This is a genomic window from Microbacterium sp. AG238 (assembly GCF_003610405.1).
Classification (GTDB): Bacteria; Actinomycetota; Actinomycetes; order Actinomycetales; family Microbacteriaceae; genus Microbacterium.
Genome location: NZ_RAQC01000001.1, coordinates 2,212,057 through 2,325,095, shown reverse-complemented (window position 1 = coordinate 2,325,095; position 113,039 = coordinate 2,212,057). Strand labels below are relative to the sequence as shown.

General features: G+C 68.9%; 110 protein-coding genes, 1 tRNA gene and 1 pseudogene (2 of these 112 only partly in view). 39 read left to right on the top strand and 73 right to left on the bottom strand.

The genetic code is table 11. The annotated features are described in order from the left end of the window. On the bottom strand, positions 1–680 hold the beginning of the coding sequence (locus tag DEU36_RS10930; RefSeq protein ID WP_120264164.1) for a helix-turn-helix transcriptional regulator. Its footprint begins 1,663 nt before the window's first position; 680 of the gene's 2,343 nt are visible here — the first part of the coding sequence; it begins with the start codon at positions 678–680; the stop codon falls past the left edge of the window. Between the two features lie 93 nt (positions 681–773). Between DEU36_RS10930 and DEU36_RS10925 the strand changes: the two genes are divergently transcribed. After that, a complete protein-coding gene (locus DEU36_RS10925) occupies positions 774–1,649 on the top strand; it encodes a hypothetical protein (protein WP_120264163.1) in 876 nt (291 codons plus the stop codon). Here DEU36_RS10925 and DEU36_RS10920 read toward each other — a convergent pair. Continuing rightward, positions 1,634–2,173, bottom strand: a complete 540-nt coding sequence (locus DEU36_RS10920) for a YaeQ family protein (protein WP_120264162.1) — start codon at positions 2,171–2,173, stop codon at positions 1,634–1,636. The two genes, DEU36_RS10925 and DEU36_RS10920, sit on opposite strands and share 16 nt — an antisense overlap. 53 nt (positions 2,174–2,226) lie before the next feature. Here DEU36_RS10920 and DEU36_RS10915 point away from each other — a divergent pair, with 53 nt between their 5' ends. Continuing rightward, positions 2,227–3,072: an NAD(P)-dependent oxidoreductase gene (locus tag DEU36_RS10915; protein ID WP_120264505.1), complete on the top strand. Its 846-nt coding sequence runs from the start codon at positions 2,227–2,229 to the stop codon at positions 3,070–3,072. A 6-nt stretch (positions 3,073–3,078) separates the two neighbouring features. On the opposite strand, the gene xylB is transcribed toward DEU36_RS10915, so the two are convergent. Further along, complete coding sequence (gene xylB, locus DEU36_RS10910; RefSeq protein WP_183045349.1) at positions 3,079–4,395, bottom strand: xylulokinase; 1,317 nt, start codon at positions 4,393–4,395, stop codon at positions 3,079–3,081. 47 nt (positions 4,396–4,442) lie between these two features. Further along, the gene (gene xylA, locus DEU36_RS10905) at positions 4,443–5,630 is read right to left on the bottom strand and encodes a xylose isomerase (RefSeq protein WP_120264161.1); all 1,188 of its coding nucleotides are present in this window, start codon (positions 5,628–5,630) and stop codon (positions 4,443–4,445) included. 88 nt (positions 5,631–5,718) lie between these two features. Here xylA and DEU36_RS10900 point away from each other — a divergent pair, with 88 nt between their 5' ends. Genes DEU36_RS10900 through DEU36_RS10885 form a run of 4 tightly spaced genes read left to right on the top strand, consistent with a single transcriptional unit; the run spans position 5,719 to position 8,106 of the window. After that, on the top strand, positions 5,719–6,948 hold the full coding sequence (locus DEU36_RS10900; protein WP_259455316.1) for an ROK family transcriptional regulator: 1,230 nt from the start codon (positions 5,719–5,721) through the stop codon (positions 6,946–6,948). 59 nt (positions 6,949–7,007) lie between these two features. Then, positions 7,008–7,364: a DUF6804 family protein gene (locus DEU36_RS10895; protein ID WP_120264160.1), complete on the top strand. Its 357-nt coding sequence runs from the start codon at positions 7,008–7,010 to the stop codon at positions 7,362–7,364. After that, a complete protein-coding gene (locus tag DEU36_RS10890) occupies positions 7,361–7,627 on the top strand; it encodes a hypothetical protein (protein WP_120264159.1) in 267 nt (88 codons plus the stop codon). The genes DEU36_RS10895 and DEU36_RS10890 overlap by 4 nt, the downstream gene beginning before the upstream one ends. Continuing rightward, positions 7,624–8,106 carry a BLUF domain-containing protein gene (locus tag DEU36_RS10885; protein WP_120264158.1) on the top strand — a complete coding sequence of 161 codons (483 nt, stop codon included), beginning with the start codon at positions 7,624–7,626 and terminating at the stop codon, positions 8,104–8,106. Before DEU36_RS10890 ends, DEU36_RS10885 begins: the two co-directional genes overlap by 4 nt. On the opposite strand, the gene DEU36_RS16340 is transcribed toward DEU36_RS10885, so the two are convergent. The 3 genes from DEU36_RS16340 to DEU36_RS10870 form a co-directional block, all read right to left on the bottom strand. Beyond that, positions 8,107–8,316, bottom strand: a complete 210-nt coding sequence (locus tag DEU36_RS16340) for a DUF3072 domain-containing protein (RefSeq protein ID WP_259455361.1) — start codon at positions 8,314–8,316, stop codon at positions 8,107–8,109. Between the two features lie 352 nt (positions 8,317–8,668). Continuing rightward, positions 8,669–9,565: an NAD(P)-dependent oxidoreductase gene (locus DEU36_RS10875; RefSeq protein WP_120264156.1), complete on the bottom strand. Its 897-nt coding sequence runs from the start codon at positions 9,563–9,565 to the stop codon at positions 8,669–8,671. 21 nt (positions 9,566–9,586) lie between these two features. Next, a complete protein-coding gene (locus tag DEU36_RS10870; RefSeq protein ID WP_183045348.1) occupies positions 9,587–11,017 on the bottom strand; it encodes a four-carbon acid sugar kinase family protein in 1,431 nt (476 codons plus the stop codon). A 177-nt stretch (positions 11,018–11,194) separates the two neighbouring features. Here DEU36_RS10870 and DEU36_RS10865 point away from each other — a divergent pair, with 177 nt between their 5' ends. Next, positions 11,195–11,386, top strand: coding sequence for a hypothetical protein (locus tag DEU36_RS10865; RefSeq protein WP_120264155.1), 192 nt, complete (start codon positions 11,195–11,197; stop codon positions 11,384–11,386). Between the two features lie 7 nt (positions 11,387–11,393). Here DEU36_RS10865 and DEU36_RS10860 read toward each other — a convergent pair whose 3' ends face one another. Together DEU36_RS10860 and DEU36_RS10855 are read right to left on the bottom strand one after the other, a co-directional pair. Next, positions 11,394–12,095, bottom strand: a complete 702-nt coding sequence (locus DEU36_RS10860; protein ID WP_120264154.1) for a FadR/GntR family transcriptional regulator — start codon at positions 12,093–12,095, stop codon at positions 11,394–11,396. Next, the gene (locus DEU36_RS10855; protein WP_120264153.1) at positions 12,092–12,700 is read right to left on the bottom strand and encodes a TetR/AcrR family transcriptional regulator; all 609 of its coding nucleotides are present in this window, start codon (positions 12,698–12,700) and stop codon (positions 12,092–12,094) included. Before DEU36_RS10855 ends, DEU36_RS10860 begins: the two co-directional genes overlap by 4 nt. A 70-nt stretch (positions 12,701–12,770) precedes the next feature. On the opposite strand from DEU36_RS10855, the gene DEU36_RS10850 reads away from it, so the two are divergent. Beyond that, positions 12,771–14,069: an MFS transporter gene (locus DEU36_RS10850; protein WP_259455315.1), complete on the top strand. Its 1,299-nt coding sequence runs from the start codon at positions 12,771–12,773 to the stop codon at positions 14,067–14,069. Here DEU36_RS10850 and DEU36_RS10845 read toward each other — a convergent pair. Beyond that, on the bottom strand, positions 14,066–14,308 hold the full coding sequence (locus tag DEU36_RS10845; RefSeq protein WP_120264152.1) for a hypothetical protein: 243 nt from the start codon (positions 14,306–14,308) through the stop codon (positions 14,066–14,068). The genes DEU36_RS10850 and DEU36_RS10845 overlap by 4 nt on opposite strands. Positions 14,309–14,469: 161 nt before the next feature. On the opposite strand from DEU36_RS10845, the gene DEU36_RS10840 reads away from it, so the two are divergent. Further along, positions 14,470–15,711: a maltokinase N-terminal cap-like domain-containing protein gene (locus DEU36_RS10840; protein WP_120264151.1), complete on the top strand. Its 1,242-nt coding sequence runs from the start codon at positions 14,470–14,472 to the stop codon at positions 15,709–15,711. Positions 15,712–15,808: 97 nt separating this feature from the next. Here DEU36_RS10840 and treS read toward each other — a convergent pair whose 3' ends face one another. Together treS and DEU36_RS16130 are read right to left on the bottom strand one after the other, a co-directional pair. Continuing rightward, a complete protein-coding gene (gene treS, locus DEU36_RS10835) occupies positions 15,809–18,106 on the bottom strand; it encodes a maltose alpha-D-glucosyltransferase (RefSeq protein WP_120264150.1) in 2,298 nt (765 codons plus the stop codon). A gap of 62 nt (positions 18,107–18,168) precedes the next feature. Then, entirely contained in the window at positions 18,169–18,828 is a 660-nt protein-coding gene (locus DEU36_RS16130; RefSeq protein WP_183045347.1) for a YoaK family protein, read from the bottom strand. Between the two features lie 526 nt (positions 18,829–19,354). Here DEU36_RS16130 and DEU36_RS10825 point away from each other — a divergent pair. Beyond that, positions 19,355–19,783 (top strand): hypothetical protein, encoded by a 429-nt coding sequence (locus DEU36_RS10825; protein WP_147374391.1) that lies wholly within the window; start codon positions 19,355–19,357, stop codon positions 19,781–19,783. A 90-nt stretch (positions 19,784–19,873) separates the two neighbouring features. Next, a complete protein-coding gene (locus DEU36_RS10820; RefSeq protein WP_120264147.1) occupies positions 19,874–20,683 on the top strand; it encodes a hypothetical protein in 810 nt (269 codons plus the stop codon). A 24-nt stretch (positions 20,684–20,707) separates the two neighbouring features. On the opposite strand, the gene DEU36_RS16125 is transcribed toward DEU36_RS10820, so the two are convergent. The 11 genes from DEU36_RS16125 to DEU36_RS10770 all read right to left on the bottom strand — a co-directional run bounded on the left by DEU36_RS16125 (position 20,708) and on the right by DEU36_RS10770 (position 34,012). Beyond that, the gene (locus DEU36_RS16125) at positions 20,708–20,884 is read right to left on the bottom strand and encodes a hypothetical protein (RefSeq protein ID WP_183045346.1); all 177 of its coding nucleotides are present in this window, start codon (positions 20,882–20,884) and stop codon (positions 20,708–20,710) included. 84 nt (positions 20,885–20,968) lie between these two features. Then, positions 20,969–22,717 carry a sigma-70 family RNA polymerase sigma factor gene (locus DEU36_RS10815; protein WP_120264146.1) on the bottom strand — a complete coding sequence of 583 codons (1,749 nt, stop codon included), beginning with the start codon at positions 22,715–22,717 and terminating at the stop codon, positions 20,969–20,971. 101 nt (positions 22,718–22,818) lie between these two features. Beyond that, positions 22,819–28,365: a DUF6923 family protein gene (locus DEU36_RS10810; RefSeq protein WP_183045345.1), complete on the bottom strand. Its 5,547-nt coding sequence runs from the start codon at positions 28,363–28,365 to the stop codon at positions 22,819–22,821. Between the two features lie 250 nt (positions 28,366–28,615). After that, complete coding sequence (locus DEU36_RS10805) at positions 28,616–29,545, bottom strand: helix-turn-helix domain-containing protein (RefSeq protein WP_183045344.1); 930 nt, start codon at positions 29,543–29,545, stop codon at positions 28,616–28,618. Positions 29,546–29,698: 153 nt separating this feature from the next. Continuing rightward, complete coding sequence (locus tag DEU36_RS10800; protein WP_147374390.1) at positions 29,699–30,223, bottom strand: hypothetical protein; 525 nt, start codon at positions 30,221–30,223, stop codon at positions 29,699–29,701. Next, positions 30,220–30,648: a hypothetical protein gene (locus DEU36_RS10795; RefSeq protein ID WP_183045343.1), complete on the bottom strand. Its 429-nt coding sequence runs from the start codon at positions 30,646–30,648 to the stop codon at positions 30,220–30,222. Before DEU36_RS10795 ends, DEU36_RS10800 begins: the two co-directional genes overlap by 4 nt. 64 nt (positions 30,649–30,712) lie before the next feature. Beyond that, a complete protein-coding gene (locus DEU36_RS10790; RefSeq protein WP_147374388.1) occupies positions 30,713–31,192 on the bottom strand; it encodes a hypothetical protein in 480 nt (159 codons plus the stop codon). Continuing rightward, on the bottom strand, positions 31,189–31,752 hold the full coding sequence (locus tag DEU36_RS10785) for a hypothetical protein (RefSeq protein ID WP_147374387.1): 564 nt from the start codon (positions 31,750–31,752) through the stop codon (positions 31,189–31,191). The genes DEU36_RS10790 and DEU36_RS10785 overlap by 4 nt, the downstream gene beginning before the upstream one ends. A 148-nt stretch (positions 31,753–31,900) precedes the next feature. Then, a complete protein-coding gene (locus DEU36_RS10780; RefSeq protein WP_259455314.1) occupies positions 31,901–32,212 on the bottom strand; it encodes a hypothetical protein in 312 nt (103 codons plus the stop codon). A gap of 422 nt (positions 32,213–32,634) precedes the next feature. Beyond that, entirely contained in the window at positions 32,635–33,738 is a 1,104-nt protein-coding gene (locus DEU36_RS10775) for a site-specific integrase (protein ID WP_120264139.1), read from the bottom strand. A gap of 1 nt (position 33,739) precedes the next feature. Beyond that, positions 33,740–34,012 carry an AlpA family transcriptional regulator gene (locus tag DEU36_RS10770; protein WP_120264138.1) on the bottom strand — a complete coding sequence of 91 codons (273 nt, stop codon included), beginning with the start codon at positions 34,010–34,012 and terminating at the stop codon, positions 33,740–33,742. Between the two features lie 738 nt (positions 34,013–34,750). Here DEU36_RS10770 and DEU36_RS10765 point away from each other — a divergent pair. Together DEU36_RS10765 and DEU36_RS10760 are read left to right on the top strand one after the other, a co-directional pair. Beyond that, the gene (locus DEU36_RS10765) at positions 34,751–35,416 is read left to right on the top strand and encodes a hypothetical protein (RefSeq protein ID WP_120264137.1); all 666 of its coding nucleotides are present in this window, start codon (positions 34,751–34,753) and stop codon (positions 35,414–35,416) included. Continuing rightward, positions 35,413–36,174 (top strand): DUF4238 domain-containing protein, encoded by a 762-nt coding sequence (locus tag DEU36_RS10760; protein WP_120264136.1) that lies wholly within the window; start codon positions 35,413–35,415, stop codon positions 36,172–36,174. Before DEU36_RS10765 ends, DEU36_RS10760 begins: the two co-directional genes overlap by 4 nt. Positions 36,175–36,271: 97 nt before the next feature. Here the strand turns inward: DEU36_RS10760 and DEU36_RS10755 are convergent, their stop codons facing one another. From DEU36_RS10755 to DEU36_RS10740, 4 genes are all read right to left on the bottom strand, one after another. Continuing rightward, on the bottom strand, positions 36,272–36,919 hold the full coding sequence (locus tag DEU36_RS10755; protein ID WP_120264135.1) for a hypothetical protein: 648 nt from the start codon (positions 36,917–36,919) through the stop codon (positions 36,272–36,274). Between the two features lie 2,784 nt (positions 36,920–39,703). Further along, complete coding sequence (locus DEU36_RS10750) at positions 39,704–40,150, bottom strand: hypothetical protein (protein WP_120264134.1); 447 nt, start codon at positions 40,148–40,150, stop codon at positions 39,704–39,706. Between the two features lie 14 nt (positions 40,151–40,164). Beyond that, complete coding sequence (locus DEU36_RS10745; RefSeq protein ID WP_183045342.1) at positions 40,165–41,877, bottom strand: hypothetical protein; 1,713 nt, start codon at positions 41,875–41,877, stop codon at positions 40,165–40,167. A 41-nt stretch (positions 41,878–41,918) separates the two neighbouring features. Beyond that, the gene (locus DEU36_RS10740) at positions 41,919–42,188 is read right to left on the bottom strand and encodes a hypothetical protein (RefSeq protein ID WP_120264132.1); all 270 of its coding nucleotides are present in this window, start codon (positions 42,186–42,188) and stop codon (positions 41,919–41,921) included. A gap of 842 nt (positions 42,189–43,030) precedes the next feature. Between DEU36_RS10740 and DEU36_RS10735 the strand changes: the two are divergent. The 3 genes and pseudogenes from DEU36_RS10735 to DEU36_RS10720 all read left to right on the top strand — a co-directional run. Then, positions 43,031–44,220: pseudogene (locus DEU36_RS10735) on the top strand (IS3 family transposase); the annotation flags it as partial. A 1,209-nt stretch (positions 44,221–45,429) separates the two neighbouring features. After that, positions 45,430–46,008 carry a hypothetical protein gene (locus tag DEU36_RS10725; protein ID WP_120264499.1) on the top strand — a complete coding sequence of 193 codons (579 nt, stop codon included), beginning with the start codon at positions 45,430–45,432 and terminating at the stop codon, positions 46,006–46,008. Between the two features lie 10 nt (positions 46,009–46,018). After that, positions 46,019–46,660, top strand: a complete 642-nt coding sequence (locus DEU36_RS10720; RefSeq protein ID WP_120264130.1) for an HNH endonuclease — start codon at positions 46,019–46,021, stop codon at positions 46,658–46,660. Positions 46,661–46,685: 25 nt separating this feature from the next. Here DEU36_RS10720 and DEU36_RS10715 read toward each other — a convergent pair whose 3' ends face one another. From DEU36_RS10715 to DEU36_RS10700, 4 genes are all read right to left on the bottom strand, one after another. Continuing rightward, the gene (locus DEU36_RS10715; RefSeq protein WP_147374385.1) at positions 46,686–47,459 is read right to left on the bottom strand and encodes a hypothetical protein; all 774 of its coding nucleotides are present in this window, start codon (positions 47,457–47,459) and stop codon (positions 46,686–46,688) included. A 176-nt stretch (positions 47,460–47,635) separates the two neighbouring features. Beyond that, positions 47,636–48,016, bottom strand: a complete 381-nt coding sequence (locus DEU36_RS10710; RefSeq protein ID WP_259455313.1) for a hypothetical protein — start codon at positions 48,014–48,016, stop codon at positions 47,636–47,638. Between the two features lie 133 nt (positions 48,017–48,149). Next, positions 48,150–48,767, bottom strand: a complete 618-nt coding sequence (locus tag DEU36_RS10705) for a hypothetical protein (RefSeq protein ID WP_120264128.1) — start codon at positions 48,765–48,767, stop codon at positions 48,150–48,152. Continuing rightward, positions 48,760–49,680, bottom strand: coding sequence for a RimK family alpha-L-glutamate ligase (locus DEU36_RS10700; RefSeq protein ID WP_147374384.1), 921 nt, complete (start codon positions 49,678–49,680; stop codon positions 48,760–48,762). The genes DEU36_RS10705 and DEU36_RS10700 overlap by 8 nt, the downstream gene beginning before the upstream one ends. Before the next feature lie 366 nt (positions 49,681–50,046). Here DEU36_RS10700 and DEU36_RS16010 point away from each other — a divergent pair, with 366 nt between their 5' ends. Continuing rightward, on the top strand, positions 50,047–50,397 hold the full coding sequence (locus DEU36_RS16010) for a VOC family protein (protein ID WP_147374383.1): 351 nt from the start codon (positions 50,047–50,049) through the stop codon (positions 50,395–50,397). A 114-nt stretch (positions 50,398–50,511) separates the two neighbouring features. Continuing rightward, on the top strand, positions 50,512–50,841 hold the full coding sequence (locus DEU36_RS10695; RefSeq protein ID WP_120264126.1) for a hypothetical protein: 330 nt from the start codon (positions 50,512–50,514) through the stop codon (positions 50,839–50,841). Positions 50,842–50,966: 125 nt separating this feature from the next. Here the strand turns inward: DEU36_RS10695 and zapE are convergent, their stop codons facing one another. From zapE to DEU36_RS10655, 8 genes are all read right to left on the bottom strand, one after another. Continuing rightward, entirely contained in the window at positions 50,967–51,275 is a 309-nt protein-coding gene (zapE, locus tag DEU36_RS10690; protein WP_259455312.1) for an AFG1/ZapE family ATPase, read from the bottom strand. A gap of 319 nt (positions 51,276–51,594) precedes the next feature. Next, positions 51,595–52,857 carry a helix-turn-helix domain-containing protein gene (locus DEU36_RS10680; protein ID WP_147374382.1) on the bottom strand — a complete coding sequence of 421 codons (1,263 nt, stop codon included), beginning with the start codon at positions 52,855–52,857 and terminating at the stop codon, positions 51,595–51,597. Positions 52,858–52,954: 97 nt separating this feature from the next. Continuing rightward, the gene (locus DEU36_RS16120; RefSeq protein WP_183045341.1) at positions 52,955–53,113 is read right to left on the bottom strand and encodes a hypothetical protein; all 159 of its coding nucleotides are present in this window, start codon (positions 53,111–53,113) and stop codon (positions 52,955–52,957) included. 97 nt (positions 53,114–53,210) lie between these two features. After that, a complete protein-coding gene (locus DEU36_RS10675) occupies positions 53,211–54,113 on the bottom strand; it encodes a hypothetical protein (protein WP_120264124.1) in 903 nt (300 codons plus the stop codon). Between the two features lie 64 nt (positions 54,114–54,177). Next, positions 54,178–54,396: an SHOCT domain-containing protein gene (locus DEU36_RS10670; protein WP_259455311.1), complete on the bottom strand. Its 219-nt coding sequence runs from the start codon at positions 54,394–54,396 to the stop codon at positions 54,178–54,180. 621 nt (positions 54,397–55,017) lie between these two features. After that, positions 55,018–56,505: a Shedu anti-phage system protein SduA domain-containing protein gene (locus tag DEU36_RS10665; protein ID WP_120264122.1), complete on the bottom strand. Its 1,488-nt coding sequence runs from the start codon at positions 56,503–56,505 to the stop codon at positions 55,018–55,020. Between the two features lie 43 nt (positions 56,506–56,548). Then, positions 56,549–56,815 (bottom strand): hypothetical protein, encoded by a 267-nt coding sequence (locus DEU36_RS16335; protein WP_259455310.1) that lies wholly within the window; start codon positions 56,813–56,815, stop codon positions 56,549–56,551. 676 nt (positions 56,816–57,491) lie between these two features. Then, complete coding sequence (locus tag DEU36_RS10655; protein WP_120264121.1) at positions 57,492–58,088, bottom strand: hypothetical protein; 597 nt, start codon at positions 58,086–58,088, stop codon at positions 57,492–57,494. Positions 58,089–58,487: 399 nt separating this feature from the next. On the opposite strand from DEU36_RS10655, the gene DEU36_RS10650 reads away from it, so the two are divergent. Further along, a complete protein-coding gene (locus tag DEU36_RS10650) occupies positions 58,488–58,841 on the top strand; it encodes a hypothetical protein (RefSeq protein WP_120264120.1) in 354 nt (117 codons plus the stop codon). Between the two features lie 95 nt (positions 58,842–58,936). Here the strand turns inward: DEU36_RS10650 and DEU36_RS16410 are convergent, their stop codons facing one another. Further along, on the bottom strand, positions 58,937–59,233 hold the full coding sequence (locus tag DEU36_RS16410) for a winged helix-turn-helix domain-containing protein (protein WP_183045340.1): 297 nt from the start codon (positions 59,231–59,233) through the stop codon (positions 58,937–58,939). A gap of 138 nt (positions 59,234–59,371) precedes the next feature. Between DEU36_RS16410 and DEU36_RS16005 the strand changes: the two genes are divergently transcribed. Continuing rightward, complete coding sequence (locus tag DEU36_RS16005) at positions 59,372–59,599, top strand: helix-turn-helix domain-containing protein (RefSeq protein WP_147374381.1); 228 nt, start codon at positions 59,372–59,374, stop codon at positions 59,597–59,599. Positions 59,600–59,877: 278 nt separating this feature from the next. Here the strand turns inward: DEU36_RS16005 and DEU36_RS10640 are convergent. Continuing rightward, positions 59,878–59,968 (bottom strand) — tRNA-Ser (locus tag DEU36_RS10640). A 71-nt stretch (positions 59,969–60,039) separates the two neighbouring features. Here DEU36_RS10640 and DEU36_RS10635 point away from each other — a divergent pair. Further along, positions 60,040–61,425 carry an MFS transporter gene (locus DEU36_RS10635; protein ID WP_120264497.1) on the top strand — a complete coding sequence of 462 codons (1,386 nt, stop codon included), beginning with the start codon at positions 60,040–60,042 and terminating at the stop codon, positions 61,423–61,425. Positions 61,426–61,428: 3 nt separating this feature from the next. Here DEU36_RS10635 and DEU36_RS10630 read toward each other — a convergent pair whose 3' ends face one another. Continuing rightward, complete coding sequence (locus tag DEU36_RS10630) at positions 61,429–62,280, bottom strand: helix-turn-helix transcriptional regulator (protein WP_120264118.1); 852 nt, start codon at positions 62,278–62,280, stop codon at positions 61,429–61,431. Positions 62,281–62,380: 100 nt separating this feature from the next. Here DEU36_RS10630 and DEU36_RS10625 point away from each other — a divergent pair, with 100 nt between their 5' ends. The 3 genes from DEU36_RS10625 to radA all read left to right on the top strand — a co-directional run bounded on the left by DEU36_RS10625 (position 62,381) and on the right by radA (position 65,695). Next, positions 62,381–63,160, top strand: coding sequence for an SDR family oxidoreductase (locus tag DEU36_RS10625; RefSeq protein ID WP_120264117.1), 780 nt, complete (start codon positions 62,381–62,383; stop codon positions 63,158–63,160). 32 nt (positions 63,161–63,192) lie between these two features. Next, positions 63,193–64,149 carry an L-lactate dehydrogenase gene (locus tag DEU36_RS10620; RefSeq protein ID WP_120264116.1) on the top strand — a complete coding sequence of 319 codons (957 nt, stop codon included), beginning with the start codon at positions 63,193–63,195 and terminating at the stop codon, positions 64,147–64,149. A 181-nt stretch (positions 64,150–64,330) separates the two neighbouring features. Continuing rightward, complete coding sequence (gene radA, locus DEU36_RS10615; RefSeq protein ID WP_120264115.1) at positions 64,331–65,695, top strand: DNA repair protein RadA; 1,365 nt, start codon at positions 64,331–64,333, stop codon at positions 65,693–65,695. Between the two features lie 492 nt (positions 65,696–66,187). On the opposite strand, the gene DEU36_RS10610 is transcribed toward radA, so the two are convergent. From DEU36_RS10610 to DEU36_RS10600, 3 genes are all read right to left on the bottom strand, one after another. Beyond that, a complete protein-coding gene (locus DEU36_RS10610) occupies positions 66,188–66,595 on the bottom strand; it encodes a dehydrogenase (protein WP_120264114.1) in 408 nt (135 codons plus the stop codon). Positions 66,596–66,846: 251 nt separating this feature from the next. Then, complete coding sequence (locus DEU36_RS10605) at positions 66,847–67,518, bottom strand: hypothetical protein (protein ID WP_183045339.1); 672 nt, start codon at positions 67,516–67,518, stop codon at positions 66,847–66,849. A gap of 45 nt (positions 67,519–67,563) precedes the next feature. Further along, positions 67,564–68,076: an amino-acid N-acetyltransferase gene (locus tag DEU36_RS10600; protein WP_120264113.1), complete on the bottom strand. Its 513-nt coding sequence runs from the start codon at positions 68,074–68,076 to the stop codon at positions 67,564–67,566. A 98-nt stretch (positions 68,077–68,174) separates the two neighbouring features. Here DEU36_RS10600 and DEU36_RS10595 point away from each other — a divergent pair, with 98 nt between their 5' ends. Together DEU36_RS10595 and DEU36_RS10590 are read left to right on the top strand one after the other, a co-directional pair. Continuing rightward, on the top strand, positions 68,175–70,664 hold the full coding sequence (locus DEU36_RS10595; RefSeq protein WP_259455309.1) for a circularly permuted type 2 ATP-grasp protein: 2,490 nt from the start codon (positions 68,175–68,177) through the stop codon (positions 70,662–70,664). Continuing rightward, positions 70,661–71,545 carry a transglutaminase family protein gene (locus DEU36_RS10590; RefSeq protein ID WP_120264111.1) on the top strand — a complete coding sequence of 295 codons (885 nt, stop codon included), beginning with the start codon at positions 70,661–70,663 and terminating at the stop codon, positions 71,543–71,545. The genes DEU36_RS10595 and DEU36_RS10590 overlap by 4 nt, the downstream gene beginning before the upstream one ends. 154 nt (positions 71,546–71,699) lie before the next feature. Here the strand turns inward: DEU36_RS10590 and DEU36_RS10585 are convergent, their stop codons facing one another. The 3 genes from DEU36_RS10585 to DEU36_RS10570 all read right to left on the bottom strand — a co-directional run bounded on the left by DEU36_RS10585 (position 71,700) and on the right by DEU36_RS10570 (position 76,207). Continuing rightward, complete coding sequence (locus DEU36_RS10585; protein ID WP_120264110.1) at positions 71,700–72,449, bottom strand: gamma-glutamyl-gamma-aminobutyrate hydrolase family protein; 750 nt, start codon at positions 72,447–72,449, stop codon at positions 71,700–71,702. 553 nt (positions 72,450–73,002) lie between these two features. Continuing rightward, positions 73,003–73,572, bottom strand: coding sequence for an N-acetyltransferase (locus tag DEU36_RS10575; RefSeq protein ID WP_259455308.1), 570 nt, complete (start codon positions 73,570–73,572; stop codon positions 73,003–73,005). A 109-nt stretch (positions 73,573–73,681) separates the two neighbouring features. Continuing rightward, positions 73,682–76,207: an ATP-dependent Clp protease ATP-binding subunit gene (locus tag DEU36_RS10570; protein WP_120264109.1), complete on the bottom strand. Its 2,526-nt coding sequence runs from the start codon at positions 76,205–76,207 to the stop codon at positions 73,682–73,684. Positions 76,208–76,382: 175 nt separating this feature from the next. Between DEU36_RS10570 and DEU36_RS10565 the strand changes: the two genes are divergently transcribed. The 3 genes from DEU36_RS10565 to DEU36_RS10555 are packed head-to-tail and all read left to right on the top strand — an operon-like array spanning position 76,383 to position 77,982. Next, entirely contained in the window at positions 76,383–77,141 is a 759-nt protein-coding gene (locus DEU36_RS10565) for a hypothetical protein (RefSeq protein ID WP_120264108.1), read from the top strand. Next, positions 77,141–77,755 carry a hypothetical protein gene (locus DEU36_RS10560; RefSeq protein ID WP_120264107.1) on the top strand — a complete coding sequence of 205 codons (615 nt, stop codon included), beginning with the start codon at positions 77,141–77,143 and terminating at the stop codon, positions 77,753–77,755. The genes DEU36_RS10565 and DEU36_RS10560 overlap by 1 nt, the downstream gene beginning before the upstream one ends. Continuing rightward, positions 77,752–77,982, top strand: coding sequence for a helix-turn-helix transcriptional regulator (locus tag DEU36_RS10555; protein WP_120264106.1), 231 nt, complete (start codon positions 77,752–77,754; stop codon positions 77,980–77,982). Before DEU36_RS10560 ends, DEU36_RS10555 begins: the two co-directional genes overlap by 4 nt. A gap of 57 nt (positions 77,983–78,039) precedes the next feature. Here the strand turns inward: DEU36_RS10555 and DEU36_RS10550 are convergent, their stop codons facing one another. The 3 genes from DEU36_RS10550 to DEU36_RS10540 form a co-directional block, all read right to left on the bottom strand. Beyond that, positions 78,040–78,534, bottom strand: coding sequence for a DUF1269 domain-containing protein (locus DEU36_RS10550; RefSeq protein ID WP_120264105.1), 495 nt, complete (start codon positions 78,532–78,534; stop codon positions 78,040–78,042). A gap of 106 nt (positions 78,535–78,640) precedes the next feature. After that, positions 78,641–79,528, bottom strand: coding sequence for an SDR family oxidoreductase (locus DEU36_RS10545; RefSeq protein ID WP_120264104.1), 888 nt, complete (start codon positions 79,526–79,528; stop codon positions 78,641–78,643). A gap of 80 nt (positions 79,529–79,608) precedes the next feature. Next, positions 79,609–80,412: a DeoR/GlpR family DNA-binding transcription regulator gene (locus DEU36_RS10540; RefSeq protein WP_120264103.1), complete on the bottom strand. Its 804-nt coding sequence runs from the start codon at positions 80,410–80,412 to the stop codon at positions 79,609–79,611. A gap of 46 nt (positions 80,413–80,458) precedes the next feature. Between DEU36_RS10540 and DEU36_RS10535 the strand changes: the two genes are divergently transcribed. Continuing rightward, positions 80,459–80,842: a DUF4406 domain-containing protein gene (locus DEU36_RS10535; RefSeq protein ID WP_259455307.1), complete on the top strand. Its 384-nt coding sequence runs from the start codon at positions 80,459–80,461 to the stop codon at positions 80,840–80,842. An 86-nt stretch (positions 80,843–80,928) separates the two neighbouring features. After that, positions 80,929–81,444, top strand: coding sequence for a septum formation family protein (locus DEU36_RS10530; protein WP_120264102.1), 516 nt, complete (start codon positions 80,929–80,931; stop codon positions 81,442–81,444). A 109-nt stretch (positions 81,445–81,553) separates the two neighbouring features. Here the strand turns inward: DEU36_RS10530 and DEU36_RS10525 are convergent, their stop codons facing one another. After that, positions 81,554–81,955: an arsenate reductase ArsC gene (locus DEU36_RS10525; RefSeq protein ID WP_120264101.1), complete on the bottom strand. Its 402-nt coding sequence runs from the start codon at positions 81,953–81,955 to the stop codon at positions 81,554–81,556. Positions 81,956–82,009: 54 nt separating this feature from the next. On the opposite strand from DEU36_RS10525, the gene catA reads away from it, so the two are divergent. The 4 genes from catA to DEU36_RS10505 all read left to right on the top strand — a co-directional run bounded on the left by catA (position 82,010) and on the right by DEU36_RS10505 (position 85,650). Continuing rightward, positions 82,010–82,666, top strand: a complete 657-nt coding sequence (gene catA, locus DEU36_RS10520) for a type A chloramphenicol O-acetyltransferase (protein ID WP_120264100.1) — start codon at positions 82,010–82,012, stop codon at positions 82,664–82,666. After that, positions 82,663–83,235 carry a pyridoxal 5'-phosphate synthase gene (locus DEU36_RS10515; RefSeq protein WP_120264099.1) on the top strand — a complete coding sequence of 191 codons (573 nt, stop codon included), beginning with the start codon at positions 82,663–82,665 and terminating at the stop codon, positions 83,233–83,235. The genes catA and DEU36_RS10515 overlap by 4 nt, the downstream gene beginning before the upstream one ends. A 48-nt stretch (positions 83,236–83,283) precedes the next feature. Then, the gene (locus tag DEU36_RS10510; RefSeq protein WP_120264098.1) at positions 83,284–84,792 is read left to right on the top strand and encodes a sodium:alanine symporter family protein; all 1,509 of its coding nucleotides are present in this window, start codon (positions 83,284–83,286) and stop codon (positions 84,790–84,792) included. A gap of 102 nt (positions 84,793–84,894) precedes the next feature. Next, entirely contained in the window at positions 84,895–85,650 is a 756-nt protein-coding gene (locus DEU36_RS10505) for a TetR/AcrR family transcriptional regulator (protein WP_120264097.1), read from the top strand. Here the strand turns inward: DEU36_RS10505 and DEU36_RS10500 are convergent. Together DEU36_RS10500 and DEU36_RS10495 are read right to left on the bottom strand one after the other, a co-directional pair. After that, complete coding sequence (locus DEU36_RS10500; protein ID WP_120264096.1) at positions 85,616–86,017, bottom strand: VOC family protein; 402 nt, start codon at positions 86,015–86,017, stop codon at positions 85,616–85,618. The two genes, DEU36_RS10505 and DEU36_RS10500, sit on opposite strands and share 35 nt — an antisense overlap. Before the next feature lie 100 nt (positions 86,018–86,117). Then, a complete protein-coding gene (locus tag DEU36_RS10495) occupies positions 86,118–87,116 on the bottom strand; it encodes a LacI family DNA-binding transcriptional regulator (RefSeq protein WP_120264095.1) in 999 nt (332 codons plus the stop codon). A gap of 151 nt (positions 87,117–87,267) precedes the next feature. On the opposite strand from DEU36_RS10495, the gene DEU36_RS10490 reads away from it, so the two are divergent. The 3 genes from DEU36_RS10490 to DEU36_RS10480 are packed head-to-tail and all read left to right on the top strand — an operon-like array spanning position 87,268 to position 90,453. Then, a complete protein-coding gene (locus tag DEU36_RS10490; protein WP_120264094.1) occupies positions 87,268–88,212 on the top strand; it encodes a carbohydrate ABC transporter permease in 945 nt (314 codons plus the stop codon). Continuing rightward, positions 88,202–89,107, top strand: a complete 906-nt coding sequence (locus tag DEU36_RS10485; protein ID WP_120264093.1) for a carbohydrate ABC transporter permease — start codon at positions 88,202–88,204, stop codon at positions 89,105–89,107. The genes DEU36_RS10490 and DEU36_RS10485 overlap by 11 nt, the downstream gene beginning before the upstream one ends. 41 nt (positions 89,108–89,148) lie before the next feature. Next, on the top strand, positions 89,149–90,453 hold the full coding sequence (locus tag DEU36_RS10480) for an ABC transporter substrate-binding protein (protein ID WP_120264092.1): 1,305 nt from the start codon (positions 89,149–89,151) through the stop codon (positions 90,451–90,453). A 63-nt stretch (positions 90,454–90,516) separates the two neighbouring features. On the opposite strand, the gene DEU36_RS10475 is transcribed toward DEU36_RS10480, so the two are convergent. The 4 genes from DEU36_RS10475 to murQ form a co-directional block, all read right to left on the bottom strand. Beyond that, positions 90,517–91,275 carry a phosphotransferase gene (locus DEU36_RS10475; RefSeq protein WP_259455306.1) on the bottom strand — a complete coding sequence of 253 codons (759 nt, stop codon included), beginning with the start codon at positions 91,273–91,275 and terminating at the stop codon, positions 90,517–90,519. Between the two features lie 108 nt (positions 91,276–91,383). Next, entirely contained in the window at positions 91,384–92,451 is a 1,068-nt protein-coding gene (locus tag DEU36_RS10470; RefSeq protein WP_120264091.1) for a MupG family TIM beta-alpha barrel fold protein, read from the bottom strand. A 15-nt stretch (positions 92,452–92,466) separates the two neighbouring features. Further along, positions 92,467–94,002, bottom strand: a complete 1,536-nt coding sequence (locus tag DEU36_RS10465) for a PTS transporter subunit EIIC (protein WP_120264090.1) — start codon at positions 94,000–94,002, stop codon at positions 92,467–92,469. Between the two features lie 76 nt (positions 94,003–94,078). Then, positions 94,079–94,984, bottom strand: a complete 906-nt coding sequence (gene murQ, locus DEU36_RS10460) for an N-acetylmuramic acid 6-phosphate etherase (protein ID WP_220700912.1) — start codon at positions 94,982–94,984, stop codon at positions 94,079–94,081. Between the two features lie 123 nt (positions 94,985–95,107). On the opposite strand from murQ, the gene DEU36_RS10455 reads away from it, so the two are divergent. Next, complete coding sequence (locus tag DEU36_RS10455; protein ID WP_120264088.1) at positions 95,108–95,974, top strand: MurR/RpiR family transcriptional regulator; 867 nt, start codon at positions 95,108–95,110, stop codon at positions 95,972–95,974. A gap of 91 nt (positions 95,975–96,065) precedes the next feature. On the opposite strand, the gene DEU36_RS10450 is transcribed toward DEU36_RS10455, so the two are convergent. From DEU36_RS10450 to DEU36_RS10380, 15 genes are all read right to left on the bottom strand, one after another. Beyond that, a complete protein-coding gene (locus DEU36_RS10450; RefSeq protein WP_120264492.1) occupies positions 96,066–96,413 on the bottom strand; it encodes a metal-sensitive transcriptional regulator in 348 nt (115 codons plus the stop codon). After that, entirely contained in the window at positions 96,410–98,089 is a 1,680-nt protein-coding gene (locus DEU36_RS10445; protein ID WP_120264491.1) for an FAD-dependent oxidoreductase, read from the bottom strand. The genes DEU36_RS10450 and DEU36_RS10445 overlap by 4 nt, the downstream gene beginning before the upstream one ends. Before the next feature lie 345 nt (positions 98,090–98,434). After that, a complete protein-coding gene (locus DEU36_RS10440) occupies positions 98,435–99,934 on the bottom strand; it encodes an aldehyde dehydrogenase (NADP(+)) (RefSeq protein WP_120264087.1) in 1,500 nt (499 codons plus the stop codon). Further along, entirely contained in the window at positions 99,931–101,439 is a 1,509-nt protein-coding gene (locus DEU36_RS10435) for an FAD-dependent oxidoreductase (protein ID WP_120264086.1), read from the bottom strand. The genes DEU36_RS10440 and DEU36_RS10435 overlap by 4 nt, the downstream gene beginning before the upstream one ends. Beyond that, positions 101,436–101,744 carry a (2Fe-2S)-binding protein gene (locus DEU36_RS10430; protein ID WP_259455305.1) on the bottom strand — a complete coding sequence of 103 codons (309 nt, stop codon included), beginning with the start codon at positions 101,742–101,744 and terminating at the stop codon, positions 101,436–101,438. Before DEU36_RS10430 ends, DEU36_RS10435 begins: the two co-directional genes overlap by 4 nt. Next, the gene (locus DEU36_RS10425; RefSeq protein WP_120264084.1) at positions 101,741–102,907 is read right to left on the bottom strand and encodes an FAD-binding oxidoreductase; all 1,167 of its coding nucleotides are present in this window, start codon (positions 102,905–102,907) and stop codon (positions 101,741–101,743) included. The genes DEU36_RS10430 and DEU36_RS10425 overlap by 4 nt, the downstream gene beginning before the upstream one ends. Further along, positions 102,904–103,614, bottom strand: coding sequence for a GntR family transcriptional regulator (locus DEU36_RS10420; protein WP_120264083.1), 711 nt, complete (start codon positions 103,612–103,614; stop codon positions 102,904–102,906). The genes DEU36_RS10425 and DEU36_RS10420 overlap by 4 nt, the downstream gene beginning before the upstream one ends. Beyond that, entirely contained in the window at positions 103,611–104,591 is a 981-nt protein-coding gene (locus DEU36_RS10415) for an ornithine cyclodeaminase family protein (RefSeq protein ID WP_220700911.1), read from the bottom strand. Before DEU36_RS10415 ends, DEU36_RS10420 begins: the two co-directional genes overlap by 4 nt. After that, positions 104,588–105,589: a proline racemase family protein gene (locus tag DEU36_RS10410; protein ID WP_120264082.1), complete on the bottom strand. Its 1,002-nt coding sequence runs from the start codon at positions 105,587–105,589 to the stop codon at positions 104,588–104,590. The genes DEU36_RS10415 and DEU36_RS10410 overlap by 4 nt, the downstream gene beginning before the upstream one ends. A gap of 57 nt (positions 105,590–105,646) precedes the next feature. Next, on the bottom strand, positions 105,647–106,549 hold the full coding sequence (locus tag DEU36_RS10405) for a dihydrodipicolinate synthase family protein (protein ID WP_120264081.1): 903 nt from the start codon (positions 106,547–106,549) through the stop codon (positions 105,647–105,649). Continuing rightward, on the bottom strand, positions 106,546–109,323 hold the full coding sequence (locus DEU36_RS10400) for a beta-L-arabinofuranosidase domain-containing protein (RefSeq protein WP_120264489.1): 2,778 nt from the start codon (positions 109,321–109,323) through the stop codon (positions 106,546–106,548). The genes DEU36_RS10405 and DEU36_RS10400 overlap by 4 nt, the downstream gene beginning before the upstream one ends. Continuing rightward, positions 109,320–110,762 carry an aminopeptidase P family protein gene (locus DEU36_RS10395; RefSeq protein WP_120264080.1) on the bottom strand — a complete coding sequence of 481 codons (1,443 nt, stop codon included), beginning with the start codon at positions 110,760–110,762 and terminating at the stop codon, positions 109,320–109,322. Before DEU36_RS10395 ends, DEU36_RS10400 begins: the two co-directional genes overlap by 4 nt. After that, positions 110,759–112,048 carry an alpha/beta fold hydrolase gene (locus DEU36_RS10390; RefSeq protein WP_120264079.1) on the bottom strand — a complete coding sequence of 430 codons (1,290 nt, stop codon included), beginning with the start codon at positions 112,046–112,048 and terminating at the stop codon, positions 110,759–110,761. The genes DEU36_RS10395 and DEU36_RS10390 overlap by 4 nt, the downstream gene beginning before the upstream one ends. Then, entirely contained in the window at positions 112,045–112,935 is an 891-nt protein-coding gene (locus DEU36_RS10385) for an ATP-binding cassette domain-containing protein (RefSeq protein ID WP_120264078.1), read from the bottom strand. Before DEU36_RS10385 ends, DEU36_RS10390 begins: the two co-directional genes overlap by 4 nt. Continuing rightward, on the bottom strand, positions 112,932–113,039 hold the end of the coding sequence (locus DEU36_RS10380; protein WP_120264077.1) for an ABC transporter ATP-binding protein. Its footprint extends 756 nt past the window's final position; only the last 108 of its 864 coding nucleotides appear in the window; the start codon falls outside the window, past its right edge; its stop codon occupies positions 112,932–112,934. Before DEU36_RS10380 ends, DEU36_RS10385 begins: the two co-directional genes overlap by 4 nt.

The window sequence follows — 113,039 nt, the reverse complement described above, 5'->3', positions numbered from 1 at the left end:
GTGAGCGCGAAGATCAGCGTGCCGTCGTCGGTGCGCCATTCGCCGTGCCCCGCCCGCTCGGCCCGCTCGATGACGGCGTCGTCGCCGCCGAGCTGGGCGGCGAGCGCGGGTGTGAGGAACTCGGGCACCGCCAGGGCGGCGGCCGAGGCCGGCAGCGGATGCGGCGCGAGGCGCGCGAGCACGAGTCGAACCGCATCGGCGTCGACGACGTTCGCCTCGACGACCGCGACGACGGCCGCGGGGAGTCCGCCCGTCACCAGCTGCACGGTGCGGGGATTCAGGTGGGAGTCGCGCGCGGCGACGTAGGCGATCGTCTCGTCGAGCGTGAAGGCGAGATCGCGTACCCATTCCACGTCCCAGGCCAGCGGAACAGCGCGGGCGCTGCGTACGGCGAGCCGAACGACGAGATCGGGCCGGGTGATGCGCAGCTGCCGCACCCGCTCCCAGGCGTCGGGCGCGAGGGCGTCGCCGTCGTCGATGACGAGCGTGCGCGAGACCACGTCGGGGATGCGGCCGTCGCCGGCCCACGTGACGTCGTCACGCTCCTCTGCGAACTGGCGCAGCAGCGTGCTCGCGCCGGCGCCGTCCGGACCGAGCAGAGCGACCAGGGGCGCGGGCGACGCAAGCGCCGAGAGCAGACGTGGGCGGTCCAGGCGCACCGGCGCGCGCAGGGGTGCCATGGTTGGAATGCTAACGGAGCCGCCCCGCCGGAGTCGACGCCGCACGACCGGGCGACCGCCCCCGCGGGTGGCGGGATGTGCCACGATTCAAGGATGGACGAGGGAGTTGCCGCCGAGCTTCGAGCCCTCCGCAACCGCGCCTACGCGCCGGGCGGCGACATCGCCGACGACCCGGTGGCACTGGCACGACTGGCCGAGCTCGAGGAACGCGAACGCGTACGTCGGCTGCCGCAGGCGCACACGCCCGCCTTGGAGCCGGAGCTGCCGCCGATCATCGACACGGTGCCGAACACGTCAGCGGTCCGGTCCGACGAGACGCGGGACGACGAGTCCCAGGGGCACGGGTCCGGGGGTCACGAGTCCGGGAATGGCGCCGCGGACCCGACGGTCCCTCGCGCGCGACGGCCGCGACCCCTGCTCATGTGGGCCGGGTCGCTCGTCGCCGTGGCAGCCCTCGCGGTCGGCGTCACGGCGTTCGCGACGGCGCGCAGCGCCTCGACCGCGACGGCGCTGCCGCCGGACGCGCGCGTCTCGCACGTCACGACGCTGCTGCCGACGGGGGCCGAGTTGCCGGAGTTCTTCGGCGGCTACGACCGGAACCGCGAGGGCCGGTCGTTCGAGCCCTTCCTGGGACTCGCCGTGTTCGAGACCCCCAGCTTCTGGTCGCTCGACGAGAGCGAGTCCGAGTCCTGCGTCATCGTCACGCGGGTCGCCGACGTCGAGTCGTCGACGAGCGACTCCTGGTCGGGATTCATGGACCAGGGCTGCTCCGCCGGCGCGTTCCCCGCTGCCGTCTCCTTCGTCGTTCGCGATGATCAGCCCGAGGATCTCCTCGCCCGCTACCCCATCGGCACCGCGATGCAGCTGGTGCTGACGGATGCCGGCGTCGACGTGTTCGTGTCGGAGGCCCCGACGTCCTCCGCGGCCCCGGAGGCGCCCGACGGCGCCACGGGTCAGCCGGCCGGCTGAGTGATGACGTCGGACTCGGCGGTCACACCGTTGAGCTCGACGTAGAGGTGCCGCTCGGTGACCGAGACCGTCACGGTGTTGCGGCGGTCGAGGGCCGTGACGAGGGTGTCGATGAAGCCCGGCTCGAAGCTGTGCAGGGCGATGTCCGAGACGCGGTGGATCTTCTTCCCCGCCCACGCCGCGACGATCGGTCCGGGGTTGCGCTGCGTGTACACCGCGACGCGGTCGGCCTGCTTGCTGCCGAGGTGCAGCCGTGAGGCATCCGGCGCCCCCACTTCGATCCAGGCGACGATCGATCCGGTCAGGTCGCGGACGAGCACGGCCGGCTCGTCCTTCGCGGCGATGCCCTCGGTGAAATCGATGCCCTCCTCGTACTCGAGGCAGTAGGCGAGCAACCGGGTGAGCATGAAGGCATCCGTCTCGGAGGGATGCCGCGCGAGGCGCAGCGCGAACGACTCGTACACGCCGCGGTCGACGTCTGCGAGCGTCGCATCGAACGTGTGGATCGTCGCCCCGGCAGCCATGAGGAACGAGCCTAGCCGCCCCCGGGTGCACCACCGTGTGCGACGCTGTTCTCATGCGGATCGCACTGACGGGATCATCGGGAAAACTCGGCACGGTCGTCGCTCGTGAGCTCACGGCGGCGGGCCACGAGGTCATCGGCTTCGACGTCGTCGGCACGCGCGGGCCCGCGTTCGTGCAGATCGACCTGACCGACTACGGCCAGGTCGTCGACGCTTTCGGCTCGGTGGGCGACCGCCACGACGGCGTCGACGCGATCGTGCACCTCGGCGCGGTCCCGGCCCCCGGTATCCGTCCCGACATCGCGACCTTCCACAACAACATGGCCGCGACCTTCAACGTCTTCCACGCCGCGACACGACTCGGCATCGACCGGATCGTGTACGCCTCGAGCGAGACGGTGCAGGGACTGCCGTTCGACGTTCCGCCGCCGTACATCCCCGTCGACGAGGAGTACCCCGCGCGCCCCGAGTCGGTGTACTCGCTCGTGAAGCACCTCGAGGAGCAGCTCGCGATCGAGCTCGTGCGCTGGCACCCGGGCCTGTCGATCACGGCGCTGCGGTTCTCGAACGTCATGGTTCCCGAGGACTACGCCGAGTTCCCCTCCTTCGACGCCGACCCGGTGCGCCGCAAGTGGAACGTGTGGAGCTACATCGACGCACGCGACGGCGCCCAGGCCGTGATGCGTGCACTCGAGAACGCGCCGGCGGGATTCGACCGGTTCCTCATCGCAGCCGCCGACACCGTCATGTCACGCCCGAACGCGGAGCTCGTGTCCGAGGTCTTCCCCGACGTCGAGGTCCGCGGCGAGCTCGGCACGAACCGGTCGCTCTTCTCGACGGAGAAGGCGCGGCGGCTCCTGGGGTACGAGCCGAAGCACTCCTGGCGCGACCACGTCTGAGGCGGTCTAGCCGGCATCCGCCGCGACGACGCGGCGGGCCTGCTCGGCCGCGCCGAGCGCGACGTATTCGCCCGGGGCGGGAACCTCGACGTCGAGACCGAAGACCGCGGGAGCGATCTGCTGCACGGCCGCCGACCGCGCTCCCCCGCCGACCAGGAGCACCCGGCGCAGCGGTACCCCCTGATCGCGCAGGGCGTCGAGCCCGGCGCCGAGCCCGGACAGCATCCCCTCCACCGCGGCGCGGGCGAGGTTCTCGCGGGTGGTGGAGGCCAGCGTCATCCCGCTCAGCACAGCCGTCGCGTCCGGCAGGTTCGGGGTGCGCTCACCCTCGAAGTACGGCACGAGGGTCAGCCCGCCCGCACCGGGATCGGCCGACAGCGCCAGCTGCGACAGCCCGTCGTGGTCGACCCCGAGCAACGCCGCGACCACGTCGAGCACGCGTGCCGCGTTGAGCGTGCACACGAGCGGCAGATGGTGACCGTCTGCCGAGGCGAAGCCCGCGACGGTTCCGGTCGCATCGATCGCGGGCGTGTCGCTCACTGCGAAGACGGTGCCGGACGTGCCGATCGAGACGACGACGTCGCCGAGGCCCGCGCCGACGCCGAGAGCGGATGCCGCATTGTCGCCGGCACCCGCGGCGACCCGCCGGCCAGCCCTGTCCTCGACCCATTCGTCGGCGGCGAGCACCCGCGGCACGACGACGTCGTGTCCGAGGGCCGACACGAGAAGCTCGCGGTCGTATTCACCCGTGACGGCGCTCCAGTACCCGGTTCCCGACGCGTCGGAACGGTCGGTGACGAGCTCGCCGAGAACCGCGGCCCCGGCTGAGCCGTCGGCGGCGGGGCCGAAACCGCGCAGCCGCCAGGTCAGCCAGTCGTGCGGCAGCGCCACCGCCGCCGTGCGCCCAGCGTTCTGCGGCTCGTGGTCGCGCAGCCATCGCAGCTTGCTGATCGTGAACGAGGCGACCGGGACGAGCCCGGTGCGTTCGGCGAGGCGCTCGGCGCCGAACTCGGCCACGAGATCGGATGCCGCCTGCGCCGACCTCGTGTCGTTCCACAGCAGGGCGTCGCGCACGACCGCCCCCTGCTCGTCGAGCGCGACGAGACCGTGCTGCTGACCGCCGATCGACCACGCCGCGACGTCGGACATCCCGCCCGCGAGCTCGACGGCAGCCTGCAGCGCAGCCCACCAGGCTTCGGGGTCGACGCTCGTGCCGTCCGGGTGGGGCGCACGCCCCTCCCGGACGACCCGACCGGTGTCGGCGTCGACGATCACGACCTTGCACGATTGGGTCGACGAGTCGACACCCATGACCAGCGTCATGCCGGCATCCTTCTCTCTCGCGTTGCGGGGCTCGTCGCGCTCAGGCGTCAGCGCGCACCGAGCAGGTGCTCGGTCGCGAGCTGCTGCAGACGGACGAACCCGAAGCCCTTGCCGCCGAGGTAGGCGTCGGTGTCGAAGTCCTCGTAGGCCGAGCGGTCGGCGACGAAGTCGTCGTAGCTCTCCCCCTCGCCGAACGTCGGCTGCGCCAGCTCGGGAACGCGGGCGGCCTCGAGCGCCTCCTGGACCTCGGGGTCGGCGCGGAACGCCGCGGCCCGCTCCTTGAGCAGCAGGTAGGTGCGCATGTTCGCGGCAGCGGAGTCCCAGACGCCGGTCTCGTCTTCGGTGCGGCTCGGCTTGTAGTCGAAGTGACGGGGTCCGTCGTACGCCGGGCCGCCGTTCGGGCCGCCGTTCTCGAGGAGGTCCACGAGGGCGAACGCGTTGTGCAGGTCACCGTGACCGAACACGAGGTCCTGGTCGTACTTGATGCCGCGCTGACCGTTGAGATCGATGTGGAAGAGCTTGCCGTGGTACAGGGCCTGCGCGATGCCGGCCGCGAAGTTCAGCCCCGCCATCTGCTCGTGCCCGACCTCGGGGTTCAGCCCGACGAGTTCAGGACGCTCGAGCGACTCGATGAAGGCGAGCGCGTGACCGACGGTCGGCAGCAGGATGTCGCCGCGCGGCTCGTTCGGCTTCGGCTCGATCGCGAAGCGCAGGTTGTAGCCCTTCTCGACGACGTAGTCGCCGAGGAAGTTGACGGCCTCGCGGTAGCGCTCGAGCGCCTGGCGGACGTCCTTCGCGGAGTCGTATTCTGCCCCCTCGCGGCCGCCCCACATGACGAAGGTCTCGGCGCCGAGCTCGGCGCCGAGGTCGATCTGCCGCAGCACCTTGCGGATGGCGAAGCGGCGGACCGCACGGTCGTTCGAGGTGAAGCCGCCGTCCTTGAAGACGGGAGCGCTGAAGAGGTTGGTGGTGACCATGGGAACGGTCAGACCGGTGTCGGCGAGCGCGCCCTTGAGGCGATCGATCTGCGTCTGCCGCTCGCTGTCGCTGGATCCGAACGCGAACAGGTCGTCGTCGTGGAACGTCAGTCCTGCGGCCCCGAGCTCGGCGAGCTTCTCGACCGCGTGGACGACGTCGAGGGGCGGACGGGTCGGGCCGCCGAACGGGTCGGTGCCGTTGTAGCCGATGGTCCAGAGGCCGAACGTGAACTTGTCGGCCGGGGTCGGGGTGCGCATGCGTGCTCCTTCGCTTCGATTGCTGCGGGCTCAGCGTAAGTCGATTTGTCTATTACGTCAACAAACTGGATTCTCGTAGGCTGATCCCGTGAGTGTCGCGCCGGGAACCGCCGAACTCGTCCGGCGCGTGAATCTCGCTCGGATGCTCGTCGTCGTGCACCGGGACGGGCCGATCTCGCGCGCCGCGCTGACTGCCGAACTCGGCCTCAACCGCTCGACCATCGGCGCGCTGACGGCAGAGCTCGCGCGCCTGGGGCTCGTCACCGAGACCGCCGGCGCCCCCGAGGGGCGCATCGGTCGCCCCTCTCCGGTCATCACCGCACGCGCCGATGTCGTCGCCGTCGCCGTGAACCCGGAGGTCGACGCCGTGACGCTCGCCGCCGTCGGCCTCGACCGCCGTGTGCACGCCCGCCGCCGCGCGCTCACGACGGCCCTCATCACGCCGCAGGAGCTCGCGTCGCTCATCGCGGAGACCATCGAGGACTGGCGAGCGGGCCCGCTCGCGGCGACGACGGTCATCGGTGTCGGCGTAGCCGTCCCGGGCTTGGTCGAGCCCGCAGCCGGTCTCGTCGTGCACGCCCCGCACCTGCGTTGGACGAACGCTCCGCTCGCCGAGCTCGTGACGGCAGCCACGGGCACGCCCACGACGGTCGGCAATGACGCGTCGTACGGCGCGCACGCCGAGTACCTCTTCGGCGCTGCCCGCGGCGTCGCCGATGTGATCTACCTCAACGGCGGGGCGAGCGGCATCGGCGGCGGGCTCGTCGTCGGGGGCGCACTCGTCGGCGGCGCGCGCGGCCTGGCCGGCGAGTTCGGGCACAACCCCGCGATATTCGAGGATGCCGCAGACCGCCGTTCCGGCGAGCACGCCGCTCTGGAGGACGAAGTGAGCCGGCACCGCCTGATCGCTTCGCTCGGACTTCCCGGCGCAGACGACGCCGAGCTGCGCGCCGCTGTCCACGGGGCCGCGAACCCCGCTGCTCGCGCCGAGCTGCGCCGGCAGCGCCGCATCCTGGCTTCGGCGGTCGCGAGCGCCGTCAACGTCCTCGACCCCGCGGTGGTGGTGCTCGGCGGTTTCCTCGCTCCCCTCGTCGAAAGCGACGTGGACGAGTTCGCCGAGGCCGTCGCTCGGCAGACCATCTCGGCCGCCTGCCCGCTCGTACGCACCGCCGAGCTGGGCGACGACCGGCTCCTCGTCGGCGCTGCCGAGACGGCGTTCGCCGACCTCCTCGCCGATCCGGTGCCCGTCATGACCGGGTCGGGCGCGCCGATGACCGATTCAGCGGCCGCGTCAAGCGCGACCTCTGCCACGCGCTGAACTCGTACGATCGAACAGGCGCGCAGCGTCGCGCCGTCCGCCCCGAGAGAAACGTCCGCATGGCATCCAGATCCACCCGACCTGCCGACCCGCCGCAGCGTCAGCGCAACGCGCTCGCACCCGGCATCCTCGGAGCCGCCGCCCTCATCGCCGGCATCCCGCTCATCGGCGGGGAGTTCGCGATCGTGATCTCATTCGTCGTCGCGATCCTCGCGCTCATCATCGCGTGGTTCGCGATCCAGGCGCGGCAGTGGTGGTGGGCTCTTCCGATGGCGGCGGTCGCGGTGGTCTGGAACCCCGTGTACCCCTTCTCGCTCGACCAGCCGGTCTGGATGGCGGCGCATGTCGTCGGGGCCGCGACGTTCATCGCCGCCGGTGCCCTCGTGTGGGTTCCCCGCGCGCAGGCCGCCCGATGATCCCCGGTGGCGCGGCGGGTGCGCCCGGCAACGGCATCGTCTGGGCGCGCGTCGAGGACGGCTTCCACGTGGGCAGCCGCACCGGTGAGTTCGTGGGATACATCGACCGGCAGGCCGACGGCCGGTATCTTGCGTACGACTCCCGGTCGTCTCGCGTCGGGGCGTTCACCGATCTGACCACCGCCATGCGCACGCTCGCCCTCGGCGCGACCCCCGACATCCCCGACGAAGCGCCGCCGATCGAACTCCGGGAGATCCGATGACCTCGACGCCCGCCGACCTGCTCTCGGTCCTCTATACGAGCAACGCCCGGGCCCCGTTCGGCGACGACGAGCTGGCGGCTCTGCTCGAGCAGAGCCGCGCGTCGAACGCGGATCGAGACCTGACGGGGATGCTGCTGTACCGCGGCGGTCGATTCGTCCAGGTGCTCGAGGGCCCCGAGCAGACCGTGCGCGACCTCCTCGCGACCATCCGCGAGGATTCGCGCCACTCCGGCATGCGTGTCCTCATCGAGCAGCCCATCGCCCACCGCGAGTTCCGCGAGTGGACGATGGGCTATCAGCCGATCGCCGAGACGACGGGCGACGCTCCGGCGGGGTTCCGCGACACCTTCGACGACCTCGAGAGCGCCGGCGACCCGAGCGCGACGCTGCGGGCGGCTCGTGAGCTGAGCCTGTGGTTCCGCGTGCGCTCGGCTCGGCCGCAGCACGGCACCGACGCCGCACCCGACGCAGGCGCCTGATTACTCGCCGCGCCCGGTCGCGTCCTGCAGACGGTCGATCTGCTCCGACGCCTCCGCCTTGGTGAGATTGCCGGGAAGCTCTTCGCCGGCCTCGCGTGCGAGGGTGTCGAGATAGCTCCGCTGCGGGCCGGTCATGGGCTCATCACCCGTGACCCAGTTCTCGGGGTCCTTGACCGGCGACCCCTGGCCCGCGCCCTCGGTCCCGCCCAGGGTGTCCGCCGCGGGCTCGGACGCTGCGGGCGGAGTCGGCGCGGAGGGCTCACCCGGCGCGGGCGTCGTCGGCTCCGTGGGCACGGGAACGGTGGGCTCGGCGGGTGCGGGGAAGGTGGGCTCGGCGGGTGTGGGGATGCTCTGATCGCTCATGGCTCGACGCTATGCCGACTGCGCCGATAAGCCGAGGCACTTGCGCGCCGCGCGAAAACCGCACAACGAGACACCCGGCCCGGGAGCGCCGTTCGGGCAGCGTCCCCGTGGCCGGGTGTTCTTCGATCGTCGGCGACGCACCGCAAGGAATCCGCAACGCGTGCACCGCGCAACCTCAAGGAATCCGCAAGATCGGTGCTCAGCCGCGGCGCGCGGGCGCCGAGATGCGGATGACGGCGGAATCGTCCTTTTCTCCGAGTCCCTGCGCCTGCGCCAGGAGGTAGCTCTGCTCGGCGGCGGCTGCCAGCGGCGCCGGAAGCCCCGCCCGCCGCGCCGCGGTGCCGACGATCCCCATGTCTTTGACGAAGATGTCGAGGCGACTGAGCACCTCGGCACCGTCGGAATCCCAGGCCTGCAGCATCCGCGGCCCGCGGTTGCCGAGCATGAACGACGCGGCAGCACCGGCCTGCAACGCCTCGAGCGTGCGCTCCAGGTCGAGCCCGAGCCTGTCGGCGAGCGCGAGCGCTTCGGCCGCGGCGGCGATGTGCACGCCGCACAGCAGCTGGTTGACGGTCTTCAGTGCCTGGCCGTCGCCGGCCCGCTCCCCGACGACGGTCAGCGTCGAGGCCAGCTGGTCGAGCACGGGTCGGGCGACGGCGAGGGCGTCGGGGTGCGCACCGACGACGATCAGCAGGTCGCCCTCTCGCGCCCGGATCGGACCGCCGCTCAGCGGGGCGTCGACCAGCCCGATCCCGCGCTCGGCGAGCGAGGCCGCGACGTCGGCTACCCCGTCGGTGCCGACGGTGCTGGTGAGGACGACGACCGCCCCCTCCGCGAGGGCGTCGACGATGCCGGCATCCCCGAAGAGGACGTCGGCGAGTTGAGCGGAGTCACGCACTGCCACCAGGACGACCTGCGCACCCGCCGCGGCCTCGGCGGCGGAATCAGCCGGCGTCACGCTCGCTTCGGCGGCCAGCGCGAGCCGCGCGGGGGCGATGTCGAAGCCGCGGACAGGGAAAGTCTCCGCCAGGCGGGCGGCCATCGGCAGGCCCATCGCGCCGAGCCCCAGTACCGCAACCGTTGTGTTGTCGTTCATATCGAACCTTGCTCCTTCAGCTCAGGCGGATGGCGCGGGCGTCAGCGAGAGCCGCTCGACAGCGGCGGTGAGCGACCCGTCGTCGCCGACGTTGCCGGCGAACACGATGTAGGGGATCCCGGATGCCGGCCCGTCGGCCGCCTCCCAGACCGACACGATGCCGGGAAAGAGGGAACCGCGCACGCGCGCGCGGCGGATCTCGAGCCCGCGCGTCGCGACGTCGCTCGAGGTGATGCCGCCCTTGGCGATGACGAAGCGCGGCGTGACACGCGCGACGACCGTTCGGACGACCTGGACGACGGCTTCCGAGACCTGACGGGAGATGTCGAGGCTCTCGTCGGGGTCGTCGGTGCGAACGAGGGTGCGGCTGGTGTGCAGCACGACATCGCCGCGCAGCAGCGCGGTGGAGATGGTCGCGCAGGCGCGGTCGAGTTCGGCTTGCCGTTCGGAGGGATCGAGCAGTCGCGGGACGTCGAGCTCCATTACCGCCTCGAGCGGGCGGCGACGCACGAGGTCGGCGAGCTGGCGGCTGGTGAGACCGACGTGCGAGCCGACGACGACCAGTCCACCGCGGGTCGCACGATCAACGCTGAGGTCGGCGACGTCGACGGGCGGCCGACGCCGTTGTCCGATCCGCGCTCGCACGAAAGGAGGTCCCACCCGGTAGACGTACGAACGACCTTCCGCCTCGACCGCCTCGAGACCCAGCGCCAGCTCGACGAGGTCTTCTTCCGCGACCGCGTCGACCACGATGGGCGCACCCTTCGGGGCAGAACGCAGCACCGCGGCGACCGCAGCGGTGCCAGCGCGGAGGTCGTCGACGGTGACCTCGACGACATCGGCGGCGGCGACCGCCCCGCCGGTCTTCTCCGCCACCCAGTCGGCGAGCCGCGACGAGCGGAAGCCGAAGGTCGAGTCACGGGCGAACTCCGTCTCGCCGATCGGTGTGAAGCCCTCGTCCGACAGGATGCCGTGCACCCCGCGCACCGTGACGCGCCCGGCATCCGGGAACGCGGGCACGACGACGACGTTCGTCGACGCCGCGGCCCCCGACCGGGCGACCTCATCGGCGATCGTGTCGGGCTCGAGCGGGAAGTGCCCCCGGAGCGTCGAGTCGCTGCGGCTGACGAAGTCGACCCGGACGCCGACTGTCTCCGCCGCCGCGAGGGACGCGCGCACGACCTCGCGGTTGATGCGCTCAGCGTCGGCCGGTGCGAGGCTGCGCGAGTTGGTCAGTACATATACCGCGGGAGCCCCTGACGAGAACGCCCAGACCAGGTCGGCCACATCCCACGCCCCCAGCACAGGAAGGTCCGCAACGGACTGCGTCCCGGTGGGATCGTCGTCGAGGACGACGAACACGCGCCCGCTCTCGGCCACGCGCGCCGCGAGCACACCGACATCAGGACGCGTGGCATCGGGCAGGCCGGGCAGTGGTGCGGTCGGTTCCATGGGATCTCCTCGTCGTCGAGTGGCCAGCCGAGTGGCTATCAGCTGTATGACAGCATGCAGCAGGAGGGGAGGGACGTCAATCGAGCGACACATCGCGCTCGGGGGTTGCGTCGTCGCCCGCATGGGCCGCACGCTGGCATCAGACGATCGACCCGCAGGAGACGAGAGGAGTCAGACATGTCCGAGACCGCCCGCGAGCACGGCGCCGAGGTTCCCGTGGCCGACGCCGAGGAACAGCGGCATCCCGTCACACCCGACGACGGGACGGCTCCCGAGATCCCGGCCCCGACGACCGAGGCGGACGACGCCGACGTCTGGGAGCAGAGTCACGAGGTGCCGATCGACGACGACGAGCCCGAAACGACGTGAGGCCTCCTCAACCGGCCACGTAGCGGCGGAAGTCATCCAGGGTCTGCTGCAGATGGTGATCCATCGCTGCGCGGGCGGCCTCCGGATCGCGCGAGCCCAGCGCCGCGAGAATACGCCGATGCTCCTCGATCGCGTGCTCCTGGATCTCCGGTACCCGCGAGGTCTGCGCCCGGCGCTCGGCGAGCACCTCGGTCAGGGGTGCGAGCAACACCCCGAGGAACAGGTTGTCCGAGGCGCCGAGGATCACGACATGGAAGCGCAGGTCGGCCTCGACGAAGCGATCGACGTCGCCCGCGGCCGCTCCCGCGACCATCTCGTCGACGCACGCCGCGCACTCCGCCAGGGCCGCGTCGTCGACGATCGACGCGGCGAGAGCCGCGGCCTCGCACTCGATGAGGCGGCGCGTCGAGATGAGCTGCTCCGCCACGAGGGCATCGTCACCGTGCGCGGCGCGGAACCGCAGGGCGTCGGACACCGACGACCATTCCTCCACCGGCGCGACGCGCGACCCGACCCCCGAGACCACCCGCACGATGCCGCGGGCGGACAGCGTCCGCAGCGCCTCGCGCACGGTCACCCGACTGACATCGAACTCGGCGCCGATCTCGGCCTCGGTCGGCAGCGCGTCACCCGGCGCGAACCGGCCGGCGATGATGCGATCGAGCAGATCGTCGGCCACGGTGTTCACGAGAGACTTGCGCCGGGTCATCGCCCCGCCTCCCGATTCTCGAAGGCCGACCAGCCGTTCTCGAGCACCGCGAACCCCGCGTCGAGCGTCGCTTCCGGGTCGTCGCTCTCATTCACCATGGTCTGGATCTGGAGCACGAACCTCGCGAAGACGCGGATGTGGGCGTCGGGCCGCTCCTCGCCGAGCTCGGCCGCCACGGCATCGGCGAGCGCATCCTCGTGGCGCAGCCACATGCGCGCGGCGTAGTCGCGCAGGGCGGGTGTCGCGTTGAGGAAGTCCATGAACCGACGAGCGACATCGTCGCCGTGCTCGGCCGCGCCCGCACGGATCTCACGCTCGTAGTACTCGCGGATCGCCGTGGCGATCGATGCCCCGGCGGCGCGGTCGCGCACGGCCGCGACAAGGCGCTCGCGCTGCTCGTCGTCCTCGTCGAAGACCAGGGCCTCCTTCTGGCTGAAGTGCGCGAAGACGGTCGTCGGCGAGACATCGGCGGCGTCCGCGATCTCACGGATGCTGACGTCGTCGAACCCGCGTTCGAGGAACATCGCCGTCGCGACATCCGAGATCCGCTTGCGCGTGGCCGCCTTCTTGCGCTCGCGGCGCCCCACGGGCGCGATCTCGGTCATGTGGTCGATCTTAGGGCTCTCGCGCGAAAAACTGTATTGACACCAAAACTGGTATCGGTACAGTTGCGGTATGACTTCAGTTTTGTCGCGTCTCCGCCTCGCCGGCGCCGACCGCCGCTGGGTGATGCTGATCGTGCTCACCACACTCACGACGGCGGGTATGACCGTCGTCCTCCCTGTCCTCCCGTTCGTCGTGCTGCGCTATGTCTCGGGCGAGGGCGAGCTCGCCGTGTGGGTCGGCGCGCTCGAGGCCGTCAACGGACTGTGCGCCTTCATCGCTGCGCCCTTCCTCGGACGCCTGTCCGATCGGTTCGGCCGCCGCCCGGTGATCATCGTCGCCTCGTTCGGTGCGGCGCTGAGCATGCTCCTGTTCGGCATCGGCGGGGCGCTGTGGGTGCTGCTGCTCGCGCGCGTCGTCCAGGGCGCGACGGCGGGCGACCTCCCCGCCCTCTTCGCCTACCTCGCCGACATCACCCCGCCCGAGAAGCGCGCACAGCGATTCGGCCTGCTCGGGGCGCTCTCGGGCATCGGCACCATGGTCGGGCCGGCGCTCGGCGGCCTGCTGGCAGCGATCGACCTCGCCCTCCCGGTCTTCGTCACCGCCGGGATCTCGTTCCTCATCGCGACCCTCAGCATCTTCCTCCTGCCCGAGAGCCTCGAACGCACGAACCGCATCCCCGCGATCGCCGTGTCGGACCTGAACCCGTTCCTCGTGTTCCGCCGCGCCTTCGTACGCCCGGAGCTGCGCGCGCTGCTCATCGCCTTCGCGCTGCTCGCGCTCCCGTTCGGCTTCTTCGTCAACAACTTCAGCGTGCTCGCCCTCGACTCCATCGGCTGGGGACCCACCGCGATAGGACTGCTGATCGCCGTCGTCGGAGTGATCGACATCCTCGTCCAGGGCATCCTCCTCGGCCTGCTGCTGCCGCGGATGGGCGAGCGCGGCGTCATCGTGGCCGGCATCGCGGCTCAGACGGCCGGACTCGTCGCTCTCGCCGCGGTCGCCTCGCTCGTCGCCCAGCCCTGGCTGTTCATCCTCGGCGCGCTCGCGCTCGCGGCCGGACAGGGCGCTTCGCAGGCAACGCTCGACGGGGTGATGTCGAACGCCGTCGCGGCTGACGAGCAGGGCTGGCTCGGCGGAGTCACCCAGTCACTCACCGCCGCGATGGGCACGATCGCCCCGATCCTCGCCGGCGTGCTCTACGCCGGCGTCGCTCATGCGGCCCCGTACGCGCTCGGCGCCGCACTCATGGTCGTGGCCGCGATCACCGTGCTGCGCGCACGGATCGTCGACGCGGCGACGCACCACGAGGCGCCCGGCGGCGACCCGGCCGGCATCGAGGCCGGGGCTGCGTCGGGGGCCCGGGCCTAGGCGTCCTCGCCCTCGGACTGGCGGCGACCGTTGGCCACCGTCACCGCGACGAACGCCCCGAGCAGCACGATCACCACGAGGCCGGCGAAAGCGAGTACCCGCAGCTGCCGCAGATGCCATCCCGTCGCGACCTGGACGAGGACGAGGGCTGACACCACGACGATCAGCGCCACGCCGACGGCGACGCGGATGCCGCGGACGCGCCGCGCTCGCCTGTTCACCGCATCATGCCGCGACATGTCTCTCTCCGCGAGCGGCGTTCTCGGGTGCACCGCTCCACCGGTCACTATCGGTCGCTTCGGCGCGAATGTGCGTTCCGGTGCGGAACCGAGCATTACGCCTCTCCCCCGCGCGCGTCCAGCCCTTTTGCTCGGGAAGCCGGAACCGACAGTGTGGGACCGTGCGATTGACAGATGAGCTCGGCGCCTGGGCGGCGCGACAGCGGTGGTACGCCGGCAAGAGCCACCGACCGCGATTCCGCATCCTCGACGCGCAACCCGCGCCCGGCGCGACGCGCTACCTCCTCATGGACGACGCCGGCGCCCTGCCGACGCTCTACAACGTGCCGCTGGCGCGGGTGTCCGCGCCAGCCGACGGTGATGACGTCGTCGCCCGCGACGGCGACGAGTACCTCGTCGACGCGACGCGCAACACGGGGTTCACGATCGGCACGCTGGCCGAGATGGGCGTCGACGTGACACGAGTCACCGGCTCGCGCGTGCTGACGGGCGAACAGTCGAACACATCGATCGTGTTCGACGTCGACGGTGAGCCCACGATCATCCTGAAGCTCTTCCGCGCCCTCCACCACGGCGAGAACCCCGACGTGACGGTGCAGCGGGTGCTGAGCGATGCGGGGTCGCCGTTCGTTCCGAGGTTCTTCGGCAGCCTCGATGCCGAATGGCCCGACATCGGACGCGACTCCGGTTCGGCTCGCGGCACCCTCGGTTTCGCGCAGGAGTTCCTCCGAGGCGTCCGCGACGGCTGGGCAGTAGCCCTCGAAGCCGCGCGCGAGAACCGCGACTTCACCGACGCCGCCCGTGACCTCGGCATCGCCGTCGCCGGCGTGCACGGCGCGCTCGGCGCGGCGCTCGACACGACCGAGGCGGCAGCGAGGGAGGTCGGCGCGACGGGTGCGGCGTGGCGCCGACGGCTGTCGATCGCGGCCAACGAGGTGCCCGCCGTCGCGGATCGCGTCGATGCGATCGGAGCCGTGTACGACGAGGCCCTCGCCCGCCCGTGGCCGCGCCTCCAGCGCATCCACGGCGACCTGCACCTCGGGCAGGTGCTCGCCGTGCCGGCGGGAGGATGGCGCATCGTCGACTTCGAGGGCGAGCCGTTGCGGCCGATGGCCGAGCGCGCCATCCCCGATCTGCCGCCGCGTGACGTCGCCGGAATGCTGCGCTCGTTCGACTACGCCGGCGCCGTCGGCGAGGGACCCGATCCGATGGGCTGGGCTGCAGCCTGCCGCTCAGCCTTCGTCGAGGCGTACGCCGCGGCCCCCGGCGCGATCGCCCTGGACCCGGTGCTCCTGCGGGCCCTGGTGCTCGACAAGGCCGTCTACGAGTCGATCTACGAAGCCCGCAATCGCCCGGACTGGCTGCCCGTGCCCCTCGCCGGCATCGACGCCGCACTGGCCTGAGGCGGCGATACATTCGTCGGATGGGCGGTGCCCGTGTCTACCGGACGCCTCGCCGAGGCGACACCAGCACCACCGGTCCGACGGATGTATCGCCGCGTCAATCCTCGAGAGGCTCCGGCGCGCGCAGCACCAGGAACTTCGCGCCGTAGCCGGGCAGCGACACGCTGAAGCTCTGCAGGTCGTCGACGCGGCCGATCGTCTCGCCCGAGGCCGCGTCGTACACCTCGCTGCGCGGCACGAGCTGCTCGGAGCGGACCGTGCCCTCCGTCGGCTCGGGCGAGAAGTTCAGCACGGTCACCTGCATCGCGGCATCCGCGTGGGGGTCGCCCTCGTCGAGCCGGTGCACGAGCACGAGCATCCCGGCATGCGCCACCTCGGGGATGTCGACCTGCGAAGCGGTCGCGATGCCGTGCTCGCGACGCAGATCGAGGATGCCCGACAGCCGCGAGGCGAACGACTCCGGATCGTCGAGCTGCGTGGGCAGGGCGCCGTAGAGGGCGCGCCCGCGCGGCATCCCCGACGCCGAACGCGTCGCGGTCGGGTCGGCGTCGAGCAGATCGTGCGCACCCCGTTCGATCCAGCGCGTGTCGCCGGCGCCGAGCAGGTCGGCGACCTCATCGGCGGGCACCGTCAGCATTCCCACGAGGTCCCAGCCCGAGAGGGCGAAGACCCCCGGCTGCCACGCGTTGTACGCGCAGAGAAGCAGGTGGGCGTCTCGGATGCCGGGGACATCGGCGTCGGCGATGTCGTCCAGGCGTGCGATGCCGCGGGATGCGGCGATGAGCGATGTCGTCGTGCAGGCGATGCCGTTCTGCGTGAAGACGCGGTTGTAGTCGGCCGTTCCGGTGAGATGCTCGGTCAGATCGGCGCGGATCTCCTCCGCGAGCTCACTGCCGGTGATGTCGCGCCCGCGGAAGCGGTACACGTCGTCGCCGTGCCGCGTCGCCCAATGCACGAGTTCGTAGGTCAGCTCGTCGTGGTTCTGCATCCCGTGCACGAGCTGCACCGGTGCGACGCCCAGCTCGAGCGACGAGGTGAGCGCGAGGCGCAGGAACTCCGTCTGCCCCGTCGCCAGGGCGTGGTGGTAGCCCGGGCGTCCGATGAAGTCGTACGAGAGGTCGGCCCCTACCGCGCCCGTGTCGCGGATGTCCTCGATCGTGAGGTTCAGCTCCTGGAAGGTGAAGCCGCCGACCTTCCGCACCATGCCCGCGATGATGTGGTTGGCGGCATGCGAGAGGGGGTGCCCCTCCGACCAGGCGGGCAGCCCCTCCGCGCTCTTCTCGACGCCCAGGAAGCCGTTGGCGTCGAGGCGCAGCGCGCTGGTGCCGAGCTCGCCGAGCGAGTGCAGGGCGTCGCCGATCACGAGGCGCATGCCCGCGAAGGTCGGGTCGAGCCAGTTGATCGACGGCTGCCCCTGCTTGAAGTAGTGCAGGTAGACCCAGCGCCGAGTCGCGCCGTCGGGTCCGATGACGGGGGCCGTGGCGCTCCAGTTCGTCTCCTTCACCCCGGGGGTGTAGAAGATCACGCGCTGCATCGCGCCGATGATGTAGCCGCGTTCGGCGAGCTCGTGCTCGTTCGCGGAATCGAGGTTGACGCTGTCGTACCCCTCGGGGACGTCGGGGAGCAGATGCCAGTCCTCCGGCGGGATCTCGACCATGTGGTAGATCCCGGGGTAGTCCTTGAACCCCATCTCGGCCAGGCGGAAGTCGGCCCCCTTGCCGGTGTGACCCGGCACGATGTCGTCGATCACGCTGCCGCCGTGCGCGTCCGCGACGTCGCACAGGGTACGGAACTCCTCCTCGGTACCGAACGCCGGATCGATCGAGGTGCTGATGCGGTCGAAGTGGCCGTCGACGCTGGGAGTCTCGCGCCAGTCGGTGATGCCACCCGCGCGCTTCACGGGCCCCGTATGGATCGCGGTGATGCCGATGCGCTCGAACACCGACCACAGCCGGTCATCGCCGAGCGCGGCGAGGAAGGACTGGCCGGGGCGGGTGATGAGCGAGATGGGGTAGGCCGTGAACCAGACGTCGGTCGTCGAGATCGCACGGCGCGCATCGGGACGGGCGTACGGGTTGCGCCACATGGCGGGCTGCCCCGACAGCTGACGCGCGAGCACATCGGCATCCTTCAGCATCGACTGCCGCACGAGCCACTCGACGTATGAGGGGTTGCTGCCGTTCGCCGTCCGCGGGTCGGTCATGTTGCGGCGGACACTGCCGCCGCGGAACTGGTCGCGCGGACGCAATCGGCGCGGGCGAGCCGGATAGCGCTGCTCGTCGTAACTGATCTCGGGCACCTCGAGATCCGTGTCTTCGCCGTCGGTGCCCGCGGCCCCCGGGAGGGTGATCGGGGCGGTGTAGAGGTCCTCCGGCTGTTCGTCGTGGCGCGCCATACCTCAACGCTAGGGGCGGGGCCGATCCGGCGGAAAGGGCTGGTGCCCGAACGGGCGAACCATTAAGGGGTTCGCGCGCGCGTGCGCTGCATCCGGAACACGGCCGCCGCCAGGGTGAGCGCTGCGGCGACGCCGGTCCCGACCCATAGCGCGTTCGATGCGAGGGTCGACGAGGCGAGGCCGCCCGCGACCGCCCCCAGCGCGACGGCGGCCCACATCAGGAGGTGCCGCGACCAGCCCCAGCGGTCTCCGCCGCGCAGCGAGCGGACGATGCCCTGCCCCACTTTGACGAGGGCTCCCGTCATGTAGGTGACCCCGAACGCGACGTCCTGCCGCTGCGCGAGCACGGTGTTGGCCGCCCCCATGCCGAAGGCGAGCAGCGATCCCGCTGCGACTGGCGCGAACGACCCCGCCACCAGAGCAGCGGCGGCGGTGGCGACGGTGATCACGGCGAGGATGTGCACGGTGCGATCGGATGCCGGCGACGTGAGCGCGGTCCCCGCCATGACGCCCAGGACGAACGCGACGATGAGCGCGGCGGCGAGGCCCGCAGCCGACCAGTCGACGTTCGAGAGGTCGACCGCCAGGCGTGTGGTGTTGCCGGTCATGAACGAGACGAAGTAGCCGCCGAGCAGGATGAAGCCGCAGCCGTCGAGGTACCCCGCCAGCGCGGCCAGCGCGACCGCGACGGCGAGACGACGGGCGCTGAGTTGACGCACCATGCTCCCAGTCTCCTCCTCGCCGGGCCCGGACTGCGGGCGCGCGGGTACCGTGGTGCGGCGAGGGCTCGATGTCAGGGGCTTCCGCCGAGGGGGGAGAATCGTCGGTGGATGCCTCGTTCCGATCCGTCGCCCGACAGCCTCGCCGGCCTGGACTTCGGCGCACGTCCGCCCCGACGCCTCACCCGCGCGGACGTCGATGCCGCCGTTCTGCGTTCGGCGGGACTCGGCGACCTGGTCGACCGGCTCTGGCGCGAGGGCGCGGCGGCCAGCAACGCCGCACGGCGCAGCGTCACAGCGCATCTTCGTGAGCGCTTCGGCGCGCGCGACCCGCACAGTGGAGCGATCCTTCGCGTCGTGTTCGTCCTGCTGCTGCTTTCCGTGTTGCCGATCGGCATGCTCAACGGCATCCGCCTCGGGATCGAGAACACCGTGGTTCCCGGCGCGATCGTCAGCGTGGTCGTGGGAGCCGGGGTCGTCGCGGCGGTGGCAGCTGCTGGGGGGGCGACCGCTCGGACGACCGGTCGCCTTGCAGAGCACGTTGCTCGCCATCCTGCTGGTCGTCGCCGCGGGCGTGGCCTGGGTGGTCGCCGACGGCTGGGTGCGGATCGCCTATCTCGTCGGCGCCGCGCTCGCGGCGATCGCGGCGATCGTCGTCCGTGTCGTGCCGTCACGCGGTCGTTCGATGACGACGGACATCGACCACGGGGTCGAATTGGCGCACCTCGACGTCGCGGCGGAGATCGCCACCGAGCGCGAGCGGATGACTGCCGAGCTCACCCGCGAGCTCGAGGGTCGTCCTGACGTCGCCGAACTGGTCCGGCGACGCAGCGCGGCGATCGTCGAGCTTCATGCACGCGGCGGGGCGATGCAGGCCGACGAACCGGACACTCCCCCGGGCGGGTTCATCATTCAGCAGCAGACGATGCTGTGGCTTCCGGCGAGCCGGCTCGCATGATGCCACACGACTGCACCCATGTGAAGGTAGCTAGCTTTTCTAGTTAAACCGTCATAGGTTCTCGCGCAGAAGCGAGAAGGAGACACGACTATGACGACCACGAGCACGACACCCCCGGCATCGACCGCGTCATCCGGTGTGCGATGGGGACGTGTCGCGGTTCTGGCTCTGGCGATCGGACAGCCGGTCTCGTCTCTCGCGTTCGAGCTGTGGTCGCCGACGGAACTGCAAGGCGGCGCGGACTTCTCACCGATCGTTCCTCCCGGGCCGATGTTCAGCATCTGGGGCGTCATCATCTCCGCGAGCATCCTCTGGGCGCTGCTCCAGGCCCGGCGGTCAACAGCGGACTCACCCGTGCGCGACCGGCTGGTGGCGCCGAACGTGCTCCTCTACGCGGGTTTCTTCCTGTGGTTGACCGCCGCCGCGTTCGGACAGCAGTCGGCGATCACCCTGCTGCCCTTCCTGCTGATCGTGGGCGCGAACCTCGCCGCCTGGGCACGCATCTCTCACGGCCGCGACGAGATCGCGGGGTGGAAGCCCCTCGACCGGGTCACCCTCTATGCCTCGCAGGGCCTGTACGCCGGCTGGACCTCGATGGCGTTCTTCGTCAACGTCGCCACGGTCCTGCAGGGATCGGGCGCGCCGAATGACGGGGGGTGGGGCACCACCTGGCAGATCCTCGTGATCGCCGCGGCCGCTGGCCTCGCCGTCGTGTTCCTCGTGATCTCGCGGGGATCGATCTGGTACGCCGCGACCGCCGCATACGCGCTCGTAGGCGCGACGATCTCGAGCGTGGCGGCGGGCTATGCGTCGCTTCCGATCGCGCTGATCTCCGGCATCGCCCTCATCGCCGCGACCACCACCGTCATCCGTCGCCGCGTCCGCGCGCACGCCGGCTGAAGATCGGCGTCACCACCCGTCCGATCAGTCGGTCACGGCGAGCACCACCTGTGCGAAGGCGTAGGCGACGCCTGCCAGGCTGAGCCAGATCCCGAACGCGAGCACGCCGATGATGACGATGCCGCGCACGATGTCGCGGACCTCCCCGCGATCGTCCGCACGGTCGGGGTGCGGGGTGTCGATGGTGTCGAGCTGCGTCATGCGTGCGCCTGTTCGTCGGGGTGCGGCCTTCGCTCAAGAGACACCCGCACACGCGGATCGTGACGTGATCCGCGCTCGAACGATTCAGTTGGCGATGAACCGCGTCGAACTCCACGGGCCGAAATCACGGGCCTGCGGGTTCGCGTAGCGCAGGCGCATGACGTTCTCGCCGGGAGGCACGGCCAGGTACTCGTTCCATACGCCGCTTGCGGGCATCGTGAGGGTCTGGACGGTGTCGTCACCCGGCAGCATCCGCTGGATGACCGTGCCGCCCGGCGCGGTGAGCCGGAACGCGAATCGGTCGGCGTCGACCGTCGCGGATTCAGTGGGGCTCGCCGGCAGGGGCGGTTCATCGACCGTGTACGGCACCGCCCCGGAGGGCGTCGACGTGACACCCGCAACACTCTGAACAGCCTGAAGCCCACCCGTCCCGGGGGCGAGCCCCGTCGCCCGCGCCGTCCAGCGCCCGAAGGCGTCGGCGCGGGTCTCGCCGACGACCTGACCAGCCTCGTCGAGCAGTGAGATCACTGCCCCCGGCACAGCATCCGTTCCGCTGATCACCGGGAGCATCCGCGAATCGGCCTGCGAGACCGTTGCCGTCAGAGCGGCCGGCAGCTCGGAGCCGGGCTGAGGCCGCACCGGCACCGGGACGGTCGGATCGGCGGGCGCGTCGACGGAGGGCGCAGGACTCGGCCGTCCCGGGGCCACGGGAGAGACCGGCTGGTCATCGGCGTCACCTGTCGGCGTCGGAGACGGTATCGGGGCTTCGGTTTCCACCGTCGGCTCGCCCGGCACGGATTCGGGTTCGAGCCCCGGCACCGGACTCGCCGGAGCACCCGGAACCGAGCCCCGATCTGCGGACTCGACGCCGAGTTGGCTCGACCACGCCGTGATCCCCCAGACCGCGGCCGCGACCAGCAGGAGCAGAGCCGCCCCCACGCCGGCGATCACGAGCCGCCGCTTTCCCGGCCGGACGACGGGACGCGCCTCCCCCGGCCCGGGCGCCGGCGCGCCAACCGCGCCGAGGGCGAGCGGCATGGAGGGCGCCGGCGCGCTGGAGAGGTAGGTCGCGGCGCCCGCCGTTCCCGCGACGACGGGCAGCAGCACCAGCGCGAGCGTCTGCGAGATGGACCTGGCCTCGGTGAGCGCAGCCGGGCACGACTCGCAGGTCAGCAGGTGCTGATCGACGCGCTTGCGGTCGCGAGCAGACAGCGCGTCGCGCGTGTATGCGCCGAGCTCGGCCACGATCGGGCGGCACTCCTCAGACCCGGACCGCGCCAGCTGCGCGCTCACCCAGGCGTCGCGGAACCCGCGCTTGGCGCGAAGCACCAGTGCCGAGACACCGTTCGGCGAAACCCCGAGTACGTCGCTGAGCTGTCGCGGAGGCAGGCCGTCGACCTCGCTGTACCAGAGGGCTTCGCGCCACCGCTCCGGCATCGATTGGAACGCCTCGGCGGCGGCCTCATGGGCCTGAGACCTCATCGCGGCCTGCTCACCGCTCAGCGAACGATCGTCGACGATGAGCTCGAGGTCATCGTCGACTGATTCTCGGCGTGATCGGTAGTGGTCCCGGGCGACATTTCGCACGGATGCGATGAGGTACGGACGGAAGGCGCCGGTCGGCCCCTTCCCCTTGCGAAGCGCTCGCAGGAGCTTCTCGAACGTCTCGGCGACGAGGTCGTCGGGATCGAGACCGCGGAACCCGCGCGCCACTGAGAGGGCCGATCCCGCGTGATGGCGCCAAAGCTCGCCGAACGCGGCCATATCGCCCCGGCGAACACGGTCGAGCATGGCGTCATCGCGTGACCGCGCGGTGTCGTCCCACGTCGTCATCGTCTGCCTACCACCTCATGGAGCATCTCCGCCGATCGGCCACGCGAGCGGCGGCCGGGGAGGAATCCCCCACGGCCGCCGCTCGTACCGGCCTCAGACCATCACGCGGATGCTGCCTCCTGGCGGCGCCGCGCGATCAGCCACACGCCGAGCAGCACCAGAGCCATGCCGGCGAGTCCGCCTCCGGTCCAGAGTGCGCCGCCGGTGACGGCCAGCCCCGGCGGAACCACCACGGTCCGCGTCGAGCAGTCGGCATCCGCCGAGTCCTCGGCGCAGTTCGCCCCCGACCCGTCAGGGGTGACCACGACGTTGCGGAGCTCGCCGACCGAGCGCAGCGTGACCGAGTACGTCACCGTCACACTCTCACCGACGCCGACCGCACCCGACCACGACAGCACGGGCTGCTGGTATTCGGCGCCAGCGGTCGCATCGCGGTTGTAGGACGACACCCGGAGCGCTGAGGTGAGATCGTCGGTGAACGACGCGGGGCGCTCGTCCGTGTAGGCGACCTGTCCGGTGTTCGTCACGGTGACGGTGAAGGTGACACGGTCACCCACGGTTGCCCGCTCAGCCGAGACATCCTTCGTGACGCGGTAGCTCGCGATGGGAGTGTCGGTCTCGCAGGCGCCCTCGCAGCGGCTGCCCGGCGCGTCGCCGAATACCGCGTTGCGCAGTCGCCCGTCACCGGTCGCCGGCTGGTTCACCGTCACGGTGTAGGTGATCGCGACACTCTCACCGATAGCGAGCGGACCCGACCATGCGAGCGTCGTCCCGTCGACCTCGGCCCCGGAGGTCGCGTCGTCGTTGTACGTCGCGTCATCCAGCACGCCCGACAGGTCGTCGCGGATCGATGCCGGCGCCTCGTCGGTGTAGGCGACCTGACCGAGGTTCTCGACGACGACCGTGTAGGTCACCGTGCCGCCGAGGACGACGTCCTGCACGTCGGCCGACTTGGAGACGCCGTAGGTGGCGATCGGGGTCTCGGTGGCGCACTGACCCTCGAGGCACTCACCGCCGGGGCTCGAGGGAGCAACGACGTTGCGCATCTCGAAGTCGCCCGCCACCGGATCGTCGACGGTCACCGAGTAGGTCACCTGGATCGACTCGCCTACGGCGACCGGGCCGGCCCACGTCAGCGTGTCGTCGGCGACCTGTCCGCCGAGCGAGACGTCGCCGTTGTAGCTGGCGTCGTCGAGCACACGCGAGAGGTCGTCTGTGAACGATGCGGGGTTGTCGTCGGTGTAGGGCAGGGCTCCCGTGTTGGTGACGGTGACCGTGTAAGTCACGGTGTCACCGGGAAGCGCTGTCGCGGGCGACACCGACTTCGCGATGGAGTACGACGATGCCGGAACGTTCGCCACACACGCGGGGTCCGTCGATCCCTCGACGCAGTTGCCGCCCGAGTCCGGGGGCGTCACCACGGTGTTGTCGAGGCGCCGGTCGCCGGTCGCCGGATCGTTGACCGTCACGGAGTACGTGATGGTCACGGTCTCACCGACTCCGAGTGCACCCGACCAGCTGAGCTCCGGCGCGGTGTACGACACTCCTGCCCCCGTCGTGCTCGTCGCATCGCCGTTGTAGGTGGCATCGTCGAGCACGCTCGAGAGGTCGTCGGTGAACGAGGCAGGGGCGTCCGCCGTGTACGCGACCTGACCGGTGTTGGTGACCTGGATGCTGTACTCGACGGTGTCGCCGGCGACGACCTCCGTGGTCTCGGTGGACTTCACGACCCGGAACGCGCCCACCGGGGTGGTCGTCTCGCACACGCCCTCGCAGCTGCCGCCAGGGCCCGAGGGGGTCACGGCGTTGCGGAGGTCGAAGTCGCCGGTCACGGGGTCGTCGACCGTCACGGAGTACGTGACCTCGATTGTCTCGCCGACGGCCAGCGGACCGGACCACGTCAGGGTGTTGCCCGACACGGTCGCCCCGCCGGTGGCGTCGTCGTTGTACTTCGCGTCATCCAGGACCCCCGACAGGTCGTCCTCGAACACCGCCGGCTCGTCGGCCGTGTATGCGACGTCGCCGGTGTTGGTGACGGTCACCGTGTAGGTGACGACGCCGCCGGGACGGACCGTCGCGGAGTCCGACGACTTCGACACCGTGTATGACGCGACAGGCGTCTGCGTGGTGCACGTGCCATCGGGGTCGCAGCTGCCGCCCGGGGCCGTCGGGACGACGGCATTGACCAGCTCGCGGTCGCCCGACAGCGGGTCGTTCACCGTGACGGAGTAGGTGACGGTGGCCGACTGTCCGATGGCGAGCGGACCGGACCACGTCAGCGTGTTCTCCGTGACGGCGCCGCCGGCGGAGACGTCTCCGTTGTAAGTGGCGTCGTCGAGCACACCGCTGAGGTCATCGTCGAACGAGGCCGGGTTCGCGTCGGTGTAATCGACCTGACCGGTGTTCGTGACGACCACGGTGTAGGTGATCGTGTCACCGGCCATCACTTCGTCGGCGCTGGCCGTCTTGGCGACGGTGTACGACGCAACCGGAGTGGTCGTCTCGCAGGCACCCGGCAGGCACTCGCCCGTCGGGTCGCCCGGGACGACCACGTTGCCGAGGCTCGAGTCACCCGGGACGGGGTCGCCGACCGTGACCGAGTACGTGACCTCGGTCGTGGCGCCGACGCCCAGCGGACCGGACCAGGACAGCGTGTTCCCGGTCACGGAGCCGCCCGTCGACACATCGCCGTTGTACGTCGCGTCGTCGAGGACCGCTGAGAGGTCGTCCGTGAACGTCGCGGGGTCGGCGTCGGTGTAGGCCACGGCACCCACGTTGGTCACGGTCACGGTGTAGGTGACGACCGAGCCCGGAGTCGTGGTCTCGACATCGACCGACTTCGCGATCGTGTAACCCGCGATCGGCGTGACGGTGCACGTCTCCGTCTCGGGGTCGCACGGACCGGCGGGCGGCGTACCCGGCGGAACCAGGAAGTTCGCGGCCTGGTTGTTGCCTCGCTCGCCGAATGCCTTCACGGCGACCGTGTAGGTGACCTCCGCGGTCGCTCCCACCGCGAGCGTTCCTCGAATGGCGAGGATGTCATCGGTCGGGCCCGTAGCGGTGACCGACGGCGTGTCGGACTCGACAGTGCCGGTGAGGCTCGCGTCATCCAGAACATCGCTCAGGTCGTCGTCCTGCGCCACGTCGACCTGAGTGGCTCCGGTGTTGGTCACGCGCACGGTGTAGGTGAGTTCGGTTCCGGTGCGGACCGGCGACTCGGATGCCGTGACCGACTTGGTGTACGCGACGCCGGTGATCGGCGTGCTGGTGCAGTTCGGCTGCTCGGTGTCCGTCGGAACGCACACCCCGCCCGCGGGGGGCGTCTCGCCCGGCGCGAGAAGGAAGTTCGAGGCGACGCTGTCTCCCCGCTCGCCGTCCGGACGCACCGTCACGGTGTACGTCACCGTGTAGGTCGCGCCGACCGGAACGGAACCGGTGACCGCGATCCGCGAACCGTCACGCACGGCGGTGAGGCCGTCCGCGCTGGTCGGCTCGGACGTGACGTCGGCGTCGTCGAGGACGTAGGTGAGGTCATCGACGGCGTCGATCGTGGCGGCGGTCTCGCCGTCGTTGTCGAAGTAGAGCGTGTAGGTGATCGTCGATCCGGCCACAACCGGGTCGGAGGACGCCTGAGCACTCTTCCACTGGCTCAGCAGCGCGCCGGGAACCTGCACGCGATCGCAACTCTGTGCACCGGGCGCGGTCTGGTCGGTCGGCACGCAGGCGGAGTTGCGGAGAATCTGGTCGCCCTCGCCCGTGTAGGTCACGGCATAGGTGATCGTCGCCTCGGCGCCGGCCGCGAGCGGGCCGCTCCACGACAGGGTGTTTCCCGAACGCGTCACGGTGCCGGTCGTGGCCGTCAGGGAGGCGTCGTCGAACGTGGCGTCGTCGAGGACGTCGCTCAGGTCGTCCGTTGCGGTCGCCGGCTCGGCGGCGGTGTACGCCCCCGGGCCCGCGTTGCGCACGACGATCGTGTACGTCGCCTGCTCGCCCACGGCCGGAAGTTCGGTGGTGCTCGCGGACTTGTCGATCGTCAGACGAGGCAGATCGAACGTCGTCACAGCGCACGGTTGACCGGTCGCGTTGTCCACACCGCCGGTCGCGGGGTCGCAGCTGGGCGGAGTCGTCACGGACGGGTCGTCCGGAACCCAGGCGACGTTACGCACGGCACCGTCGCCACCGGCCTTCAGCGTCACGCTGTAGGTGATGTCGACCGACTGCCCGACGGCGAGGGCGCCGGACCACGAAATGCGCGACTGCTGGTAGGCCAGCGCGCCGGTACGGGATGCTGCGGCGTTGTCGTCGTAGGTCGCGTCATCGAGCACACCCGACAGGTCGTCGAACACGACCGCAGGGTTTGCCGTTGTGTAGTCTCCAGCTCCGGTGTTGGTCGCGCGCACCGTGTAGGTGATGACATCCCCCGGGCGCGAGTCCGCAGTCGCATTGGACGTTTTCGTCACGGCCAGAGCCAGAGCACAGGACTGCACACTGTCCTGGTTGTTGGCGGTGTTCGGGTCCTGCTCGTTACCGACGACGGTGGCGGTGTTGGTGATGCACGCAGGAGGTGAGACGTTGGTGTCGGCGCTAATGGTGAACGTCTCGCGTTCGCCGACGCCGAGGCGTCCACCGGTGACAGTGACGGTCGAGCCGTTGACGCTCGACCCGACGTCTCCCGTGACCTGAGGGTTGCTGAGGCCCGCGGGCAGCGCGTCGGTGACGGTCCAGCCGCTGGACACACCCTGACCGTTGTTCACGACGGTGAACTGATAGCTGATGCGCTCGCCCGACGTGAATGTCGCCGGCCCGGTCTTGTCGATCGAGAGGTCGGCCGGCAGACCGGGGATGGACGTGCCGTCGTTCCGGTTCGAGCCGGGGCCGGTGACCTGAGAGATCAATCGGAACGTGGGCTGCGCCGATGCGCCGTTGAGGATCTCGACCTGATAGACCGTCCCGCTTTCGTTCGCCGAGAAGCCGAGGTTGCCGTTGCCAAAGTTCCACGCCGCGCCGTACCCGCCGGTGGTGGCTGGCAGAAGAGCGGGAAATGTCGTGGTGACGCCCGTGTTGACGTTGAGCCGCCGAACCTGACCAGTCGTGCTCACTCCCCACGCGTATCCATCTTTGAATGCAAAGTCCTGGACCAGAGGAGCACTGTCCAGGGCGACGCGGCGGGCTATCGCTCCCGTCGTCGCGTTGATGCCCAGCATAGATGTCTGCGGGCCCGAGTCGGAGACGTAGTAGAGCCCGTCGGCCGGATTGAATGCGCCAGAATACCAACGCGTGGAGGTGCTCCCGGTGTGCCTGTACACGGTCGTCCCGACGCGGTTGACCGTACCACCCTGCCCGATCCGCACAAGCGAACCGGCGGGGATCGCGGCGGTGCCGATCTCGACCATGCCGTATATGTAGCTGTTCGCCGGGTTGAAGCCGATGGCGTTATAAGTGAGCGGCGCGGGCCCGCCCTCATCCTGGAACGTAAACTGCCCTCCGCTGCCGGTGGTCTGCGCACGTTGGAGCTGCGTCGGAGTGCGCTGCGCGATGTAGACGACCGGCTCGCTGGGATCGAACGGGTCGCCGTCGGCCGCGTTCGCTGGAAGCGGCGAGGACAGGTTGACCGCGACGAGCGCAGCAGCGGCGAGGCTCCCGATCACTATCGATGCGAGCGCCCGCCGGAAGTGCCCGCGCACAGGCGGCTTTCCGCTACGCGTTGTTCCCACGGTGGTATTCATCTGTTCCCCGTCCGTACGTCATTTCGGGCGCGGCGCGCCCTGGCACGCCTCCCAGCCGGAGCATAGGGAGGCCATCACCTTCTCCACGGTTCCTTGCGCGAAACGTGACGCGACTCTCATGAATCTGCGCGATCCGCTACGTCGGGCGACGTCGCACCCGCGGCGGAATGCTTCAGGCCGACGGCTCGCTGACCTTGCGCATGGCTCGGTGCAGCGACTGGCGGGTGCCGAATCCGGTGGTCCGCGCCACCGTGTCCAAGGTCATCGTGGGGTTGTGACGCCGGAGCTCCGTCGCCGCCTTCAGCCGGATCTCGAGGAGGCATTCGGAGAACGTCCGCCCCTGAGCGCTCAGCGCGCTCTGCACCGTCCGCGTCGAGACGCCCAACAGGCTTGCAACGGCGGAGAGCGACAGCGTCGGCGAGGCATACTCACGGAGGAGGACCTCCATGACGGCGTTCGGTAACGACGGCTCGGGCACGTCCTCACCCAGAATCGCCACAACCAGCGAACAGGCGATCTCGCACGCCGCCTCGCCCAGGGGGGAGACACCGGCCTCCGCCACATCCGACTCGATCGCGCACAGGGATTTGACGAACGTCACCATCGGACGCATCGAGGCCCCGCTGCCTGCTTCCGCGCTGATGCGATCGAAGCCCATCCGCCGCCGACGTGCGAAATCCGCGGCATCCAGGCTGATGAAGACCAGCTCGGTCGATTCCGTCGCTTCGAATGTCACCGGTTCCGTGCCGGGAGGGACCAGGAACACCGTCCCCCGCCGAGCGACGACGGGAGCTTCCGAGGTGACCCGCATCGCCCGATCTTCGGCGGCGATGACGACGGCGCGGTCTCGGGAGTGCTGATCGCGCGGCCACACAACGGTCGCCGCCGGGAGCCTCACGTGAGCGAAGAGGTAGCGCCCGACGCGGACGAGGTTGGCACGCAGCACCGCGTCCGCGTCGCGAACCGCCGCGAACCCGATGTTCGCTGACGACATGTAGGACGTCAGCGGCAACAAGCCGAGCAGCGTCTCACGACCGTCTGCACGGAACTTGTTGAGTTCGAGTTCGCCTCCCCGAGCGACGAGCGGGCGTCGACGACGCATGTGCATGCCCCCTTCGTGGTGACCGACGGCACTGGTTACAGATCCTTCTGTAATCAAAACATCTCGGACGAGTCGCTGTTGATTCGTCGCGCGCCAGCTGATCCCGGGTCTTCTTCGGAGCCGATGGGCGAACGGATGGGAGTGGGGAACGATCTACTCCGCCGGCGGTTCCCCTTCACCGCACGCAGAGACGCCCAGCAGGGAGACGACCGTGCGGCCGTCCAGATCGATCACCTGGACGTCGAGGAGCATGCCGCTGGAGTGCTTCAATGCGATGGCGGGCACCGATACCTGGACCGTCTCGAACTCACGGAACCCGTCGCCCAGACGAGCCGGGAGCGCTTCGATGAAGGCAGAACCGTCGAACCCCTCCTCGGGGGCAACTGTCCAGCGCGTCGAGTAGTAGAAGGAGTTTTCGGCGCACTTCCAATAGGGCGAGTCGGACGGCCGAACCTCCGCAACCCCGCCGGGAACCTCATCCGCGACGCGCTGCATCATCGCGTCCGTATCAGCACGCACCTCATCGATCGTCGGCCGACCTGTCATGACACAACCAGTGATCGTCGTCGCTGCCAACGCGAGTATCGCTGAAAGCGCGACGCCTTTCGCGCGCCTCGAGGGCGGCATCTCGGAAGCGGCGTCTGCGCCGTACGGTGGTCTTTCCAAGGTGGGGATCATCTCGCCGGAGGCTGTCCTACCCCGCAGGCAGTAAGACCGAGCAGATCGATAACGATGCCTCCGTCGATTTCGAGAACCTGCACATCGAGCACCGTCCCGCCCGAATGGTCCAGAGCGACAGCGGGCGACGTGATGTCCACCGTCTCTGCGACCACGAAGTCCTCACCCAAGCGCCCGGGAAGCGCATCGACGAATGCTTCTCCGTCGAATCCGGGCCCCGGCATGACGCCCCACTGGATGGTCGCGTAGTACGTACCGTCGCCACAGTCTCGGTAGGACGGGTTAGGGGTGTCCACCGTTACAACTCCGCCGGGAACCTCGTTCGCAATCTGTTGCAAGAGCGCCTCGGTCTCCGCCTGTGCCTCTTCGAGCGTCGGTCGCTCCACCATTGCACAGCCCGCCATAGCCATGGCCGTCAGCGCCACAGTGAGGACAGTCGAGAAAGTACGCCTGGGTGTCATCAGATATCCGCTCGCCGGCAACAGCCCTTCACTCTGCCTCGCGATGGCCATCACCGCATGGCGCGAGACCGAGCAGGTCCACGACGATGTCTCCTTCGGTCCCGAGTACCTTGACGTCGAGGACAGCCCCGCTGGCGTGATTGAAGGCCACGGCTGGGGACTTGATGTCCACCGTCTCGGCGATCACGTAATCAGAACCAAGGCGGCCGGGGAGCGCGTCGACGAATGCTTCGCCGTCGAAACCCGGCTGTGGCGTGACTGCCCAGCGGTTGATGGAGTAGTACCCGCCGCCGTCGCAAGCCAGGTACGCCGAGTCGGGAGTTCGCACCTCGACGACACCTCCGGGGATCTCGTCCGCGATTCGTTGCATCGCGGCCTCGGCCTCAGCCCGTGCTTGTTCGAGCGTCGGTCGCCCTGCCATCGCGCACCCCGCCATCGTCATGCCCGCCAGCGTCAGAACTGCAGTGACCGACACTGCACGGGACCGCTTCATTGATTCGCTGCTCATTCGGTCGGCGGCTCGCCATCGCCGCATGGCGCGAGTCCAAGAAGATCGACAACAACAACACCGCCGACCGACTCAAGGACCACGACATCGAGGGCCGCGCCGCTGACGTGGTTGAGGGCCACGGCCGGGGACTTGATGCCCACCACCTCGGCAACAACGAAGCCATCACCCAATCGCTCGGGCAACGCGTCGACGAACGCTTCACCGCCGAATCCGGGCCCTGGCGTGACAACCCAATGGTTGATCGAGTAATACCCGCCACCGTCGCAGGCCAGGTAGGCCGAATCAGGGGTACGAACCTCGACAACACCATCGGGAACCTCGTCCGCAATCTGCTGCAACACGGCCTGAGTCTCAGCCTTCGCCCGCTCGAGCGTCGGTCGCTCAGCCACTGCGCACCCCACCGTCGCGAAACCCACAAAAGCAAGAACAGCGACGATCGACATGCCCCGCGCGTGCCTCGTTTGTTCGCCACCTCCGCGAGAATGCATTCGGCCCGCCGCGCCGATCGTGGTTGCCGACGAGCGACGCGTGTCGAAATGCACGGAAACGTCGGTCATGCCGCCCTCCTCAAGGCATCACCAGCCTATGAGCGCAGTCGACGAAGCGAATCGCACGAACGGATGAGAATTCTTCAATCACGGCGCGCCAGCGCGAAAGAAAAAGCCCCGGTCGCAGCTGGCGCTGCGCCGGGGCGGGTCGTCGACATCAGGTCGGGCGATCCGAGCGCGGCCGCGACGGGCTCATCCGCCCGGCGATCAGTACTGCGATACCGATGAGAGCGACGACGCACGCCACTCCCATCACGACTGCATCGTGGGGCAGCATCGAGCAACCGATCGACGTGTCCTCGTGATCGCACGTCCGCCAGGGCTGTGCGAAGAAGAGAACTGTGACCAGACCGCCGGTGATCGCAAGCAGGCTCCCGAGCGCCATCAACCGACGCCGGCGCCGCCCATGAGCACCGCCGTTCTTCGCACTCTCGACGAGGGAGCGACGGCTCACGGGCTTGTTTGGCATGGGACTTTCCTACCGCACCGGGCAGCCCCTCGCGGCTCTACCCGAAGGAAGATGCCGTCGGTCGCAGCTGGTGCTGCGCCGGGGGCGATTCGAGGGGGTCAGCCTCCCGCAGGCGGCTCGTCGCGGGTTCGGCTTCGGTGCAGCGAGAAAAGATCACGAAGAGAACCGCGCCTTCCCCGGCGCCGCCAGCCCACCCTGACTGCGCCCGCCCGGTACATGCAGAAAACCCCCGGATAACCGGGGGTTTTCATTGGCGGTGACGGTGGGATTTGAACCCAATTCGAGGGCTTTGCAAGGATGCCACTTTCGCGATTTTTGCTCGTTTTCGTGCACATCTGCGCGGGCAAGCTCACACATGCGCACGGGCACCCACACCTAAAAGTGCACCAAAATGCACCACGAGCCGCGCTTCACCGGACCCGTCAGTCAGCTCGCGATAGCTGCTCCGCACGCCCGTGCGTCAACGCGGCGGTGACGTTGTCGAGGTCATCCGGAAAGAGGGCTGCATACGTGTCCAGTGTCACCTTCGCGGACTTGTGCCCGAGCATGCGCTGCACGACCTTGACATTGGCCCCCGCGCTGATGGCGAGAGACGCAGCGGTGTGACGCAGATCGTGCGGGGTTACACGACGGAAGGTGGGATCAGCGTCCATACAACGGCGCACCGCACCGGCGAACCACCCGCTGTAGGTGTTTCCGGGCCGAAGGTACGACCCGCTAGGCCCCTCCCAGAGCCGACCGTCCGGGCTCTTGCCTCTGCAGGCACGTTCGATGGCGCCATCCAGGAACTCTGGATAGGCGACCAAGCGCCTTTCGTGCGACTTCACCGACCCCAGATGATGCGTGCCGTTGACGTCCGCCACAGCTTCCCGGATGTGAGCTCGGCGGCGCTGACGATCAACGTTCCGCACCCGGAGCGCGGTCGCCTCGCCCCACCTGAGCCCCGTGTAGGCGAGGAAACGAATCAGGTCAGGATATCGAGATGCGAGGGCAAGCTCCTCGACCTGTGCATGGTCGAGAAACACCTCGTCCGGGATGGGCTTCCTCTTGATCGTGAGCCCGCGAGCCGGATTCTTGAGCACCCTGTTGTCTTCGATGGCGTCGTCGAAGATGCCCGCAAGCAGGTCGCGGGCTCGCGCGACGGTGGTGTGGGACCGCGTGCGGCCGAGATCGGTTAGCCATGCCTCGACCTCGCGTCGGGTGACGGCGCCAACGGCATAGTGACCCCATCGTGGGAGAACGTGCACCCGCCATGCGCTGTCAACGGAGTGATGCGAACTCACCGTCACCTTTGCCTTGTGCCTCGCAAGCCACTCCGCACCGATCTCAGCGACGGTCGCTTTCGCGTCGGCACGGTCGATGTACCCGCCCCGGAGCTTGGCGACTTCGACGGAGGCGAGGTGTGCTTCAGCATCGCGCTTGAGTTTGAAGCCGCGATCATGACCCCGTGAGCCATCGGGCTTGCGGTACCAAACTTCGTAGAGCCGGCCCTTGTTCTTCGTGGCGTACGCCTTGATCGTCCCCACGTCAGCAGGCTTCCTCCGCCGTGCTCGCATGTTCTTGCGCGAGAAGCCACGCATCCACGGCCTCGGGCCGGTAACGAACCGAACGTCCGATTCGGATGTATCTGGGACCGCGGCCAGTGATACGCCATTCGCTGAGGTTGCGCTCGGTAGTGCCAAGTCGATCGGCAAGGGTGTCCGGCCGGATAAGAGCATCGAGCAGTTCCGAGCTAGCGACGGCATCCGCCAAACTGCGCACGGGCCTGGTAGTGGTTGCAGACAAGGGGCATCTCCTCATGGTGTGAGGAGTGCTTCCGACGGATCCCTTGCCCGTCGTTGCGCCCTGTTACGACCGTCGGTCGTGGCACGGGAGTGTCTCCGCGCCGAGCTAGCCGTCATCGCGACAACACTCAGTTTTCGATTAGACCCACATGTTCCCAGGTGCCACCGACATCTCACACTCGGGCGTCTCAGCACGGAGGTCGATGCCACCACGGCGCGCTTGCCGAACCGCTGACCGCACCAGATTCGAGTTGAGGTGGGCCTGATCGTCGTTCTTAGGCGACCGAATCAGGTGTCACTAACGCGAGGCGGGTGCGTGCGAGACCGCAGAACGACGGGTGGAGCTGGTCGTGAACGCCCGCGGGTTCGACAAGCGGTACAACGCCGCCAAGCGCAAGCGCAACGTGCCGATCCGGGCACGATATCGAATCCGGCGATCGTGGCGTTGAGGCCAAGCGAGAGGTCGCGCAGCGTAACCTCCACGGCACCGTGGGCACCCGGACGCTCATAGAGAGCCAGCGTGAACAAGCAGCGCGGGGGTGTCGACGTGGACCGTCCCGTTGAGCCGACGTCACCTCGACGCGAGAGACCGAGGCCGTGCGGAGCCCGGAAGCCGCAGCGCGGACGGCGAAGGACTCCGAGGCCGGACGCGTTGCCGCCAGAGGCAGCCGCGCAGCGACAGCGAACCGTGGCCCGCGGTCAGGAGCGCTGATACCGTGGTGCGTGGCGGCGCCAGATCCTGCATAGCGAGCAGGTGTGGATCGACCTGATCAACGCCCTCGTCGCTGTCGCGACATTGGCCGTCACCGTGGTGATCTACCAGCTAGGTCGCCGCATAGGACTCCGGGGCACGATGCAGCAGCGAGCGGAGACGGCTCGAGAGCTATCCAAGTTCAACCATCGGGTCTACGTCGAAGGCCTCAACAGCAACCTGCTGTTGATGAACGCCCAGCGATACGCCCGGGGCGACTACACCGCCTACCAGACGAACCAAATGATGGGCCTGTCCTGGCGAGGCGACCTGTTCATCGGCGCTGAATTCGTTGGTCTTCGTCACGACGGATTCGAAGTGATCACCGGGGCGGGCGTTGCCGGGCAACCCGACGCACTGCTCGTGCTCTTCATCCCGTTCGACAGAGTGCACTGGGTGAACCTCGATGGCGACGAGAACTTCAACCAAGTGATCGTGTACACCTCGTTTGTCGGGCCCTACCCGTCGCCCCATTCGTACAGTTACGCCGCCGAGCGTCAGCCGTTCAAGATGATGGAAGGTGGGCGCGACTACTACCGGCAGATTCCCGGGTCCGGAGTGCACCGGACCACCGGAATACGAGCCGTATGGGCCGCAGCACCCCAATGGATCAGAGCGCTTCGCCTTAGCCTCTGGGATCAGCGAGCGATGCGGAGAATGAACCGATGACCGTCAAGCGGGCACACATGGTGTCGAAGGGCTATCTCCGCGCCTGGGCAGACAGCGAGGATCATGTCGATGTTCTCGACCTCCAATCGGGCAGGGGCGACCGGATAAAGATCGATGACGCAACGGTCGTGAACCACGCCTACAGGACCAAGCTGCTTCAGCGGGATCTGGAGCGCGAATACTGGGGCGTGGAGAACGCCGGGATCCCCGCGCTGGTGAGACTGCGAGGTAACGACGGGTCATTGACCGAGGCCGATCGCGACGCCGTCATCGCGTTCCTGGACATGCACCTGGACCGCGGCAGGTATGCGGACCAAGCAAGGCGGAACGTTCCCGCAGTGATCTTGAAAGCCGATGGCCTGTCCGAGAATGTGAAGTTCAGCTCCGAGGACGCAACCCTCAGCGTTGCCGATCGTCTTTTGCTGTCGGAGAGCTTCACCGAGGTTCTGCGCCTACGATCGCTGGGGGTCGAGCAGTGGCCGTGGCGGGTCCTTGGGGCTCGACACCTCGCCACAGGGGACGGCGCGGTGCTCCTTTGGGAGCAGACACCCGGTGCCGGCGTGTCCGCGGTCACGTTCCCGCTGTCGCCATCCCAGCTTCTCCTCATAGGAGACCACCTGCCGGACCGTGCTCCACTGAATACGTTACTCGCTCAGAATTGCCGCCGGTGGATCGTAGGAGAACCCGGCACCCTGAACCTGGCTCAGGCCTCGATGATTGCTGCGAAGCGACGAGACACCACTCAACCCAACCCGTAGCGCTCCACGGCTGCATCAATAGCGTCGAGCTCGTGCGCGCGGAGACGTGGGAGACGCTCGCGCACGAGACGAGCACGCGACGCGGGGCCGTCAGCAGTCATTCATCGCCCCCGGCCCGTCGCGTGAAGCGGTGCCACCAGCGACGACGTTCCGGCTCACTGCGCGGATTGAACGCGAACTGGACAATGCTCGTCGACGAGCCGTCGTCGCTGCGTGTGGATGTCGCGTGCACTTCCACACCCTGCTGACGCGCGGCCTCCACCATCGCCTCCTGCTGGCGCGTCGCGTTGTAGATCTGAACCTGGTTACACAAGAGGGTCACCGCTCGTCTGATACCCGCCCACTCGCCGTCGTACGGCGCAGGGAGGGCAACCGTTCGGCTCGCTCCCTGTGCCGGCTTGCCGTCGACGAGCAGATCCCGCAGTCTCGCACTTCGTGTTTGCATCACCGCCTGCAGCGCGCTCACATCTGTGACGGAGCCGACAGCTTGGGCGACGAACTCGCACTCGGGCTGGATCTCCGAGGGCACATCCTGACCGCCTGTGGCACGGAGCACGCGTGCCAGCTCGATCGACGCGGCGACTACGCGTTCATCGTCGGCGACCATCTCCAACAGCGTCGAGATCGTGCCGACGTCGTCGGTCGGCAGATGACCGGCGGCGTGTTTGTTTTGCCACTCCACGGTCTTCATACCCTCTCGTACGAGCGCGCTGACGGCGGGGAGGGTGTCTGCGTTCAGGCTCATCTTGCGAACTCTTATCTCCTGGTCAGGCGGTGCGGCGCGGAGAAACAGCGAGACCCCCTGATCCACGTGTGTGGGGGGGTCTGCATCCCCAAGCCTATCTGGCTCCGTTCCTTCGACCAACGGAAACTGCAGCGGGACACACATTCCCGGCTGCTCTTTAACGCGAGCCCCTATCACCTGAACGACCAAGCGTTCGTCTGCGTCCTGGCCTCGCAAGGTCGATCGACTTCGGGAGCTTTCCGCTGCGGGGTACGGCAAGTGCTGCGGCGCACTGCGCCGCCCCGTCTGCGCAGGTAGTAGAGCCAGCGGAATCCGAGCAATCCTCATGCAGGGAGACGGCCGGGACCGCAGCCGACCTTGCGGCGTAGGGAGTGCGGAGGCTCACCAGCGAAGCGCTCGGATACGAACCGCGCCTCGGGCGGCGCCCCAACCTCCAGCTCAGATACGCGGCAGGAGCGGCAGCAATGATTCCGTTAAAGATTCGCGCAACGAGTCCCCGGCGTGTGTGCGGCCCCACCCCGAGGCGGGTGCACGAACAAGCGGCGCAGCTTGACATGCTGCGACCGGTCTAGAAGGGCTTCCTCACCCACGGGGCGGAGTCAGCGGGATCCCAGAGACACGCAGGGTGATGGTCTTGGCGCCGAGCTGAGTGATCGCGACGACCGGCTCGAGCGCGTGGTTCACAGCGACCAATTCGCGCTGCTGTCGTCGAAGTGCCAAGTCAGCGCAAAGTGCAGGAGGTGAACGCGCGCGGTCTTTTCGAGACGCCTCCTCCGGGGTCGGCGGCTCTCGCTCGTCGGCGCGTGGCTGCCGCGCGACGGACCACGTAGGCCACACGCCAGCGACCTCGCAGAGGTCCCGATCTCGGCGACCTACTTCGCCGCCGCCCGGTCGCGCTCGACAGGCATCACGAGATCGGAACCTCCTCGCTGCGGCGCGAAGCGACGCAGCGGTCGAAGCGCCGTCTCCTCCGCGCATCCTCCGCGGCATCGCCGCACCGTCTCTCCCGCGTCCGCGAAGGACGCGGCGGGAGCACCCGAAGACGCCCCGGTGGGGCGTCAGAGGGCGAGGAGCGGCAGCTCCGAGTGAGGGCCCGAGACGCGCCAGCGGTGAGGGTGAGGAAGACCAGGAGACCGAGCGAAGCGACAGTCTCAGGGGCTTCCGAAGAGGTGTCGGCTGTGCCGACCGCAGGGCAAGTTTCGACCGAGCGCAGCGAAGGGTGAAACGCAGCCCGGCGTCACCTCCCCTTATGCTCTTTTCTTCTCTCCCTCGCATCCGAAGCTTCAGCGCCGGATCGAGGTCATTTCTGCTGCTGCATCAGCGGTTTCGTTTGAGTCATCATCCCTGGAAACAGGCTGAGTCAGAGCGCAGCGGCGACTCGGGCTGTTGACAAGGGCGTCAGAAACCGTTGGAAAGACGGGGTCCGGCTGTTGACAAGACTCCAGCCTCTTCGGCGTCTTGTTAACAGCCTCGAGCGCAGCGACGCAGGGGGCGGCATCGCCCTCTGACTCAGACCCCGTCGCGGCCGCGGGCACGCGGTCGCCTTCGCCTCGCATCAGCGCAGGTCGGAGCATCGCTCAGACCTCTTCGGTACGCGCTCTGACACCCTCTGTTGGACGCGGCAGCTCGGCAGAGATGACGTGGCCAGCAGGTCTCGCGACAGCCGCTGCAGGCGGCGCTGGGGGGCTCTTCTTTCGCCTCATCGGCCGCGACTGTGGGGCGGCCAGGACAGCACCGTGGTGGTCACAGAACCGGTCGCCGAGCACCGTCAGGACAGCGGGCGCGCGCAGCGCCTGGGCACCCCGATGCGCCGAGTATCGACGCTCGGCATCCACCCCCGACCCGGAGGCGTTGTCACCTCGCAGCCCCTTGCGGCCGGCCCAGTCACCGTCGCGACCCTTCGCCTACTCGACTTCTCAACTGGCACCGTCCTTGGCCCCCTTGACGCCCAGTTGAGAAGTCAGGACGTCGCTCTCTCACCATCGGAGATCGGGATTCATCGCCGAGCTCCGCTCGGTGATGAGACTGCGCGACCATGCCTCCGGGGCGGAGCCCCCGGGGAAGGCTTTCGCCTCCATCTGGCTCCGCCGGCTGATCTGTTCTCTCGTCGGCAGCACGGCTGCCGGAAGCCCACCGATCGCGCTCTCCATCGGACGCTGGATCAGCTGCTCCAGAAGGGCTGAGGGCTGTTCGGGGCCTCAATGGTGACAGTCTCGCCAGGGCTGACAGGCCGCTCCCCTCCCCCTCTGACGAGATCTCCTCGGGGACGGGCGCGAGTGGAGAGGTGGCGACGCGAACGCGGGCACTCCGAAGGCGGAGAAAGCGCAGCGAACGAAGCCGGAGGGTGGAAGCGGGCGCAGCGACGCAGCTCCAGTCGCTAGGGGTCTCGCAGGTCGCCCCCATCGCTTCACACCCCCGACCCTCCAGCCCGCCTCGAGGAGCTCGAACACCCGACTCCGGGCCCGAAACCGTGACCATCGCCCGGCCACGAACCGCCCACGAAACACCCAGTCGTGACCACGGCGTGACCGGATGGTGGGCGCCAAGGTACGGGCGGCCAGCGTCAGCGGCTGAGATCGAGTCCTTGAAAGGGCCAATCAGGGCGGCGACCGCCGCGTGACCGGAGGCCGGACACCGTGTGACCACGGCGCGCCCACCACCCGGTCACGACACCCACGTCGTGTGTAGGTGGGGCGTCGCTGGGCCGGGGGCTGACCACGCGCCGGACAGGGCGGGGTCAGGCGACGGGCCGAGTGGGTGGTCGATGTGCTGTCGCCGCCTCGGTTACTCCGTCGGAGGCTGTCCTACCCCGCAGGGAGTCAGACCGAGCAGATCGACGACAATGCCTCCGTCAACCTCGAGAACTTTCACGTCGAGTAGGGCGCCGCTGGCGTGATCGAGAGCGACGGCAGGTGACTTGATGTCCACCGTCTCAGCGACCACGAAGTCTTTGCCGAGGCGACCGGGGAGGGCATCGACAAACGCCTCCCCGTCAAACTCAGGCCCCGGCGTGACACCCCAACGAAGGGTGGCGTAGTACGTGTCGTCGCCGCACGCGAGGTAGGTCGGGTCAGGGGTGACGACCTTCACCACCCCATCCGGGACCTCGTCCGCAATCAGCTGCATCACAGCCTCGGTCTCCGTCTTCGCCTGCTCGAGCGTCGGTCGCTCCGCCACTGCGCACCCCATCATCGTGAAACCCGTCAAAGCAAGAACAGCGACACTCGACATACCTCTCGCCGACCTCACTTGTGCGCCACTTCCGCGAAGATGCGTTCTAAGTGCCGGTGCGTGCTTCGATTGACTGACGGGTCCGGAGAGATGACGCCCTCGTGTTGACCAAGCGGGTCGAAGCCGATGAACCCGGAGTCGAGCTCGGTGAAGCCGTTTACTTTGCTGGGAGTCACGGCGTATCCGTACGGGTCGGATTGGACCCCGTCGAACGCCCGGTTGATGTCGCTGGGGCCTTGGATGGCGTAGTAGTCGGTGTCGTCCTGCGCTTCCCAACCGTCCAGCATCCCGATGCCCGCCAGCAGCACTCGGGCTTGGAAGTCAGCGCCCAGCCGTTCGGCTTGCCCGCCCGGGCTTGAGCCGAATGAGTGCTCGACGGAAACGAGAGGTGTCGAGTCGGTGATGACATCCAGTTCCTCCTCGAATGCCGCGTAACGGCTGCCGAGCGGCAGAGCCCACAGGTTCACCTGCGGCCCCAATACCGCCACTTCCGGCGGAGCGAGGTTAGGGAAGAACCCTTGCTTGAGAACGAAGCCGGCGACCTCCACACCGGGGGGTGGGTTATCGACCATCCGCCGTGTCATGGACGTCAGCCCGCCGCCGGCGGTAGACGAGTAGAAGCTGTCCATCGTCGTGTTGGTCCCGGGCATGAAACTCATGATGACATCCGCTTTCGCCACGTCACCGAACATCTCGATGATCTGCTTCCGGTCCCGGTCGTAGTGATAGAGCGACACATCGCCGGCCACCACGCGTTGTAGGTAGTCGATCTCGGTATCCAACGCGGCGAGCCGGTCCTGGTGGTGCTGCTCGCTGACGTGCTCCAGGATCTGACGCAGCATCCAGGGACTGGCGACGCCCGACGGGCCAGCGACGGCGACCGGCCCGTTCAGAGCGAGCTTGCTTCGCTCACGTAGAAGGCCCTCCAGATTCGCCGCCGCGACAAGGCGGTTCGCCGCTTCGCGCACGACAGCCGGGATGCCGCCGAGGGTTCCGATCAGCTCGGGAATGCCGTTCACCAACAGGGTCCGGGTTCCATCGACGAGCGCTCCCCACCAGGTGGCAACCTCCGCCGCCGGAGCGCTGCGGATCTGATCGAGGACCTCAGGATGCACCGCGACAAGCGCCCGAAGGTCAGCCTCCGACATCGATGCGACCAGCGTCAGCAGCCCGCCCCGTGGAATAGCCGCAGCACCTCCGCGAGCGAACACTCCCAGCGCGCCTCGGACGTCCCGGGACGACAGCGCCGAGATCAGTGCGTCGTCGGCTGTGGCGCGCCTCTCACACAGCGCATCCCATTCCGCCTCCACGGCGTCGAGAGCATCCCGGGTGTCGCCGAGCTCGATCTCCAACGCACGAGCGCGAGCGACCGGCTCGGGAAACGAGACGTAGTTGTTCGACGACTCCGCACGCGCAACCCGCAGCTGCCCACGGAGCTCCTCGCGCTCATCCTCGACAACAGCGCGGCGCCGGGCGAGCGAGTCCTGCTCGTCCTTGATCGCACGAACCACCTCCGCGTATCCCCTCAGCGCGCCAGCCGCCGCGCTCATGCCCGTCGCGAGCACCAGCAGATCGGGCTCCACCGCTGCTATCTGGCGTTGGAACGCATCGTGAGCTTCGCCCGACCACGACGAACCGGATGCAGCCTCCGCTGCGGAACGAACGCTCGTCTGCGACGAACGGATACTCTCCGCCCGCTCTCCCCAGTCATCGGCCATGGCAGCCATCGCGGAAGGGTCGCCGGCGCCAGGGTCATTCCGATCGACCATCAGTACGCCATAACCCCGTCGAGATGAGTGAACTCGTTCGCCGACGCCTCCGGACGCCGACCAACAGTCACCAACGTCTCGCTCGCAACCTCCGCGCGGATGCTGTGCTCGGTCGCGACATCCTGCAGAACAGACGCGACCTCGTTCGACCCGATCACGCTCTCGCTGACATGCCCCAGCTCGCCGCAGTTCCTCACAGCGCGGCCCGCCACACCGATCGTGGTTGCCGACGAGCGAAGCGTGTCGAAATCCACGGAAACGTCGGTCATGCCACCCCCCTCAAGGCATCACCAGCCTACGAACGCAGTCGGAGAAGTGAATCACCCAAACGGATGAGAAATCTTCAATCAGGGCGTCAGCCCGAAAGAAGAAGCCCCCGGTCGCAGCTGGTGCTGCGCCGGGGGCGATTCGAGGGCGTCAGGCTGGTCAGCTCTGTGGCGCGTCGGGGCGGGCCCAGGCGGTCATCTCGCTCTCGTGGATGACATCCTCTCGCCCGTCGTTGTACCTGACCCATGCGCGCCGCCGGCCTCGCCAGCCGGTGGTCGCGAGGATCAGCACCCCTTCGTGCTCGGGTGGGTCGAGCTCATCGTGGCCTCTGAGTCGTAGATCAACCGTGCGCCCCGTGGCTGAGGCGAGGGACCGATAGGGACGATGTCGAGGCATGTGCTCTTCCTATCGGGCACCACCGGCATCTCGCGTCGCGCTCGACAGCGCAAAGCAAGAACCCCCGCCACCCGAAGGCGACGAGGGTTCGAGTACGGGAGCCTCAGTAGCCGCGATCGGCGGCGTCGACGAGCGCTACCAAATGACCCCACCCAGCAGGGCGCAACCAAGTGACCCCAACCAGCCGGGTAACAGCGAATGACGCCATTCAGCGCGCCGCACAGCACAAGCCCGCCCGAAGGCCCCGCTCAGCACAGGGGCGCCACCACTTGACCCCACCCAGCAGGGCGTCGCCAGATGACGCCATTCAGGAGCAACGCAATACAGGCGCCACCAAATGGTTCCGCCCAACAGCCGCCACCAAATGACCCCACCCAACAGCGGCCACCAAATGACCCCATGAATCGGCCTGACTTGCGTTCCGTTCTTGAAGTAAGGATGGAACACGATGAACAGGAAGTACTCGCTGGAGATGCGTGAGCGGGCGTTGCGGATGCTCGCCGAGTCGCGGCCCGAGCACCCGACGATGATGAGCGCCGTCCGGCATGTTGCTGGGCTGCTCGGGATGAGCCCTGAGACGCTGCGGTTGTGGCAGCGCCGCTACGAGGTCGACGCGGGCGTGAAGCCCGGACTGACGACCGACGCCGCGGCGGAGATCAAGCGCCTGCAGAAGGAGAACGCCGAACTGCGCAAAGCCAATGAGATCCTCAAGGCTGCGAGTGTGTTTTTCGCGAAGGAGCTCGACCGGCCCTGACCGAGATGATCCGGTTCGTCGACGAGCACCGGGATCGTTTCGGGGTCGAGCTCATTTGTCGGGTGTTGCGTCCGGCAGTCCAGGGGTTCCTCACCTCCCGCGGGTATCGAGCCGCGAAGGGCCGTGCGCCGTCTGCACGTCAGCTGCGGGAGGATCTGCTGGTGCCGGAGGTCGCGCGGCTGCACGCGGAGAACTACGGCGTCTACGGGCGTCGGAAGATGCACGCCCTGATGCGCAGGCAAGGCTGGGACGTGGGCCGCGACCAGACTGAGCGGCTGATGCGGCTGGCCGGAGTCCGAGGCGTGAAGAAGTCGAGGAAGGTGTTCACCACGCGCTCCGATAAGGCGGCTGCACTGCCAAGCGATCTCGTGAACCGCCGCTTCACTGCGCCCGCGCCGAGAAGGCTCTGGGTCTGCGACGTGACCTATGTCGCAACGTGGTCCGGGTTCGCTTATGTCGCGTTCGTCACCGACGTCTACTCGCGCCGCATCGTGGGCTGGAACGTCGCAGCAACGCTGCGGTCGGAGATCCTGCCGATGCAAGCGCTCGACATGGCTGCATGGGGTGCCGGCGGGCGCCTCGACGGGCTGATACATCACGCGGACCATGGGTCGAACTACACCGCGATGGTCTACACGGAGCGGATCGTCGAACTCGGTGCGGTCCCCTCGACGGGGACGGTCGGCGACTCGTTCGATAACGCGATGGCCGAGGCCGTGAACAACCTCTACAAGACCGAGCTGATCCGGCAGCGCGGCCCCTGGCGGACCGTTGAGCAGGTCGAGCTGGCGACACTCGAATGGGTGTGGTGGTGGAACAACCAGCGGCTCCACGGCGAGCTCCACATGCGCACCCCCGTCGAGGTCGAGGAGAAGCATTACGCTGACCTCGAATCAGCCAGCCGGCACCTGCCGGACAAGGTTCCCGATAGGAACGAAAGTCAGGCCGATTCACCACCCAACAGCCGCCACCAAATGACCCCACCCAACAGCCGCCACCAAATGACCCCACCCGGCAAACGGCACCGAATACGCCACCTCGTGGTGCCAGCGAACGGCCCGAGCACGCTTCGAGCACCAGGCGGTCCGCGCCGTTGATGGCTCCAACGCATCGGTGGCCGCAGCTCGCCTGGCGCGAGTGCTTCGCCGTGTCGTCTCACCTGACCCATCCCCGCAGGGTGTCGCGCGGCGAGCGGGACGGATCACGCCGAGGATGACTGTCGCGGAACGGCATCGCCGCTTCCCTGAACTGCACGTGGTGGAAGCCGATGAGCCCGCTCGCGCCGTCCTGCACTCGCCTTCGGGAGGGCTCGAGCGGTGACCCAGTCGTGTGTACCGTTCTTTTCGGTACACGCACAAGCGGTCGGCGTTCGGAGAAACAGCTGGTCAGAGGGCGCTTCCCCGCCGACGGCGCGCGGCCGCTCGGTCGATGTACCACTTCGTGTACCGGCGATTTTTGAGGCGAATCTGCCGCTGACCGGGCATTTTGGCGAAATGTACCGTTTGTACCACCGCTGACCGGAAACCCTCACACGTATGCGCATGCGCGTGTGCGTATAGGGGTTCAGGTGGAAAAACGGTACAAACGGTACATTTACTGATCTCTTGAAGAAGAAACAGCTTCTGATCAGGACATACTCCCTGAGCAAGCGGAATCCGGGTGTACCGTTTCGTGGTTCATAAACGGTACAGTAGCAACCCGATAGCCGGGCTGACCGGCCTTTTTCGTGTACCGGCGATTGCGAGCAGAAACGGTACATCGGGCACAGCGGGAGCCCCGCGGAAGGTCAGCCGCCCCCTGATCCCGCGAGCTTCGTCGCAGGCTGGCGGGCGCTCCACCCATGGGATCTCGACGCTGTAGCCGCAGTATCCGCACTCGAACGCCCCATCCGCTGTGCGCATGATCGTGCCGCACAGGTCGCAGTTCGGCTGCTCTCCACCCTCGAGCTCGTCGTACGGCATCACGGCGTCAGCCTAGATCGATCGTGACCACAGAGTCCCGCCTCGTAAATGTCACGAGCATGCCGCGCCGGCATCGATACCGCCAACGGCCGCCTCCCGAGCGATGTCGATCTGCCGCGCTACTGTCTGACCGTGGTGGACACCAAGCAAACGAAGACGATCGGCGAGCACTATGCCGCAGCAGAGCTCGCTCGGCGCGGCTGGGCTCCGGCCTTAACGCGAGACGGCCTCGCACGCACCGACATCCTCGCCGTGCACACGGGATCTGGGCGCCGGCTCGTCGAGGTGCAGGTGAAGACCGCGATGAACACTGCCTGGAAGTACGTCAACTGGCAGCTGGGCGAGAAGAGCCAGCAGCCGAGCGCTTCCGAGACGGAGTACTTCGTGATGGTGGGAGTGCTCTCGGATCTCGCCGTCCCGCCCCGGTTCTTCGTCCTGCCCCGCGCACACGTCGCAGCCGCAGCCTGGATCGGTCATCAACACTGGCTCACCGAGCCCGGTATCCCGACCGGACAACGAAACGCCCCCGCATCACGATCGCGCGTGCACGTTCGCACATTCGAGCGCTACGAAGACCGTTGGGAGCTGCTCGAACTCGATGAGAGCGCATGCCCCGTATTACTGCCGCCGGAATTTCGCGGGTACGCCCTCGAGGACCGTGTCGGGCTTCCCGAAGGACACGCCTGGCGAGACGGACTACCGAGCTGGTGAGCCCTAGACCGTGACGGAGATCCTCACCTTCAATGGCGATGATGTCGAGCGGTACGCCAGTCACCTTCAGGATGTCGCGCGCGCTGTTGCCGCCGGTCATCTCGGCACTGCCCAGCAGCTACTCGCTCCGATCGCCGGCGAGGTGTGGGTCGGCAAGCTGAGCGCCAACACGCGCCAATCTGCCGCTGACGTCCTGGCCAAGCCTGCGGCGCGCATCAGACGAATCAGTGACGACCGGCTGCGCGCTCAGGTGTTCATCCGGGACGGTTTCCGCTGCACGTCTTGTGGTGGGCGCGCCATCCCGCGGAGCATCCTCGTCGCTCTACACGACCTGTTCCCTGCTGAACTTCCCTACGACCGCCATTACGGCCGCGGCAAGGTGCACCCCGTGTTCTGGGCACTTGCTCCCGAGGCCGACCATATCCTCGCCCACAGCCGCGGCGGTGCGAACGACCTCGAAAACCTCACGACGTTGCACGCATCTTGCAACACCCAGAAGTCAGACGCCGAAGTGGCACCCATCCCACGCTATGGGGGACTCGAATCGTGGGACGGTCTCACCTCCTACTACTCGGCGCTCATCGTCGCTGGGGCCGGGCAAGTTCGTCCCCGGTACCACCGTGATTGGTCACGCCGCTTGAGCCCGAGCTGACAGCTCTGAATTTTCGCGCCGCCCCTCAGCGTTCGATTGCGTCTGGCGGCAGCACCAACGGGACAATCGACCAGCCCGCGCCTCGCACCCACCGCAGCATCCCTCGGGGCCGTCCGACGAGCAGGCTCGCGACCCACACGTCGGTGATCGACTCGGGCACGCGAGGATCCCGCTCCGGCAGCGGCGGGGGCTCGTCGTCGTCCCAGGCTTCGAGCTGATCGTTCGCGCTCCAGGCGGCTGCCGACCCCACCCAGATGAACGCATGCTGACGTGCGCCACCGTGCTCAGCGAGCTTTCGAGGCACGTCGTTGTGCCGGTCAAGGAAGTCGTCGAGCCAGTCGCTGAACGACTGCCCGTAGTCCCAGCTGTTCCAGCCCGCCGGCAGGAGCCGGATGTAGCCGTACTCACCGTCCAAGGGATGAGCGTCTTCGATGCCGAGGCGCTCAAGCACCTCGGGAACCACCTCGAGGCGCAGCAGCGTCTCGTGCGCGATGATCAGGTCCGGAAGCTGCCGTCTCAGACCCTTGACGTTCGCCCGAGCGTGAATCAGGCTCACCGCCCAGGCCTGGGAGGAGGGAGCGATGTCGATGCGGCGGCCCAGCTGCTTCAGCGCCGCGGACATCCGCAGGTATTCGTCGTCGTGAGCCGTGACGACCTCGAGCGGTTCGATTCCAGAGGGGCCGTGAATGAGCACGTCTGGCATCCCCTGCGTTCGACCGTCGTCGTATAGGTGAGCGGGGACACCGAGCTCGGCGACCACGACGTCGCGAGCCCACCTCTCTTCTGGGCGATCACGCATGTGGTTGACGATACGGCGGGTTCGCGTGAGCGCATCGCTACTCAGCCCCATCTCACTTCAAGGGGTCTGTACTTGACCCGCGATATTCGCAGTTATCGGCGCTATCCAGACGAACGCGCTCGGCGGCGGGGCTTCGGGGAGGCGTCAGAGCACATTCACGCTCGCGCAGCGCCCGGTCACTCGTCGATGTCGCCGGTGATGAAGGCCGCGGCAGCCCGCGCTACAGCGTCGTGACGATCCTCACGGATCGCGGTGACTGGCGTCGCCTCATTCAGCAGGGGGTTGCTTCCGATGAACCACTGGCGGACAACCTGATCACCATCGGCTGCCGCGAGTAGCGCCCACTGGCGGTGAGCGAACTGCAGTCGCTTCGCGAAATGGTCTCGGGGCTCGGGGCCCTCCGGCTTGGCCCAGCGATTCGGGAGCTCGCGATCCTTCGAGCCAGAGAGAGCGGCCACGAGCGTCGAGCCGAGCACCGCATTCAGCTCGCGGACGATGTCATGGATGTCCATCTCGGCGGTGCGTCCGTGTTGAGTGGTCACTGCTGATGCGCGCACAGCATCAGCGTACGCTCGTTGCTCGGCGAGCGCTCTGAGCGCGCTTCGAGATCATACCGCTGACCAACGTTATGTCGGTTTACAGTAGGTGACGGTCGCACAAAGCCCGAACCGCTAGTCCCCTACGAGCGCTTCATCCGATGGCTACGAGCCACCCGACTCCTAGAAGGAGACAGGCAACGATCAGCACCGCCACGGCGTTTCGCAGGATTGTGATCTGAGTAGCGACCGTTTCTTCGCCGGTTCCCACAGACATCGCGTATGCCTTCGACACCGCCCAGCGCACGGGCGAATCCTGCTGTGAGACTAACGCCGCGTCGACGTCAGTGAGATCCTTGCGTGCTACGACGATCCCGGCAGCACCTAGCAGGCAAAGGAGCGCCAAGCCGAGCGACAGCGCCCAGATCAAGAAGGCCACGAGATTCGGGATGATGTGAGGCAGCGCGGCCAGCGCGAGGGTGAAGACGCCCAGGGTCGTGGTGAATAAGAACTGCGCCCGAGCTCGCACGTTCTCCAGCTCCTGCCGTTGACGCGCGAGCTGCGCGCGCCCCTGCTCGATCAGGAGATCATGGTCTCCGTCGTTCCATCCCGACTGCTTCCCGACCTCGATCTGATGAACCGGGAACGAGGGGACGACATGTCCTGGCGAAACAAGCGCCACCACGTGAGCGAAGTAGATCCGCCATTCCAAGCGAGCGCTGGCCCTCCACCTTGCGAATGCCGTCATACCGGTGGGATCAACGTCAGCCATCGAGCCACCGAGCGATGGCCCTCGCGACCTCATCTCCTATTGGATCCGGCAAGAACATCCACTGACCGCTCGGATTCACGTCGACGATGGAGTAGCCGTCATCTGTCTCGATCCAGTCCTGGCTGCTGTAGCCAAGGCCCAGCTCGTTGGCGACAGCGAGGGCCGCGCTGCTCAGCTCATCGGGCACCGTCATGGCTACGAAAGATGTGTGAGCGGCGGGCAGCGCGCGCCAGTCGACAGGCAATCCGGCCGCATCGACACATCCGCCCCACACCTGTCCTCCCACAACGACTACGCGATGGTGACGGCGGGCCGTGAGTCTCTTCTGCAGCAAGAACGGCGCCGCCGCCAGCATCTGATCGTCAACCTCGTCTATCGACATCGCACGCGCGAAGACGTTAAACGCCTTCTCGCCCGCAAAGTAATGTCCAGGCCCAAGCGGCTTCGCGACGAACTCGCTTCCTAGCCGCTCTTCTAGCGCATCACGCTGATTCGTTACGACCGTCGCCGGGGTGTCGATCTGCAACCTGCGCATCGCGGCTTCCATCACCAACTTGTTCTCGGCCGCGGTGATGCTGTCGATGCCAGAAAGCCAATGGATGCCACGGGCGCGCAACAGCGCGCCAATGATGGTGAGCCACGACGCCCGGATGGCCGCGTCGAGGGACTCTGCCTGAACATCGACCAACCAATCCGGGGGCGCGAGTCTCCGAGCCCAGCCACGGATGGTTACGTTCGTTTCTCCAGCGAGATCTATCTCGGTGTCTTCAAGCACAAGTTGGCCTTCAGACCAGATGAACTTCGTCGAGGCGAGGCTCACGGCGTCGACGATCACAGGCTTTGCCGTGAGGTGAGTCAGCACCGCGGAAACATGCGGGTCGCGTCGTTCGCCGACAATTACCGTCGATGTCACGGAACTGGGAGACCCGTCCCGGTGAATGCCACGGCCATCGCACGATCGTTATCGACTGTCTCGATCGTTGCGGTCAGGGACGTCGACGGGCTCGGTGGCCGCGGGCGATCGGCAAGCTCAACGTTCAGCACGCCGTACAGGCTGGACGGCCGCGAACTAGGTTCGTCTGCATCTTTCATAACCGAACCGTACCCGCTTGCGGCGTCGTGGTCCAAGAAAGGGCAACACAACCAGCGCGCCCGCGGTACCGCGGATGTAAAGGTGGTGCGCGGGGCTGAGTCAACGAGCCTGTCGGAACGATCGATTTCGGACCGCGCTGTTAGCGCAGCAGAGGTAGTGCTGGCTTGTTGCAGCTAGGTTGACATCATGGAGCTGAAAGCCGCCACTGTGGGAATCCCTGTCCGCGATCTCGACGCTGCCACGTCCTGGTATCGGTCTGTGCTCAGCCTGAAAGCCGTTCACCTCGCGCCCCTGGAGGGCCTTGTCGAGTTCAACCTTGGGCCCATTTGGCTTCAACTCGCACTCGACCCGGATCACGCCGGAGTGGAAGGCATCTCGCTGAATTTGAGCGTGCCGGACGCGCCCGCCGAGCATGCGCGGTTCGCCGGTCTCGGCCTCGATGTATCCGAGGTGCAGCGCTTCGAGGGTGTCGTAGGGTTCTTCACCCTGACCGATCCCGATGGGAACAAGCTGGGGTTCGTCACCGAACTGGCGTGACTTCGGGCTATCCGCGGGCGCTGCGGGCGAATACGCGGATAGAAGCCCCTGGTGCGAAACCGATCGGGTTCGCACAAACAGGGCGTCAGGCCGTATGTTGACGGGGTGCCTCACGTGTCTCAGGAAACCCGCTCCGTACTCAAAGCTCTCGTCGCAATCTTCTTTGTCGTCGTTCTGATCGCAGTCGGCTTCATCCCCTTGGCCGGCGACGGAGAGGGCCGTCGCTTCTGGGTGTTCGTATACGCCCTGGTCGCGGTTGGCCTAGGTCTGTGGAGGATGGTTCTGACGATCTGGATGCACAGGGACGACGCTCCTACTGCGGTGGAGGCCCAGCAACGGACGCACAGAAACCAAGCACTGTTGCTTGACGTCTTCATGGTGGTCTTCGGTGCGCCCGCGGCCCTTCTCGGCGCGTTCAGCTTCCTCATCTCGACCCAGCACTGAACGGGTCCGAAACCGATCGATTGCGGCACGACGCGGGCAAGCTCGTTAGGGGCGGTCCGTAAACACAGGCTGTATCGAGACCGAGGTCATGAGCGATCAGACTTAGGTGCTGATTTTCGGAACGGTCACGCTTTGCAACAACCGCAGGCGACTCGCCATGCGGAGGCGTCGGAGCGCTGAGAGGCGTCGGCCAGGAAGGCGTCGAGGTCGACGTGCGCTGAGAATCCGACCGAAATGTCGGCGTTCACGAGCACGTCAACGAGGTTGATGAAGCGTTGCTGTGGTTCGGGATCGGCGGCGCTGAACGGCGGGATATCCGTTATCGACCAGCGGGTGAAGGCGCGGGACCATTGCAGGTACCCGACCGTTGAGGTCGGTGTGCGGCAGAGCTGATCGAACGTGGCCATCAGCTCGCCGCCATCGGCCGACGTCACCGGGAACGAGCGTCCGTGCGAGGCGAGGGAGTCGCGCTGCGTAGATGCGGGTGCCGCCTCCCGCGTCGACGGAACCGATGATCGACACTACGACCCCGATGGGTCGCGCTCTGTTCGGCATGGTCGCCGTGTTCGCGCAGCTCCGCGTCGACACGATCTGAGAGAACACGATGCGCGGACTCGCGCATGCTAAGGCGCAGGGACGTGTTGGTGGCCGGCCGTCAAAGCTGACCCCGAAGAATGTCGCGGACGCGAGGCGGATGCGCAATGAGGGCCGCAGCTTCGATCACATCGCGGCAGTTCGCCCAGCTTGCCGTAGCTACCGCCGCGGCGGTAGCTCGGTGGTGAGCCTTCCGAGGTGTCTGATGCCGGCCTGATTCAGACAGTCGGTCGCGACATCGACGACGGTGTGTATGAACACCGATTCCTCCTGCTGCGGATCGACGACACGATGGACCGGACGGTAGCGACCGCCAAGGGGAGTTGAGGAGCTACCTCCCCCCATGAAGTCGTAATGCGGCTCGAAGAACAGACGCTCATCGCCTAAGGGCGTGTAGTCGGACGGCCTCCATTCCACACCCACGAGCAGTTCCACATCCCCAGCAGGTGCGTCTTCCGCGACGGTCCTGATCAGCGCGAGAAGAGCTGCTATGAACCCTTCTACCGCGTCCGCAGGCACATGGTTTGCCGGCAAGTTGTCGCCTGTGGCGCCGTAGCGGTGACTGCCGGCTTCCCAAGCCAACCCAACCGCCCCGTCGTCGAAGATCGCAGCACGCGCGCCTCGCCAGGAGGCGGGGTCGCGTGGCGGTAGAACCCATCCGCGTAGACCAGGGAGGGCGTTGTGGCCGGCGACGTCGGTGAGTGGTTGATAGTCGTCTTGCAAAAGCCAGTACCAGGCATCGTTCTGCGCCTGCGCGGCCAGAGCGCCGATCTCGGGACGGTCGCGTCGCCTCGGGGGCGCTCCTTGCGATACGGGCCTTGCCGCGCCCACCAGGACGGCATTCTTCCGAGGCTCGAGCGAACCGGCCATGTCCATATACAGTGCTTCCAACTGCTCGCGTCCACGGCGTGCGGCCTCGAAACGAGCGCGGTAGCTGGCCTCGAGGAGGCGTTCGTTCATCCACTGCGTGTCGGAACTGACACGGAGGGGCGCGCTGAACGATTGTTTGTTGGCGTCGAAGATTAGATGTGGACCGTCAACACTGGCTGGCACGACGATGGCCGCAAGGCGTTCATCTCCCGCGACGGGGATCTTATGGGATCGCACTCCGAGAACTGGGGGTGAGATCGAGCTATAGCTCACAGCCTGAATGGTGCGCTCATAGCTTTCGTTGAGATCGCCGGCGTCGACGCGACCCGAAGCAGCCTTCTGGGTTTCCTTGACGCCGAATATGAGGACACCTCCGCCGCTGTTCGCGAACGCCGCGATGTCTTTGACGATGTCGGAGGTCTTGAAGTCCCGTTCGCTCGGTAGGTGCTTCTTCCAATCCAGTTGGTCCGACTCGACAAGACCTTGAGTGATCGCGGCATCGATCATCTGCTCTGTGAGCGGCCCCGCATTCACGCCGAGCAGCTGATGCAAGGGGGTTCGTAGCACGCGCTCATCGTATTGCGTGTGAGCTACGGATCAGTGCGGACATGCGCCACGAGCCTATGCCCGCTGCTGGGTAGCATCAGAGTCAGCCGCGCAGCAGCTCACACGCGTGCACGTCGAGGGCGATGGCGATCGCGTTGAGCTCCGCCACGGTCAGCCCGGCGGGCGAGGTCGGGTGTAGGCGTCGTTCTACCTCCCGCGAAGTTATGCCGGTGACCTCTGCAAGCCGTTCAAGGGAATGCATGTGAGTCTGCCAAAAACGATCGTTTCTGGCAGCTCCTAGAGATAGGGCTAGAGGCCGCGCCGCAGTGACCGGTCGTGCCGGGCGAGCCTAGATCCGGCTACCCTCCAGTCGAGTTCGGCGGTTCCGCGGGCGCCCCCGGTAGCAAGGGCAGTGTTCCGTAGACTTCGGCCAACGCCGCGCGCTGCCAAGTCGACAAGTGCTCGTAGTGGCCGGAGAAGTCAGCGAAGCGCATCACACCGTAGGTCATCACGGCATCTGCGAGCTTGAGTATCGCGGTAATCGCAGCCGGATCCGGCATGGTGATGTGGTACCCCCCGGCATCGAAGGTCAACGTCAATTCGGATGCCGGCCATCTCTTGCCGTGCGCTGAACCGGCGGACGCGCGCCATAAGCGCTCCACGGCACCATCATCCTGCACGAGAGCGTCAGGCAGCTGCGTCCGAACGTGAGCAGCGGCATCCTTCACCAGGTCGATGTAGAGCGGCGCCCTGAACTTCTTCTCGTCCCCACCGACGAGGCGCAGCGCGTCGGCCCGGCGCTGCGTGAGCTTCGCTTTCACCTCGGGATCGGTCGCGGCCTTCCCCTGTTCCTGCCAGTCAGCCAGCACAAGGGAAACATGTCGCCGCGACGCTTCGCGCACGTCCTGCGTCGACAGCACCCAAACGGCCTGTGACGCCGACTCCAGGGCGGCACGCGCGAGCGTCTGGGCCGGGCGCAACGCGAACTCGACAGCAGCCTCCGGGTGATACTTCAGCGGCGTTGCGTAGTCCGCCCACATCACGAGGTGCTCCAGCGCGGCGGCAAGAAACGAGCGACACCAGTCGGCCGCTGTCTCATCGGGGAAGAACGCTCGGGCGCCGTCGAGCAGCGATCCCGGAGCCGGAATAGGGATCTGTCTGAGCGTGCGCTGCATAACGCGCGCACTCAAAGCCACCTGGACCCACGGCTCAGTCTCGTCGCGCGTCAGCGCGGTGCGGCCGGTGTCCGGGTCGACGTCCATCCTCGGAACCTACCGGATCGAGCTGGTTCAGCGCGCTCGGCCTCCTCACCCTCGCCGAACCTCGTTAGAGATTGGAGAGGAGTTGGGTCTTTTGCGCCTGGAACTCATTCTCGCTGAGAATCCCCTTGTCTCGCAGCTCAGCCAACCGCTCAATCTGCGCGATCGGGTCGGCCACTGGAGCCGCCGCGGAGCGAAAGCGCGCCCAGCGATAGATGCTGTCCGGGCTGACGGACAGCACTCGAGCCATCTCGGCAACAGCAAGAGTCGGCTCGTGCTGCGGCACGCATACCTCAGCCTGCTCGGATGCCCGGTGGGCCATCGCCGCCGGTGGGACGCACTGCAGATGAAGCCCACGCCGTGCCGCGGCGCAACGAGGATCGCACGACGGAGCCGCACGACGTCGAATGGACTGTGGGTTGGCAGGACGAGCATCACCTAGTCATAGCCAACCATGGTCTCGATGCTGCCCACAGGGGGCGGTTTCGAATCTTGATGCGATTCCCCAGCGGGTTCCGTCAGGCGTATGCCGGTAGCCCCGGGTACGCGGCTGCTGGCGCCGTCGAGCGCTTTAGGAATTACATTGACTCGCACTTTCCACCCGCCGACGGTGCCGAACTCACGCCGCAGACGTGGGAGCAGTACTGGGCTGGCACGACGTACCTTCCGGCAGACCCGGAGTTCCGCGATGAGATTCGTCGATGTCGCGATGCGCGGGAGCGCTTCCGGCTCTATCGAGTGGGGCTGTCTGGTCGAGTAGTCGACTCTTAGCTCGACGCTGCGCAGATCAGATGAGATCACGTCCGGTCCGATAGTCAACGTTTTGTCAGTTGCGGAGCACGTGAGGATCAGCACACATCATCGACGTCCCTGAACCTGCACCTCGCTGGGACGCCGGCACTCCGGGTCAGCTCCGGTTTGCGCTGTCAGTTGCCACCGAAGAAGGCTGGGGCTTCCCCTCAGATGGGGGCTTCCCCTCAGATGGGGGCTTCTCCAGCATGTCGCGGAGTGACTTCAGTCGCTCAAGGACTTCATCGTATCCCAGCACGGTAACATTAGTCAGACCAGCCCGGTATCGCAAAAAAGAATCTCGCTGCAGCTCGTCGAGGGAAGACACTCTACCGGTGATGACGCCGCCCCGCAGATCATTCCACGCGTCGATCTGATTCGCTGGACTTAAGCGCGCCGCAAGACTCTGAGACACGGATGCTAACTGTGATTGCAGTTGCGCTATCGGTCCGACGAGTTCTCCATGCGGCGCAAAAACCGCGGAGTCTGTCCCCCTGCCCCGGTAAGCAGTGGAGCTGACCAAAGCCGCTGCGGGCGTCTTTATCTCCACGACGACCGCGGTACGCGTGATTGCGTTCGCGCAGAGAAAGTCGGTGATACGGGAACCTCGGCCCTCGATGTCCGCGGCCTGAACCGTGGCATGTTCCAGCTCAACCACAATCGGAGTCGAGAAGAGTAGCTGCAGCGCAAAACGGTTGGCGTTGAAAAACTTCTGCCAGTGCCCTTCATCTCGGTTATGAGTGCCGTCAAGATCGGCTTGGAATCTGTCGATCAGCGTATTCAACGACGCCAGCTCGATGTCTTCACGGAGCTGCACCAACCGGGTTGGTGAGTCGACGCCGATCTTCGGCGCCTCGGACGTCACCGCGTCTGCAAGGAGATTGCGGTCCTGGGCACTAACGACGTGGCCCGTTTCAACCTCTTCGGTAAGGGCGCGGATCACCGGATGGCGCGTGTATTTGGGGGTCACCTCGGTTAGACCGAACAGATTGGCAACGGCGTTGTGCGTGTCAGATTGGATGACGCGATGTACGGCCACGCGGCCACGGCTGCGACTACGATCCACCGCGGCCCGGTATGCCTCGAACCGACTCAAAGCCACCCGGAAAACATCTCCATCACTGTCGGGACCTTCGTCGTCATTGACCACGAAGCGCACGGTCGAGCAGCCCGAACGGTTTTCGATCTCGTCTAGTAAGCCTCGGTAGTCCCGGGCCACACCCAAGCCGAACGCGTAGATGGAACTGAAGCCCTTGGGGAGCCCTGTTTCATAAAGTAGGCCATACTGGGCATGTTCTGCTGAGTGATTGAGCGGATCCCAGCTCGTGTTCTCGACTTGCAGTTCGGTTATACCGCGGAACTGCTTCTCATAGCTCCCGGATCTCAACGACAGCGGCCGGAACCTAAGAATACCGCGCGCCGTATCATAGCGCAGCACCTCGACGCCCAGCTGATCATCCTGCTGAGGTATGAAACTGATCACAACGTCGTCACCGACGGTGTTCTGGTCCAACTGCCCCATACGATCAGCGAGGTCGTCATTGTCAAGATCAGACAACATCAGCTGATCTGCATCAGCGTCGACGTCGAAATCTTCCGTTGACACGTTGCCTCCCCCGGCCGGCCACCATTGGCGCCTGTCGAGCCTACTAGGACAAGTTAGTCACGTCATCTTCTTCGACCACGGCCAGCCCACGACGCTCGATGAGGCTTCGGACCTCTGTGTGCAGCGACACGGAAATCGCGGAGATGACTTGCTCGATCATGCGCGTCATGAACTGCTCTGGCCGCACGTCATGCGGGACTTGGTCGAGTTCGACTCTCACGATTGAGCCTTCGCCGGACCAGCCGACGAGGGCGAGGCCGGTGGCGGTGTAGCCGTTGGCGCCGCCGAGGTCGCGGAGTTTACGGATCATGTCGACGGTGCGTTCATACGCGTCTGGTTCGTCGGTGAGGATCGTGGATCTCTGTGCGAAGAAGAGTCCGACTGCGGCGAGGGGGTGGCGGCTGCGGAGGTTGCCGGCGTCACCGTATGCCTGTTCGAAACGATTCGAGAGGTTCTTACCGAACGAGGAAATCTGCGTCTTGGTCGACAGCAGCAGTTCTGGCCCGCGGTCCCATCGGGAGATCTCGACGTCGACCTATTTCTCGTAAGCGCGGCCGAGGATCTTCGCGTCTGTCGGCGCAACCACAGGCATGGCCATGACTCTTGCGCGTACCTCGTCCGACAGCTGCCGGGGCAGCTTCTCCAGGAGCAGCGCGATGTCGCGCGGAAGGATGCGCGGGCGCGTGGCTCGTGGCCACACTTCGTCTGGTCTGAACCCGCAACGGCGCAGCTCGTGCGCAAGCCACGAGTGCGCCCCATTCGCGAGCGCACCCGTCGCTCACCCCTTGCCTGCAGCAACCGGGATGTGAGCAGCTTCGCCAGCAGCCCGTAATCGGATGGTAGTCGGGGCATCACCGCGCCCATGCACCCACGGGTCGCTGAGATCTGCGGCAGCAAGTGCGTCATCGAACGGGGTGAACGAGTCGTCTCGCGTGGCCATCACACCGCTCCCCCACCGCTGCGTCCACGGACCGTCCGGCGGGTCGTCAGTGCCTGGTGATCTCCCGCGATCGCGGCCAGCTCATCATCGGAGAGCACGTTGTGGAACAGGACTTCATCAACAAGTTCGACCGCGCGCCTGGGAGGTTTCGGGCTATGAGCAGGCGCTGCACGCGCGGCTTCAACGCGGCCAGCGCGACGCGGTGCTGCGCAAGCAGGGCGGGTGCGGGCATCCACCACCGATCAGACTCGCGACGTTCGATCTTCAAGATCCCGCCACCGTAGGAGCGGCCGACGAGGTCGGCGGAGAGCAGAGTCGTCGAGTTCAGCGACGCGATCGGCAGAACGTCACGTGCGAGGTCGCGGTGCTCGTCGGTGAGGTACACGCCGTGGACGCTGTTGAGGCGACGGGCACCGACGGTGTTTGTGGTGAGGCGGGCGGTGTCGGCGTTCATGTAGGTCAGGAACAGGTCGGGGGCCCGAAGGGCTGGCACCCGCCAACACGGGTTGCGCACCCGGCACTTGTACGCCTGGTCGGCGCCGGTGCGGTGGCCCTCGGCGATATGCCGCAGCGTCGCGGCCGCCGGCTTCGCGCTGGGATACAGCAACCAGATCGGCTGCCCTTCCCGCCCCAACCGGTCCATCGCACTGCGAGTGAGTGCGAGACCACGCAAGTGCGAGCTGCCAGGAGGGCTGATGCGCAACAAATCCCGCTACGGGATACCGAGCTCACGGACGCAGGCAGGTGACAGGGCAAAGTACCGGTTCCCGCCGGTGACGGCACCCAGGGATGCGTCACCGTAGGTCTCCAACGGTACGAAAGCCGCAGAACCCGAAAGCCGCGTCATCGCCGCGGTGCTCACTGGGGACAGCGCAAGGGCCGCGGAACAACGCTTCAACCCCTGACGATCAGGATGCCTCGGGGCGGCGTGTTTGGCCGACGGCGAGACTTGCGTCTATCGAGTATTTGCGCTGACACACGGCACCACTGACACCCACCGCACCACTCGGGAACAGGGCGTCGCACGCTAGCCGCCGTCGCAATGCCCTCGATCGAGCGTCGACCGCTCCTAGCCGGGCGAGGCATCATCGAGGTGATCGACAAACAGCGGGACGATGGCTTCCTTTCCTCGATCAGCAACGCCACGATCGTCAGCTACGCCCACGATCCTGTCGTCCTCGACCACGATCTGGAAGCCGACTACGCCGCCATCGAAAGCCTGGCATCGAGAGCGGTAACCTTCCCGCTATCACCTTCGCAGCTTTTGGTGATCGGAGATGGTCTCCCCAGCCAGCTCCCACTGAACCCGATGATCGCGAAGAAGAGCACGCGCTGGCTGGTAGGAAGTCGGGTAACTCTCAACCTCAACTACCGGCTGTCGAGTCCGCGGCGGTAGAACACCATCAGCTCGTCGAGCTGGGCGGCCTCGGCCCGTCCCCCCAGAGCCGTTCAATCTCGGCAACGCCCCCTTCCGGTTCATTGCTCCGGCCGCTACTGGCGGCCCATGAACAAGTGCTCGGCGAGCCGTTCGAAGTCCGCCTTCAGGCGCACAACGTCCGCCGTATACCTGACGGGGCCTCCGACACTCCGGTCGGCGATACCTTCGACCGTCACATACCCGAGTTCGCGAAGAACGCGCAGGGCCGAGTGCAGCGTGGGCTTCGTCTGCCCAGTGGCATCCATGAGTTCAGCCGCCGTGGCCGCCTCCCGACTAATCAAGGCGTGCAACAGGTCGACGCGGCTCCGGCCCGAGAGCGCTAGCCATGCGCGATCAGCGTCAGCCGGCATAGCCGGGGAGACCGTTCTGCGCCTGGGCATCTTCCTATTCTGCCGCTAACGGCACATAACTACGTCCTCCTCCTGTTGGCGTATGATTGAATCATACGCCAACAGGAGGAGGACGTAGTGAGGCGACAAGCAACGCGCGTGACAGTAGAGCTGATTCGTGACGCCCTCGGTGCTCAAAGACGAACACAGGAGTGGCTCGCGATCGCGACGGGAATTCCGCTGCGCACCCTCTCGCGAAAGCTCCACCTCACCTCTCCGAGCCCAACCAATCTTGAGGAGCTCGTGCTCATCGCAGGCGCCCTCGACATCGAGCCGGCGAAGCTACTGGAGCCCCTGAAAGAGGCGAGCCACGGCCACCCCGATTGACCTACTGCCCTCATCCGGCGACGTTGGACGCCCGCCGGACTACCTCTGCCCGGGCTCCGACAGCAGTTCCTGCCCATGGCTGCCGTAACCCTGCCGGCTTCATGCGAGCGTCGGCACCATCATCAACCGGCATCCTCCGATACGTCGACGGCTATGCGCGCACCATCCATCAATGGACTGCCTAACCACAATCGACAGCTCGACTCAGATGTGCACCAAAAATGCACCACACACGCCCCGCACATGCAGAAAACCCCCGGATAACCGGGGGTTTTCACTGGCGGTGACGGTGGGATTTGAACCCACGGTAGGGGGTTACCCTACACAACTTTTCGAGAGTTGCACCTTCGGCCGCTCGGACACGTCACCGCCGACCAGCTTACGACATCTCGGGCGATGCCGCGAACCGCGGTGTCCGTGGTCAGGCGTAGCGTGTGTCCGTGACGCGTTCATCGGCCCCGCAGACAGCACTCATCGTGGCGATCGCGTCGCTCGCGTCATCCGTCGCGTTCCTCGACAGCACGATCGTGAACGTCGCCCTACCCGCGATCGAGCGCGAGCTCGGCGGCGGACTCACGACGCAGCAATGGGCGGTGGACGCGTACTTGCTGACGCTCTCGTCGCTCATCCTCCTGGCGGGCTCGGTCAGCGACGCCTACGGACGCCTCCTCGTACTGCGCATCGGGCTGATCGGTTTCGGCGTCGCCTCGGTGGCCGTGGGCCTCGCGCCAGATCCGGTCTTCCTCATCGCCGCACGTGCCGTCCAGGGCGCGGCGGGCGCGTTCCTCGTGCCGAGCTCGCTCGCCCTCATCACCTCCCTCCTCCAGGGCCACGAGCGCTCGCGCGCCATCGGCCTCTGGACGGCCTTCACCACTGGCGCGTCTCTCATCGGCCCGCTTCTCGGCGGCCTCTTCGTCGATCTGCTCTCGTGGCGCTACGCGTTCCTCATCAACGTCCTCCCCGTCGCCGTCACCCTGTGGCTCGTCGCGCGACTCCCCGTGCACGACGAGCGCCGCGCCGACGCGGGCATCGATTGGATCGGCGCGGCCCTATGCACGGCGGGCCTGGGCGGCATGGTCTTCGCGCTGATCGAGCAGCCGAACCTCGGCTGGACCTCTCCCGCGATCTGGATGCCGCTGGCCGTCGGAGCCGTCATGTTCGCGGCCTTCCTGCTGCGGCAGCGCACGTCGCGGCATCCGACCCTTCCGCTCGGACTCTTCCGGGTGCGCAACTACTGGACCGGCAACCTCGCGACCCTGTTCGTGTACGCCGCCCTCTCGCTCAACGGCTTCGTCGTCGGTGTCTACCTGCAGGAAGGCGCGGGCCTCAGCGCGACGCTGGCGGGGCTCGTGAGCCTCCCGACCACGGTCCTGCTGATCGCGCTGAGTCCATGGGCCGGCTCGCTCGCGGAACGCCTCGGCGGACGGCTCTTCATGACGCTCGGCCCGCTCGTCATGGCCGGCGGCGCACTGATGCTGCTCCTGGTCGGCGAGTCCTTCGACTACTGGTGGCAGGTGCTCCCCGGCCTCGTCGTGTTCGGGCTCGGACTCGGCGCGACGGTCTCGCCCCTCACCTCGACGATCCTCGGCGCGATCGACCCCGAACGATCGGGTATCGCCTCGGCCGTGAACAACGCCGTCGCACGGGTGGCGGGCCTCGTGGTGATCGCGTTCCTGGCTCCGATCGTGGGCGGCGCACTCGACCTCGACGGATTCCACCGGGCAGCGATCGTCACCGCGGCACTCATGGCCGCGGGCGGGCTCATCGCCTTCGCCGGCATCCGGAACAGCGCACCCTCAGTTGCGGGCCCGGGCGCGACGAGCTGAAACTCAGGCCGGCGAGCGCTCCGAGGCGAGAGGCCCCAGCACCGCCAGCATCCGCAACTTCTCCGCCGCCTCCGACCCGGGCTCGGGGGTGAGCGTGAGGAGCGCCTGCGAACGGTCCTCCGTGAAGAGCACCTGGCAGTCGACCTCGATCTCGCCGACGGCTGGATGCACCACGACCTTGTGATCGGCGAACCGCTCGGCGACCTCCTCGAGATCCCAGAGGTGAGCGAACTCGACGCTGCGTTCGCGCAGGTCGTCGACGAGACGCGCTGCGCGCGATCCGGCGCCACCGCGGCCCGCGACGGCACGCAGATTCGCCACGATCGCCCGGCTCTGCCGATCGTGATCGGATGCCGGATACACCGCCCGCTCGCTGTCGGGATGCACGAACCAGCACCACGCGCCGCTGCGTTCCGGTCCGGTGCGCCGTTCGCGCGGGCCGAAGAGAGCCCGCGCGAGATCGTTCTGCGCGAGCGTCTCATCGAGCTCGGTGATCACGAGCGCCGGGATGTCGTCGAGCCGATCGAGCACCCGCTGCAGGGCCGGCGCCACATGATCGGCCGCACCGGAACGTTCAGGCGGCGTGTGCCCCGCCAGACGGTGCAGGTGATCGCGCTCCGAGCGCGAGAGCCGCAGCGCCCGCGTGAGCGACGCGAGCATCTGGAGACTCGGCTGCGGCCCGCGCTCCTGCTCGAGCCGCGTGTAGTAGTCGACGCTCATCATGGCGAGCTGCGCGACCTCTTCGCGTCGGAGTCCCGTCACCCGCCGGCGCTCCCCGGATGGCAGCCCGACATCCTCCGGACGCAGTCGCTCGCGACGGGCGCGGAGGAATCGGGCAAGAGCAGCGCGGTCCACGCATCCATTCTGACCAGCGCGGCCCGTCCGAACCAGGGACCGCCGCTCCCCCGTTCGGATGTGCCTGGATAGCCGCGCATGCCGCGACGAGAGTCGGGGCATGGACATCACCGGACGCACCATCTTCATCCCCGGCGCAACGAGCGGCATCGGCCGCGCGTTCGCCATCGCCCTCGCCGAGCGCGGCAACACGATCATCGTCGGCGGACGCCGGCGCGAGCTCATCGACGACCTGCGCTCTTCGCACCCCGGCATCGACGGCGTCGAGATCGACACATCGGATGCCGCATCCATCGCCCGCGCGGCCGGAGAGGTGCTCGAGCGGCATCCCGATCTCGACGTGCTCGTCACGATGGCGGGCATCATGAACGCCGAAGACTGGACCTCGCCCGCAGGCTTCGTCGCCAGCGCCGAACGCACCGTCATCACGAATCTGCTGGGTCCCATCCGGCTGATCGGCGCGTTCATCGAGCACCTGCTGGCGCGCCCCGCCGCGACGATCATGACCGTCTCGTCGGGCCTGGCGTTCGCTCCGCTCGCCGCGACGCCGAGCTACAACGCGACGAAGGCCGCGATCCACATGCTGAGCGAATCGCTCCGGCTGCAGTACGCCGACTCGCCGGTGTCGATCGTCGAGCTGGTGCCGCCCGCCGTGCAGACCGATCTCATGCCCGGCCACGCCGAGAACCCGCAGGCTCAGCCGCTCGACGAGTTCATCGACGAGGTCATGTCGATCCTCGAGCGGGATGCGGATGCGCGCGAGGTGCTCGTCGAGCGCGTCGGGTTCCTGCGCCACGGCGAGGCACGCGGCGACTACCCCGACGTCGTGCGCGCACTCAACGCGAGCGACCCGCACGCCGGGCGGCGAGGGGCCCGGTAGCGACTCTCATTCCCCCCTGCCAGACTGAGGTCATGAGCGCGATCGAGAACTCCAAACTCACCGTCGTCGGCGCGGGCGCCGTCGGTTCGAGCGTCGCCTACGCGGCCCTCATCCGGGGATCCGCCCGCCACGTGGCGCTGTACGACATCGCCACCGAGAAGACCGAGGCCGAGGTGCTCGACCTCGCCCACGGCGCGCAGTTCACCGGATCGAGCGACATCATCGGCGGCTCCGACATCTCGGTCGCCGAGGGCTCGCACGTCGTCGTCATCACCGCGGGAGCGAAGCAGAAGCCGGGTCAGACCCGTACCGAGCTCGCCGGTGTCAATGCGGGAATCATCGCCTCGATGATGCCGAAGCTGCTCGAGGTCGCCCCCAACGCGACCTTCGTGATCGTCACGAACCCGTGCGACGTGCTGACCGTGCTCGCGCAGGAAGCGACCGACCTGCCGCCCGAGCGCATCTTCGCCTCGGGCACGGTGCTCGACACCTCGCGCCTGCGGTGGAAGATCGCCCGCCGCGCCGGCGTCTCGATCTCGAGCGTGCACGCGTACATCGTCGGCGAGCACGGCGACACCGAGTTCCCGCTGTGGTCTCACGCCACGATCGGAACGGTGCCGATCCTCGACTGGGTGCCGCTCGACGGCCAGCCCAAGTTCACGAGAGAGGAGATCGATCAGATCGCCATCGATGTCCGCGATGCCGCGTACAAGGTGATCCAGGGCAAGGGCGCGACGAACTACGCCATCGGCCTGTCGAGCGCCCGGATCGTCGAGGCGATCCTGCGCGACGAGGATGCCGTGCTGCCGGTCTCCACGGTGCTGCGCGACTTCCACGGCGTCGACGGGATGGCCCTGTCGGTGCCCTCGGTCGTCAACCGTCGAGGTGCGTTCCCCGTGCGCGAGATCGCCTTCTCCGACCGTGAGCTCGAACTGTTCCAGCACTCGGCAGCATCCCTCCAGGAAGTCGCGGCCTCCTTGCGCGGCTGACCTCGCCCCGGCGTGCGATGTCACGCCAGATGCTGATACATCCGTCGGACCGGCGGTGCTGGTGTCGTCCCGGAGCCTCGGGAACGCGACATCCGCACCACCGGTCCGACGTTTGTATCGCGTGAACGCCTGCGAGGCGTTGGTCGGCGGGGATGTCGGCGGTCGCGCCTACCCTGGATCCATGGCCTCTCGACGTCCCGCTCCCACGACGGCCTTCAAGTGCACCGAGTGCGGGTGGACGACCGCGAAGTGGGTCGGTCGCTGCGGTGAGTGTCAGCAGTGGGGCACCGTCGTCGAGGCGGCGACGCAGACCGGCATCACCTCGACCGTGACCGCGGTCAGCCCCGGTGCGGCGCGCGCCGCTCGTCCGATCACCGAGATCGACACCACCGACGCCCCTCGACGATCGAGCGGGGTCGGCGAGTTCGACCGTGTGCTCGGCGGCGGAGTGGTCCCCGGGGCCGCGATCCTGCTCTCGGGCGAGCCCGGCGTCGGCAAGTCGACGCTCCTGCTCGAGGTCGCCGCGCAGTCCGCACGTTCGGGCCGCCGGGTCCTGTACGTGAGCGCGGAGGAATCGCTCGGCCAGGTACGGATCCGCGCAGAGCGGACCGGCGCGCTGCACGACGCGCTCTATCTCGCCAGCGAGACCGACCTCGCCACCGTGCTCGGTCACGTCGACGAGGTACGTCCCGACCTGCTCATCGTCGACTCGGTACAGACCGTGTCGTCGTCGCTCTCCGACGGGGTCGCCGGTCAGCCGAGCCAGGTACGCGAAGTGGCGTCCACCCTCATCCGCGTCGCGAAAGAGCGCGACCTCCCCGTCCTCATCGTCGGCCACGTCACGAAAGACGGCTCGATCGCCGGCCCGCGGGTGCTCGAGCATCTCGTCGACGTCGTCTGCCAGTTCGAAGGCGACCGCCAGACCTCGTTGCGGTTCGTCCGGGCGTTGAAGAACCGCTTCGGCCCGACCGACGAGGTCGGATGCTTCGACATGACGGGCGACGGCATCGCCGAGGTGCCCGATCCGAGCGCGCTGTTCCTCGGGCACGGCGACCCGGTGCCCGGAACCTGCGTGACGATCGCGCTCGAGGGGCGACGAGCACTGCCGGTCGAGGTCCAAGCGCTGACCCTCAAGACCGGGGCGCCCAATCCCCGCCGGGTCGTGAGCGGCGTCGACAGCGCACGCGTTGCGATGATCCTCGCCGTCCTCGAGAAGCGCGGCGTCGCCGTGACGAGCGACCAGGACGTCTACGTCTCGACCGTGGGCGGCGTGCGCCTCGTCGAGCCAGCTGCAGACCTCGCCATCGCCATCGCCATCGCTGGTGCCGTCGGCGGCAAGGCCGTGTCGCGACAGGTGGCGGCCTTCGGTGAGCTCAGTCTCGCGGGCGAGATCCGCCCGGTCACGCAGTCGAGCCAGCGCCAGTCCGAAGCGAAGCGCATGGGTTACACCGCCGTGGTGGATGCCTCGTCGCGCACGATCGGCGGAGCGATGCGCGATCTGCAGGTGCGTCAGCCCGCGGCATCCGCCGCCGACGTCGGCTTCTGACCCCCCGCCTCGAGCTGCCGAGCCCGGGCCGCCGGGGTCTCACCTGGCAGAACACGCCCCATCGCGCGCGCCGAAGCGGCGCGAACTGCCAACCCAAACCTCGAGGCCCCGGTGTTGGGCTATTCACCTGGCAGAACACGCCCCATCGCGCGCGCCGAAGCGGCGCCAACTGCCAACCCAAACCTCGAGCCCACGGTCCCGGGCTACTCACCTGGCAGAACACGCCCCATCGCGGGCGCTGAAGCGGCGCGAACTGCCAACCCAAACCTCGAGGCCCCGGTCTTGGGCTACTCACCCGGCAGAACACGCCCCATCGCGGGCGCTGAAGCGGCGCCAACTGCCAACCCAAACCCGAGGCCCCGGTGTTGGGCTACTCACCCGGCAGAACACGCCCCATCGCGCGCGCCGAAGCGGCGGCAACTGCCAACCCAACCCAACCCAAACCCAAACCCAAACCCCAACCCCAAACCCCCGGCCCCACCAACCCGGCGATCAGGCGTCGAGCGCGGCGATCACGTCCTGCGGGGTGGCCTGCATGGGGTGGGGGCCGGCGATGTCGAAGAACACCGTGGTGATCTCCGCTTCGTGAACCCCGAGGAATGCGCGCAGACCGCCGGGCGACTGCAACGCCACATGCGCGGGCAGCGCTTCGGGCTTGTGCGCCGCATCGCTGAACAGCAGCAGCGCGACGTCACCGGTGTTGGGGTCGCGGTACGTCCAGATCTCACCGACGTCACGCGGGTCATCGCGATCGCCGGGACGCATGAGCGGCACGACGGTCGGGCCGTGCCGCAGCGCGAACGCGAGAGCAGCCATGTCCTGGGTCTGCAGGGCGTCCGCGAGCTGCGGATTGCGGAACTCGGGCAGCGGCTTCTTCACGCCACGCTTCTTTCCAGCCATCACCTCAGCCTAGAGAGAGAAGGGGCCCTCTCGAACTCTTCATTGGGGACTGAGGAAATCGAGAGGGCCCATCGCCCATCCGAGGTGGGGATCCGTCGTCGCGATTCTGGGGGGTTGCGCGACTACTCGCCGCTGGGGACAGCGAGGGTGTTCCTCGAAGAGCTGACTCCAGGTTACGTCCGCACCCCGGCGTCTGTCTCGTCCCGTCGAGTGAGAAAAGTCTCACTCTCCTGCGGGGCCGCGAACGCCGGTCAGCGCAGGACGAACTGGCGCTCCTGCTGCGCCGCCAACCCGCCGATCTCCACGGCGAGATTGAAGTAGCCCGCGGGCGCGGCCGGGCGCTCTCCGTCACAGCTGTCCACCGACGAGCGCGTGCGATCCCACGTGATGGGGGTCACGCTCGACACCGTCTGCCCCGGATCGATCTGCACCACCTGGTCGCTCGACTCGCTCTGGCAGTCGGTCGAGCGCCACCAGACGTCGGGACCGCTCGACACCGTGAGCTTCTGCGTCGCCGTTCCGACGTTGAGCAGGCAGGCCTCCGCCCCCGCGTTCGTCAGCGAGATCGACAGCTGCGGCAGCTCCCCGGCGCCGTACGAGTCCTTATCGGTGACCGCTGAGACCTGCACCGAGCGCGCCGAGCATGCTTCGACCTCCTCCGCCGCGGCATCCTGCGACGGCTCACTCGCGGATGTCGACGGCTCGGGCGCGTCGCCCCCGGCATCGGACGGCGACGACGAGGGCGAGGCCGCGGCATCCGACGACGCGGGCTGAGCCGGACCATCGGATGCGCCCCCCTCCCACGGCCGCCAGAATGCCAGCACGACCGCGGCGATGATGAGCAGCACGACGAGCAGCAGCGCGAGTCGTCGGCGACGGTAGACCGCGGGCGAATGACGGCGTCGGGGCGGCGTGTCGGTCATGAAGCCAGGGTAGGGCGCGGGCCGGATGCCGCCGGGGCGGCACGCCTAGAGGTGCTTCAGCATCCGGGTGTTGCCCAGGGTGTTGGGCTTGACGTGCGCGAGGTCGAGGAACTCGGCGATGCCCTCGTCGGGGCTTCGCAGCAGCTGCGAGTAGACGTCGGCGTCGACGACCTGCTCGCCGATCGCCTCGAACCCGCGGCGCGCGAAGAAGTCGACCTCGAAGGTGAGGCAGAACAGCCGCGAGAGGCCGAGCTCCCGGGCGTTCTGCTCGAGCCGGTCGACGATCGCGCCGCCCACTCCGCGGTGGAGCCACTCGTCGACGACGATGAGGGTGCGCACCTCTCCGAGGTCCTCCCACATGACGTGGAGGGCGCCGCATCCGACCAGCCGGCCGTCGGCCTCGGCGACGACGAACTCCTGCACCGACTCGAAGAGCACGACGAGGTCTTTGCCGAGCAGGATTCGTCGCTGCACCCAGGGGTCGAGCATCTCGCGGATGCCGCGGACATCGCTCGCCCTCGCGGGGCGGACGACGAAGGCCGGGTCGTCGGAGCTCACACCTCAACGATAGTCCGCGCCGGTAAGGTTGCCTCAGCCCGAGATCCCTCCCGCTTTGGAGTGCCGACGTGAGCGTGCTCCGTGACTACGCAGCCGCAGTGTCCCAGCCGACACTGCCTCTGTCGTCGCTCCCCCACGGCCCCGCCGACCTTTCGCGCTACGACGAGGTGGTCGATGCCGACGGCAGCCTCCGCCCCGCCTGGCAGTCACTCGCCGGCCTCGCGCTGGCCTTGACCCCGTCCGAGCTGGCCCGCGTCGAGGGCGAGATCACCCGTTTCCTCGCTGACGACGGTGTGACCTACGTCCGCCCCGACAGCGGCGCCCAGCCGTGGCAGCTCGACCCGGTCCCTTTGGTCGTCGACGCGGCCGCCTGGGCGCGGCTCGAGACGGGCCTCGCGCAGCGCGCCGAGCTGCTGAACGCCGTCCTCGCCGACCTCTACGGACCGCAGAGCCTGCTCTCATCGGGAACCATCCCGGCCGCGGCCGTGCTGGGCCACTCGGGATTCCTCCGCCCTCTCGCGCGGTCGACGGCGGCCGACCGGCATCCGCTGCTGCTGTCGGGAACCGACCTCGGACGCGACGCCGACGGCGAATGGCGGGTGCTCGCCGACCGCGTGCAGGCGCCGTCGGGCCTGGGGTTCGCGATGGAGAACCGGCGCGTCATCTCGCAGGTGCTGCCTGACCTGTACCAGCAGAGCGACCCGCACCGCATGGAGCCGTACTTCTCGGCCCTGCACGCGACGCTCGCCGCGTCAGCGCCCGAGGGCGTCGCCGAGCCGCGCGTGGTCGTCCTGACCCCCGGCCCGCACTCCGAGACGGCGTTCGATCAGGCTTTCCTCGCGCGAGGCCTGGGCCTGTCGCTCGTGCAGGGCAGCGACCTCGTCGTGCGTGGCGGCCGGGTGTGGATGAAGCCCACCGGATGGCCGCGCAGAGAACCGACCGAGCAGGTCGACGTCATCCTGCGCCGCGTCGACGCGGAGTGGTGCGATCCGCTCGAGCTGCGCTCCGACTCGCGTCTGGGCGTCGCCGGCCTCACCGAGGCGGTGCGCCGCGGGACGGTGCGGCTCGTGAACGGGCTCGGCGCCGGCGTCTTGGAGAACCCCGCCCTGCTGCCCTATCTGCCCGCGGCCTGCGAAGCCCTGCTCGGCGAGCAGCTGCGCCTGCCCGCCGTGCCGACGTGGTGGTGCGGCGACGACGAGGCGCGCGCGGTCGTTCTCGATCGCGTCCGGTCGGAGGATCCCTCCCTCTTCGTGCGGACCCTCGACGGATCACGCCGCGATCTGACAGGACTGGATGCCGCGGCCGTCGCCGCTCGCATCGAGGCCGCACCGCACCGCTACGTCGGGCAGGAGCTGCTGCCCCTCTCGCAGGCCCCCGTGTGGGCCGGCGACGGTGCACGCGCGCGCGCTCTGATCTTCCGGGCCTTCACGCTGCGTCACGGCTCGGCGTACCGCCCCCTCCTCGGCGGACTCGCCACCGTGCGCGAGAGCCCCGATGCGGCGCCGACCACGAAGGACGTCTGGGTACTGAAGGCCGCTGAGGGCGACGCCGATCAGGGCCTCAACGAGATCGGTCCGCTCCCCGGTGGCCGCAGCGCCCCGAGCATCGCGCCGCGCGCCCTCGACGACATGTTCTGGTCGGGGCGGTACGCCGAGCGGGCGGAGGACCTGCTGCGGCTGGTGCTCACGGCACAGCAGCAGCTCGACCTGGCCGGCGCCGGTCGTGCCAGCCACACGAGCGCCCGCGTGCTGCGCGACGCCATCAAGCGGCTCGCCGGTCCGGGGCCGGATGCCGCCGACGCCGACTTCCGGTCGCTGCTGCTCGACGCCGCACGGGTTGGCTCGACCGCCCACGCGCTCAGCCGGCTGCGCGACGCGCTCGACGGCGTGCGCGACCAGCTGTCGGGCGACACGTGGCGCGTCTTCGCCGGCATCGAACGGGCCTCCCGCGCCCTGCGGGCATCGCCGCACGCGCACCGCACGGCCGAGTCGGCGGGGCGCATGCTCACCGTCGTCCTGTCGCTGCAGGGCGTGTCGGCCAACATGATGCGCGACACCGGATGGCACTTCATCGAGGCGGGGCGTTTCCTCGAGCGCGCGCTGCAGGTCTGCCACATCCTGCGCGTCGTCGTCGACCGCCGCGACGCGCGGACCGAACGGGCCGTGCTCGAGGCGCTTCTCACCGCATCGGAGAGCATCGTCACCCACCGACGACGGTTCCGTGGCGCGGTGCGCCTGGGCGACGTGCTCGACCTGCTGCTACGCGACCCCGACAACCCCCGGTCGCTGGCGTTCTGCCTCGCCGAGCTGCGGACCCATCTCGCGTCGGCGCCGGCATCGACGGGGTCGACACGGCCCGAGCGTCTGGTCGACGACCTCGAGACCCTCGTCAGCGCGATCGACACCGATGCGCTGGGGGATGCCGTCGACGGCATCCGCTCTCCGCTCGCCGACCTGCTCGACGACCTCACGGCCCAGCTCGAGCAGCTCGGCGACGCGATCGACGAGCTGCACTTCGAGAGCGGCCCGCCCCCGGTCGCGCTGTCGTCGCTGGCCCTCATCGAGGAACTGATGGAGGCCCGCGCGTGAAGCAGTACCGCGTCTGGCATCGCACCGCGTACACGTACAGCGATCCCGTCGAAGACAGCGTCGGGCAGTTCCACCTGATACCGCGCGAACTGCCCGGGCAGCGGGTGCGCGAGGCGGATGTCGTCGTCTCGCCGGCCCCGGGCGACATGCGGCGCGACTCCGACTACTTCGGCAATTGGTCGACGTACTTCCATGTCACCGCCGCGCACGAGGCGCTGTCGATCGAGGCCTCCAGCCAGGTCATCGTCACCGCTCCAGAGTACGACCCGGCGGCACTCGCCCTGCCCTGGGAGGCGGCCCGGCCGCTGCGGCATCCCGACCAGGAGGGGGCGTGGCGCGCCGCCGAGTTCGCTCTCCCCTCCCCGCGCGTCGCGCAGTCCGAGGCCACCGCCGCCTACGGTGCGGTCTCGCTCACCCCGGGACGCCCGATCGGCGAAGCCGCGAGCGACTTGATGCACCGGATCTACACCGACTTCGACTACGACAGCACGGCGACGACGGTCACGAGCACCGTCGCCGACGCGCTGGAGAAGCGGGCCGGCGTCTGCCAGGATTTCGCCCACGTCGCCCTCGCATGCCTTCGCTCGCACGGTGTCGCGGCGCGCTACGTGTCGGGGTACCTCGCGACGCAGCCGCCGCCCGGCAAGGAGCGCGTCTTCGGCGCCGACGCCTCGCACGCCTGGCTCGCGGTGTGGCTTCCGGGCACCGACCAGTGGCTCGCGATCGATCCGACGAACGACCAGTGGGCGAACGACCGGTACGTCACCGTCGCATGGGGCAGGGACTACGGCGACGTCTCGCCCGTGAAGGGCATCATCTTCACCGAGGCGAAGACCTCGACCCTGCGCGTCTCGGTCGACGTCGCCCCTCTCGAACCCTGACCCCGACGGCATCCGGGTGTCCCTCTGCGAGCGCGGATGCAAGAGATCCGAGTCGACACGCCGGGCCGAGGCATCCGGGGTCGGGGTGTCGGCCACGAACGCTTGCATTCGCGCACGGCCAGCGCAACAAGAACGAGCCAGGGATGCCGGGGGGTCAGCGACCCGCGGCGTACTCTGTCGCCGCGGCGACCAGGCCGAGGAACAGCCGGCGGTCGGCGGCGTCCTCCTCGGGGTGCCACTGCACCGCAACGAGGAAGTCGGAGCCGGGCGACTCGATCGCCTGCGGCAGACCTTCGCCGCTGCGGGCCGACACGACGAGGTCCTCGCCGAGCCGGTCGATGCCCTGGTGGTGGTAGCTGCTCACGGTGAGCGAGCCTGTCCCCACGAGCTCCGACAACATCGTCCCGGCTGAGACCGCGACATCGTTCCGCGCGAAGACGCCGCTCCCGAGCTGGTATCGGTCGGTGCCCAGCACGTCCGGAAGGTGCTGGTGGAGGGTGCCGCCCGCATCGACGTTGATGAGCTGCAGACCGCGGCAGATGCCCAGAACCGGGATGCCACGCTCACGGGCACCGCGCAGCAGGGCGAGCTCCCAGTCGTCGCGATCCGGCCGGGCCGGATCCGTCAGCGGATGCCGCTCGGCCCCGTACAGCTCGGGCTGCACATCGAGGCCGCCCGTGAGCACGAGCCCGTCGATCCGGTCGAGCACGACATCGGCGGCAGGCACGGGTGCCGGCTGCGGCGGAAGCAGGATGGCGGCACCGCCCGATGCGGTCACGCCGTCGAAGTACTGCTGCGGCAGGAAGCTCGCCCGCACGTCCCACACCCCCTGACGGGCGCGCTCGAGGTAGGTCGTCAAGCCGATGACGGGCCGGGGCGCCGTCGTGGCGTTTTCGCTGCTCACGCGCCGATCGTAGAGCCGCTGTGTTTCGCGCCGGTCACACACCGACGCCGCGCTCGGCGCAGCCTGGCGCAGCCGGGCGCGGGGATCTCGGCACGACGCGTCCCGTCGACAGGCTGGGCCCGCCCGAAGCGACGATCGCGGCGGTGCCGGCCATGCTCAGCCTGTTGGCGGCACGCCACACCCGCGATCGGTAGACGTCCCCACGCAGAGCCGTGCCCCAGTAGGCCCACAACGGGGCCTGGGCCAAGGTTCACGCCCCCGGGCACAGCCACAGCAGCCCCAGCCCCAGCCCCAGTCCCAGCCACAGCCACAGCCACAGCCACAGCCCCAGCCCCAGCCCCAGTCCGAGTCCGAGTCCGAGCCCGAGCCCGAGTCCGACTCTGGCCCCGAGTCCGTCCCCGGTCAGTCGCGTTGAACCCGCGCGACGCGTCCCATCCGCAGGCTGAGCACATACACATCGGCTGGAAGAGCGACGCCTACCGCGCTCAGCCTGTCGACGGCACGCAGACCGGGCACGAAGGCAAGGAGGGGTTGACGCACCGACGCGGAAAGGTCAGTCCAGGGCTCGGCGCAGGCAGACCAGCCGCTCGCGCGATTCCCACGAAGGCTCGACGGTGAACCCCTGCGACCGATAGAGGGCGAGCGCGTCGGAGCGCCAGTCCCAGACCGACAGCCGCAGCCCGTCGGCTTCCGCTCGCTCGGCATGCTCACTCGCGTATGTCATGAGAGCCGCCGCGACTCCCCGTCGACGTCCGGCGGGCGCGACCCACAGCCGCTTCAGCTCTACGTCGCGGCCCGAGGGCTGAAGCACCACCACGCCGACCGCCCCGACGTCGTCCTCGGCGACGGCGACAGCAGCCCCCGCGAACGCCTCGGCAGGGTCGTCGACCTCGACCCGATACCTCGCGGGCAGCGCGGCACCCGCCGCCCCACCCGCCACGACCGCACCCGCTGTCACCCCACCCGCTGTCACTCCACCCGCCGTGACCCCACCCGCCGTGACCCCGTGCAGAGCCTTCTCATGTTCCGTCTGCAGGTGGTAGTCGCGAAGTAGCCTGGAGACGGCCACCCAAACGGGATCCATCCTGTCGACGGCACGGACAGCGACGGCAAACGGCTGCATCCCACCATTCTCCGCCGCCAGCCGGGGCAGCTCCCGCCCCGGAAACGCCGGAGGGGCGGATGCCGCAGCATCCGCCCCTCCGTGCGATTCGTCGCTCGCGCGACCTCGGTCAGTCGCCGCTGGCGGCGATGTCGGGAGTCGCAGCGATCTCGCCGGCAGCGCCGACGCCGATCGCCACCTTGTCCTCACGCGGAGCCGTCTCGAAGACGAACTTCGTGCCCTCGGTGTCGACCTTCACGTGGTCGCCAGGGTTGAGCTCGCCGTGCAGGATCTTCTCGCTGAGCTGGTCCTCGACCTCGCGCTGCATCGCACGACGCAGCGGACGAGCACCGAGCGTCGGGTCGAAACCGATCTCGATGAGGCGGTCCTTCGCGGCGTCGGAGAGCTCCACCGTCATGTCGCGGTCGAGCAGGCGCTCGCTCAGACGCTTGGTGAACAGGCCGACGATCTGGCGCAGCTCGGCCTTGTTCAGCTGCGGGAAGACGATGACATCGTCGACGCGGTTGAGGAACTCGGGCTTGAAGTGCCGCTTGAGCTCTTCGTCGACCTTGCCCTTCATCCGCTCGTAGCTGGTCTGCGCGTTGCCCTCGACCTGGAACCCGACCGGTCCACCGGCGATCGCCGACGAGCCGAGGTTCGTCGTCATGATGATCACGGTGTTCTTGAAGTCGACCACGCGACCCTGACCGTCCGTCAGGCGACCCTCTTCGAGGATCTGCAGCAGCGAGTTGAAGATGTCGGGGTGGGCCTTCTCGATCTCGTCGAACAGCACGACGGAGAACGGCTTGCGACGAACCTTCTCGGTGAGCTGACCGCCCTCTTCGAATCCGACGAATCCGGGAGGGGCGCCGAACAGACGCGAGACGGTGTGCTTCTCGCCGTACTCCGACATGTCGAGCGAGATCAGCGCGCCCTCGTCATCGAACAAGAACTCGGCGAGCGCCTTGGCGAGCTCCGTCTTTCCGACGCCGGTGGGGCCGGCGAAGATGAACGAGCCCGAGGGGCGCTTCGGGTCCTTCAGGCCGGCACGCTGACGACGGATCGTGCGGGAGAGGGCCGCGATGGCCTCTTCCTGCCCGACGACGCGCTGGTGCAGCGCCTTCTCCATGAAGACGAGACGGCTGGTCTCCTCCTCGGTGAGCTTGAACACCGGGATGCCGGTGGCCTGGGCGAGCACTTCGGCGATGAGCCCCTCGTCGACGACGGCGTGGCTGGCCACGTCGCCCGAGCGCCACTGCTTCTCGAGGCGCAGGCGCTCGGCGAGCAGCGACTTCTCCTCGTCACGCAGCGATGCGGCCTTCTCGAAGTCCTGCTCCTCGCTCGCGCGCTCCTTGTCCTCGCGGACCTTGGCGATCTTCTCGTCGAATTCGCGCAGCTCGGGCGGCGACGACAGGATCGACAGGCGCAGGCGGGCGCCGGCCTCGTCGATCAGGTCGATGGCCTTGTCGGGCAGGAAGCGGTCGCTGACGTACCGGTCGGCCAGGTTCGCCGCGGCGACGAGCGCGCCATCGGTGATCTGCACCTTGTGGTGCGCCTCGTAGCGGTCGCGCAGCCCCTTCAGGATGTTGATCGCGTGAGGGATGCTGGGCTCGCCGACCTGGATCGGCTGGAACCGGCGCTCGAGCGCGGCATCCTTCTCGAAGTGCTTGCGGTACTCGTCGAGCGTCGTGGCACCGATCGTCTGGAGCTCGCCGCGGGCGAGCAGCGGCTTGAGGATCGACGCGGCGTCGATCGCGCCCTCTGCCGCACCGGCACCGACGAGCGAGTGGATCTCGTCGATGAAGACGATGATGTCGCCGCGGGTGCGGATCTCCTTGGTGACCTTCTTCAGACGTTCCTCGAAGTCACCGCGGTAGCGGGAACCGGCGATGAGCGAGCCGAGGTCGAGCGAGTAGACCTGCTTGTCCTTGAGCGTCTCGGGCACATCGCCCTTGACGATGGCCTGCGCCAGGCCTTCCACGACGGCGGTCTTGCCGACGCCGGGCTCGCCGATCAGCACCGGGTTGTTCTTGGAGCGACGCGAGAGGATCTGCATGACCCGCTCGATCTCCTTCTCGCGACCGATCACGGGGTCGAGCTTGTTGTCGCGCGCGGCCTGGGTGAGGTTGCGCCCGAACTGGTCGAGCACAGCCGAGCCGCCCTGCGGCGCCTGGGTCTGCTCGCCCGCGCCGACGGTCGCGCCGGCAGGCTCCTTGCCCTGGTAGCCGCTGAGCAGCTGGATGACCTGCTGACGCACCTTGTTCAGGTCGGCGCCGAGCTTGACGAGCACCTGAGCGGCCACTCCCTCGCCCTCACGGATGAGGCCGAGGAGGATGTGCTCGGTGCCGATGTAGTTGTGTCCGAGCTGCAGCGCTTCGCGCAGCGACAGCTCGAGGACCTTCTTGGCACGCGGCGTGAACGGGATGTGACCGGTCGGCTGCTGCTGGCCCTGACCGATGATGTCCTGTACCTGCTCGCGCACGGCGTCGAGGGAGATGCCCAGGCTCTCGAGGGCCTTGGCCGCGACGCCTTCACCCTCGTGGATCAGACCCAGGAGGATGTGCTCGGTCCCGATGTAGTTGTGGTTGAGCATCTTCGCCTCTTCTTGGGCGAGCACGACCACGCGACGGGCACGATCCGTGAATCTCTCGAACATCGTCAGCCTCCTCTGAGCGCCGGGACTCCGGGCGCTTACGAAAGAGATTAACCAGGCAGGGATACGGGTATGCCCGTGTTCGCCGTCGGCATAGCGTTACGCGGGGTTGCGCTCGGTCGCGTCAGACCATATCGTTTCTCGATAACAACGACTATCGATATGGAGCGTCGAGAGCATGCTGGTCTTGTGGAACATCGGCCCGATCGTGGCGATCGCGGTGGTGATCGTCGTGGCAGCCACCGTGTTCGGTGTCGCCGCGGCCCGCGCCCGTCGCCGTGGCGACCCTTCTCCCGTCGTGAGCCTTGCGCTCACCCTGTCTGCCGCCTGGGCGGCATTCGGTCTACTCGGGGCGGTCATCTCGGTGATTCAGAACCTCGCGGCAGACGCGCCTCGCATGAGCGTCCCGGTGGCGCAGTTCTGGCCCGACCTGCTCCCGGGCGTCGTGATCGACGCGGGCCCAACGGCCGAGGTCGCCGGCGGCGGCTTCATGGTCGCCGAGGTCGACGTCGCGGGGATCAGCCCGCTCGCACGCGGGCTCTGGACCGCTGGGCAGGCGTTGTGGACGCTCATCCCCACCGCGATCGCGGCACTCATCGCCGTCGCGTGCTTCCAGCTGCTCGCCGGGCGCGCCTTCGATCGCATCATCGTGCGCGTGACCATGGCGACCGCCGTCATCGTCGCCGCCGGCGGGACGGCCGCGCAGCTGCTCTCCGACATCGCCGGCAGCATGGCATCGCAGGAACTGTTCGCCCGGGGAAGCGCGCAGTGGACCGAGATCCCCGGAATCGATGATCCGTTCGCGTGGTGGCCGGAAGCGACACTCAACGTCACCCTCCCGTTCTGGCCCATCGCCGCAGGCCTCGGCCTCGCCGCCCTCGCGGCAGTGTTTCGGTACGGCTCACGACTCCAACGCGACACGGAAGGACTGGTGTGATGACCCTCACCCGCGGACCCCGCTCGGATGCCGCCGACGCGATCACGGTCCTCCTGCTCGGCATCGGCGCCGCGATCACCGTCGTCCTCTCGGTCGTCGCGCGGTTCCTCGACGTCTTCCGCGACGCGGGCGTCGCATGGCGGATCGACATCGACGACGAGCCGTTCTCCGCCTCCGTCGGGTCGGGCACGGGGTACGTCGACGGCGTCGTGCAGAACGCACTCGTCATCGCGCCCGAGGTCGACGGCGGCACGGCGGCCGCGCTCGCGGGCTCGATCGTGGTGTGGGGCATCACGTGCCTCGCCGTGATCCTCGCGGTGATGTACGTCGCACGCAGCTTCCTGCGCGGCCGGTTCTTCGTCCCGGCGACCGCTCGGGCCTTCGACGTCATCGGGTGGGCGCTCGTCGGAGGAGGATTCGTCGTGCTCATCCTCGAGAACATCGGGCGTAACGGCATCCTCAGCGCTCTGGGCGTCGGCGAGGGCGAGCCGCTGCACTTCCTCGACTTCTGGGGATGGGCACCGGTGTGGGCGGTCGGCGTGACGGTCGGCCTCATCGCGGTCGCATTCCGACGCGGCGTGCGTCTGCAGCGCGACACGGACGGCCTGGTGTGAGCCCCGCAGACGAGGAAGGTCCGAGCGGCGTCCATTGCCGCCTCGACGAGCTGCTCGCCGAGCGCGGGATGACCCTCACGCGCCTGTCCGAGATGGTCGGCGTCTCCGTGGTGAATCTCTCGGTACTCAAGAACGACCGAGCCCGCGCCATCCGCTATTCGACGCTCTCTGCGATCTGCCGGGCGCTGGATTGCGAGATCGGCGACCTGCTCGTGCGGGCCGACTGACGACGGAAGGGTCGGGGTGCGGCGAACGACACCCCGACCCGAACGCGCCCCGGACTGTTACCGCGCGCCGCTGAGGTCGTGGATGAGCTCCCGCTCGTCCTTCTCCGAGAGCGAGGTCTGCACGACGGTGCCGTTGTACCCGGCGAGGGCGGACGCGAACTTGTCCGTCGTGATCTTGGTCGCGTAGAGCACGACGGCCGATTTTCCGGCGGAGACCGCCGATTTCACACGGTCGCGGAATTCGGCATCCAGATTCGTCTTGTCGAGGCCGGCGAAGAGGGCCCCGAACAATCCTCCGAAGACGAGCCCGGCGATCGGCACGAAGAAGAGGATGCCGATCAGGGCGCCGAACAGCGCCCCGCCCGCGGCACCCGCACCGACCTTGCCGACGACGCCCGGATACTCGACCTTCGTCTTGCCCTCGTCGTCGACCTTGACCAGTGCCAGCCCGGCGAGCTCGACCACGAGGTCGTTCTGGAGGACTTGGATTTCGTTGTACGCGGCCTCGGCGTCCGCTTCGCTGTCGAATGCAATCACGATCAAATCGGCCATGAAACCCCTCATTTCGTGTCGTATGTCTCGTCGAGGCCGACGGTATCCCGGCATGTGATGAGCGACAAGGGGGGCCGACGACGCCCGCCTCCCGCTGGACCGCCGGTCAGCTGAGGCTGAAACCGCCGTCGCTCGTGAGCACCTGACCGACGAGCCACGACCCCGACGGGCTACAGAGCCATCCGATCAGCTCAGCGGGGTCCTGGGGCCGCCCGACCCGCCCGAACGCCGTCGTCGCCAACCAGTCGTCGAGATCGTCGAGCGAGCGGTCGGTCGTGTCGGGGTCGAGGTAGCCGGTGTTCACCGGTCCGGGATTCACGGTGTTGAGGATGATGCCGAGCTCGAGCAGCTCCGCGGCCACCGTTCTCGTGACACCGGCGAGCGCGGCCTTGCTCGTCGCGTAGGCCACTTCGCCGACCATGGGTCCGTGGATCTGCCCGGACGTCATCCACACGACGTGCCCCTGCGGCGCGTCGTAGGGCTTCGCGCCGGCGATCCGGTCGCCCGGCCGGCGAGGCGTCTCGGAGGCAGGCGGCTCGGCGAAGCGCCGAGCGAATGCCGCGGTGAGAAGGAGCGTCGCCCGGGTGTTGACGTCCCAGAACGCGTCGAGGCGCTCGGGCGTCATATCGAGGATGCTGCCGTCGTCGCCGCTCTTGGCGTGGTTGCAGACGAGGATGTCGAGCCCGCCGGTGAGCGCCGCGGCCTCGTCGATCAGGTCGTCCGCCGCCGTCGCCGCGCTCAGATCCCCGGCGATGTCGGCGAAGCCCGCATCGCCCACGAGGTGGGAGAGGATGCCGGCTCGCACGGCGTCGAGGTCGTCGCCGCCCCACGGCAGGTCGAGATCATGGGGGCGGTGGTGGTGGACGACGACGCTCGCGCCGAGTCCGGCGAGTGTCGTCGCGACGGCGAAGCCGATGCCGCGGCGGCGCGAGACGCCCGTGACGAGGGCGGTCTTACCGCTCAGCGGAAGGGCAGAGGGAGAGGAAGCGTGCATGGGTGAGCCTTTCGATCGCGTCGTCGTCGACGCGCGGATGGGGATCGGAGGCGGTTCACCGGCATTGCATGCGACACAGCCTAACGAGCGGCCGCCCCGCCGTCACCCCGCCCCGTCACCCGGCACGGAGCAACGGCACGGAGCAACGGCACGCCGCGGCGTTCGAGGGCGTCCAGGCTGTTGGCCGGAGCCGCGGGGTCGACGATGACCCCCGTGACCGCGTCGAACGGCAGCACCGCGAAGGGCGAGACGGCGCCGATCTTCTCCTCGCTGCCCAAGACGTAGGTCTCGGCGGACCGCTCGGCGAGCGCGCGCTTCATCGCCGCCTCGTCGGCATCGCCGGTCGTCAGGCCCGCGTCGGCGTGGATGCCGGTGACGCCGAGGAGGAACCGGTCGGCTCGCACCATGCGGGCGGCTTCGACCGCGGCCGCACCGCTCGCGACCGCCGAGTGCTTGAAGAGCCGGCCGCCGATGATGATGACGTCGGCGGCGTGATGGAGAAGAGCTGCCGCCACGGTCGGGCTGTGGGTCACGATCGTGCAGTCCAGCATGGGATCGAGCGCCCGCACCGTCGCGAGGGCGGTCGTCCCGCCGTCGATGATGACGGTGCTGCCCGGTTCGATGAGGCTCGCGGCGAATCGCGCGATGCGCTGCTTGCTCTCGGTGGCGACCGTCTGGCGAGACGCGTAGTCGGCGACGGCGGGCGAGGCGGGAACCGCTCCGCCGTAGACGCGCACCGCGAGGCCGGCGGCATCCAGCTCGCGCAGATCGCGGCGGATGCTGTCTTCGGAAACGCCCAGCTCAGCGGCCAGCTCCTTGGCGACGATGCGGCCGTCGGCGCGAAGCCGGGCGAGCAGCAGGTCTTTCCTCGATGCGGCGAGCATTCCGACTCCTTCACGTTCTTGCACGTTTATGCATATTATTCGACCCATGACCGAATCCGCCACCACGGCACCCCTCATGATCCTCATCGCCGGACCCTATGCCTCGGGCACCGGCGGCGACCCCGCGCTGATGCGGCGCAATCTGGACCGCTTGGAGGAGGCTGCCTGGCCCCTCTTCGCTGCGGGACACATCCCGATGATCGGGGAATGGGTCGCCCTCCCCGTACTCGCGAGCGCGGGGGCGGCCGGCCCCTCCGACCCGCTCGCCGAGAAGGTGATGTATCCGGTTGCGCACCGCTTGCTGCAGCGTTGCGATGCCGTCCTGCGCTTACCGGGAGAGTCGCGTGGCGCGGATCAGGACGTCGCGATCGCACGAGAGCGGGGCATCCCCGTCTACACCGCGCTCGATGAGGTTCCGGGCGTCGCGTGAAGCGTTTCAGGCGGCGGGACGATGAACACTCAGCAAAATCATCAGCATTTCCCAGAATCTGCCGAATTTGGCTAGAGTCGTTCGACGTGAACACTGCTCGTCGACTCCTCGCCCTACCCGCCGCCGCACTGACCGTCGCTCTGCTCGCGACCGGTTGCTCCGCGCTCAACGCCTTCAACGATGGCGGAGCCGCCGCCCCCGTCCGCGACGAGTCCGGCGCGATCGCCGAGTCGAACGAGAGCACCGACGTCTTCGCGATCCGCGTGGGCGACTGCATGCTCGACTCGGGCACCGCCGACACCGAGGTCACCGAGGCCCCGACCGTGCCCTGCAGCGACCCGCACGACCTCGAGGCCTTCCACGCCCAGAACATCGAGGGTGACGAGTTCCCCGGTGTCGAGGCGGCCCAGGCCGAGGCCGAGCAGGTCTGCTACGACGCGTTCACCCCCTTCGTCGGCATCTCGTACGAAGAGTCGGTGCTCGGTTTCAACTACTACGTCCCGACCGCGGGCAGCTGGGACGCGGGCGACCGCGAGATCCTCTGCCTGATCGGCGACCCGCAGGGTCAGGTCACCGGCACCCTCGCCGGCGCCGCACGCTGACGCTTCCCGGCACCGCCCTCCGGCGGCCGATGCGACTGCCCGTGGTGGACATCCGTCCGCTGCGGGCAGTCGTCGTCTCGGCGACGCCGGCGACAGCGGCGCGGCACGGTCAGATCAGCTCGTCGACCAGTTGCTGGATGCGCTCGCGGATGTCGTCTCGAATCGGGCGCACCGCGTCGATGCCCTGCCCGGCCGGGTCGTCGAGCTTCCAGTCCTCGTAGCGCTTGCCGGGGAAGAACGGGCAGGCGTCGCCGCATCCCATCGTGATGACGACGTCGGATGCCTGCACGGCTTCGGTCGTGAGGACCTTCGGCTGCTCGCCGGTGATGTCGATGCCCACCTCGGCCATCGCCGCGACCGCGACCGGATTGATCTGGCCGGCGGGCATCGAACCGGCGGAGCGGACCTCGACACGGTCACCGGCGATGTCGCGGAGGAAGCCGGCGGCCATCTGCGACCGGCCGGCGTTGTGCACGCAGACGAAGAGGACGGAGGGCTTGTTGTCGGTCATGATGCCTACTCTCGCGCATCATCGGGGCGACGAGCGCTTTGCGAGGATGGGGTCATGGACGACGCCACCCCCATCGACCTCGACACCTGGCCCCGACGGCGGCACTTCGAGCACTACCTCCGCACCGTTCGCTGCACGTACGCGATGACGGTGGAGATCGACGTGACCGAGTTCGTCGCGGCGATTCGCGCCTCCGGACGGCGCACCTACATCGCCCAGATCTGGGCGATCGCGTCGGTCGTCAACCGCCACACCGAGTTCCGCATGGCCCTGACCGGCGACGACGCTCCGGCGGTGTGGCCGGTGGTGCACCCGTCTTTCACGGTGTTCCATCCCGACACCGAGACGTTCTCGAGCGTCTCGGTGGGGTTCGACCCCGACTTCGCGTCTTTCCATGACGCCGCAGCCCGGGTGATCGCCGACCACGCCGGCAGCGCCGAGCTCTTCCCGCAGGGTCCGCCGCCTCCGAACAGCTTCGACGTCTCGAGCCTGCCGTGGACCGATTTCACGGGATTCAATCTGAACGTCGACGGCGGCGGGACTCATCTCGCACCGATCTTCACGCTCGGGCGCTACCGCGAGCGAGATGGACGGATGCTGCTGCCCGTCGCCGTGCAGGTGCATCACGCCGCCGCCGACGGCTTCCACACCGCTCGACTCGTCAATGAGCTGCGCGACCTCTTCGCCGACACCAGCTGGCTCGCGGCATGAGTGCGCTGCGCGACTGGCTTCGCTCGCAACCCTCGCTGACCGGCACGCCTCCGGCCCTCGACACCGAGCGGCTCCCCGCGTCGCCGGTGACGCTGTTCGAGGAATGGATCCATCAGGCAGCCGCCGCGGGCGTCGCCGAACCGCACGCAGCGACCCTGGCGACGGTCGACTCCGACGGCGTCCCCGACGCGCGCACGCTGATCGTCAAGAACGTCGACGACCGCGGCTGGGCGTTCGCGAGCACACGTTCGTCCGCCAAAGGCGGGCAGCTCGCCGTCCACCCCGTGGCCGCGCTGGCGTTCTGGTGGCAGCCGGTCATGCGAGCCGTTCGCGTGCGCGGGTCGGTGCACGCGGCCAGCGCTGACGACACCGCGGCAGACCTCGCGGCGCGGTCGGAGGCGGCACGCCGGGACGTCGCAGACGGCGACTGGGCGCTCTGGCGCATCGAGGCGACCCGCGTGGAGTTCTGGCAGGGCTCGATCGACCGTCGTCACACGCGCGTCGTCTACGAGCGCGAGGGCGGTCCCTTCGCCGCCCCGTCGTACCGAATCGACCGCATGCGTGCATGACGTCCGGGGCCCTCGCACGCGGCATCCCGACTGGCCATACTGACGGGCATGGACGCCGTAAACGACTGGCTGCTCACGTGGGGTGACCATCTGTGGACCTGGATCATCCTCCCGGTGGTCGTCGCCCTGGGGATCTACTTCACGGTCCGCTCCGGCGTCGTGCAGTTCCGCCTCATCCCCGAGATGTTCCGGACGCTGACCGACAAGACCCCGCAGACCGCCGACGGGAAGCCGCAGTCGGTCTCGGCGTTCCAGGCCTTCACCATCTCGGCGGCCTCGCGGGTGGGGGTCGGCAACATCGCGGGTGTCGGCACCGCCATCGCGGTCGGCGGCCCCGGCGCGGTCTTCTGGATGTGGGTGATGGGCTTCGTAGGCGGCGCGTCGAGCTTCATCGAGTCGTCGCTGGCTCAGCTGTTCAAGACCCGCGACCGCGGGAGCTTCCGCGGCGGACCGGCGTACTACATGCAGCGTGGGCTGGGCGCCCGCTGGCTCGGCATCCTGTTCGCCGTCATCCTGATCGCCTGCTTCCCATTCGCCTTCAGCTCGTTGCAGGCCAACACGATCGTGGCCACGATCAGCGCCACGGTCGGCTCGAGCGCCGGCGACCTGCCCTGGCTGACATGGGTCATCGGCGTCGGCCTCGCCGTGCTGACGGGTCTCGTCGTGTTCGGCGGGGTCCGACGCATCGCATCGGTGACGCAGCTGCTCGTGCCGATCATGGCCGTCGGGTACCTCGTGATCGGCGTGATCGTCGTGGTGCTGCACCTCGATCGCATCGGCCCGGTGTTCGCCGAGATCTTCACCTCGGCCTGGGGTTTCAACGAGGTCGTCGGTGCGACGTTCGGCTACATCGTGCTCACCGGCGTGAAGCGCGGCATGTTCTCGAATGAAGCGGGGCTCGGCTCAGCCCCCAACGCGGGCGCGAGCGCCGCTGTCACCCATCCGGTCAAGCAGGGCCTCGTGCAGACCCTCGGTGTCTACTTCGACACCTTCCTCGTCTGCACGGTGACGGCGTTCATCATCCTGGTGTCCGTCCCCGACCTGGCCGGGGCCTCACGCGGCATCGACCTGACGCAAGGAGCGCTCGTCGACACGCTCGGCGGCTGGTCGAGCATCGCCCTGAGCGTCATCATCTTCCTGCTCGCGTTCTCGTCGATCCTCGGCAACTACTACTACGGCGAGTCGAACATCGAGTTCATCTCCGCCGACCGCGGCCTGCTGACGGCGTACCGGGCGCTCGTCGTCGTCGCGGTGCTGGCGGGATCCGTCTCCAGCGCCGATGTCGTGTGGAATTTCGCCGATGGGGTTATGGGCGTGATGGCGCTGACGAACCTCGTCGCGATCGCGCTGCTGTCGGGCATCGCGTTCCGCCTGCTCCGAGATTACAGCGAGCAGAGGCGGGCGGGCCTCGACCCCGTGTTCACGCGGGGACGACTGCCCGACATCCGCGGCATCGAATGCTGGGAGGACGAGCTCACCGTGACGGGACCCGTCGCGGTGCGGGTGCGCGCACGGCAGGCGGCCAAGCACCGCGACCACCTGCGCGAAGGCCGATGACAGGTCGCTGCGACCTTTCGCGCCCCACCGATCGCGACCGACACGCTTCGCATTTCCGCGCGAGCCCCCGCGCGACGGGGCGGTTACCGACAGGATGAGGGGATGCCGCGCGTGACCCCGACGCCCCGAACCGCCACCGCCCGAGGCCCGTACGCCAAGAGCGCGCGCACCCGCACGCTGATCCTCGATGCGGCGTTCGCCGTGTTCGCGAGCGCGGGCTACCGCAAGGGGTCGCTCCGTGAGATCGCCGAACGCGTCGACATGAGCGAGGCCGGTCTCCTGCACCACTTCCGCAACAAGGCCGAGCTGCTGCTCGCCGTACTCGACCACCGTGACGAGCTCGCGCGCAGCAGGTTCGCGTTCGAGCAGCACGCGGGGCGCGGTGCGCTCGACGACCTCATCGCCCTCGCCGACTACAACTCCACGATCCCGGGCGTCATCGAGCTGTTCTGCACCCTGTCGGCCGAAGCGACCTCGCCCGACCACCCGGCTCATGACTTCTTCCGCAAGCGCTACGAGAACAGCCGACAGATCGTGGTCGATGCGCTCAGCGTCATCCGGGCCGAGGGCGGTCTGCGCGACGGCGTCGACATCCCCAGTGCCGCGGCCCGGTCGATCGCGGTGTGGGACGGGCTCCAGATCCAATGGCTGCTCGACCGCACCGCGCTCGACATGGCCGATGAGCTGCGCGCCTGCTTCGACGAGTTCCTGATCGAGGACCTGGCCCCGCCGCGGCGCGCCCTGCCGGGCCCCGTCGAGTCGCCAGGAACGGCGGATGCGGGGGGCACCGCACCCGCGGATTCTGGCGAGTCGACGAGCGAGCTCAGGATGCCGGAGAGAACCCGATCAGCCAGGTGAGACCGTAGCGGTCTCTGACCTGGCCGTCGTGGTCGCCCCATGCCCGGCGCTGCAGGGGATCGATCACCGCTCCGCCGTCAGCCAATGCGTCGAACCATCGACGCGACGCCCCCTCGTCGCCGGCTCCGAGGAGCGCGAGCATGACCCCCGCCATCGTCGGCGGTGCGGCATCCGTCGGATCATCGGCACCGAAGAGGTCGACCGGTCCGCGCAGCTCGCCGTGCGCGATGAGTTCGGGCGCACCGTCATCCCGACCGAAGTCGGCGTACGTGTGGAGCTGGAGCTCGCCCCCGAACACCGACCGGTAGAAGCGGAGCGCGTCGGCGGCGTCGCCGGCGAAATGGATGTACGGCACCGGAGCGGGCATGCCCGAACGGTACGCCCCAACCGCGGTCCGCGCCACCGTCAACTCGCCAGAAAACGTGGATGCCGGGCACGCCCGACCCGCAGAACCTGGCGACTCGACGTCAGGAGGACGGGGCGGGAGCCGCCGTCGATTCGCGCCAGACCACATGCTGCAGCGGATCGGTGGCGGCCGGCGGGTCTTCACCCCGCATGAGAGCGATGAGGCGGTCGGCGGTCCGGCGCCCGAGCTCGACGTAGTCCATCGAGACGCTCGTGAGGGAGGGCATCTGGAAGGCGCTGGTCGGCGAGTCGTCCCACCCCGTCACACTGACGTCGCCCGGGACCGCCCACCCTCGTTCGAGCGCTCCGCGGATGACGCCGGTGGCGATGAAGTCGTTCGCGGCGATGACGGCGAGCGGAAGCGAGGCCTCGCCGAGCGAACGGATCGCGTCGAGCCCCGACTGCGCACTCCAATCACCCTCGACGACGCCGACGGACTCCACTCCCAGCCGGGCGACCGTCGCTTCGTAGGCCCGACGCCGCGCGTCCGCCGAGGGGTAACTCCGCGCACCCGTGATGTGCAGGAACCGCTGGTGCCCGAGCTCGGCGAGCCGCTCCACCATGCTCTCGAGCGGGTGGACGTCGAGCATCTCCCCCGAGACGCGCATGTCGTCGTCGAACTCCTCGAGCGTCAGCACCGGCACGTTCGGGTCGACACGCGCCAGATCGTCACCGGGGACGGGCGCATAGCAGAGGATGCCCTCGAACTGACGGGAGTCGATCATCTCCAGCAGTCGCGGTCGACGCTGATCCGGCGCGTTGGGGATGCTCTGAACCTCCACCTCGTACCCGGCGGCTCGGGCGCGTTCGATCGTGCCGGCGATGAGCGGGGCCGAGTGGAACGCGGTGATCGGCAGCACCGCTGCGAGCCGGCCCGTCCGCGTCGTGCGCATCGAGCGAGCGGCGAGGTTCGGCCGGTAGTCGATCTCGCGAGCCGCCTCGAGCACGCGTTCACGTGTGGCGGCAGAGATGCCCGCGCGTCCCGTGAACACCTGCGAGACCGTGGACTGCGAGACTCCCGCGCGGGCGGCGACGTCGCGGCTCGTGGGCCGTTTCCCCATGACTGCCTTTCTTGGCATGGACTCTATCGACGTTCGTCGGCATCATCCTACTACCGATAACTACTACGTATTAGTCAATATGGCAGGACCTACCGGCGCGACCAGAGCGACGACGATCCTGCGCACCGCCATCAGAGAGGATGCGTGGCCGATGAGCATCGCCGAACTGCGACGCATAGCCCGAACGACCGGCAGCGCTGACAGAGAGCGACGGCGGATCCCACTCCCCGACAACAAAGCGGCTGTGCTGTTCCTCGCACCATTCGCCATTGGCGCGGTTGCATTGACGCTCGGGCCGATCATCATGTCGCTCTACCTGTCGTTCACCGACTACAACCTGCTGCAAGACCCCGGATGGGTCGGGCTCGCCAACTACGAGCGCATGCTGACGGACACGCGGCTGCACACCTCCCTCGCCGTCACCTTCACGTACGTCGTCGTGGGGGTGCCCCTGCAACTGGCGATCGCGCTCCTCCTCGCGGTGGTGCTCGACAAGGGGATGCGGGCGCTTCCGTTCTACCGCTCCGCGTTCTACCTCCCGAGCCTGCTGGGCACGTCCGTCGCGATCGCCATGCTCTGGCGATTGATCTTCGGCGCAGACGGACTCTTCAACTCCCTGCTCGGCTTCGTGGGAATCGAGTCGCACACCAGTTGGATCGGCAGCCCCGACACCTCCCTGAGCACCATCATCCTGTTGCACGTCTGGACGTTCGGCTCACCGATGGTGATCTTCCTCGCGGGCCTGCGGCAGATCCCGGGCGAGCTCTACGAAGCCGCTGCCGTCGATGGCGCCCATGCCTGGTCGCGGTTCCGCGCGATCACGCTTCCGCTCCTGACTCCGATCATCTTCTTCAACCTCGTCCTCGCCGTCATCAACTCCTTCTCGGCGTTCACGCAGGCCTTCGTCGTGTCGGGCGGGTCAGGCGGACCCGCGGACTCGCTGCTGTTCTACACGCTCTACCTCTACCAGGAAGGATTCGGGGCCTTCCGCATGGGCTACGCCTCGGCTCTCGCCTGGCTTCTCCTGCTCATCATCGGCGCCGTCACGGCGATCAACTTCTGGCTCTCGAAGTACTGGGTGCACTATGACGACTGAAACCCTCATCACCGGCCGACCGGCCCGCACGCGGGGAGAGCGAGCTGCCCGCCCCGGCGGCGCCTCGCGCGCACGGCTGCGCGGCATCCTGCGCCACGCTCTCATGCTCGCGGTGGTCGTGGTCTCGCTCTACCCCGTCCTCTGGATGGTGGTGAGCTCGCTACGGCCCGACGGCAGCATCTTCGGCAACCCCTCGCCCATCCCGACCGACTTCGTCTGGGAGAACTACGCCTACGGCTGGACCGCTCTCGGCGCTCCGTTCGGACAGTACATCGCCAATTCGCTCCTGGTCGTCGTGGGCTCGATCATCGGCAACCTGTTCAGCTGCTCGCTCGCCGCGTACGCCTTCGCCCGATTGCGGTTCCGTTTCCAGCGGACGGCCTTCGTGTACATGCTGGCAACGCTGATGCTCCCGATCCACGTCGTGATCGTGCCGCAGTACATCCTGTGGGCGCAGGTCGGTCTCACGGACTCGTTCTGGCCGCTGATCGTGCCGAAGTTCCTCGCAACCGACGCGTTCTTCATCTTCCTCATGGTGCAGTTCATCCGCGGACTGCCGCGCGAACTGGATGAAGCGGCGCGGATCGACGGCGCCGGGCATACCCGCATCTTCTTCCAGATCATCCTGCCGCTCATGGTTCCGGCGCTGGCGACGACGACGATCTTCACGTTCATCTGGGTGTGGAACGACTTCTTCTCGCAGCTGATCTTCCTCACGAGCCCCGACAACTACACGGTGCCGATCGCGCTGCGGTCGTTCATCGACGCGCAATCGTCATCGTCGTTCGGCGCGATGTTCGCGATGAGCGTCGTCTCGATCGTCCCGCTGATCATCGTCTTCGCCTTCGGCCAGCGGTTCCTCATCCGCGGCATCGCCACAAGCGGGCTGAAGTGACCCGCGCATCCCGCAGAACAACCCGAAACAGGAGTGTCATCATGCACGTACCGAAGCGTCTGATCGCCGGCATCGCCGCCGGCGCCGCTGCCCTGCTGGCCCTCTCCGGATGCGGCGTCGGCAACCGAGCCGCCTCGACCGAGCTCAGCGACGGCCCGGTCACCCTACGCATGGCGTGGTGGGGCGGCGACAGCCGCCATGAGCGCACGCAGCAGGTCATCGATCTCTTCGAGGCGAAATACCCGAACATCACCATCGTCCCCGAGTTCTCCGACTGGAGCGGCTACTGGGAGAAGCTCGCAACCGCAACGGCGGGCAAGAACGCCGCGGACGTCATCCAGATGGACGAGCTCTATCTCTCGTCCTACGCCGCGCGAGGAGCGCTCAGCGATCTCGACGCTCTGCGCATCGACACCGCCGGCCTCGACGACTCGGTCCTCCGGATGGGGCGCTACGACGAGCGCCTGTACGCGATCCCGATCTCGACATCGAGCACGGCGCTCCTGGTCAACACGGATCTGCTCGACAGCATCGGCGTGCCTCTGCCCGACCACACGCAGTCGTGGACGTGGGACGAGTTCGATACCTGGGCCCAGACCGTCACGGATGCCGCACCGGCCGGGGTCTACGGCACGAGCGTCCTCTCCGGCAGCTGGCAGCTGCAGCTGTTCGCGCGTCAGGTCGGCGAGCGGCTGTACGACGGTGACGAGGTCGCGGTCTCGGCCGAGACGGTCGCCGACTTCTTCCGGACGAGCCTCGACCTGACACGAAGCGGGGCGTCGGCTCCGGCGTCGGTGTGGTCGGAGACCAGCTCGCTTCCGCTCGACCAGTTGCCGTTCTCGGTCGGGACGGCAGCGTCGTTCTTCGCGCCGGCGACCCTGATCTCGGCCTACGCGAAGGCATCGGGCGCGAACATCGAACTCGTACCGATGCCGAACCACGACAACGGCGAACCCACGTTCGACTACTTCAAGCCGGGAATGTACTGGTCGATCTCGTCGCAGTCGCGGCATCCCGCCGAGGCCGCCGCGCTGGTGGACTTCCTGCTGAACGACCCCGAGGCGACGAAGATCATCGGCAGCGAGCGAGGCCTGCCCGCGAGCACGAGGAACCTCGATCTGATCAAGCCCGGCCTCACCTCCGAAGAGGCTGAAGCCGTGGCCTACTCGGAGTCGCGGGTTCCCGTGCTCGGCGCCGCCCCCGCGCCGCCGCCACTGGGCACATCCGATGTCGACGCGATCTTCTTGCGATATCTCCAGGAGGTGATGTTCGAGCGCACGACACCGGAGACCGCCGCGACGGGGTTCATCGCCGACGTCCAGGCGTCGATCGACGCCGCGAACTGAAACTCCCGGCGCGCGCTCGTCGACTCGCCAGGATGCGCGGATGCGGCGGGCAGGAGTCGGGGGTCATCGGGTCAGGGCGCGGGTCCAGGTCGGGGGGTGGCGGTCGACGAAGTCGCGGACGGCGGCCCAGTGCTCGCCGTGCCCCTCGACGTACATCGTGGCCCACGGTTCGCGGCCCGACCGGTGCGAGCTCTCGAGAAGGGCGTGCATCGCCGCGACGCGCGCGCTCATCGTCTCGGGCAGCTGCGCGCGGAGCGCGGCCGGGGCCCCGTAGCCGTCGACGAACGAGCGCAGCCGCTCGGCGGCCACCGCGGGATCCTCCCCGGGGTCGCCGAGGGCGAAGGACTGGGCCGCGTAGGCGAGATCCCACGAGCGTGTGCTGGGGGCCGCGGCATCCCAGTCGATGAAGACCCAGCGCTCGCCCAGCACCAGATTCCACGGCGCGAGGTCGTTGTGACAGATGAGTTCGTCACCCGGAGCGGTGATCGCCGTCTCCCAGATCGCGTCGGCGGGAGCGACGAACACCGCCGCGGCGTCGTGGATGCGGCGCACGAGCGCGCCCACGCGATGCAGCTGAGCGAGGCCCATCGGGCCGGCGTCGATCGCGAGCACGCCGTCGACGAACTCGGTCACCTGCCGACCGGCCTCGTCGCGCCCGCGGGGCTCAGGAGCGTCGACGTCCTGCGCGCGGAGCGCCTCGACGAAGGCGATGACGCTGGGGGTCGACGCCGTCCATGTCTTGCGCACGGTGTCGCCGACGCGCACCACGCTGCCGCTCGCATTGCCGCCTTCCAGCGGCTCTTCGCCATCCCCGTTCAGCACGCCCCGAGCGTATGTCGCCACCCAGAGAACCGTCGAGTCGCCGGAGAGTGCGGATGCGGGCACCCCGGGCTCCGCAGTTCGTGGCGAGTCGACGGGAGGAGGGCCGGGTCAGGCGGCGAGAGGGATCAGGCGGACGGTCTGGCCGGGGCGCAGATCGTCGACGATCCCGCGGTACGGGGCGGCGACCTCGCCGATGCGCGCCTGGCCCGCGTCGAGCGGACGATCGGTGCGCATGAGGTGCACCTCGCCCCGGTACCGGCCATAGGCGTCGAGGTCGACCTGCAGGCTGCCACGCTCACGCGAGTCCGCGTTGCGGGTGCGGGACGGACGTATGCCGCCGCGCGTCTCGTCCAGCCGGAACGCCGCCGTCGCATCCTCGACCCGCAACCGCCAGGGCCGCTCCAGCAGGACGGATGCCGCGGCGTCCAGCCCCACGACCGGGAGCGTCACCGTGCCCGTCGCCTCGAACTGCGCGATCCAGTCCGCGTGGTCATCGGCGACCACGCCCTCGGCGCAGACGACGACCGCCTCGGGAACGAGCCGCCGCAGCTGCACGTACGAACGCCACGCGTTGCGGTGCCGCTGCTCCTCGAGCGTCGGCAGCCCGAGGTGCAACGGCGCCCGCAGCTCGCCCTCGCCGGGGATGAACGCGAGAACCGGAATCCCCCGGTCGAGGAACAGCCGCGACTGCGTCACGAGGAACGACGCGGTCAGCCCGGTCTCGGGTCGCGGATAGAAGTTGTGCCATCCCCAGACGGGCAGTCCCGCCAACTCGTCGAGGAAGGCCGCGTCGACCGTGCTCGCGTTGACGGCGATCCGGCATCCCGACGCCTCGGCGACCCGACGGATCTCGTCGACTCCGAAGCCGTAGTCGAGCCGCAGCGCCGTGATGCCCCGGCGCGACAGCCACCCCCATCCTTCGTCACCGGCGACGACGTGCTCGAGCGCGACGGGCGAGACGTCGGCGCAGAAGGTCACGCCATCGTCGTCGTGCGCCGCACGCAGCACCTCGCCGAAGACGGCGAGTTCACCCGTGTCGACCATGTGCAGCGAGGTGAACAGCATCCGCTCGTCGCCGGAGCCGGCCGGCGCCGGGCGCGGTGCCGTCGCGAGCACCTGGTCGATGACGGCCCGCCGAGTGGCGGCGGCATCCGTGGGGTAGATCGAGAACAGCATGCGGACGCTCCTGTCTCAGCCGAGCCGCTCGACCATGTGCTCTTTGAACCCGAAGAACCAGGTCAAGACGAAGCCCATGATGTACGAGATCACGAGGCCGCCGACGTACCAGAGCCACGCGCCGTTGGTGATGACCGCAGTCATGAGCACGCCCGAGAGGCCCAGCGCCCCGGCACCGAATCCGCCGGAGGCCTGGATGCCGAAGGCGACGAAGGCGCCACCGAAGCCACCGCCGAGGCACGCGGTGATGAGCGGGTAGAACAGCGGCAGCGAGACGCCGTAGATGAGGGGTTCGCCGACGCCGAGCACACCGATCGGCAGGGCGGCGCGGATGATGTTCTTCAGCCGGGTGCTCTTGGTCTTGAGGAAGATCGCGATCGCCATGCCGACCTCACCGGCGCCGGCCATCGCGAGCACCGGAAGCAGCTCGGTGAAGCCGTGGTCGGTGATGAGCTGCGCGTGGATCGGCGTCAGGCCCTGATGGATGCCGAGCATGACGAGCGGCAGGAACAGCGACGACAGCAGGTATCCGCCGATGACGCCGCCGCGCTCGAGCGCGAAGTCGATGAGCAGCCAGTTGATGCCCTGCATGAGCAGACCCGAGATCGGCATGATCACGAAGATGCAGATGACGGCTCCGACGAGGAGCGTGACGACCGGGACGACGAAGAGGTCGGCCCAGGCCGGGACGCGCTTGCGGATCCACTTCTCGATCACGGTGAACAGCCACGCCGTCACCATGACGCCGATGATGCCACCGAGCGCCGGCTTCAGCTCGCCGAACAGCGGGAGCACGAGCGGCTGGGCAGGAGTCACCGTGCCGTCGGCGGCGGTCGTCGCGGCGATGCCGGCGAGCGCCGGGAGGTACGAGATGGCGCCGGCGATGAGGCCGAGCACCGGAGTGCCGCCGAACTCCTTCGCCGTGTTCAGTCCCACGATCAGGTTGAGCGAGGCGACGACGATCGTGCCGAGCGCAGCGAACACCAGGAACCACGGGTTGGCGGCGACGCCGGGGTCGATGAGCTTCCAGATGTTGCCGATCGCCACGACGAGTCCGCACGCGATGAACCCGGGGATGATGGGCACGAAGATGTTCGCGATGTGACGGAAGAGCCCGTGCACCCGCGAGGTATGCCGCGACTTCACCTTCTGCGTGTTCTCCTGCTGGAGCGTGCGCAGGTCGGTCACCGCGTCGACGGGCTCACCGCCGCCGGATGCCCGCGCGCCTGTGGCCCGGCTCCCCGCCGCGGCCGCCGCGATGTCGGCCACCTCGTCGTCGGGATCGTCGACGGGGGCCTCGGCGGGGGCATCGACGACCTCGGCGAAAGCGTCGCGCAGACGCTGCGCGTGACCGGGACCGACGACGACCTGCAGCTGCGGGCCGTCGACGACGCCCATCACGCCGGTCAGACGCCGGAGCGCCGCGACATCCGCCTTCGAGGGGTCGTGCAGGTTCAGCCGCAGGCGCGTCATGCAGTTGGTGTACGAGGCGATGTTCTGCGAGCCGCCGACGAGCGGCAGGATCTCCTCGCTGAGTTCGGGGTAATCCACGGTGATTCCTTCCGGCGGACGGGGTTCGGGTGTCGGGTGTCGGGTGCTGGGGTATGTGCTGGTGGTGGTGCTGGGGTCAGTCTCGGGCGCGGACGGCCTCGCGCACGAAGCCCGCGCCCGCGCTGAGCCGCTCGCGCGCGGTCGCCGCGTCGACGTCGCAGAGGATGGCGACGATCGCCGTCTTGGCGTGGCCGTCGGCCTCGTCGAGGGCGCGGCGCGCTGTGGCCGGGTCGCAGTCGGTCGCCGCCTGGACGATGCGGACGGCGCGGGCGACGAGCTTCTCGTTGCTGGGGCGCACGTCGACCATGAGGTTGCCGTAGACCTTGCCGAGGCGCACCATCGTCGCCGTCGAGATCATGTTGAGCACGAGCTTCTGGCTCGTGCCCGCCTTGAGCCGTGTCGAGCCCGTGAGCACCTCGGGGCCGTTGTCGATCTCGATCGCGACGTCGGCGTGGGCGCTGATCTCGGCACTCGGGCTGCACGAGATCGCGACCGTCGCGGCGCCGACGCGGCGGGCCTCATCGAGTCCGCCGAGCACGTACGGCGTGCGACCGGATGCCGCGATGCCGACGACGACGTCGCGCTCGGTGAGCCCGATGCCGGCCAAGTCGTCGGCGCCGAGCTCGCGGGAGTCCTCGGCGCCCTCGATCGCGCGGAACATCGCCTCGTGCCCCCCGGCGAGCAGGCCGACCACCTGCGCGGGGTCGGTGCCGAAGGTGGGCGGGCACTCGGCGGCATCCAGCACCCCGAGGCGGCCGCTCGTGCCGGCCCCCTGGTAGACGAGGCGTCCGCCGGACGAGAGCGCGGCGACGGCGAGGTCGACGGCTCGGGCGATCTCGGGGATGGCCGCCGAGACCGCGCCGGCCACGCCGGCATCCTCGTCGTTCATCACACGGAGGATCTCGTCGACGGACATCGCGTCGAGCTCGCCGGTGAGCGGGTTGGGCGTCTCGGTGGCGGGGGTGGGGTGCGCGGTGGTCACGGATGCTCCTCGTCGATGCGCGGCGTTGTGCGCGGGCGTGGCACGTTGTTTCACACAGAGTGCTCTTGGCGGCATGTTTTGTCAAGATCTGTGGAAGACTGAACCGACTTCCCGAGGAGGCACATGGACGGCGACGTCCTCGAAGCGACCCGCGCGATCATCCCCCGTCTGCGCCCGGCCGAGGTGCAGGTGGCTCGCGCGGTTCTCGACGACCCCTCGTTCGCCGTGTCGGCGACCGTCACGGCCCTCGCCGAGCGCGCGTCGGTGTCGCAGGCATCGGTCGTGCGCTTCGCGAAGAGCCTGGGCTTCGCCGGGTACCCCTCGTTCCGCGTCGAGCTCGCGCAGGAGGTGTCGCGCCGCGCGATGGAGCTCGAGCGCTCGAACATCGCCGAGGGCGAGCTGAACCCGTCGGACTCGCCCGCCGAGATGGTCGCGAAGGTCGCTTTCCACGAGGCGCGCACGATCGAGCAGACCGGCCGGATGCTCGACCTCGACGCCCTCGAGCGCATCGCCCACGCCATCGCCGGCAGCGAGCGGGTCGTCACCTTCGGCGTCGGCGCATCGGGCCTCGCCGCCGCCGACCTCGCCCAGAAGCTGCAGCGCATCGGCATCATGTGCCTGAGCTCCCACGACACGCACGTCCAGCTCGTGCACGCCGCCCTCGCAGACGCGCGCACCACGGCGATCGCGTTCTCGTTCAGCGGCGGCACGATCGACGTGCTGCGAGCCGTCGAGATCGCCTCCGACGCCGGAGCGTTCACGGTCGCGATCACCAACGACACCGAGTCGCCGCTCGCCGCCGCGGCATCCGCCACCCTGCGCACCCCGGCACGCGAGGCGACGCTGCGCGCCGCCGCACTCGCGAGCCGGATGGCGCAGCTCGCGGTCGCCGACTTCGTCTTCATCCGCGTCGCCCAGCTGCGCTACCCCGACCTCGATGCGGCGCTCAGCGCGACCCGCGCCGCCGTCGGCGCCCAGCACCTGAGGTGACCGGCCCGCCCAGCCGTCGGCTCGCCAGAAAGTGCGGGTCCGGAGGCGCCGGGATCCGCAGTTCGTGGCGAGTCGACGGCAGGGCGCGGGGTCAGGCGAGCGTCAGGAAGAGCTTCTCGAGCTCGGCGATGGTGAGGCGACCCGGGAGCGCTGGGGAGCCGGTATCCGTCTCCGCGCCGACATCCGCGGCGGGGGCGGATGCCGCGAACCCCGCCTCATCGTCGGTGATGCACTCGCGCATCGCGGTCGCGATGATGGCGAAGCCCGCCCGATCGATCGCGCTGCTCACGGCAGCGAGCTGAGTGACGACATCGCGGCAGTCTCCCCCTCCCTCGACCGCGGCGATCACCGCGGCCAGCTGCCCCTGGGCACGCTTCAGCCGGTTGGCGACCTTGCGCACCGCCTGCGCGTCGTGAAGGGCTCGATTCTTATCCGTCATGTCGTCGCTCCCTGCGTCGTCGATGTTCCGGCCACCCACGTACGGTATCCGCCATCGAGGTTGCGCACGTCGTGTCCCCGCTGCGCGAGCAGTCTCGCCGCGGTGTGGCCGCGCTGACCGACCATGCAGTGCACGATCACGGGCCCGCGCGCAAGCTCACCGTGGCGCTGTCGCAGCTCGTCGAGCGGGATGTTCACCGCGCCGGGAATCGAGCCGGCCGCGTGCTCGGCAGGGCTTCGCACATCGACGAGCGTCGCTCCGTCGCGCAGTGCAGCATCGAGCTCATGCCACTGCAACGTCGGGGTCGTGCCGTCGGCGGTGTTCTCCGCGACGTAGCCGAGCATGTTCACCGGATCCTTCGCCGAGCCGTAGGCCGGCGCATACGCGAGCTCGAGCTGCGACAGGGCACTCGCGGTGAGCCCCGCCGCCATCGCGACTGCGAGCACATCGATGCGCTTGTCCACTCCCGCCCCGCCGACGATCTGCGCACCGAGGATGCGGTCGGTCGCCGCGTCGACGATGAGCTTCATCGCCATCGGCTCGGCGCCGGGGTAGTAGGTGGCGTGGGATGCCGGATGCGTGTGCACGATGCGATGCGGTCGACCGGCTGCGCGCACGCGGCGCTCGTTCCAGCCGACGATGGCGACGGTGGTTCCGAGCAGGCCGATGATCGCGGTGCCGAGGGCCGGAGCGGCATCCCGGACCCCCGATCCGGCTTCCGCTCCGGCCTCCGGTCGCGCTCCGGCGATGTCGTCGGCGGCGGCGCGGCCGTGCCGGTTCGCCAGGCCCGCCATCGTCACGAGGACCGCTTCGCCGTCGACCTGGTCGACCTTCTCGACACCATCGCCGACCGCCCAGATCCCCGGGGCAGACGTGCGGTGCCGCCCGTCGACCCGGATGCCGCCCGTGGGTCCGATCGCGACGCCCGCAGCCTCGGCGAGATCACGCTCGGGTCGCACGCCACTCGCTTCGATGACGAGGTCGGCCTCGAGCACGGTGGCGTCACTGAGGGTGACTCCGCCTCCTTCGCCACCGGTGACCGTGACCCCCAGCCGCAGGTCGACGCCGGCGTCACGCAGAACCTGAGCCAGCGGCGCCGCCATCTCGGGGTCGAGCGGCGACAGGACCTGATGCCCCCTCGTCACGAGCGTCACGTGCGCACCGCGGGCGAGGAGGTTCTCGACCGCCTCGAGCCCGATGAATCCGGCGCCGACGACGACGGCGCGAGGCGTCGACCCAGCGGCATCCAGCACCGCCATGACCCGGTCGACGTCGTCGATGCTCCGAAGCGTGTGCGTAGGCACGCTGTTCGCGGTGGGACCGGGCGTCGCCGCCGCGCCGGTGGCCAGCACGAGCTCGTCGTAGCGTTCAACGGCTTCGAGGCCGGTCTGCAGATCTCGCACCGTGACCGTCCGCTGCTCGGCGTCGATCGCCGTCACCTCGTGCCGGACGTGGACCTCGAGCGCGAAGCGCCGAGCGAGCGCCTCCGGCGTCTGCAGCAGGAGTGATGACCGATCGGGGATCACCCCACCCACGTGGTACGGCAACCCGCAGTTGGCGAACGACACGTGCGCACCACGTTCGTACACGGTGATCCGGCGGGATTCGTCCAGGCGGCGCAGTCGCGTCGCGGCGCTCATGCCCGCTGCCACTCCGCCGATGATGATGGTTCTCATGCGATCCATAATACCCCCGGGGGTATAGTCGGGCCGCGAGCTCGTCGCCGACGGGCCACGAACGAGAACGGAGAACACACACCATGTGCCGACAGGTCACCTGCAGAACGTGCGGCAAGACGACGTGGGCCGGATGCGGTCAGCACGTCGACCAGGTCATGCGCGGGGTCCCGCAACGCGACCGTTGCGGCGGCCACGAGTCCGCACCCCGCACCGACGGCTTCTTCGCTCGCCTCTTCGGTCGCTGAGCCCGACCCGCATCCCGTCGACTCGCCACGTAAGGCGGATCGGCGGGTGCCGGGATCCGCAGTTCGTGGCGAGTCGACGGGATGGGCGGGGCGGGAGTCAGGGGTGGAGGACGCCGTCGACGCGGCGGGGGATGTCGAGCGGGTTGGCCTCCTGAAGCGCGGCGGGCAGCAGCGCATCGGGCACGTTCTGGTACGCCACCGGCCGCAGGAACCGGGTGATCGCGGCGGTCCCCACCGACGTCGTCCCGACCGCGGTCGTCGCGGGGTACGGGCCTCCGTGCTGCTGCGCCCACGTCACCGAGACACCGGTCGGCCACTGGTTCCACAGCACCCGGCCGGCCTTCGTCGCGAGCACCGGAAGCAGCTCGCGGGCCACCGCATCGCCCTCTTCGGCGACGACCGTCGCCGTCAGCTGCCCCTCGAGCAGCTTCGCGACGGCCACGAGCTGGGCGTCGTCGTCGTACTCGGCGACGAGCGCCGCCGGGCCGAACATCTCCGATACCAGGGCATCGGGGTCGGCGATGACGGCCGCCGCGGTCGTCCGCAGCAGCGCCGGCGCCGGAGCGAGGTCGGCGTCGTCGCCCGATGCGGGCGTTCGGGTGAGCACCTCGACCCCGTCGTGCCCCGCGGCGGCATCCAGTGCCCGGCGGAAACCCGCGGCGATCGAGTCGTTCAGCAGCGGCGCGGGCTCGGGCAGCACGACCGAGGCGAGCGCGTCGATCACCCCTGATCCCGCGGGCACGAGCAGCAGCCCGGGCTTCGTGCACAGCTGCCCCGCGCTGCCGACGACGGAGGCGACGAACTGCTCGGCGATCTCCGCCGCCCGCGACTCGGCGGCTCCGCGCGAGACGAACGCGGGGTTCACGCTGCCGAGCTCGCCGTAGAACGGGATCGGCTCGGGCCGCGCCATCGCGATGTCGAACAGCGCACGCCCGCCGGCGATCGACCCGGTGAACGCGGCGGCGCGGACGTCGGGATGCCGCAGGGCATGCACCCCGGCATCCGTCCCGTGGATGACCGTGAAAACGCCCGCGGGCGCTCCCGCCGCCGCGAGGGCCGCGGTGACGATCTCGCCCGTCAGCTGCGACAGGTGCGGATGGCCCGGGTGGGCCTTCAGCACGACGGCGTTCCCCGCAGCGAGCGCGCTCGCGGTGTCGCCGCCGGCGACCGAGAACGCGAACGGGAAGTTGCTCGCGGCGAAGACGAGAACCGTGCCGATGCCCTCGAGCTGGCGACGGATGTCAGGGCGCGGCGCCCCCATCGGATAGTCGGCGACCGCGTGATCGATGCGCGCATCGAGCCAGGAACCCTCGGCGAGCACCTCGGCGAACAGGCGCAGCTGGAACGTCGTGCGCTTCAGCTCGCCCCGCAGCCGCGCCTCGGCGAGGTGCGTCTCGCGACCGGCGAGCAGCACCAGGTCGTCGGCGCGCGCGTCGAGCCCCTCGGCGACCGCCCGCAGCGCCTCGCCCCGGACGGCGATCGAGGCCGCACGCCAGGCCGATGACGCGTCGGCGGCGAGCCCGACGAACGCGTCGACCTCGGCGATCGGGGTATCGGCGACGGGCGTCGCGGTGGCGGGGGATGCTGCGGTGGTCATGAGCTTTCCTTCCGGGGAGACAGGTCTGCGGGGTCGGGGAGGTCTGCGAGCGCGGCGAGGTCTGCGACGCGGATGGGCGTGCCGATGGGCCGGCGGACGAGGGGCTCGACGTCGCCGGGCCGCCGGGGCCGGCCGGTCTCCTGCTCGACGAGGCACGAGAGCGCGAAGCCGCACACCCGCCCCTGGCACATGCCCATGCCCGGACGTGCGGTCACGCGCACATCCCGCGCGTCGTCGGCGGCGAGGTCGGTCACCGTGGCCCGCACGGCCGACAGCGGCACCTCCTCGCACCGGCAGACGAGGGTGTCGTCGCGCAGCCAGGTCGCCCACTCCTCGGGCACGGGGCTCGCCCGGTGCATCCCGACGGCGAAGCTCCGACCGCGCGCGATCCGGCGGCGCAGGCGTCGCGCCGTCGCGGTCGGCACCGCGAGCCCGGCGTCGACGGCGGCCGCGAGCCCGGCCAGCTCGCCCTCGGCGCACGACTGCACGGCGCCGCCGATGCCGGTCGCCTCGCCGGCGACGTACAAGCCGGGCACGCTCGTGCGCTGGTCGACGTCGACGACCGCGACGAGCGATCCGTCGACGTCGATGCGGGTCTCGGCCCCGGCGCCGACGACGAGCTCGATCTGCGGGGTGAAGCCCCAGCCGAAGGCGACGAGGTCGACGTCGAGGGTGCGCTGCGTGCCCGGTCGCACCCGCCCGGCGGCATCCACGCGCGCGATCGTCGCACCGGTCACGCGCCCCTCCCCCGTGACCGCCGTGACGACGGTGCGCGTGCGGAGCGGGATGCGTTCGCGCACGAAGGTCGTCGCGTAGCCGACGCCCTCGACGAGCTTGCCCGGTTCCTGCAGCGCTCGGAGCGGCGTGGCGGCCCAGCGCGAGAGCGCATTGGCCTCGCAGACGGCGACGACCTCGACTCCCGCCCGCGCGAGTCCCGCGGCGACGGAGAGCAGGAACGGCCCCGTGCCCGCGACGACGGCGCGGCGCCCGGCCGCCACCTGATTGGCCTTGAGCATCGCCTGCACGCCGCCCGCGGCCATGACGCCGGGCAGCGTCCACCCGGGCACCGGCAGCTGACGGTCGTAGGCGCCGGGTGCGAGGACCACCCGCTCGGCGCGGACCGTGCGGTCGGCCGCCGTCACCGCATCCGCGCCGGCGACGGCCGTCGTCCGCAGCGAGAACCCGGAACCCGCCTCGCGGTCGATCCGCCACACCTGTCGCCCGGCCCGGTGGACGATGCCTCCGGAGCGGAGCTGACGGTGAAGCCGGTCGCGCAGTCCCCGGTAGTGCTCCCAATGATGGTGACCGGTGTGCTCGGGTTCGGTGAACGCGTCGAGGTGCCGTTCGTCGGGGTGGCGCCAGTACTGCCCGCCCGTCTGCATGCCCGCGTCGACGAGCACGACCCGCAGTCCGGTCTCGGCGGCGGCGACGGCGGCCGACAGCCCCGCCGGGCCGGCCCCGACGACGGCGAGGTCGACGTCGACAGCGCGGTTCTCGACGCTCACGACTCCGCCCCGTCCAGCGCGGGCAGCGGCAGGGGCGCGCCGGGGTCGTCGCTGCGGACCTCCTGCCCCGGCCGTGCGGGCGTGACGCAGGCACGCTGCGAGCGCTGCCCGTCGACGTTCAGCAGGCAGTCGTAGCAGACGCCGATGCCGCAGAAGAGCCCCCGAGGCTCGCCGCTTCCCCGTGTGGCCCGCCACGACACGACACCGGATGCCGCCAGCGCGCCGCCCACCGTCTGACCAGGGCGGAACGGTACCGAGACGCCGTCGAAGTCGAAGGCGTTCGCGCTCGTCATCTCCGCGCTCATGCCGCAACCCGCTCCGCGAAGCGCTCGGGCCGGAAGGCGTCGAGCGGAAGGTCCGTCGGTTCCCCGCAGAGCGCCTGCACGATGAGGGCCGCGGTGCCCACCGAGAGCCCGATGCCCGCGCCCTCGTGGCCGGCGGCATGCCAGAGCCCCGGGAGGCGCGCGTCGGGACCGATGACCGGCAGGTGGTCGGGGCAGTACGGCCGGAAGCCCGAGTACGTCCGCAGGATCTGCACGTCGGCGAGCACCGGGAACAGCTCGGCGCCTGCGCGCGCGACTCGCCCGACCGCCTCGGCCGAGAACGACGAGTCGAAGCCGACGCGCTCGCGGCTCGCGCCCATGAGGATCGTGCCGCTCGGGGTGCCCTCCACGACGGACGAGACCTGGAGCCCCGCATCCGACGACGCGACGTTCTGCACATACTCGGCGGCGTACACCTTGTGCCGCACCGTCACCGGGACCGGCTCGGTCACCAGCACGAAGCCCCGCCGCGGCAGGACGGGCAGCTCGAGTCCCGCGAGCGCGGCGATCTCGCCCGCCCAGGGACCGGCGCAGTTGACGACGACGCCCGCATCGATGACGCCGGCGCTCGAGTCGATGCCGATCGCGCGCCCGGCGCGGACGCGGATGCCGGTGACGGTCACGCCCGTCAGCAGCCGGGCTCCGCGGTCGCGGGCAAGCCGCAGCAGATGATGCGCGGCGAGCACGGGTTGCACCTGCGCGTCGTCCGGGTAGTAGACCCCGCCCGCCATAGCGGGGTTCAGGTAGGGCTCGATACCGTGCAGTGCCGCGATGTCGGGGACGTCGTCGGCTCGGATGCCGAGTGAGCGCTGGTGATCGGCGAGCGCGTTAAGGGCCGTCTTCCCTCCCTCGCTCGCCGCGACGACGAGTCCGCCCTTGGCCTCGAACTCCCACCGCGATGCGTGTTCGGCGAGCTCGCCGCGCCAGATGCGCTGCGAGTGGAGTGCGAGTTCGAGCTCGGGGCCGACCTCCTTGTCGGAGACCAGGAGGTTTCCCTCGCATCGGCTCGTCGTGCCGGCGGCGATCGTGCCCCGCTCGACGACCGTGACCGAGAACCCGGCTTCAGCCGCCGCGCGTGCGACGGCCGCGCCGACGATGCCCGCGCCGATGATCAGGACGTCGGGGTTCCCGACGCGATGCGTCACGTGCCGACACCGCCCCCCGCGACATCCGCGCGAGTCGGGGCCTCGCCCGACCAGTCGGTCAGGACGTGCTCGATGTGGCGGTGGACGAGGTCGCGCGCGCCCTCCGCGTCGCCCGCCTCGATCGCGTCGAGCATGAGATCGTGCTCGTGGGCGGAGGCGACGAGACGTCCCTGCTCGTGCAGGTTCGCCAGGCCGAACAGGCGCGTCTGCGAGCGGAGTCCCGCCACGAGATCGACGAGGCGGCTGTTGCCGGCGTACTGCAGCAGCGTCAGGTGGAAGTCGCTGTCGGCGGCGAGGTACTCGACGAGGTCGCCCGACTGCGCGCCGGCGACGATGTCGGCGGCCTTGCGGCGCAGTTCCGGCAGCGCCGAGGCCGGGATGAGCGGGGTCGCGCGCTCGACGGCGGGCGGCTCGAGCATGAGGCGCAGTTCGGTGACCTCGCGCAGGTCGCGTTCGGAGACCTCGGTGATCTGGAAGCCGCGGTTGGGGATCGTGATGACGAGCCCCTCGCGGGCGAGATCGAGCATCGCCTCGCGGATGGGCGTGGCCGAGACGCCGAACTGCTCACCGAGGCTGGGCGCGGAGTACACGCGCCCGGGCTGCAGCTCGCCGCTGATGACCGCGGCGCGGAGCGCGCGGGTGACGGTCGAGCGGATGCTGGGCTGCTTGTCCAGTCGTACCACGTTGCGGAACTCGGGCGTGCTCATGTCGTCTCCTCCGATGCGGACCCCCGCCGCATGACCTCCATGATCCCCTGCACGACGGCGAGGTCTTCCCAGGCCATGCCGACGCCCGTGTACACGGCGGGTGCTCCGGGCCGCCGCGACACGCGGCCCGCGACGAGCTCGACGAGGTTGGCGGGCTCGGCGAGGGATGCACCGCCGGCTGCTGCGCCCGCGAGGTTGCCGCTCTCGCGCGCGGCGGAGGCGCGGGCCTCGACGACGACGTCGGCGGCACGCATGAGGTCGGCTCCGAGCTCTCGGTGGTCGAGTCCGTGTGCGCCGACGGCGGCGACGACGACACCCGGGGCGACGTCGTCCAGGTCGAGGATGGGCGTGCTCGACGACGTCGCGGTGACGACGACGTCCGCGTCGCGCGCATCCGCGAGCGCCCCGGCCCGCGCGTCGATGCCTCGGCCCCGGAGGGTCGCCACGGCGTGCTCGACCCGCTCGGGGGTGCGCCCGATGATCGCCACGTCGCCGACGGGCAGGACCGCGGCGAGCGTCGCGACGTGCTCGATCGCCTGCGGACCCGACCCGAGCACCGCGAGACGGTCGATCCGCCGCCGGGCGCCGCGCGGGTCGGCGGCGAGCAGACCGCGGACGGCGACAGCGGTGACGGCGGGCGTCCGCAGGGTCGTCAGGCGCGTGCCGTCGACGATCGCCGTGGGCTGGAGGGTCTCGCGGTCGAACAGCAGATACCAGGCGCTGATCTTCGGCAGCCCGAGCAGCGTGTTGGCCGGGGCGATCGTGGCGACCTTGATGCCGGCGGCATCCGGTGACTCCGACGGCATGAGCAGGAAGTCGCCCGCCGTCAGCGGCGCGAATATGCGCTCGTGATCGGCCTCGACGTCGAGCCCCGATCGCAGGGCCGCGGCGACGGCATCGACCGCCGCCGCCGGGGTCATCGCGCGCTCGATGTCGGCCGCCGAGACGACGGGCACCCCGGCCGGCAGCGCGGTCACAGGACGAACCCCTCGGGGAACGGATCGCTCGGGTCGAGCATGTACTGGGCCGTGCCGGTGACCCACGCCCGGCCGGTGATCGTCGGGATGACCGCCGGGATGCCGGCGACCTCGGTCTGCTCGACGAGTCGACCCGTGAACGACGTGCCGATGTACGACTCGTTGACGAAGTCGGTGTGCAGCGCGAGCTCGCCACGCGCGTGGAGCTGCGCCATGCGCGCGCTCGTGCCGGTGCCGCAGGGCGACCGGTCGAACCATCCCGGGTGGATCGCCATCGCGTGCCGCGAGTGCCGCGCGGTCGAGCCGGGCGCCTCGAGGTAGACGTGATGGCAGCCGCGGATGGTGGTGTCGATGGGATGCACGGGGTCGTCGGCCTCGTCGACGGCCGCCATGATCGCCAGTCCGGCTCGCAGCAGGTCGTCTTTGCGGGCACGGTCGAAGGGCAGGCCGAGGTCGTCGAGCCGGACGATCGCGTAGAAGTTCCCTCCGAAAGCGAGATCGTAGGTCACCGGCCCGAAGCCCGGGACGTCGACCGTGCGCCCGAGGCCCACGACGAACGAGGGCACATTGCGGATGGTGACGCGCTCGGCGTGGCCGTCCACCACATCGACGTCGGCGACGACGAGTCCCGCGGGGGTGTCGAGCCGGATCGTCGTAACGGGCTCGACGACGGGAACCATGCCCGTCTCGACCAGCACCGTGGCGACCCCGATCGTGCCGTGGCCGCACATCGGCAGGCACCCCGACACCTCGATGTAGAGCACGCCGACGTCGGCGTCCGGCCGGGTGGGCGGCTGCAGGATCGCGCCGCTCATCGCGCTGTGCCCCCGCGGCTCGTTCATCAGCAGGCGTCGCAGACCGTCGTTCTCGGCCATGAACCGCTGCCGCCGCTCCTCCATCGTGGCGCCGGGCAGGGTGCCGACGCCGCCGACGATGACACGTGTCGGCATCCCCTCGGTGTGGGAGTCCACGGCGTGGAAGACGCGCTTCGTGCGCATGCGGAAGCCTTTCGATCGTCGGCGGCGGTGCTGTCAGCGGGACGGGGTGTCAGCGGGTCAGCGGTAGCCCTTGCTCAGCACGGCCTCGGTGTCGGCGATGATACGCGCGGCGACCTCGTCGGGCAGCGCGAGTCGCGGCGGACGCGTCGTCGTGCTGGTCAGCACACCGGCGACCTGCTGCGACAGCTTGATCGCCTGCACGAACCAGGTCTTCGAGTCCCAGCGCAGCAGCGGGTGCAGGTCGCGGTAGATCTCGCGCGCCCGCACCCAGTCCTGCGGGTCGTCGGAGGTCGAGAGCGTGTAGAGCTCGACCGTCGCGGCGGGGATCGCATTGGGGTAGCCGGCCACCCAGCCCACCGCGCCGTTGAGCCCGAGCTCGAACACGACGTCGTCCGAGCCGATCGAGATGTCGAGGCCCGGAGCGAGCTCGCGGATCTCGTAGGCGTGGCGGACGTCGCCCGAGAACTCCTTGACCGAGACGATGAGCCCCTCGTCGAACAGGCGGGCGAGCAGGTCGGGACGCAGGTCGACCTTCGTGTCGATCGGGTTGTTGTACGCGAGGATCGGCAGGCCCACGGCTGCGACCCGACGGTAGTGGTCGACGACCTCGTCGTCGCTCGCACGGTAGGCGTTGGGGGGCAGCAGCATGACGGCGGGTGCGCCGTTCTCGGCGGCGTGCTCGGCGAACCGGACGCTCTCGAGAGCACCGTAGGCCCCGACGCCCGGAATGACGGCGGCATCGGGAGCCGCCTCGATCGCGGTGAGGAAGACGCGCTTGCGCTCGTCCTCGGTGAGGGTCTGGTACTCGCCGAGGGAGCCGTTGGGGATGATGCCCGTCACGCCGTTCTGCGTCGCGAAGCGCACGAGCTCGGCATAGGCGTCGTAGTCGACGGACAGGTCGTCGTGGAAGGGCAGGGTGGTCGCGAGGTTGACGCCGTGCCAGGGCTTGCGGTCGGTCATGAGTCGTTCTCCGATCTGGCGATGTCAGGCGCCGATGTCAGTGCAATTGCAATGGTATCTATTTTCGGGGCGGGCGGAAGAGTGAGTCGGTGACGGGTCTCCTCATTGCCGGCACGGTCGGTCGCGGCGAACTCGATCACCTGCTCGCGATCGGTGAGGGCACGGACGAAGGCCTCCTGGAACGTCGCCCAGAAGGTCCCCTCCCCTGACCACCGGATGCCGTCGACCCCCGACACGTCGTCGGTGGCGAGCAAGGTGATCTCGACGGCGGCGCCGAGCTCTTTCACCCGCGCCTCGCTGCGCGGCGCGGCGGTGTCGATGGCGAGCTCGCGCCGGACGATGCTCGACCGCCCGTCCGCGTCGATCGCGCGGGCCTCGACGAGGACCGCTCCCTCGCGCTCGATGACGACGGGGCCGTCGACAGCTCGCCACGGCCCGTCGCCCACACGCAGCTCGAGGCGCAGCTCGTGGCCGGGATCTCGCCCGGCGGCATCCGACACCCGCGCCTCGACGGTCGGTGGGGTGGTGTACCAGCCCGAGGCCGCCGGCGCGGGCGAGACCGCGATGTCGACGGTCGGCGGCATGACGGCATCCGGCACCGCGGCGGTCACGGCGAGGAACTCCCGCGCCCGACGCGCGGCGTCCGGCCGCCCCGTCGACCCGCCCTCGGCGTCGACGCCCGCATCGAGGCCCGCCTCGAGCGCGGCAGCGACGACGGTGCGAGCCTCCGACGCGCTCACGAGGGAATCCGTCATGCCGGTGCGGCACGTCGAGACGAGGCGGTCGAGCAGCGCGGCGTCGTGCTGCGGCGCCGGCTCGGCCCACAGGTCGTCGATCAGCGTCGTGCCGTCGGGTCGGCGCCGCGCCGGCACCCCCGTCTCGACGCCCGCGAAACCGATCGTCCGATCGACCGCACGCGTGTACAGGTGGTACCGCTCGTCCGAACCGTTCCAGACCGGTTCGTGGCGAAGCCCCGCGATCAGCACCGCGCCGTCCGCGGCGAGCGCCCCGGGAACGTCGTCGACATCGGCGCGGATCGCGTTCCGCGGCATCCGGCGCGCATCCCACGGCCGCTCGATCGCCGTCGTCGACGCTTCGCGAGCGACGAGCACGTGCGGCCCGTACCTCAGGCTGCGCAGCCCCGGATCGTCGATCGTCGGCTCGGAACGGAGCGCCGCAGGCAGCGTCAGCTCGATGCGCTCGTCGCCCCGCCAGGTCCGGTCGACCGTGACGAAGCCGCCCGGCACCGCGTCGAGATCGACAGGATGACCGTCGACGGCGACACAGGGGACGCCGGCGACCCATGCCGGGATGCGCAGACGCAGCGCCAGCCGCACGGGACGGGCGGCCACCGTCTGCACCCGCAGAGTCACGTGTTGCGCGAAGGGGTGCTCCTGGTCGATGACGACCCGCACCCCCTGGTCGTCCCAGCGGAGCTCAGCGGGTGTGTACCGGGCGACCCACAGGCCCGGCTCGGCGTCGGTGCCGCGGAAGAAGATCCCGGCCTGATGGCTGACGTGGTTCTCGAGCCCGGTCCCGCCGCAGCACGTGCCCACGTTGTCGTACTCGGGCAGTGCTCCGGGGTGCACCGGGAACATGTACGTCACCTCGGGGCTGTCGTCGGATTCGGTCGCGCGCCGCGAGCCGAGGATCTGGTTCTGCCGCGCGCGCTCGGCGTAGTCGAGGAACCGCGGCTCGAGCGTGTGGGCGAACAGCGCCTCGGCGAGCTTGACGAGGTTGTAGGCCGCGCAGGTCTCGGCGTTGCGCCGGCCGATGTCGCCGGCGACGGTGCGCGGCGGGCCCCACAGCTCGTTCTCGCCCGTGCCGCCGTGCGCGTACATGCGCCCCGGGACGATCTGGTCGAACACGCCGATCGCGGCGGCGAGGTAGCGGCGCTCGCCCGTCAGTTCGTATTCGCGCACGTAGCCGACGAGCTGGGGCAGGTGCTGATTGGCGTGCATCCCGTCGAGGATGTCGCGCCCCGACGAACCCGCATCGAGCAGATCGCCCTGATCGAATGCTCGCGCCGCAGCGAGGAAGCGCGGCTCGTCGACGAGGGCGCTGAGGCGCGCGAGCGTCTCGTTCATGCCGCCGAACTCACCCGCGATGTAGAGCGACCACATGCGCTGACGATGCTCGTGACCGAGCTTCTCGAGGCGCGCCGAGATCCAGTGCCCCATGCCCGTGACGACCTCGAGGGCGCGGTCGCTCCCGGCCAGCTCGTACGCGTCGAGCAGACCCGCCATGATCTTGTGACACGTGTAGTAGGGCGCCCAGATCTCGCCGTACGGGGCGAAGTGCTCGAGGCGGGCGAACTGCCACTCCCCCGACGCGAAGAGAAGACCGCGGTGCGAGTAGCGACCGGTCGCGGCGAGCGCCTGCTGCACCTCCGCGAGGCCGCCCACCAGCTCGTCGACCCGCGAGCGCAGCTCGTCGTCGTCTTCCGCTGCGGCCGCCAGCGCGAGCATCGACAGGAAATGACCCGCGTAATGCCCGCGCAGCAGGTTCGCGGTCTGCGCCACCTCGCGCCCGGGGTAGTCGTGCTCGCCCCACGGCTCCTCGGCCGGATGCCCGAAGCCCTCCCAGGCACCGGGCGGCTCGGCGCCGCGGGTGTCGAGCCCCGCGGCGGCGCGGAAGACCGCGAGGAGCCGGTCGATCGGGTAGACCCGGGCGAGGTGCAGCATCCGGTCGCGTGCCGGGGCGAACGCGCTCGCGTGCCCGAGGCGCACCGCACCGGGCGGGAACGGCACCGCGCGGGGTGCGGTCTCCGTCATCGTTCGCCCGTCCACTGTGCACGCGTCCACGCCTCGACCTCGTCGGCCGAGATCGGCAGGGCCGCGGACAGCACCTCGGACCCTGCGTCGGTGACGAGCACGTCGTCTTCGAGGCGCACGCCGATGCCGCGCAGCTCGGGCGGAAGGGTCAGGTCGTGGGCGTGGAAGTAGAGCCCCGGTTCGACGGTCATGACGACGCCCGGCTCGAGCGCGGCGCCCATGTACTCCTCGTAGTGCGCTTGGCTGCAGTCGTGCACGTCGAGCCCGAGGTGGTGGCCGATGCCGCACGCGAGGTATCGCCGATGCTGCTGCCCCTCGGGCGACAGCGCCTCGTCGACCGAGACCGGCAGCAGCCCCCAATCGTGCAGCCCCTGGGCGACGACCTCCATCGCCGCGAAGTGGAAGTCGAGGTACTCGACGCCCGGACGGATGCGGTCGAGGCCGGCGCGATGAGCCCTCTCGACGAGGTCGTGCACGTCGCGCTGGGCCGGTGAGAACGTGCCGCTGGCGGGAACCGTGCGGGTGACGTCGGCGGTGTAGAGCGAACGCGCCTCGACTCCCATGTCGAGCAGGAGCGCCGCATCCGGAACGATGTCGCCGTCGCACCGCACCCAGTGCAGGATCGGCGCGTGGGCGCCCGACCCGACGATCGTGGAATAGCCGGGTCCGTTGCCGTAGGTGCGCGCGTGCCGGTCGAACGTCCCCTGCAGCCACCGTTCGCCGAGGCCGTCGGCGATGGCTCGCGGCACCTCGGCCACGACCGCGCCGAACCCGGCGACCGTGGCGTCGACGGCCTCGCGGAGCTGCCCGATCTCCCAGGCGTCCTTCACCATGCGCAGGCGCGCGAGCGCGCCTTCCACCTCGGGCGACACCTCCGCGCCCACCTCGGCGGCGAGCGCTGCCGCGGAGCGTGCGGCGGCGGCGCCTCGCAGCTCGGGGTGACGCCGTTCGAGCGCGGCGAGCGGCTCGACGGTCATTCCCAACGCATCGGCCCACTCCGGCAGACCCGCCGACGGGCCGACCCAGAGCTCGCCGTGGTTGGCATCCGAGAAGAAGCCGGCGTCGCCCGGGCGGAACGGCGGGGGCAGGTACAGGACGGCGTCGTGCCCTCCGCTCGCGGGCCACAGGACGATGACGGCGCCCTCGACCTGGCACGCCGTCAGCCAGACGAACCCGCTGTCGGCGCGGAAGCCGTAGTGCGCGTCATCGTTGCGGACGGGAGCGTGCCCGGCAGCCGCGACGATCACCTGACCGGGAAGCGCGGCGCTGAGGCGATCGCGATGAGCGGATGCCGCGGCTGCGGCGCCCGCGGGCAGCTGCGGCCGGGTGGGGACGTCCGCCCAGTCGCGCGAGACGAACTCGGTGAACGCCGGCACCTGCGCCAGGCGCGGGTACCGCGTGCCGGCATAGGGCGGACGGGTGGTGTCTGGAGCGGTCATCGCTTCTCTCCTCCGCGGTCTCGGACCAGCTCGCGCAGTCGCGTGAAGGTGCGACCCGAGCCGATGCCGTCGTGCTCGAACTCGTTCGTCACCCACGACTGCGCGTTGCCGACGCGCGCGAGCGTCTCGAGCTGCAGCCCCGCGTCGACGTACATGTCGTCGAAGTACACCGCGGCGGCCAGCGGGACGTCGTTCGCGGCGAGCCGGTCGAGGTCGTAGAGCGGCGTCCAGTCGGCGCGTTCGGCGAGCGCGTGGACGGCGTCGCGGAAGCCGCGCAGCAGGCGCACCTCGTCGAACATCCAGGGGAAGGCCATCTCGCCCGTGAACATCAGGGGACGGCGGCTCTCGTCGAAGACGGGACGACGGTCGCGCTCGGTCTGCGCCGCCCATGCCGTCGGTCCGCTGGCGGGATCGCCGTAGATCGATTCCTGCAGAGTCCAGAACAGCGGGTTGCCGGCGCTCGAGCTGAGCGACTGCACGTCGGCCAGGAACGCCTCCGACAGCCGCCCCGGGCGGGCGAACGCCTTCTCGACGAGCCAGTGCAGGCGCTCGTGGCCGGGCTTCATCCCGAGGTCGATCCCGAGAGACTGGAACCGGCGGACGGTCAGCACGTCGCCGTCCGGAAGCGCGACGTCGCCCTCGGCGAGCCGGTCGGCGATGCGCGCGATCGCCTCGACGTCGGCGGGGAACCGCCGGTACATCTCCGCGGTCTTCGCCGCGACGCGGTCGAAGGTGCGGGCGTAGACCTCGGCGGCCCGCGGTGGGGTGCCGGGGATGCCGCCGCAGACATAACAGGCTGTCAGCGCCTCGGGCGCCATCGACAGGTAGGTGAGCGTCAGGAAGCCGCCGTAGCTCTGGCCGAGCGTGGCCCATCGCCGACCCCCGTACAGCGTCTCGCGCACGTGCTCGAGATCGCGGACGATGGAGTCGGCCCGGTGGAGGGCCAGGAGGTCCGCGCCGGCGGCGGCGTCGAGACCCGCCACATCGACCGCCTCGAGAGGCGTGCTGCCCCCGGTGCCGCGCTGGTCGACGAGCACCACGCGATAGTCGCGCAGCGCCTCGTCGATCCACCCGTCGCGGCGCAGCGGCCGGGGGTTCGAGCCGCCCGGGCCGCCCTGCAGGAAGGTCAGCAGCGGTAGCTCGTCGCGCACCCGGTCGGGATCGACCAGTTCGCGCACGAGCAGCTCGATCGTCCCGGCGGCCGCCGTGCCGGCGCTCCAGTCGAGCGGGACCTCGATGCGACGCTCCGCGACGCGGATGCCCGGCAGGTGGTACTCGTTCGTCATGACGCCTCCGTCTGGGTGTCGGATGCCGCGGCTGCCGCGCGGTTCCGGCGCGCCTTCTCGGCGGCCCGCCGTCGGCGGTCCCACTCGGGGTTGATGCGGGGCACCGCCGCGAGCAGCGTGCGGGTGTACTCGTGCTGAGGGCTCTCGAAGACGCGGTCGCGCTCGCCCGTCTCCACGATGGAGCCGCGGCTCATCACGGCGATGCGCGTGGCGATCTGCCGGACGACGGCGAGGTCGTGCGCGATGAACAGGTAGGCGAAGCCCTCGTCGCGTTGCAGGGCGGTCAGCAGATTGATGACCTGCGCCTGCACCGAGACGTCCAGAGCCGACACGGCCTCGTCGCAGATGACCATCTTCGGGCCGACGGCGAGCGCCCGGGCGATCCCGATGCGCTGCGCCTGACCTCCCGAGAACTGCGCCGGGTAACGGTCGGAGTGATCGGGGTTGAGCCCGACCCGCTCCATGAGCGAACGGGTGAACGCGCGCGCTCCCCCGGGGATCTTCCGGTTCTGATACCGCAGGGGGGCCGTCACGAGTCGCTCGACGGTGTGCTTCGGATTGAGCGACGAGTACGGGTCCTGGAAGATCACCTGCACGTCGCTGCGGAATGCGAGGAGGTCGCGCCCCTGCAACCGGGTGACATCCCGTCCCTCGAACTCGATCGTCCCCGCCGTCGTGTCCATGAGGCGCGCGATCAGTCGTGCGGCGGTCGACTTGCCCGACCCCGACTCGCCCACGAGCGCGAGGGTCTCTCCCCGGCGGATGTCGAGGTCGACGCCGTCCACGGCGCGGAAGCGACTGCTGCGCGAGAACATCGTCGCCCCCGGGCTCGCGAACTCCTTCACGAGGCCCGTCGCGCGGCACAGCGGCGCGGTCTGGTCGGTCATGCCCTCTCCTCCTCGATCTCGCTCTCCGGCACGATCGCGATGTCGGTCGTGCGCAGCTCGCCGATCGCGTCGTCGATGCGGGGCACCGCGTCGAGCAGCCGCCG

Excerpts from the sequence above, each read along its gene's own strand:
- DEU36_RS10490 (WP_120264094.1), top strand. The coding sequence starts at position 87,268 with ATGAGCATCGCCGAACTGCGACGCATAGCCCGAACGACCGGCAGCGCT.
- DEU36_RS10790 (WP_147374388.1), bottom strand. The coding sequence starts at position 31,192 with ATGAGCAGCGAATCAATGAAGCGGTCCCGTGCAGTGTCGGTCACTGCA.
- DEU36_RS10805 (WP_183045344.1), bottom strand. The coding sequence starts at position 29,545 with ATGCGTCGTCGACGCCCGCTCGTCGCTCGGGGAGGCGAACTCGAACTC.
- DEU36_RS10925 (WP_120264163.1), top strand. The coding sequence starts at position 774 with ATGGACGAGGGAGTTGCCGCCGAGCTTCGAGCCCTCCGCAACCGCGCC.
- DEU36_RS16120 (WP_183045341.1), bottom strand. The coding sequence starts at position 53,113 with ATGCATTCCCTTGAACGGCTTGCAGAGGTCACCGGCATAACTTCGCGG.
- DEU36_RS10505 (WP_120264097.1), top strand. The coding sequence starts at position 84,895 with ATGCCGCGCGTGACCCCGACGCCCCGAACCGCCACCGCCCGAGGCCCG.
- DEU36_RS10385 (WP_120264078.1), bottom strand. The coding sequence starts at position 112,935 with ATGACCGACCAGACCGCGCCGCTGTGCCGCGCGACGGGCCTCGTGAAG.
- DEU36_RS16335 (WP_259455310.1), bottom strand. The coding sequence starts at position 56,815 with ATGATCCGTAAACTCCGCGACCTCGGCGGCGCCAACGGCTACACCGCC.
- DEU36_RS10500 (WP_120264096.1), bottom strand. The coding sequence starts at position 86,017 with ATGCCCGCTCCGGTGCCGTACATCCATTTCGCCGGCGACGCCGCCGAC.
- DEU36_RS10780 (WP_259455314.1), bottom strand. The coding sequence starts at position 32,212 with ATGCCAAACAAGCCCGTGAGCCGTCGCTCCCTCGTCGAGAGTGCGAAG.
- DEU36_RS10875 (WP_120264156.1), bottom strand. The coding sequence starts at position 9,565 with ATGAACGACAACACAACGGTTGCGGTACTGGGGCTCGGCGCGATGGGC.
- DEU36_RS10605 (WP_183045339.1), bottom strand. The coding sequence starts at position 67,518 with ATGACCGACACGCCGCCCCGACGCCGTCATTCGCCCGCGGTCTACCGT.
- DEU36_RS10770 (WP_120264138.1), bottom strand. The coding sequence starts at position 34,012 with ATGAGGAGATGCCCCTTGTCTGCAACCACTACCAGGCCCGTGCGCAGT.
- DEU36_RS10525 (WP_120264101.1), bottom strand. The coding sequence starts at position 81,955 with ATGACCGACAACAAGCCCTCCGTCCTCTTCGTCTGCGTGCACAACGCC.
- DEU36_RS10565 (WP_120264108.1), top strand. The coding sequence starts at position 76,383 with ATGCTGGTCTTGTGGAACATCGGCCCGATCGTGGCGATCGCGGTGGTG.
- DEU36_RS10820 (WP_120264147.1), top strand. The coding sequence starts at position 19,874 with ATGACGACCACGAGCACGACACCCCCGGCATCGACCGCGTCATCCGGT.
- DEU36_RS16410 (WP_183045340.1), bottom strand. The coding sequence starts at position 59,233 with ATGCCGGCTGACGCTGATCGCGCATGGCTAGCGCTCTCGGGCCGGAGC.
- DEU36_RS16130 (WP_183045347.1), bottom strand. The coding sequence starts at position 18,828 with ATGGTGCGTCAACTCAGCGCCCGTCGTCTCGCCGTCGCGGTCGCGCTG.
- DEU36_RS10760 (WP_120264136.1), top strand. The coding sequence starts at position 35,413 with ATGACCGTCAAGCGGGCACACATGGTGTCGAAGGGCTATCTCCGCGCC.
- DEU36_RS10540 (WP_120264103.1), bottom strand. The coding sequence starts at position 80,412 with ATGCTCGCCGCATCGAGGAAAGACCTGCTGCTCGCCCGGCTTCGCGCC.
- DEU36_RS10750 (WP_120264134.1), bottom strand. The coding sequence starts at position 40,150 with ATGTCGAGTGTCGCTGTTCTTGCTTTGACGGGTTTCACGATGATGGGG.
- DEU36_RS10715 (WP_147374385.1), bottom strand. The coding sequence starts at position 47,459 with ATGCGTGATCGCCCAGAAGAGAGGTGGGCTCGCGACGTCGTGGTCGCC.
- DEU36_RS10390 (WP_120264079.1), bottom strand. The coding sequence starts at position 112,048 with ATGACGAACGAGTACCACCTGCCGGGCATCCGCGTCGCGGAGCGTCGC.
- xylA (WP_120264161.1), bottom strand. The coding sequence starts at position 5,630 with ATGCGCACCCCGACCCCGGCCGACAAGTTCACGTTCGGCCTCTGGACC.
- DEU36_RS10420 (WP_120264083.1), bottom strand. The coding sequence starts at position 103,614 with ATGAGCACGCCCGAGTTCCGCAACGTGGTACGACTGGACAAGCAGCCC.
- DEU36_RS10915 (WP_120264505.1), top strand. The coding sequence starts at position 2,227 with ATGCGGATCGCACTGACGGGATCATCGGGAAAACTCGGCACGGTCGTC.
- DEU36_RS10815 (WP_120264146.1), bottom strand. The coding sequence starts at position 22,717 with ATGACGACGTGGGACGACACCGCGCGGTCACGCGATGACGCCATGCTC.
- DEU36_RS10920 (WP_120264162.1), bottom strand. The coding sequence starts at position 2,173 with ATGGCTGCCGGGGCGACGATCCACACGTTCGATGCGACGCTCGCAGAC.
- DEU36_RS10395 (WP_120264080.1), bottom strand. The coding sequence starts at position 110,762 with ATGACCGCTCCAGACACCACCCGTCCGCCCTATGCCGGCACGCGGTAC.
- DEU36_RS10485 (WP_120264093.1), top strand. The coding sequence starts at position 88,202 with ATGACGACTGAAACCCTCATCACCGGCCGACCGGCCCGCACGCGGGGA.
- DEU36_RS10440 (WP_120264087.1), bottom strand. The coding sequence starts at position 99,934 with ATGACCACCGCAGCATCCCCCGCCACCGCGACGCCCGTCGCCGATACC.
- DEU36_RS10800 (WP_147374390.1), bottom strand. The coding sequence starts at position 30,223 with ATGATCCCCACCTTGGAAAGACCACCGTACGGCGCAGACGCCGCTTCC.
- DEU36_RS10895 (WP_120264160.1), top strand. The coding sequence starts at position 7,008 with ATGGCATCCAGATCCACCCGACCTGCCGACCCGCCGCAGCGTCAGCGC.
- DEU36_RS10845 (WP_120264152.1), bottom strand. The coding sequence starts at position 14,308 with ATGTCGCGGCATGATGCGGTGAACAGGCGAGCGCGGCGCGTCCGCGGC.
- DEU36_RS10410 (WP_120264082.1), bottom strand. The coding sequence starts at position 105,589 with ATGCGCACGAAGCGCGTCTTCCACGCCGTGGACTCCCACACCGAGGGG.
- DEU36_RS10865 (WP_120264155.1), top strand. The coding sequence starts at position 11,195 with ATGTCCGAGACCGCCCGCGAGCACGGCGCCGAGGTTCCCGTGGCCGAC.
- DEU36_RS16010 (WP_147374383.1), top strand. The coding sequence starts at position 50,047 with ATGGAGCTGAAAGCCGCCACTGTGGGAATCCCTGTCCGCGATCTCGAC.
- DEU36_RS10445 (WP_120264491.1), bottom strand. The coding sequence starts at position 98,089 with ATGAGAACCATCATCATCGGCGGAGTGGCAGCGGGCATGAGCGCCGCG.
- DEU36_RS10470 (WP_120264091.1), bottom strand. The coding sequence starts at position 92,451 with ATGCTGTTCTCGATCTACCCCACGGATGCCGCCGCCACTCGGCGGGCC.
- DEU36_RS10705 (WP_120264128.1), bottom strand. The coding sequence starts at position 48,767 with ATGGCTGACGTTGATCCCACCGGTATGACGGCATTCGCAAGGTGGAGG.
- DEU36_RS10855 (WP_120264153.1), bottom strand. The coding sequence starts at position 12,700 with ATGACCGAGATCGCGCCCGTGGGGCGCCGCGAGCGCAAGAAGGCGGCC.
- catA (WP_120264100.1), top strand. The coding sequence starts at position 82,010 with ATGGACGACGCCACCCCCATCGACCTCGACACCTGGCCCCGACGGCGG.
- DEU36_RS10480 (WP_120264092.1), top strand. The coding sequence starts at position 89,149 with ATGCACGTACCGAAGCGTCTGATCGCCGGCATCGCCGCCGGCGCCGCT.
- DEU36_RS10405 (WP_120264081.1), bottom strand. The coding sequence starts at position 106,549 with ATGACCGACCGCAAGCCCTGGCACGGCGTCAACCTCGCGACCACCCTG.
- DEU36_RS10400 (WP_120264489.1), bottom strand. The coding sequence starts at position 109,323 with ATGACGGAGACCGCACCCCGCGCGGTGCCGTTCCCGCCCGGTGCGGTG.
- DEU36_RS10625 (WP_120264117.1), top strand. The coding sequence starts at position 62,381 with ATGGACATCACCGGACGCACCATCTTCATCCCCGGCGCAACGAGCGGC.
- DEU36_RS10860 (WP_120264154.1), bottom strand. The coding sequence starts at position 12,095 with ATGACCCGGCGCAAGTCTCTCGTGAACACCGTGGCCGACGATCTGCTC.
- DEU36_RS10570 (WP_120264109.1), bottom strand. The coding sequence starts at position 76,207 with ATGTTCGAGAGATTCACGGATCGTGCCCGTCGCGTGGTCGTGCTCGCC.
- treS (WP_120264150.1), bottom strand. The coding sequence starts at position 18,106 with ATGGCGCGCCACGACGAACAGCCGGAGGACCTCTACACCGCCCCGATC.
- DEU36_RS10535 (WP_259455307.1), top strand. The coding sequence starts at position 80,459 with ATGACCGAATCCGCCACCACGGCACCCCTCATGATCCTCATCGCCGGA.
- DEU36_RS10545 (WP_120264104.1), bottom strand. The coding sequence starts at position 79,528 with ATGCACGCTTCCTCTCCCTCTGCCCTTCCGCTGAGCGGTAAGACCGCC.
- DEU36_RS10450 (WP_120264492.1), bottom strand. The coding sequence starts at position 96,413 with ATGACGGATAAGAATCGAGCCCTTCACGACGCGCAGGCGGTGCGCAAG.
- DEU36_RS10510 (WP_120264098.1), top strand. The coding sequence starts at position 83,284 with ATGGACGCCGTAAACGACTGGCTGCTCACGTGGGGTGACCATCTGTGG.
- DEU36_RS10785 (WP_147374387.1), bottom strand. The coding sequence starts at position 31,752 with ATGACCGACGTTTCCGTGCATTTCGACACGCGTCGCTCGTCGGCAACC.
- DEU36_RS10655 (WP_120264121.1), bottom strand. The coding sequence starts at position 58,088 with ATGGACCGGTTGGGGCGGGAAGGGCAGCCGATCTGGTTGCTGTATCCC.
- DEU36_RS10430 (WP_259455305.1), bottom strand. The coding sequence starts at position 101,744 with ATGAGCGCGGAGATGACGAGCGCGAACGCCTTCGACTTCGACGGCGTC.
- DEU36_RS10610 (WP_120264114.1), bottom strand. The coding sequence starts at position 66,595 with ATGGCTGGAAAGAAGCGTGGCGTGAAGAAGCCGCTGCCCGAGTTCCGC.
- xylB (WP_183045349.1), bottom strand. The coding sequence starts at position 4,395 with ATGACGCTGGTCATGGGTGTCGACTCGTCGACCCAATCGTGCAAGGTC.
- DEU36_RS10650 (WP_120264120.1), top strand. The coding sequence starts at position 58,488 with ATGCCCTCGATCGAGCGTCGACCGCTCCTAGCCGGGCGAGGCATCATC.
- DEU36_RS10495 (WP_120264095.1), bottom strand. The coding sequence starts at position 87,116 with ATGGGGAAACGGCCCACGAGCCGCGACGTCGCCGCCCGCGCGGGAGTC.
- DEU36_RS10850 (WP_259455315.1), top strand. The coding sequence starts at position 12,771 with ATGACTTCAGTTTTGTCGCGTCTCCGCCTCGCCGGCGCCGACCGCCGC.
- radA (WP_120264115.1), top strand. The coding sequence starts at position 64,331 with ATGGCCTCTCGACGTCCCGCTCCCACGACGGCCTTCAAGTGCACCGAG.
- DEU36_RS10755 (WP_120264135.1), bottom strand. The coding sequence starts at position 36,919 with ATGAGCCTGAACGCAGACACCCTCCCCGCCGTCAGCGCGCTCGTACGA.
- DEU36_RS10885 (WP_120264158.1), top strand. The coding sequence starts at position 7,624 with ATGACCTCGACGCCCGCCGACCTGCTCTCGGTCCTCTATACGAGCAAC.
- DEU36_RS10575 (WP_259455308.1), bottom strand. The coding sequence starts at position 73,572 with ATGCAGCCGTTTGCCGTCGCTGTCCGTGCCGTCGACAGGATGGATCCC.
- DEU36_RS10560 (WP_120264107.1), top strand. The coding sequence starts at position 77,141 with ATGACCCTCACCCGCGGACCCCGCTCGGATGCCGCCGACGCGATCACG.
- DEU36_RS10745 (WP_183045342.1), bottom strand. The coding sequence starts at position 41,877 with ATGGCTGCCATGGCCGATGACTGGGGAGAGCGGGCGGAGAGTATCCGT.
- DEU36_RS10890 (WP_120264159.1), top strand. The coding sequence starts at position 7,361 with ATGATCCCCGGTGGCGCGGCGGGTGCGCCCGGCAACGGCATCGTCTGG.
- DEU36_RS10740 (WP_120264132.1), bottom strand. The coding sequence starts at position 42,188 with ATGACCGACGTTTCCGTGGATTTCGACACGCTTCGCTCGTCGGCAACC.
- DEU36_RS16125 (WP_183045346.1), bottom strand. The coding sequence starts at position 20,884 with ATGACGCAGCTCGACACCATCGACACCCCGCACCCCGACCGTGCGGAC.
- DEU36_RS10550 (WP_120264105.1), bottom strand. The coding sequence starts at position 78,534 with ATGGCCGATTTGATCGTGATTGCATTCGACAGCGAAGCGGACGCCGAG.
- DEU36_RS10620 (WP_120264116.1), top strand. The coding sequence starts at position 63,193 with ATGAGCGCGATCGAGAACTCCAAACTCACCGTCGTCGGCGCGGGCGCC.
- DEU36_RS10870 (WP_183045348.1), bottom strand. The coding sequence starts at position 11,017 with ATGGAACCGACCGCACCACTGCCCGGCCTGCCCGATGCCACGCGTCCT.
- DEU36_RS10515 (WP_120264099.1), top strand. The coding sequence starts at position 82,663 with ATGAGTGCGCTGCGCGACTGGCTTCGCTCGCAACCCTCGCTGACCGGC.
- DEU36_RS10455 (WP_120264088.1), top strand. The coding sequence starts at position 95,108 with ATGGACGGCGACGTCCTCGAAGCGACCCGCGCGATCATCCCCCGTCTG.
- DEU36_RS10675 (WP_120264124.1), bottom strand. The coding sequence starts at position 54,113 with ATGGACGTCGACCCGGACACCGGCCGCACCGCGCTGACGCGCGACGAG.